Raw genomic sequence first — 114,452 nt, forward strand, 5'->3', positions numbered from 1 at the left:
CGAGAACAGCCGTCCGACTACCCGCCGGCGCGCACGCCAACCCCGCCGCGTCCGTACCGTGACCGAGCCGTGGGCGGGTCGTGCGCCGGGCGCGCGGGCCGCCGTCACACGGCCCCGCCCCCGTCCGCGTTCGCACACGTGGTCGATCTGCCGCGAACCCTAACCCGCGCCACTGACAATCCCCCGAACTCTTCGCCGCGCCGTGGCATTCCGGCAACGGGGGGCAACACTGGAGAGATACGACCGACCACAATGGGGACCCATGATCCGGTTCGAGCACGTCAGCAAACGCTACGAGGACGGCACCACGGCCGTCGACGACCTGTCCTTCGAGGTCACGGCCGGTGAACTCGTCACCCTCGTCGGCCCTTCCGGGTGCGGCAAGACCACGACGATGAAGATGGTCAACCGGCTCATCGAGCCGACGGCCGGGCACATATTCCTCGACGGCGAGGACATATCCGGCATCGATCCGGTCGAACTGCGTCGCCGCATCGGCTATGTCATTCAGCAAGTGGGCCTGTTCCCGCACAAATCGATCCTCGACAACACGGCGACCGTGCCGCACCTGCTCGGCTGGAAGAAGGCGAAGGCGCGCGCCCGCGCCGCCGAACTCCTCGATCTCGTGGGCCTCGATCCCTCCGTCTACGGCGATCGCTACCCCGAGCAGCTCTCCGGCGGGCAGCGCCAGCGCGTCGGCGTGGCCCGCGCGCTCGCCGCCGATCCGCCCGTACTCCTCATGGACGAGCCCTTCGGCGCGGTCGACCCCGTCGTGCGCGAGCGCCTCCAGTCCGAGTTCCTGCGCCTCCAGGCCGCCGTGCACAAGACGGTCCTCTTCGTGACGCACGACATCGAGGAAGCGGTCCGGCTCGGCGACCGCATGGCCGTCTACGGGGCGGGCCGCGTCGAGCAGTTCGACACACCGAGCACCGTCCTCGGCGCCCCGGCGACCGAGTACGTCGCGGACTTCGTCGGCGCCGACCGCGGCCTCAAGCGCCTCTCCGTCACCCCGATCGAGCCCGGCGACCTCGAACAGCCCCCCGTGGTCCGTCTCGGCGACCCGCTGGCCGCGGTCTCCGCGCGCCTGCGCGCCGAGGACGCCCGCTGGGCCGTCGTCCTGGACGAGGCGGGCGCGCTGCGGGGCTGGATCGGCGGTACGGGCGACGAGGCACCGGAGACCGGCACCGTCGCGGACCGGGTCCGCCGCATGGAGGCGTGGCTGCCGGTCGGCGCGACGCTCAAGCAGGCGTTCGCGACGATGCTCCAGCACGACGCGGGCTGGATCGCCGTGACCGACCCGGACGAGGGCGACCGCTTCCTCGGCGTCCTCACCCCGGCCCGCCTCCACGAGGCCCTGCGCCGCTCGACGGTGGCCGACGCGCGCGACGTGGCCCGCGCGGAGATCGCCCTGGAGACGGTCAGCTCGGTCTGAACGGGCGGGGGCGGCGGCAGGGGCTCGCGGGTACGGGGCGTCCCGTACCCGTACCGCGGCCCCGCGCCCCGCCGCCCCCGTCCCGCCCCTCCCCCGTACGCCCCCTGACCAGCGTCGGCGCGCCGGACCCGCGCGTCCGCGCGCCCGCTCCCGCGCGCGTGCAGCGCCTACCCTGGGCGCCATGAGTACGTTGCGTGGGCGCGGTCGCGTCGAGGGTCTGCCCGAGTGGGACCGGTGCGCGGTCATGGGGGTCGTCAACGTGACGCCTGATTCGTTCTCGGACGGGGGACGCTGGTTCGACACCGAGGCCGCGGTGAAGCACGGCCTCGAACTCGTCGCCCAAGGCGCCGACCTGATCGATGTCGGTGGCGAGTCGACGCGCCCCGGCGCCTCGCGCGTCGACGAGGCGGAGGAGCTGCGGCGGGTCGTGCCCGTCGTGCGGGCGCTCGCCGCCGAGGGCGTCACGCTGTCGGTCGACACGATGCGCGCGCGGGTCGCCGAGGCGGCGCTCGACGCGGGGGCGCACCTCGTCAACGACGTGAGCGGCGGTCTCGCCGACGCCGCGATGGTCCCGATGGCCGCCGCGACGGGCGCGCCGTTCGTCGTGATGCACTGGCGCGGTTTCAGCGAGGACATGAACGCGCGCGCCGTCTACGCGGACGTCGTCGGCGAGGTGGTGGGCGAGCTGGAGCGGCGCATGGCGGCGGTCGTCGGGGCGGGGGTCGCGCCCGAGCGGATCCTGCTCGATCCGGGGCTCGGCTTCGCGAAGGCGACCGAACACGACCTCGTGCTCCTCGCGCACCTCGACCGGCTCCGCGCGCTCGGCCGCCCGCTGCTCGTGGCCGCGTCCCGCAAGCGGTTCCTCGGCCGCGTGCTCGCGGGCGACACCGCGGCGACCCCGCCGCCCGCGCGCGAGCGCGACGCGGCGACCGCCGCGGTCTCGGCGCTCTCGGCGGCGGCGGGCGCCTGGGGCGTGCGCGTGCACGAGGTACGGGCGAGCGCGGACGCGGTACGCGTCGCGCGCGCCGTCGAGGCCGCCCGGTGAGCGCCCGCACGGCGGCCGAGGAGGTCGAGCAGGCGAACGCCGCCTACTACGCGGCGATGGAGGCCGGCGACTTCGACGCCCTCGCCGGGCTGTGGCTGGACACGACGGACGACGTCAACGACGGGGACGGCTCCGACATCGCGTGCGTGCACCCGGGGTGGCCGGTGCTCAGCGGGCGCGGCGAGGTGCTGCGCAGTTACGCGGTGATCATGGCGAACACCGAGTACATCCAGTTCTTCCTGACCGACGTCGCCGTCACGGTGCACGGCCAGACGGCACTGCTGACCTGCACCGAGAACATCCTCTCGGGCGCCCCGGCCCCCGAGGACGAGGAGGGCCCGGGACCGCTCCTGGGTCAGCTCGTCGTGGCGACGAACCTCTTCCGCCGCACGGCCGCGGGCTGGCGCCTGTGGTCGCACCACGCCTCGCCCGTCCTGACCAGGGACGACGACGAGGAGGAGGGGCCCGACGAGGAGTCCTTGGGCCCGGGGGACGCGACGCCGGCCTGAACCGTACCGGAGCTCGACGGCGGCCCGCTCCGGGCGAAAAATCCGCTCACTCCTTGGAGTGAGCGGATTTTTCACTTGGGCGGAGTTATCCACAGATTGCCGGAGTTGGTGCGGTGGGGGCCTGAACACCTGGAAGACTTGATGTCGGGGAGCCCCCCTGGGAGGGCGGGGGCTGCGCTGAGCTCCTCCAGACACGCCCGAAGCCCCCGTCACGCACACCCCACCCCCCACCAGGCACGCCCCCAGCACGCCCCCACCCCATCCCCGCCCCCCACCCCATCCATCCCCGCCGAATCCCCCCACCCCCCTTCCACGCCCCCCGCCAGCCCGCGCGGGTAGATTCGAATACGCCAGAAGCATTCGAACGCGGCCCCGCCGTGCCGGACGGCGCCGCCCGCGTCGTCCGGGCGGGCCCCCGGGGACCGACGACCGCTGGAGTGAGTACGTGGATCGTGTCGCGCTGCGCGGCCTGCGCGCCCGGGGGCACCACGGTGTCTTCCCCGAGGAACGCGAAGAGGGCCAGACCTTCGTGATCGACCTGAGCCTCGGCCTGGACACGCGTCCCGCCGCGGCCGGGGACGACCTGGAGCGGACGGTGCACTACGGAGTGGTCGCCGAGGAGGTCGTCGCCGTCGTCGAGGGCGAGCCGGTGGACCTCATCGAGACCCTCGCCGAGCGCATCGCGCACACCTGCCTGCGGCACGCGGCCGTGCGCGAGGTCGAGGTCGTCGTCCACAAACCCCAAGCGCCCATCACGGTCCCCTTCGACGACGTGACCGTCACCATCACCCGGAGCCGAGCATGACCGCACGCGACCAGGTCCACGGGGACCCCACCGTCCAGCCGGTGCCGGCGTCCGTCGTCGCCCAGGTGGACGCCGCCGACACCACGCTGTCCAACCCGCACCGCGCCGTCGTCGCCCTCGGCTCGAACCTCGGCAACCGACTGGAGAACCTCCAGGGCGCGATCGACGCCCTGGAGGACACCCCGGGCCTGCGCGTCAAGGCCGTCTCCCCCGTCTACGAAACCGAGCCCTGGGGCGTCGAGCCGGGCAGCCAGCCCTCCTACTTCAACGCCGTCGTCTCCATCCGCACGACGCTGCCCCCCTCCTCGCTCCTGGAGCGCGCGCACGCGGTCGAGGAGGCGTTCCACCGCGAGCGCGCCGAGCGCTGGGCGCCGCGCACGCTGGACGTGGACATCGTCACGTACGCGGACGTCGTCTCGGACGACCCGGTGCTCACGCTGCCGCACCCGCGCGCCCACGAACGTGCCTTCGTCCTCGCGCCCTGGGCCGACATCGAGCCCGGCGCGAGCCTGCCCGGCCGCGGCACGGTCGGTGAGCTGCTCGCCGCGGTCGGCGACGAGGGCGTCACCCCCCGCAGGGACCTGGAACTGATCGTCCCCGAATAGCCGTTAGGGTCGACGAGGGGCGCTCGCGGACGGGCCACGGGGCCCGTGCGCGTACGAAGGGACGACACAGGTGCAGAAGCTCCGCCTCCGGGTGCTCGCCGGGATCTTCCTCGTGGCCGGGGTGCTCGCCTGGGCCGGGGCAAGGCTCTGGGACGCGTACGGGCAGCTGCCCTCCGTGCCCGTCGCCGCGCCCGTCGTCTTCTTCGCGCTCGCCGCGCTGCTCCTCGCCACGGCCCTGTCGATACGTTCCCGGCTGCGCGCCCAGCGCGAGCGCAGGCAGGGCGCCGAGGGCGTGAATCCGCTCCAGGCGGCGCGCGCCGTCGTCCTCGGCCAGGCGAGCGCCCTCGTCGCCGCCGTCGTCGCCGGGCTCTACGGCGGCATGGGCGTCTTCCTGCTGACCCGCCTCGACGAACCGGCCCGTCGCGAACAGGCCGTCTACGCCGGTCTCACGGTGCTCGCGGGCGCGGCCGTCGTCGCCGTCGCCTTCTTCCTGGAGCACGTCTGCAAGCTCCCCGAGGACCACGACGACGACACCCCGCACCCGGCGACCTGACCGGGCCGCGCGCAGCGCGAACAGCTCACCGCCAACAGCTCAGCGTGACGAGCTCACCGCGCCATGATCAGGCTCATCGCCTCGGCGCGCGTCGCCGGGTCGCGCAGCTGTCCCCGTACCGCCGAGGTGAGCGTCTTGGCGCCCGGCTTGCGCACGCCCCGCATCGACATGCACAGGTGCTCGCACTCGATGACGACGATGACCCCGCGCGGCTCCAGTATCCGCATGAGCGCCTCGGCGACCTGCGTGGTGAGGCGTTCCTGCACCTGGGGGCGGCGCGCGTAGACGTCGACGAGGCGGGCGAGCTTGGAGAGCCCGGTGATCTTGCCGTCGGAGGCGGGGATGTAGCCGACGTGGGCGACGCCGACGAAGGGCACGAGGTGGTGTTCGCAGGTGCTCTGCACCTCGATGTCCTTCACGAGGACCATCTCGTCGTGCCCGAGGTCGAAGGTCGTGGTGAGCACCTCCTCCGGCTCCTGCCAGAGCCCGGCGAAGATCTCCTTGTAGGCGCGGGCGACCCGGCCGGGGGTCTCGCGCAGCCCTTCGCGGTCGGGGTCCTCGCCCACGGCGATGAGGAGTTCGCGGACGGCGTTCTCGGCCCGCTTCTCGTCGAAGGCACCGATCGTGCCCTCGCCGTCCAGGGTCACCGGGTCGGTCATGTCTGCCTCGTTCCGTTGCCGTGCCGCCGCCCGGGGCCGGTGCCCGGACCTGGGGATACGGGAAAACCCGCCCCCTCCAGGCTAAAACCTGGTGGGGACGGGCTTCATTCCGGGCTCGGCCCGGGGTGTGCTCCGCCTCGATCGCTCAGCTGTCGCCGCGCTCCTCCGGGGAGGACTCGGGCTCGGCCTGCGGCGTCTTGTCGACGGAGACCTGGCTCGGCTGGGTGCCGTTGGCGCCCACGGTGCCATGGGCACCGTGCGTGAGCTGGAGTTCCTTCGGCGAGAGCACCGGCGGCCTGGTCGAGGGCGTCCGGCGGGACGATCCGGTCCACGCCGGGCGGGCCGGGCGCTTCACGATCGGGGCGAAGATCTCGGCGATCTCCTCCTTGCCGAGGGTCTCCTTCTCCAGGAGTTCGAGGACCAGGTTGTCGAGGACGTCCCGGTTCTCGACGAGGATTTCCCACGCCTCGTTGTGCGCCGTCTCGATGAGCTTCTTGACCTCTTCGTCGACGAGCGCCGCGACCTCTTCCGAGTAGTCGCGCTGGTGGCCCATCTCGCGGCCCAGGAAGGGCTCCGAGTTGTCGCCGCCGAACTTGATCGCGCCGAGCCGTTCGGTCATCCCGTACTGGGTGACCATGGCGCGGGCGGTACCCGTGGCCTTCTCGATGTCGTTCGCCGCGCCGGTGGTCGGGTCGTGGAAGACGAGCTCCTCCGCGGCCCGGCCGCCCAGCATGTAGGCGAGCTGGTCGAGCATCTCGTTGCGCGTGGTCGAGTACTTGTCCTCGTCCGGGAGCACCATCGTGTAACCGAGGGCACGCCCGCGGGACAGGATGGTGATCTTGTGCACCGGGTCGGAGTTCGGGGAAGCCGCCGCGACCAGGGCGTGTCCGCCCTCGTGGTACGCGGTGATCTTCTTCTCCTTGTCCGACATGATGCGGGTGCGCTTCTGCGGCCCTGCGACGACGCGGTCGATGGCCTCGTCGAGCATGCCGTTGTCGATGAGCTTCTTGTCGCTGCGCGCGGTGAGGAGCGCGGCCTCGTTGAGCACGTTGGCGAGGTCGGCGCCGGTGAAGCCCGGGGTGCGCCGGGCGACGGCCGCGAGGTCGACGCCTTCGGTGACGGGCTTGCCCTGCACGTGCACCTTGAGGATTTCCAGCCGGCCCTGCATGTCGGGGCGGTCGACGGCGATCTGCCGGTCGAAGCGGCCCGGGCGCAGGAGCGCCGGGTCGAGGATGTCGGGCCGGTTCGTGGCGGCGATGAGGATGACCCCGCCCTTCACGTCGAAGCCGTCCATCTCGACGAGCAACTGGTTGAGCGTCTGCTCGCGCTCGTCGTGCCCGCCGCCGAGGCCCGCGCCGCGGTGCCGGCCCACGGCGTCGATCTCGTCGACGAAGACGATCGCCGGGGCGTTCGCCTTGGCCTGCTCGAAGAGGTCGCGCACGCGGGAGGCACCGACACCGACGAACATCTCGACGAAGTCGGAGCCGGAGATCGAGTAGAACGGCACCCCGGCCTCGCCGGCCACCGCGCGGGCGAGGAGGGTCTTGCCCGTGCCGGGAGGCCCGTAGAGGAGGACGCCCTTGGGGATCTTGGCGCCGACGGCCTGGAACTTCGCCGGTTCCTGGAGGAATTCCTTGATCTCCTGGAGTTCCTCGACGGCCTCGTCGGAGCCCGCGACGTCCGCGAAGGTCGTCTTCGGGGTGTCCTTCGTCAGAAGCTTCGCCTTGGACTTCCCGAACTGCATGACGCGGGAGCCGCCGCCCTGCATCTGGTTCATGAGGAACAGGAAGATGAGGACGATGACGATGATCGGCAGCAACGAGAAGAGGATGCTGAGGAACGGGCTCTGCTTCGACGGCTGGACGGTGTAGCCGTCGGGGATCTTGTTGTCCTGGTACTTGTCCTGGAGCGTGTCGGCGAGTGCGGTGCCCTGGTCACCGATGTAGCTCGCCTGGATCTTGCCGCTCCCCTCGACCTTCTGGTCCTTCTTCAGCTCGACCTTGATGATGTGGTCATCGCCGGTGCTGAGCTTGACCGCCTTCGCCTTGTCCTGGTCGATCGCCTTGACGACCTGACCGGTGTCCACCGTCTTGTAGCCGCCGGACGAACCGACGAACTGCATCAACACGACCACGGCGAGGACGGCCAGCACGATCCACATGACCGGCCCACGGAAGTATCGCTTCACGTCCATCCACACGGAGCGGGATGCGCCCCGTCCCTCCTGCCATAGTGAGTGAGATAAAGACTGTTCTTCGGACGGTACCCCAGCATTGTCACCCGAAGACGCAGGGGAGTGCTGGGGAACCTGGTTACGCCTCGTCCAACGGAGGAGGAGGCGTACGGGTTCCCGGGGCGGCCCGCGGAGTGTGACGCGCCCTCGGCCCGGCGCTGTGGCGCGGGCCCCGGTGACCCGGGCGAGCGGCGCCGCCGTGCGGGTGCGCGGGGGTCAGCCTCCGTAGACGTGGGGCGCGAGGGTGCCGACGAAGGGCAGGTTGCGGTACTTCTCCGCGTAGTCCAGTCCGTAGCCGACGACGAACTCGTTGGGGATGTCGAAGCCCGTCCACTTCACGTCGATCGCGACCTTCGCGGCGTCCGGCTTGCGCAGCAGCGTGCACACCTCCAGCGAGGCGGGCTCGCGCGAACCGAGGTTGGTGAGCAGCCAGGACAGGGTGAGCCCCGAGTCGATGATGTCCTCGACGATCAGGACGTGCCGGCCCTTGATGTCGGTGTCGAGGTCCTTGAGGATGCGCACCACGCCGGAGGACTGGGTGCCCGCCCCGTAGGACGAGACGGCCATCCAGTCCATCGTGACCGGGGTGGACAGGGTGCGGGCGAGGTCGGCCATGACCATCACCGCGCCCTTGAGGACTCCGACCAGGAGGAGGTCCTTGCCCGCGTACTCCGCGTCGATCTTGGCGGCCAGCTCGGCGAGCTTCGCGTCGATCTCTTCCTTCGTGAGGAGGACCGACTGGAGGTCGGAGCCCATGTCTTTCGCGTCCACGCGCATCACTTTCGTCTGTCGTACCGGGGGCGGCGGCGCGCCCGCCCGTGGGCGCGTGCCTCAGCCTTGCCGGATGACCAGTCTGCCACCTAGCCGCCTGGCCTCGACCTTCCCGGGGAGGTTGAGGGCCCGCTGCCCGCGCCAGGCGGTGATGAGCCGGTCCACCTCCTCGATGTGCGCGGCGAAGAGCGCTCCGCCGGGGGCGCCCGCGTCGAGGAGCGCGGAGCGCAGGACGCGGCGGCGGACGGCGGCGGGCAGCGCGTAGAGCCCGGCGCAGTCGAGTGCGCCGTGTTCGTCGCGGACGGTTCCGGCGGCGCGCGCGGCCCAGGCGTCGAGGGCGTCGGCGTCGTCGCGGGAGAGCTGGGCCGTACGGGCGAGGGCTTCGACGACGCCCTTGCCGAGGGATTTCTCCAGCGCGGGCAGGCCCTCGTGGCGCAGCCGGGAGCGGGTGTAGGCGGGGTCGGTGTTGTGCGGGTCGTCCCACACGGGCAGCGACTGGACCATGCACGCCTTGCGGGCGGTCTGCCGGTCGATGCGCAGGAAGGGGCGGCGGTAGCGGCCGCCGGGCCCGGAGGTCTCGGCCATGCCGGACAGGGAGCGGGTGCCGGAGCCGCGGGCGAGGCCGAGGAGGACGGTCTCGGCCTGGTCGTCGCGGGTGTGGCCGAGGAGGATCGCGGCGGCGCCGTGTTCTTCGGCGACGGCGTCGAGTGCCGCGTACCTGGCCTCGCGGGCGGCGGCCTCGGGTCCTCCGGCGCGGCCCACGTCGACGGCGACGGCCTCGACGGGGGTCAGGCGCAGGGCGGTGAGCCGGGCGGCGACCTCGGCGGCGCGGCGGCCGGAGCCTTCCTGGAGGCGGTGGTCCACGGTGACGCCGCCCGCGCGGATGCCGAGGCGGGGGGCCTCGAAGGCGAGCGCGGAGGCGAGGGCCATGGAGTCGGCGCCGCCGGAGCAGGCGACGAGGACGAGGGGCGCCGCGGGGTCCGGGGCGGGGAAGGGGCGGCGCGAGCGGAGGATGCGCGCGGCCCAGTCGGGAGCGGCCGGGTCGGCGGGTCCGGCGGGGGCTGGGGGGAGGGGGTCGGGCGGGGCGGCCGCGGCCATCGCGGGGGGCTCGGGGTCGCGGGGCGCGGGGCGGGTGCCGGGACCGAGGGGCCCTGCGGCGTGCTGACTGAGGACGTCGTGCAGGGCGCGGCGGACCGCCAGACGTATCGCCGCGACCGCGGGATGGGGACCCATGTCCGTGTTCCCTTCGTTGGAGCGCGTGTGCCCCCGGGGGCCGGGGCGGGGAGGGGGACGGTCGTGCGGCGCGTGGGCGCGCGGTGTTCGTCCACCACCCCGGTTGTCACGCAGGGTGCGTAGATGGTGACAGAAGGGGGCCCTTCTTCGAGCATCGCACGCCCGCCGGGGGCTCACGGTCCCTCGGATGGGTGATTACCGGGGCGTTTCACTGCCGCCGGGGCACGTGCGGGGCTCGTTCTCGGGTAACGGGCGGCGGGCGCCTGTGGTCACGTACCGCGAGCGGAATCGCCCGGGATTTCCGGTACGTTCCGGGGGACGCCCCGTCAGTTCTCCCCGTTCTCCGCCGTGTCCGTGCCGGTCTCGCCGCCGTGGACGCGGGCGATCCACTCGGTGGGGTGGTGGATCTCGCGCTTGGTGGGGAGCGTGTTCGGGGAGGTCCAGACGCGGTTGAAGCCGTCCATGCCGGTCTCGTCGACGACGGCGCGGACGAAGCGTTCGCCGTCGCGGTACTGACGGAGTTTCGCGTCGAGGCCGAGGAGGCGGCGCAGGGCGAGGTCGAGGCGGCCGGCGCCCTTGGCGCGGCGTTCCTGGAACTTCTCGCGGATCTCGCCGACGGAGGGCACGACGGCGGGTCCCACGCCGTCCATGACGTAGTCGGCGTGGCCTTCGAGGAGGGACATGACGGCGGTGAGGCGGCCGAGGATCTCGCGCTGGGCGGGGGTCTGGACGAGTTCGACGAGCGAGCCGCCGTCCTCGTCGTCCGCGCCGTCGGCCGCCTTCTTCTCGCGGCCCTCGCGGTCGAGGAGGGAACGGAGGGTCTCCCCGAGTCGGTCGGCGAAGTGGCCGGGGTCGAGTTCGGTCTCGTCGAGGAAACCGCGGATCTCGTTCTCCAGGTGGTCGCGCAGCCAGGGCACGCCGGTGAACTGGGTCCGGTGGGTCTCCTCGTGGAGGGTGACCCAGAGGCGGAAGTCGTGCGGGTCGACGCCGAGCTCACGCTCGACGTGCACGATGTTCGGCGCGACGAGGAGGAGCCGGCCGCCGCCGGTGCCGCCGGGGAGTTCGCGCGAGGGCGGGGCGAAGGTCTCGTACTGGCCGAGGACGCGCGAGGAGAGGAAGGAGAGGAGGATGCCGAGTTCGGCGCCGGTGACCTTGCCGCCGAGCGCCGTCACGATGCTGGAGGAGCCGCCCTCGTTCCTGCGGCCCTGCATCTTGTCGAGCAGCGGCGCGAGCAGCGAGCGGAACCCGGCGACGTTGGCGCGCACCCAGCCGCTCCTGTCGACGACGAGGACGGGCGTGTCCGCGGAGGGCGGCGGGCCCATCCGGGTGTAGGCGCGGACGTGTTCCTCGGCCGACTTGGCGTGCTCGCGCAGTTCGGCGACGACCGCGCGGGCTTCGTCGCGGCTCACCTCCGGGCCCGGGCGCAGGAGGCGGGTCGCGGTGGTGACCGCGAGATTCCAGTCGACCATCTGGGGACCACCGAGGCTCGTCATGTGTCAACGGTACGGGGTTTCCGGGGCGGGGAGGAGGGGGCGGTACGGGCGCGGGGGCGGCGTGTTCGCGGGTTCGCCCCGGGGCGGGGCGGGTCTCCTGGCGGGCGGGCCTCCTGGCGGGCGGGCCCCTCCGCCCGGCCTCGCCCTGCCTGTGGGGTCCCGCTGTGCCCACCCTTGCGCCCCGCGGAAGCCTGCCCACAGCGGGAGGGACCGGAAAACGGAGGGACCGGAAAACGAGGGCGACGCCGCCCCGCCTCCCCGCCACCCCGCCGCCCTCAGCTTTCCGCGAGTGCCGTCGCCATCTTGTCCAGTGCCGCCTGGGCCGCCATCGGGTCGGGGGCGTCGTGGCTCATGAAGGCGAAGCCGAGGAGGCGGCCGGAGCGGGTGACGACGGTGCCGGCGAGGGTGTTGACGCCGGTGAGGGTGCCGGTCTTGGCGCGGACGAGGCCGGTGCCGGCCTTGTTGTGGTCGGCGGTGTAGCGGGTCGCGAGGGTGCCGGTGAAGCCGGCGACGGGAAGGCCCGTGAGGACGGGGCGCAGCCCGGGCTGGTCCTTGCGGGCGGCTTCGGCGAGGAGCGCGGTGAGGAGGCCGGGGGTGAGCTTGTCGGCGCGGTCGAGGCCGCTGCCGTCGTGGAAGGACGTGCCGTCGACGGGCAGCCCGAGTTTTGCGAGGCGGTCGCGCACGGCCCCGGCGGCGCCCTTGAAGTCGGCTTTGGCGCCGGTCGCGAGGGCGGTCTGGCGGGCGAGGTGCTCGGCGATGTCGTTGTCCGAGTAGGTGAGCATCCGCTCGACGATCGTGGCGAGGGGCGCGGAGGAGACGGAGGCGATCTCCTCGGGGCCCTTCTTGCCGTCGTCGCCCGGTGTCGCGGACGTCGACGGGTCCTCGGCGGGGGACTTCTTGCCGTCGCCCGTCTCGACCTTGTCGCGGAGTTTCACGCCCGCGTCCGTGAGGAGGTCGTGGAAGCGGCGGGCGGTGTCGAGCGCGGGGTCGGTGCCGCGTTCAGCGGGGCCGTGGTCGCTGGAGTCGAGGCGGCCCTCGTCGGCGATGAGCGCCGTGACGGGGGCGAGGTTCTCGTTGGGGCCTATGGGGTGCCGGGTGGTGCCCGCGTAGCGCGAGGTGTCGTAGACGAGGGTGTACGTGCCCGGCTTCGCGCGGAGTGCCTCGGCGGTGCGGGTGGCGAGGGTGCGCAGGCTCGCGTACCCGCCGGGGTGGGCGCGGGCGGTGAGGGTGGGGTCGCCGCCGCCGACGAGGACGAGGCGGTGGCCGTCCTGCTCGACGCGGGTCTCGATGCGGTGGTCCGGGCCGAGGGCGTCGAGTGCGGCGACGGCGGTGGCGATCTTGGTGACGGAGGCCGGGGTGGCGGCGGTGGCGGCATGGTTCCCGTACACCTGCTCGCCGCTCGTGAGGTCGACGACGGAGGCGGCGGGCTTCTTGCCGAGTTCGCGCACGGCGAGGAGCGGGTCGAGGCGGCCCGCGAGGGCGGGGCCCCGGCCGCCGGCCTTGTCGCCGCCGCCGGTGCGCAGCCCGTCGAGCACGGGGCCCGCGCTCGGGGCCGGGGAGGGGAGCCCGGCGGAGGTGAGGGGGCGGTGTTGGCGTACGGCCTGCGGTCCGGCGGCGCCGGGGGCGGGGCTCGCGGCGGCGCGGCGGGCCTCGGCGACGCGCTGTCCGGAGGAGTCGTAGGGGCCGGCGAGGACCGCGGTGCCGCCGGCGATCAGGAGCCCGGCGACGGCGGCACCGGCCGTGAGCCGGAGGCTCGTGAGGGGGCCGCGGGGCCGGAGGCGGGCGAGCGGCTTCGGCTCGGGCACGGCGGACCAGCCCCTTTCACGATCACTGAGCGGAGTGAGGGACACTTAACCACTGCGCCTTACCGCGAGCACGGCGCCCCGGTCCGTACGGGTCCCTCCCCGGGACCGGAGCCGGACGGGGTCCCCCGGTCGGACGCAGTCACGAACAGCTCAGCAACGGGCGTGGCACGGCCACGTTCGGACACGTACCGACATGGAGGAGCCAGCGGTGGAGTTCGACGTCACGATCGAGATCCCGAAGGGTTCGCGCAACAAGTACGAGGTGGACCACGAGACCGGTCGGGTGCGCCTGGACCGCCGCCTGTACACGTCGATGGCGTACCCGACGGACTACGGCTTCGTGGAGGACACCCTCGGCGAGGACGGCGACCCGCTCGACGCGCTCGTCATCCTGGACGAGCCGCTCTTCCCGGGCGTCCTCGTCGAGGCGCGCACGATCGGCATGTTCAAGATGACCGACGAGGCGGGCGGCGACGACAAGCTGCTGTGCGTCCCCGCCGGGGACCCGCGCTTCGCGCACCTGCAGGACATCGAGGACGTCTCGCCGTTCCTGCGCGACGAGATCAAGCACTTCTTCGAGTCGTACAAGGACCTGGAGCCCGGCAAGGAGGTCCAGGGCGCGGACTGGGTCGGCCGCGCCGAGGCCGAGGCCGAGATCGAGGCGAGCCGCAAGCGCCTCAAGGAGCAGGGCGGCCACTGAGCCACTGGCGGGCCGGTTCCGAGGGGCCGTACGGGTTTCCGTACGGCCCCTCGCCGTGCCGTGCCCCGTGCGGGCTCGCCGGGCCGCCCGGCGCCACGGCGTTTACCGTGCTGTCCAGTGGGTGAGCCGAAGCCGGGGGACGGATCAGCGGAGCGAGGAGCGTGGCGACAGGTGAGCGAGGCGGAGGACCGGGGCCGTGCCGCGGCGGCGGACGGCCCGGAGCCGGACGAGGGCTCCGCGAAGCCGCAGTCCGACGAGGCCCGCAGCGCCTTCTCGCCGCCCTCCGGCCTCGCGTCCGCCCCGCCGAGGACCGAGCCGAAGGCCGAGGACGACCCACAGGTCACCTCGGAGTTCGCCCTCCCCGAGGGCTTCGTCCCGCCCGAGCCCGCCGACACCGACACGTCCGCGAGCACCACCTCCGCCTTCTCCCTCCCCCACACCTACGACGCCCACCACGCGCCGCCCGCCTTCACGCCCGCCGAGGGCGTCCCGATCCTGCGCCTGACGAAGGAGGCGCCGTGGCAGGACCGGATGCGCACGATGCTGCGCATGCCGGTCGCCGAGCGTCCGACCCCCGAGTCGGCGCAGAAGCACGACGCCGAGGAGGGGCCGGCCGTTCCGCGCGTCCTCGACCTGACGCTGCGTATCGGTGAGCTGCTGCTCGCGGGCGGCGAGGGCGCCGAGGACGTCGAGGCCGCGATGTTCGCCGTCTCGCGCTCGTACGGGCTCGACCGCGTGGAACCGAACGTCACCTTCACGCTCCTGAACATCAGCTATCAGCCGAGCCTCGTCGAGGACCCGGTGACCGCCGCGCGCACCGTGCGGCGGCGCGGCACCGACTACACGCGCCTGTCCGCCGTCTTCCAGCTCGTCGACGACCTCACCTCGCCGGGCACGGACGTCTCGCTCGAAGAGGCGTACCGGCGGCTCGCGGTGATACGGCGCAACAGGCACCCGTACCCGGGCTGGGCGCTCACGGGGGCGAACGGGCTGCTCGCCGGGAGCGCGTCCGTGCTCGTCGGCGGTGGGGTCGCGGTCTTCTTCTGCGCGGCGATCGGCGCGATGCTCGGCGACCGGCTCGCGTGGCTCGCCGCCGGGCGCGGGCTGCCGGAGTTCTACCAGTTCCTCGTCGCGGCGACGCCGCCCGCCGCGATCGGCGTCACCCTCAACCTCGCCCACTCGGACCTGCGGGCCTCGGCCGTCATCACCGGTGGCCTGTTCGCGCTGCTGCCGGGGCGGGCGCTCGTCGCCGGGGTGCAGGACGGGCTGACCGGCTACTACATCACCGCGGCCGCGCGCCTCCTGGAGGTCCTGTACTTCTTCGTCGGGATCGTCATCGGGGTGCTCGTCGTGCTGTACGCGGGCGTCCAGCTGCACGCCAGTCTCGACCCGGACGTGGCCGTGAACGCCGTGAACAGGCCGGTCGCGCAGCTCCTGGCCTCGGTCGCGCTGTCCCTCGCCTTCGCGGTGCTGCTCCAGCAGGAGCGCTCGACGGTGATCCCCGTCGCGCTCAACGGCGGCGTGGCGTGGCTCATCTACGGCTCGATGCACTTCACGGGCAAGATCTCGCCCGTCGCGGCGACGGCGGTCGCCGCCGGGCTCGTGGGCCTGTTCGGGCAGTTGCTCTCGCGCTACCAGTTCGCCTCCTCGCTGCCGTACGTGACGGCCGCGATCGGGCCGCTCCTGCCCGGTTCCGCGACGTACTACGGGCTGCTCGGCATCGCGCAGAACGAGCTGGACGACGGCCTGCTGTCGCTCTCCCGGGCGGTCGCGACGGCGCTCGCGATCGCGATCGGCGTCAACCTGGGCTCGGAGATCTCCCGGCTGTTCCTGCGGGTGCCCGGCACGATCACGCGCAAGGGAGCGAAACGGACCCGGGGCTTCTGACGCCCGCCCCGGGCCCGTGCGCACTCCGCGCGACCGCTCAGCGGCGCGGCTCCTCGTCCGGGTAGCCGTAGCCGCCGCGCGGCGGCCGCTGACCGTACGCCTGCTCCTGTTCGTAGGCGGGGAAGGGCTGGGTCGCGTCGGCCTCCTGGTAGCCGCCGTCCGGCTGCTGGGGCGCGGGCTGCCGCGGGTACGGCTGCTGCCCGTAGGCCTGGGGCTGCTGCTGCCCGTACGGCTGCGGCTGACCGCCGTAGGCCGGGGGCTGAGCGTGGTACGGGGCCTGCTGACCGTTGCCGTACGGGTTCTGCCCGCTGTTCTCGTCGTACGGGGCCGGGGCCGGTCGGCCGTAGCCGCCTGCCTGCTGGCCCTGCTGCCCGGCGTCGTACGGGGGCGGGTACTGCTGCTGCCCGTACGGCTGCGGGGACTGCGGCGCTTGCGGGGACTGGTAGGGGGCCTGCTGGCCGTAGGCGCCCTGCTGGCCGCCGTAGGTCTCGCCGCCGTAGGGCTGCGGGCCCGCCGGGGGCTGCTGGGGGGCGTAGTCGCCGGGGGTTTGCGGGGCGCCGTAGGGGGTGCCGCCGTAGGGGGCGGGGGGCTGCTGGCCAGGGGCGGGCCGGGACCCGTCGGTGTACGGGGCGCTGTTCCACGCGGACTGCGGGGAGGTGCCGGGGTCCCGCGGGCCGTCCTCCTCGCGGCGGGCGGGGTCCTCGGCGTGCGCCGAGGGGGTGGCGGAGCCTGAGGAGGAGTCCTTGCCGTTCTTGCCGCGCGCCCGCAGGTACTCGATCGCGATCGGCACGACCGAGACGAGGACGATCGCGACGAGGATGAACTCGATGTTCTCCTTGACGAAGTCGATCTTCCCGAGCCACGAGCCGAGCAGCGTCACGCCCGCGCCCCACAGGACGCCGCCGATGACGTTGAAGGTGAGGAAGGAGCGGTAGGCCATGCCGCTGACGCCCGCGATGATCGGCGTGAAGGTGCGGATGACGGGCACGAAGCGGGCGAGGACGAGCGACTTCGCGCCGTACTTCTCGAAGAACTCGTGCGCCTTCTGCACGTTCTCCTGCTTGAAGATCCTCGAGTCGGGCCGGTTGAAGAGCGAGGGCCCGACCTTCTTGCCGAAGAGGTATCCGGCCTGGTCACCGAGGATCGCCGCGACGCAGATGATCGCGATGGCCCCGGCGAGCGGGAAGTCCAGCTGGTTGCTCGTGATGAGCAGTCCGCACGTGAAGAGCAGCGAGTCGCCGGGCAGGAAGAAGCCGATGAGCAGCCCCGACTCGGCGAAGACGATGAGTGCGAGTCCCCAGATGCCGAAGTTGTCGAGCATGGTGTTGGGATCGAGCCAGCTCGGTCCGAGAGCAAGCGAGTTCACGACGTTCGGGCTCCTGGGGGTCCTGGCCGGCGGGGGACGACCGTTCGGCGGAGAGGTGGCGGGGATCGTTCCGCCGCTGGGGGAAAGTCATGCGGTAGCAAAGCTACCAACGAGGCCCGCCCCACCCGCGTTCCCGCCCCCGCCGCCCCGCCGCCCCCTTTCCGCCCGGCCCGGGCCTCTCCCGCCGGGTCCCGCCCACTCCTGTCCGCTCCCATCCCGCCTGGTCCCGTCCCGCCCGGTCCTCTCCCTCAGGCGTACCGCTCGCGCGGCTCCCGCTTGCGGATCTTGTGCGAGGGGCCCAGCGGCACGAGTGGCCCATTCCACACGGCGCGGGCACCCCTGCCCCGCGAGGCGCTCGCGGCACCGGGCGATGAGGGCGTCCGGCTCGGGCGGCTCCGTGTTCTCGGGCCTCGACGCCCCACAGCGCGTGCCCGGCCGTTCCGGGGCGGGTACCGAAGGCGGCCACGCGGATCGATGGCGCCCGCGGGCGGGGCTTCACTCCTCGGCGGGTGCGGGCACAGGAGCCGGCTCGTCGGGCGCCGCCCCGGCCGAGGGCTCGTCCTGGGCCTCCTCGGCACGCATGCGCAGGAAGGGCAGGCTGGTGAGCAGGGTGCCGATGCCGGTGTAGAGGAACGCGGTGGTGACGACGTGCTCGCCCAGGAAGCCGAAGACGAGGTACGAGGCCGGCATGACCGCGACGGCCACCATGTACACCAAGGAGAAGACCCGGCCCAGGAACTCCGGGGCCACCACCTCTTGGACATAGGTGAAGTACAGGGTGTTGAAGGCGCCCATGAGCGCGCCCTGTGCGCAGGACAGTGCGAGCAGGCCCGTCCACGACGGTACGAGCGGGATCAAGGCCAGCGAGAGGCCCGTTCCGGCGACGTACCAGGCGAGTTGGGTGGGCCGGGGGCGGATCTCGCGGCGGGCCAGGAAGAGCACGGTCACCGCGACGCCGCCGAGGGCCTCGGCGGTCAGTGCCGAGGAGTAGGCGCCGCTGCCCCTGTGCAGGACGTCGGTGACGTACAGGGGCAGCAGGATGGTGAAGGAGACGAGGAAGAAGTTGACCACGCCGCACATCAGGAGCAGGTCGCGTACGAGCCGTTGCCTCTTGATGTAGCGCAGTCCCGCGGTCAGCCCCTCCCGCACCCTCTCCTTGGGAGCGGTGCGGGGCGCGGGACGGAAGGTGATCGTGGCCTGCGCGAGGGCGGAGAGGCCGAACGAGAGTGCGTTGACGAGCAATGCCCCGGTCACTCCGACTCCGGGGACGGCCATGAGCGAGGCTCCGGCGACCGGGCCGACGACCTTGGTGGTCTCGGCGAAGTTGGTGGTGAGGGAGTTCGCCTTGGCCAGGCTCTCCTTGGCCACCACCGCCGGGACGACGGCCCGCACGGCGGGCTTGAACAGGGAGGCACAGATGCCGAGCAGAGCCGAACAGACCACCAGCGCTGGGATGTTGACGAAACCCTGATGTGCCATGACGGCCACGGCGAGTGCCGCCAGCGCACTGACCGCGTCGGTGGCCACCAGTACGCGCTTCTTGTTCCAGCGGTCCACGAAGACCCCGCTGAGCGGGCTCAGCACCGCGATCGGCAGCGTGGAGGCGGCGAGGACGAACCCGGAGGCGACGGTGGAGCCCGTGCTCCGCACCAGCCACCAGGCGAGCACGACGTCGAAGACGACCGTGCCCATGCGCGAGACCAGGTTGCTGACCGCCACGGTCAGGAAGTCGCGGCCGCGTATGCCCTTCAGCGCGGGCACCGGGGTGAGGGAGGTCAAAAGATCACCTCAAGCGCGGTGTCGTAGCCGGTGACGAACTCCTCGATCGGAGGGGCGCCTTCGGCCCTGCGGTAGGTGCCGAGCAGGGAGCAGAAGTAGTCCGCGTCGAGGCCCTCCGGGTAGAGCACCGCCCCCGGCTGCTTGTAGCACAGGCACAGGTCGATCTCGGGGCGGGCGGTGAGTTCCGCCAGTCCGCGGATCTCCTTGAGCACCCCGTTGCCCTGGTGCGGCATGTTGTACCAGAAGGGATAGGTGTCGGGCTGGAGGTCGTACGGTTTCCAGGTGCCCGCGCGCTCGGCCAGTTCGTCGGCGCTGTCGCAGACGGCGGCGAGGTAGTAGAGCCGGTGGAAGTCGATGCCCAGCGCGGTCTTGAAGAGGGTGTAGAACAGTCCGCCGGCGCCGGGGCGGTTCGTCGTTTCCAGGACGAAGGGCTCGTCGCCCCGGAAGCGGATCTCGGTGTGGGTGGCGCCGTGGCCGATGCCGAGGGCGCGTACGGCCCGGTGCGAGAGGTCCTCGATCTTGCGGGCCGTCTTTTCGGGCAGCCGTGGGTCGAGGTAGTACAGGCGGTCGGGGAAGTAGGGGCCTGTCGCCGTGCCCTTGGACAGGATCGCGTCGCACAGCGGCTCGCCGTCGTACCAGATGGTGTCGATGGAGAACTCGGGTCCCTCCACGTACTCCTCGACCAGGAAACCGGCACCCCGCAGCCGTTCCTTGGCGACGACGGTGGAGTTGACCAGGAAGATCTTCCGCAGGTGCTCGCTCAGCTCGGCGGCCGAATCCACCTTGCGCACCCCGCAGCTCGCGAAGCCCATGGAGGGCTTGGCGATGACGGGGTACGCGAACCGGTCGGCGGAGTCGAGATCGGCGGCCGTGCCGTAGAAGCGGCCCTGCGGGGTCCGGACACAGGCCGCGAGCCAGGCGTCCTTCATCCTGGCCTTGTCCCGCGACGCGGCGACGGATGCCAACGGGTCGCGCAGGACGCCGAAGGCGTCCGCGAGGGCGGCGGCCTGGGTCAGGAACATCTCCTGCGTGGTGAGGACGGCGTCGGGGCGCCCCACCCGATCGGTGATCTCGCGCAGAGCGCCCTCGTGGTCGGCGCGAGCGTCGATCCGGAGGACACGGTCGCGGCCGTCGTGCCGTCCCTGGTGGGACAGGACGTACACCTCGTCGCCCTCCTCGGCGGCGATGCGGTCGAGTTCGGCGAGGAAGAAGTCGGGGGACTCCAGGGCGATCAGTCGCTTGTTCATCGCGTCCCTCCCGGACCGCTCCGCGTCGCGAGGTGCTCGACGACCGCGTCCCGCAGGCTCTCCAGGACCGGTGCCTGCCTGCCCGCGGCCCCGCGGACCAGGGCCAGGGCGAGCCGGTCGATGCCGAACCCGACGCACAACGAGACGGCGGGCCTGCCGTCCTCGGTCTTCATGCCGAACGGTTCCGTGAAGTGGGTCTGGTGCTTGTTGAGCGAGGCGGTGGCCACGCTCTGACCGGTCGCTGGGTCCTGGACGGCCAGCTCGAACTTGTTGTCCGACAGCAGCTGCGAAAAGAGCAGCTGAGGCGCACCGTCGTTGAAGAAGATGTCCGTGGCGCTCTCCAGGCGGAAGTCGAGCCCGAGCAGCTCCGCCGTGGCGATCATGAAGTCGGCCAGCTCGCCGTGGACGCGGTCCACGGTCTCGGGCGTACCCACCACCACGGCCTCACGCATGGCGAACTCCCGCAGCCGCTCCGCGTGGTTGAGATTGCCCGACTCGTCGCGGAAGCAGCTCCCGGTCAAGGTGAGGACGGCAGGCGTTGCCGCGGTGACCACGGCCGATTCGAGCAGTGGGTAGCAGTGCAGGCACAGCGCGGGATTGAGGACGTCCCGCGGGATTCCCAGGTAGGCGTGGATGCCGGCGTCCCGAGCGCTGCCCTGGGAGGCGGTTTCACGCCAGTACGGCAGGAATTCCTCGAAGGGGCCCGGCGCGGGGTCGAGCGGGGAAACGAAGCTGAGGTGCTGACGCGCCGTCTCGATGTACCCCGCCCGGTCCACCACGGCCGTCGGGATCATCGAGGGGACCCGCAATTCCTGCGCTCCGTACGCCCTTTGGAAGTAGCGGCGCAGGAAGTGATCGAGCACGCGGTGCAGCGATGCCTCGTCATGCCCGTAGACGTTGAGGCCGCGTCCCGCCGGACGACTCCCCACGTCGGGTGTGCGACGGGCCGGCCGGTCGGCCGCGGCCTCCTCCAAGTCGGCGGCGAGCGACCGCGCGGCGGCGTCGAACGCCTCCGCGTCGTGGGAGGGCACCCATGCGCCGGCGGCCGGCCGGGCCGCCGAGTCGTAGCGCACCCGCACCGGCACGTTCGGCAGTGCCGCGAACGTACGGGTCACGCGCTGGACGAACGCGGACAGCTCGGCCTCGTCCAGCCCCTCCCCCACCACCTCGACGGTGTCGTCCGTGAACGTCACCTCGGTGATACGGGGGTAGTGGAAGCGCAGTTGGGTGCGGAGTGTGCCCTGGACCGCCGGGTTGCCGACCGCGCGGCCGAAGGAGAGTCTCATGCGGCCGACCCACCGTCGGCCAGGACGTCGGCAGCGACCAGGTAGTCCTCGATGCTGCCCATCGTGGCCAGGGTCCGGATGTCGAACGACGCGTAGTCGATCTGGAGCCCGAAGACGCTCTCCAGGTTCAGTACGAGTCCCATCACCGCCATCGAGTCGATGCCCAACTGAACCAGTGGGATCTCGCGTTGGGCGGTGAAGTCCTCGACGGCACGGCGGATCACGTCCTCCGTCAGGAAGCCGGTGAACAGCTCGGGAACCCAGTCGGCCGGGGTGCGCTGGCGCATGGTCAGACCTCCTGGGTGGCGGGGCGGGCGAGGGCGCGCAGCACGTCGAGGTTGACCTGCTGGTAGGCGGGCTGCACGGCGCGCAGCTGCTTGATCGCGTCCACGTACATGCCGTAGATCGCGGACTGCGGACGCTGCACCAGCAGGCTGGCGAACTTCAGGACGGTGTTGAGCGCCTGCTCCATCTCCGTCATCCGCTCCCGCACCCGGTCGGCGAGTTCCTCGGACACCAGCGCCGACAGCTCCGGCGTGGCCAGCACGTACCCGAGGTAGTACTGGATGGGAACGAACCGGTTGTGGATGTGCTTGTTCAGCCGGAACTGCTGCTGCTTGGGTACGGCGCCGTCCACGATCACCTCGGACTCGGCCTGTTCCAGGTGGGCGATCAGCTCGTCGAAGCCCGTGAGGTCGAGGGCGACCGGCTGCCCCGCCCTGACCAGTCGGCCGTCCGCGAACTCGTACCCGTACAGGTCGTGGAAGAGCCGGCGGAACGCGTCCAGCGGGGGCAGGGCGGCCAGCGAGCGGACGACCTCCGAGTCCTTGATGACCGTCAGGCCGATGGTGCCGTCGTCGTCCGGGGCGATCTTCTCGGTGAGTTCGGCGAAGGTCAGCGGCGAGCAGGTGCGGTTGAGGGTTTCGTTGACCTTCGTGAAGTAGACGGTCTTGTCGTCGTCCATGCCCTCCAGCAGCACGGAGGTGACGTAGGGCGTGCCGTCGGTGTGCGTCACCCACATGTTGACGGAGACCTTGTGTCCCTGGTCGAAGAGACCGTACAGGGAGTCCCACAGGTGCTCGGGAGCGGTGCTCGAACTGTCTCGCACCTGCGCGTCGAGGAGGTCCGCGAATCCGTTGGACACCGGAAGCAGTGGCTCGACACCCGCGTCGTGACGCCAACCGATGAATCGATCGAGATGCACGAGGGGAAAGGACTTGAAATCGTAGAACGTCGAGTAGATGTAGAAGAAGTTCCGCTCGTAGCAGACGTACTCGATCGCCTTGGTGTACTGATCCTCGGGAAGGCTTGATTCCGTGAAGGACCTTATGTTTGTGGACACGACGTGCTTCCTTGCTGGAGATCTGGGTGGCGGCGGGCAGGCTGTCGCGGTCAGCCGCCGGCGAACTGCACCAGGAGGGACAGCTCGTCGCCGTCATTGAATGCGGTGGCCGAGTACTCGGAGCGCGAGAGGAGTTCGTCGTTGAGTACGAGAATGACGTTCTTGCGGACAGATCCGTCCGTTTCGAACATCTTTGCCGAGGCGTTCGGGTGCCGCTCGGCGAAGTACGCGTGAACGTCTGCGAGTTTTTCCGCCGGAATGCGAACCGTTGACGACTTTCCACCCTGCTCGGCGGAGAGCAGGTCGCTGATGAAATTCGGCAGCGTGATCTTGAGCATGGTGCTCCTGAAGGGTGAAGGAGAGGGCGGCAGGCGGGAGGCGCGGGCCGCGGATCAGAGGTCGGCGGCGAGCCGGAAACCGACGTCGTAGGCCCAGTAGTCAGCGGGCTCGTGGTGCCGGAAGGCGCGACGGCACATGTCGGTGAAGGCGTGCATGCTGCCGCCCCGGGACACCCGCTCGGGGCCCGGCGCGTCATTGAGCGGCGAGATCCCGGGTGCGTGGGAGTAGAAGTCGGCCGCGTAGGTGTCCGCGCACCACTCCCAGACATTGCCGAACAGGTCGTGGATGCCGTAGGCGTTCGCCCGGCGGGTGGCCACTGGGTGAAGCGCGCCCTTGGAGTTCTCACTGAACCAGGCGTAGGCCGGGAGCTGTTCGGGGTCGACGTCACCGTACGGCGCGTCCTCGCCACCGCGACCGGCGAATTCCCACTCCGCTTCCGTGGGGAGGCGATACCCGGCCCACAGCGCGAACGCGGCCGCGTCGTACCAGGTGATCTCCACCGCCGGCAGGTCATCGGCGGCACCGTCGGCGTGGCCGGGCCGGAACTCGCGGAACCGAGCGTTCGTGACGGGGACGCGACCGATCGCGAAGGCGTCGATCCGCACCTGATGTGCGGGCTGTTCACCGCAGTACACGAGTGCCGAGCCGTCCGGCGTACCCATGCCGAAGGTCCCGCCGTCGAGGCGCACGAGGTCGTCCGCGAGGCGGTCGCCGAGTCGGCCGCGCCCCGACGCCCGCCAGGCCGCGGTCAATTCCTCACGCATGGCACCGCCCAGCGCACCCGCGGCGGACCAGGCGTGGTGCAGGCTTTCGCCATCGGTGACGGCCGGGCGTCCCGCGGCGTCCAGTGCGAACGCGCTCCGCACGCGGTCGATCACGAGGTCCCGGTCCGTCAGGCCGTCCCGCTGGAGAGTGCGCGCGAGCGTACGGAGCGAAGCGCGCGAGTCGAGGAGCGTCATCAGGCGATCACCTTCCGCGCCGCCGTACGAGGCAGTGACTCCACCACCTGGTGGTCGACCTCGCGGCCGGCGCCCTCCTTCGTCACCTCGAAGGTGCGCACCAGGGGGTAGTCGAGGTTGCGCAGGACGATGAGGAGGTGCCACAGGTCGGGCGACGGATGGAAATCGACATCGACCGACGTCAGGATCGCCGGGTGACGCTGGTGGCTGTGGAACACCCCCACCGTGACCAGGGAGCGCTGCCGGATCTCCCGCTCGATCCGCCAGGTCTCCTCCGGCGTGGCCAGGAATCCGGCGTCGTGATGGTCCACGTAGTAGTTGCCGTAGGCGTGGAAGTCCTCGATCCAGTCATCCCGGACGTTCTCGTCCATGATGATGTAGTCCTCGGGAGGACCGAACCGGGTACTGGAGAGGAAATACCCGAAAGTCTTTCGGGGAAATCTCGCCTTGACTTCGGCGATGAAACGATCGAGCAATTCACGCTCGAATACGACAGGTTGCACTGATTGGCCACCTTCGATCAGTCGCCGCGATCAACTCGCGGAGACGAAAGCACGCTGATCCGCGAAGACAATCGCCTTTGAACGTCTGAGCGGGACCAACCCCCATTTGCGCGCCAAGAGCCGGGTGACGGCTGACGAGTGCTCCGGCAAGACCTTGGTGTGTCTGCCGAGTTGGCTGAACCCTACATGTTTGCGAACGGGATGTGAACACATTATTAATGGGCGGAATCAATATGGGGAGGTTAGGGAAATAGTCGAGGCAATCAGGGCCTTCCGGCTGTTGGGTGCGGTAAGTAGTCGAACACGATCGGGGCGGGGCGGCCCGGTGGGCGCTTCCGGCGTGGTGAGGCGGCGGTCGGCGTGGTGAGGCGGCGGTCGGCTTGGCGAGGCGGCCGTTGGGCGCGGCGGAGCGCGGGAGTGTCGCGTCGCGGGGGTGGCGCTGGGGCTGAGCGCGCACCGGCTCTTCCCCGGGGCCGCTCGTGGCAGGGAGGGCGCCCATGCGGCTGCGCGGCGCCGAGCACGCGACGTGGCGAATTGCCCGGTTTTCGCCCGAGATCCGCCTACGCTGCCCGCGACACCGGGCCCCGTACCGCCCGCCCCGTACCCCCGAGGGAGCGCCATGCTGCACCACCCGCCCGAGGACCCGAAGGAGCGGGAGAAGCCGCTCGCCGTGAACCCCTTCTTCGGCGAGGCCGACCCGCTCGGCGGGATGCGCGAGGCCCCGCCCAGGCACCGGCTGCCGCGCGAGCCGATGGCCCCGCACCCGGCGTACCAGCTCGTGCACGACGAGCTGATGCTCGACGGGAACGCGCGGCTCAACCTCGCCACCTTCGTCACGACGTGGATGGAGCCGCAGGCGGGGGTGCTCATGAGCGAGTGCCTCGACAAGAACATGATCGACAAGGACGAGTACCCGCGGACGGCGGAGCTGGAGCGACGCTGCGTCGCGATGCTCGCCGACCTGTGGCACGCCCCGGACGCGCGGAACGTCATGGGGTGTTCGACGACGGGGTCGAGCGAGGCGTGCATGCTCGCGGGGATGGCGCTCAAGCGGCGGTGGACGCGGAAGAACAAGGACCGCTATCCGGGCAGTGCGCGGCCGAACCTCGTGATGGGGATCAACGTGCAGGTGTGCTGGGAGAAGTTCTGCGACTTCTGGGAGGTGGAGGCGCGGCAGGTGCCGATGGAGGGCGAGCGGTACCACCTCTCGCCCGAGGCGGCGGTGGAGCTGTGCGACGAGAACACGATCGGCGTCGTCGGCATCCTCGGCTCGACGTTCGACGGCTCGTACGAGCCCATCGCGGAGCTGTGCGCGGCGCTCGACGCGCTCCAGGAGCGGACCGGGCTCGACATCCCCGTGCACGTGGACGGCGCTTCCGGTGCGATGATCGCGCCGTTCCTCGACCCGGACCTCGTGTGGGACTTCCGGCTGCCGCGTGTCGCCTCGATCAACACCTCGGGCCACAAGTACGGGCTCGTGTACCCGGGCGTGGGCTGGGCGCTGTGGCGGGACAAGGAGGCGCTGCCCGAGGAGCTGGTCTTCCGCGTCAACTACCTGGGCGGCGAACTCCCCACCTTCGCGCTGAACTTCTCCCGGCCGGGGGCGCAAGTCGTCGCGCAGTACTACACGTTCCTGCGGCTGGGCTTCGAGGGCTACCGGGCGGTGCAGCAGTCGAGCAGGGACGTGGCGCGGGAGCTGGCCGAACGCATCGAGGCACTGGGCGACTTCAGGATGCTGACGCGGGGCGACGCGCTCCCGGTCCTGGCCTTCACGACGACGTCCGATGTCACCGCCTACGACGTCTTCGACGTCTCCCGGCGCCTGCGCGAACGCGGCTGGCTCGTCCCCGCGTACACCTTCCCGAAGAACCGCGAGGATCTCTCGGTCCTGCGCATCGTCTGCCGCAACGGCTTCTCGTCCGACCTGGCGGACCTGCTGCTCGGCGACTTGGAGGCCCTGCTCCCCCAACTCCGCGCCCAGCCGCACCCGGTGACACACAGCAGGGAGCGGGCGACGGCGTTCCACCACTGAGGGGGCGGGGCGGGCCCTCCTATTCCCGCGCGCCGAGCGCCCGCGCGATGTCCTCCGCCGGGGGCCGGTGGCCCGCTCCCGGGACGAGTACGGCCGTGGCGCGCGGAGCCGCCCCCGCGAAAACGCGGGCGCTCGCCGCGACGGGCACGAGCGGGTCGTCCGCGCCGTAGAGCGCGGTGTGGGGGCAGCGCAGGCGCGCGGCGTCGAGCAGCGGGTCGTGGTCCTGCTTCCGTACGAGGAAGGCCCAGGTCCGCGCGTCCACTCCCGCCCAGAACGGGTCGAGTTCCGCGGGGCGGCCCGCCCGCGCGAGCAGTTCGTCCGCCGCCGCGAAGCCCACGCCCGCGCGTCCGGCGGCGATCAGCCGGTCGTACAGGCCGAGGACCTCCGGGGCCGCGCCGCGCACGGCGAGGGCGTGGCGCTCCTGGGCCGCGGGGGTCACCGCGGGGCAGCCGCTTGTGACGAGCCTCTCGGGACCGCCCCGCGCGGCGGCCCGCAGTGCCACCCAGCCGCCCTCGCTGTGCCCGAAGAGCCGTACGGCCGCCGGGTCCACGCCCGGTTCCGCGCGGAGCCGGGCGAGCGCGGCCGCCGCGTCCTCGGCGAGTTCCGCCAGCCCTCCCGCGCGCCAGTCCCCGCCGGAGGCCCCGACCCCCCGCTTGTCGTACGAGAGGACGGCGAACCCGGCGGCGAGGAGGCGGGCGCGCAGCGGTGGGAAGTACGTGCCGTTGTCGCGATCGGTGGGGCCGGAACCCCCGACGAGCACGACGCCCGCCCGGCCCGCGCCGGACGGGGCGGGTCCGCCGGGCAGGGCGAGCAGCCCGGCCAGGTGCGTCGCACCGCTCGCGAACGTGATCTCGCGCGAGGTCGTCATCTCCCCCGCCTGCCCCGTCCCCGCCCGCCCAGGCACCCGGCCCCCGCGCGCCGCCCCGCCCGCGCGGGCCCGCGTCCTCGCGCCTCCCCTCCGCTCAGCCCTCCCGCGCGTCCGGCGTCCGCTCAGCCGTCCCGCGCGTCCGGCATCCGCTCAGCCCTCCCGCTCCACCAGCGCGAACGCCGTCTCGCCGTCCAGCTGCTCGCGCAGGATGTCGGCGTGGCCCGCGTGGCGGGCGGTCTCGCGGATGAGGTGGAGGAGGAGCCAGCGCAGCGAGACGGCCTCGGCGTCGGGGAACCAGGGGGCCTTGGGGAGCGGGAAGGTCTCGTCGAGGCTCCGACGCGACCTGATCCACTCCTCGGTCTCGCGCGCGACCTTCTCGGCGTAGGCGCGGGTGCCCTCCAGGGTCTCGCCGTCGAGCAGGACGTGGCTCTCGTGCCAGTTGTCCGGGGTGCGCTCGGTGTCGGGGGCGATGCCCCGGGCGCGGGCGAGCCAGCCCTGCTCGGTCTCGGCGGTGTGCTTGAGGAGCCCGCCGAGGCTCAGTCCGCTCGCGCAGGGCCGCTGCCGCGCCTGCTCCTCGGTGAGCCCGAGCGTGGCGCGGCGGAGGGCGCCCCGCTGCTCGTCGAGAAAGGCGAGCAGCGCGCCCCTCTCGTCGCCGGGTAGCTCGGGACCGACGTGCTTGACCATGGGTTTCTCCTTCTCCGGTGGCCCCGTTGGGCCGGTACGAGGAAGGTAGGGGCGATCGCGGACAGGGCCGGTCCGCCAGTCACCGGCGCACCACGGCCCCGAGCCCGCGCGCCCGCGCGGGGCCCCGCCCACTCACAACTCGTACGTCGCGGGCCCGTGTTGCACCGAGATCCACCGCTGCGTCGTAAACGCGTCCACCGAGGCCTGCCCGTTGAGCCGCCCGATCCCGGAGCGCTTGACGCCCCCGAACGCCGCCATCGGGTCGTCCTCCATCGTCGTGCCGTTGACGTGGATCATCCCGGCCTCGACGCGCCGGGCGAAGGCGACTCCGCGCTCGGCGTCCGCGGTGTGGACCGCGCTGCTGAGCCCGTACGGCGTGTCGTTGGTGAGGCGCAGGCCCTCCTCGTCGCCGTCGAAGGGGACGAGGAGCGCGACGGGCCCGAAGATCTCCTGGCGCAGCAGCGGCGAGTGCGGCGAGAGCCCGGTGAGGATCGTGGGCTCGACGAGGTTGCCCACGGTGCGGCCGTGCAGGAGCGGTGTCGCGCCCTCGGCGAGCGCCTCGTCGACGAGCGCCGTGAGTGCCTCGGCGTGGAAGGAGTCGATGACGGGGCCGAGTTGGGTCGCCGGGTCGGCCGGGTCGCCGGTGCGCAGCGCGGCCACGCGCTCGGTGAAGCGGGCGCTGAACTCGGGTTCGAGCGCGCGGTCCACGAGGATGCGGTTGGCGGCCATGCACACCTGGCCCTGGTACACGTACCGGCTGAAGACGGCCGCGTCGACGGCCTGGTCGAGCGCCGCGCCCGTGAGGTCGCCGAGCGCGACGAAGGCGCCGTTGCCCGAGAGTTGGAGGACGGTGCGCTTGAGGGCGCGCGCGGCGACGGCGGCGACGTGGCGGCCGATGCGGTCCGAGCCGGAGAAGGAGATGACCTTCGGGACGGGGTGCTCGATGAGGTCGTCGCCGATCTCGGCGATGTCCGTGACGAGCACGTTGAGCACCCCGGCGGGCAGTCCGGCCAGCTCGAAGATACGGGCGATGAGGCCGCCGCCGACGATCGGGGTGTTCTGGTTGGGCTTGACGAGGACGGCGTTGCCGAGCGCGAGCGCGGGCGCGACGGACTTGAGCGTCACGAGCAGCGGGTAGTTGAAGGGGCTGATGACGGTGACGACCCCGGCGGGCTCGCGGTAGACGCGGTTCTCCTTTCCCGGCGTGAGCGCGGGCAGGAGTTCCCCGTCGGGCATCACGGCGACCCCGGCGGCGTGCCGCAGGAACTCGGCGGCGAGGTCGATCTCGTAGTACGCCTTCGCGCGCGTCGCGCCGAGTTCGGCGATCATCGCCTCGGCGGTCTCCTCGCGTAGACCGACGAGCGCGCTGCGGGCCCGTTCCAGGACCTCGCGGCGCGCGTGCGGCCCCGCGGCGGCCCAGCCGGGCTGCGCCCGCGCCGCCGCCCGGTAGGCCTCGTCGACCTCGACGCCGGTCGCCGCGGTCACGGCGGCGAGCTTCTCGCCGTTGTACGGGTTGAAGTCGATGACGTCCCAGGAACCCCGGCCGACGCGCCATTCGCCGTCGATGTACTGGTGGGACAGGTCGGTGAAGAACGACATGGTCCATTCCTTGCCGGTTGCGCGTGCCGCGAGGGTCCAATGACCCTTTCGCGACTCCCCGTTGGCGTGCATGGTACGCGCGCGCGGCCCGAGGGGGGCAGGGGCTGGGCCGAGCGGGGGACGTTGTGCTACGGGAACGGGGCACCGCTCCCGTCCACAACCCGCCCGCGCCCGCGCGGAATTCGCGCGTCCGTACGGAAGCCGCCCCCGTCCGCACGGGTCTGTCCTCGCCCCCGCCGCCTCACATCAGCTGGAGCAGCCCCCGCAGCAGGTCGCGGCTCTCCTCGGGGCCCGGGCAGTCCGCGCTCAGCCGCTCGAACGTGCTTCCGTAGAGGGCGACTTCCTCGGGTTTGTCGAGGTAGAGCGCGCTCGTGAGCTGTTCGAGGTAGACGAGGTCGGAGAGGTCCGACTCGGGGAAGCCGAGCAGGGAGAAGGCGCCGCTCTCGCCCGAGTGCCCGCCGAAGCTGAACGGCATCACCTGGAGCGTCACGTTCTCGTGCTGGGACATCTCGATGAGGTGCTCCAGCTGTCCGCGCATGACGCCCCTGTCACCGTACGGGCGGCGCAGCGCTGCCTCGTCGAGCACCGCGTGGAAGCGCGGGGCGCGTTCGGCGACCAGGACCTTCTGGCGTTCCAGGCGCAGCGCGACGCGCCGTTCGATCTCGGAGGGGTCCCCGCCCGGCATCCCCTTGGTCACGACAGCCTGCGCGTAGGCCTCGGTCTGGAGCAGCCCGTGCACGAACTGCACCTCGTAGACCCGGATCACCGAGGCGGCGCCCTCCAGGCCCACGTACGTCGGGAACCAGCTCGGCAGGACGTCCGAGTAACTGTGCCACCAGCCCGCGATGTTCGCCTCCTTCGCGAGGCCGAGCAGCTGACCGCGCTCCGCCGCGTCGTGCACGCCGTAGAGCGTGAGCAGATCCTCCACGTCCCGCGCCTTGAAGCTCACCCGTCCCAACTCCATGCGGCTGATCTTCGATTCCGAGGCCCTGATCGCGTAGCCGGCGCCTTCGCGAGTGATCCCGCGCGACTCGCGCAGCCGCCGCAGCTGCGAGCCGAGCAGGATGCGCCGTACGACCGAGCCTCCGCCTGCCCCCTCGGCCTGGGGCTGCCCCCAGTCCCCTGCGGTCACGACACCCAGCCTCCCCTCCATAGGACGTCAAGGGCGTTGCCTCCAAGCCCCGCAGTCTGCCACTAAAAGGCTCCATGCCGTACTCGTTCGGTTACGGAAACGGAAAGCTTGTGTCATGTGCCGGGAAGAGTTGCCGCGAGTTGGCGGGAAGAAATAGGGGTGAAGTGGTAGGTGTGGCGGCAATTCCGGCGCGTGCACGTGCATCTGCCCTTGCATCCGCTGTGTGCGTTCCGCCACGATGGGGGCGCACCGCCGCGCAGCCATCGCGAATTCCGGGAGTGCCTCGCATGGGGACGAATGGATCGACCATGCTCGACCCGCAGAGGCAAGGGCTACCACCGCTCGACCCCGCGACGGTCAGCGACGCCGCCTCCTGCGCCTTGAGCACCCGCCTCGAAGGCGTGCGCGAGGCGCGGCAGTTCGCCCGTTCGACGCTGGACCGCTGGGAACTGGCCGAACTGGCCGACGACATCGCCCTCGTCGTCTCCGAACTCGTCACCAACGCCCTGCGCCACGCCCTCCCCCAGCCCGCGCCCGAGGACACCCCGGACGAGAGCCCCGTGCGCCTGCACCTCATGCGCTGGGCGGGCCGCCTGATGTGCGCGGTGCGCGACCCGAGCGACGCGAGCCCGGTGGCGCGCGCGGAGGACTTCGGCGCGGAGTGCGGGCGCGGCCTCTTCCTCGTGGACTCCTTCAGCGAGAGCTGGGGCTGGCACCCGCTCGCCGGGACGCCGCACGGGAAGATGGTGTGGGCGCTGTTCCGGGTGTGAGCGCGGGGGCCCGCTGAGGCCCCGGGAAGGCCGACGAGCGGTGCCGCTGTCCGCGGACACCGCTCTTTTTCGTACGGGGGACCGCGCGCGGCCCCGCCTTCCCGCGAAAGTCGCCCTCAGCCCGTGACGAGGTGGTCGAATTCCCCGTCCTTCACACCGAGGAGCATGGCCTCGATCTCGGCGCGCGTGTAGACGAGCGCCGGGCCCTCGGGGTGGCGGGAGTTGCGCACAGCGACGTCGCCGCCCGGGAGCCGGGCGAACTCCACGCAGGTGCCCTGGGAATTGCTGTGCCGGCTCTTCTGCCAGACGACCTGGTGGACCTTCTGGAGTTCGGTTGCCGCCATGCCGTTGTACGCCTGGTGCACTGGTTGCTCCCGGTGGTGCTGTGGCCAATGGTGCATCGGTCAACTGCGCGTGATCATAGCCGCGTTCATGTGCTGATGCATGAGCAGATGCACGTGCACGTGGGGTGTCCCCCTGACTACAGGCTTCCCGGGAGGCGGTGGTTCCCCTCCTGAACACGCGAAAGCCGGCCCCGCAAGGGGGCCGGCTCGTGGAGACGTGGCGCACATCACTCTGCGTAGGGCGCCTACGCAGGGTGCCGGGCGCGAGGGATCAGCGCTCCTCGCGGAAGTCGACGTGCCGCCCGGCGGCCGGGTCGAACTTGCGCAGCACCATGCGGTCGGGGTCGTTGCGGCGGTTCTTGCGGGTCACGTAGGTGTAGCCGGTGCCCGCCGTGGAGCGGAGCTTGACGAGGGGACGGAGTTCGTTGCGAGCCATGCCCCCAGTGTACGCATATGAAAATGATTTTCAACAAGTGCGGGAGGTGAGCCCCCTCACCCCGCCCTCGGCCGCCGCGCCTCCTCTTCCTCCACCGACGGCACCCGCACCGTCTTCTCCCGCTCCCGTCCCTCCCGCGGCGGCTTCGGCGGCGCGAGCGCGGCCGAGAAGCCCTCCAGCGCCTCGACGAGCATCCCCGCGCCCTTCCGCGCGACCCGGTCGGGCGCCTGTTCCCCACTCCCCTCCGCGTCCCAGTTCCCGAGCGCGGCGCGCACCGCGTCCCAGCGCGGTGCGGAGCGGTCGCGCAGGTCCCGCGCGGCGCGGGTGCTCGCGGCGTCGAGCGCGTGCGCGAGCCGGTCCGCAGGGGGCAGGGGCAGGGCGCCGCGGCCGGGCAGGTGCGCCTCCATGAGCATCGCGACCCGCGCGATCTGCGCGAGCGCCTCGTCCGCGTCGTCGGCGGCCGCGCGCGAGAGCCCCCGCTGCCGTACGGGCTCGTCGCGCGCCTTCTCGACGGCCTCCTGCCACTCGGAGCGGCTGTCGCGCGCGGCGAGGAGGTCCTTGCGCACCTGGGCGCTGCGGTCCTCGGAGGGGTTGGCGTAGGCGCGGAAGACGGCGGCGGCGTAGGCGGTGTGCGCGAGGAGCGCGGTCGCGAGCCTGCCGCGCAGGCGCGGCGCCTCCCAGGCCGGGTACAGGGCGTACGCGAGCATCGCGAGGAGCCCGCCGACGAGGGTGAGCCCGATCCGCTCCAGCGTGGTCTGTTCGAGGTCGGTGCCGGCCATGCCGAGCAGGAAGACGACGTACATCGAGACGCAGAACTGCGCGACGACGTACCCCGTGCGCATGAGCAGGTACATGAGCCCGCCGCACAGCACCGCGAGCCACGCGAGGACTTCCGTGCCGGGGTGCGCGAGGCGCACGACGAGGCTCGCGAGGGTCACGCCGAGGAGCGTCCCGGTGAAACGCCCGGCGGCGCGCGCGTAGGTCTGCGAGAAGTCGGGGCGCATGACCATGACGGAGGTGAGCGGCGCCCAGTACGGGTGCCCGAGCGGCAGCAGGGAGCCCAGGAGGTACCCGACGCCCGCGACGACGGAGATGCGCACGCCGTGCCGGAAGACCGGCGAGTTGCGGCGCAGCTGGAGGCGGAGCAGCAGCGCGATGCCCGCCGCCTGCTGCGAGAGCGGCGCGCGGGTGCGGGTACGGGTCACGGCGGGCATGCCGTGGGAGGCGGTCTCCCGCGCGTCGTCGGGGACGCGCGAGCGGGTCCCGCCGCTCGGGTCGGCGGTGTCGCGTACGTCGTCGAGCAGCGCGAGCAGGCGGCGCACGGCCCGCAGCGGGGGCCCGGAGAGCAGTTCCTCGGTGTCGGGCGTGCGCAGCACGGCCTTCGTCGCCGCCGGTACGCGGACCGGCTGCCCGCGCCGCACCGCGCGGGCGCACGCGTCGAGCACGGTGCCCGCCGCGTACAGCAGTTCGCGCACCCGCTCGCGCGCGGGCCCCTCCTCGGGGACCCCGAAGCCGGGGTCGGCGAGCGAGGCGAGCACGGGCCTGATGCGCTCGGCGACCCCGCGCGGGCCGCGCAGCTCGACAGGGCGGCGGCGGGCCTGACCGGGGGTGAGCACGGCGGCCTTGCGGGCCTCCATGAGCGGTTCGGGGTCGAAGTCGGCGACGGGGTCCTGGCGCAGTCTGCGCGCGTAGTCGGCGACGGCGGCCAGCGCGTCGGCGAGCGCGTCGCGGTGCGCGCCCCAGCGCCGGATCGGTACGAGCCAGACGAGCGCGGCCTGCACGAGTCCGCCGGTCGCGATGACCGCCGCGTGCCCGAGCGCCGAGACGACGGAGCCCGGCAGGGTCACGGTGACCATGACGATGGAGACGTTCGAGGCGGCGATGATCCCCGCGGTGGGCCCGGCCGCCCAGGCCATCCCGGCGGCGAAGGCCCACAGCATGAGCAGCGGCACGAAGAGCCACAGGTGGACGACGCACACGTAGCCGAGGAAGGTGGATACCGCGAGGCTGAACCCGGAGGCGAGCGCGAGCAGCGGCCGGGGCCGCCAGGAGCGCTGGAAGGTGGCGACGGCGGCCGAGAACGCGCCGAAGGCGGAGGAGGCGGCGACGCCGGGGCCGAAGAGGTTGAGGCTCAGCAGGACGACGAGCGCGAGCCCGGCGGCGCCGCGCAGCGCGACGAGCGGCACGAGGCGCTTGCGCTCGACCTTGAGGCCGGACCGGGAGGTCTCGGCGAGGGCGTTGAGCCAACTCACAGGGCCACAATACGGATAAAAGGCCTGCGGCTAATCAGCCCCTCCGGCGTTTGAGGAGCGGGGGTCGGGGGGCAGCGCTCCCGGCATCACGCCGAGCCGCGCGAACGAGGCCGCCTCCCGCCCCCGCCGCCACCCCGCCTCGTCACTGATACCCCGCACCCGCGCCGCCTTCGCCCTCGGGAACATCCGCTCCGTCGCCTCCGTGACGGCCACGTCCCGCGCCGCGAGGACCGGCAGCACCTCCGGCTCCGCCGATTCCGTCACCGTGGCCTCGGCCGTCTCCTCCAGCCTCGCCCCGACGTGCTCCGCGTAGGCGAGCAGGAACGACTGCCGGAACGTCTTCGTCCGCCGCCGCCCCGCGGCCCTCGTCTCCGCCTCCGCGCGCGTGAGCGCGGCCTGCGCCTGGACGAGGAGTGAGGTGTGCAGCAGTTCGACGGCCGCGAGGTCCCCCGCGTCCCCCACGACGGTCGAGAACCCGTGCTCCTCGTTCCACACCGCCCGGCAGCCGCTCGCGCGCGCGACCGCGTCGAGGAGGATCGCCTGCGCCTCGCCGTACGGCGGCTCCACGCCGATCCGGCACGCGGCGACGCCCTCGCCGGGCCCGGCGGGCACGCCCGCCAGGCGCGCGGTGTCGATGCGGTGCCGGGTCATGAGTTCCTGCGCCTTCGCGCTGAGCGCCTCGGCCTCGGCGGGGTACGCGGTCGCCTCGGCCTTGGCGAGCAGCGCGCGGACGCGGGTCAGCTCGCGGTCGTCGGTGGGCAGGGGCGCGGTCGGCACGGCGCCGGGCGGGGGGCCGACGGGCTCGATCGCGGGGACCGCGAAGAGCAGCCGGAGCAGTTCGACGGCTTCGGCGGCGGCGCTGAAACGGTCCGCGCGTATGCCGCCCCCGGTGTCCCCGCCGTCCCCGGTGTCGAGGTCGGCGAGCTGCGCCTCCCAGCGGGGGGCGAGTCGCGCGTACCGGCGGGCCTCTTCGCGTACGAGAGCGGCGTACCGCAGGCTGTGCGCGGGCCGCAGCTCGCGGCGGACGAGCCGCGCGAGGTCGGCCGGCTCCCAGCCGCGCCGCCAGGCCGCGCCGAGGAGCGCGGTGCCGCGCTCGGTGAGCAGGGCGTGCGCGGTGGTGGCGGGGAGTGCGGCGAGGAGGGAGGCGGCGGTGTCGAGAGAGCGGTCGCTCCCGTCGCCGAGCGCGGCCCCGAGCGCGTCCCGCGCGGCGCGCGCCGGATCGGGTCGGCGCGACTCGCCCGAAGGAGTGTCGCGGGCGTTCTCGCGGGCGTTCTCGTTGGTCCTACCGGTCTCGCGGGGCACTCCCCCATTGTCCACACCCTGTGGAAACCCCGCCCGACCCATCCGCAGGGCTTCACGCACAATTACTCACTCGTCGGAGTGAGGGCCGTGACGACTTTCGCGGAGTTATCCACAGATTCGCGGTTCTGGCGGGGAGGGGCGGGGCGGAGCCGGAAGAATTGACGGCAGCGGGTGGCCCACCTCCCCTTTGGGAGGGTGGGGTCTGTCGCGCGGGAGGGCGGGGGTTGGCGCGGGGGAGGGCGGGGTCCGTAGCGAGGGAGGGCGGGGTCCGTAGCAAGGAGGGCCAGGTCCGTCGCGAGGGAGGGCCGGGCCCGTCGCGAGAAGCCGCCCCGCCCCCGCCGCACCCACCCCCACCACCCCGCAAGCCCCCCACCCCTCCAGTCCCCCTTGCCAGTCCACCCTCGCCAGCCCCCTTGCCAGCCCCCGCCTCGCCAGCCCCCTCGCCATTCCCCCCTTTGTCAGTCCCCCCTGCCAGACTCGTACACGTGACCGATCCCGCCGCCCGCTGGCTGCTCACCTCCGCCGACGCGGAGGGCCCGGCCGTGCGCGTCGCCCCGCTCACCCCCGAGGGCGCGCTCGCGGCGCCCCCGGTCGCCGAGCCGGACGCGGCGACGGCGGTGCGGGCGAGGCCGGGCGTGGGCCGCTGGGTCTGGCGCGCGACACCCCAGGTGTACCCGGCGCTGCTCGCCGCCGGGGTCCGCGTCGAACGGTGCTACGACATCGAGGCCGCCGAGACGCTCCTGCTCGGTCACGAGGGCGGGTACGGGCAGCCGCGCTCCCTCGCCGCCGCGTGGGCCCGCCTGCACGACGCCCCCGTCCCCGAGGACCCGCCGGGCCCCTCGGCGGAGCCCGAGGCGCAGTCCTCCCTCTTCGACCCCCGCCCCGCCCCCCTCCCGCCCGAGGCGGTCGCGGAGGTCTACGCGGAACAACTGCGCCGCCACGCGAAGACCACCCACCCCGGCCGTTTCACCCTCCTCACCGGCACGGAGTCGGCGGCGACGCTCGTCGCGGCCGAGCTGAACGCGACGGGCCTGCCGTGGAGCGCGGACCGGCACAGGGAACTCCTGCGCGAGCTGCTCGGCGAGCGGTACGCGGGCGGCGGCGAGCCGCGCCGGCTCGCGGAGCTGGCGGAGGAAGTCTCGCGCGCGTTCGGCAAACGCGTGCGCCCCGACCTGCCCGCCGAGGTGCTGCGCGCCTTCGCCGAGTCGGGCGTGAAGCTCACCTCGACGCGGCGCTGGGAGCTGGCGAAGGTCGACCACCCGGCGGTCGCCCCGCTGCTGACGTACAAGAAGCTGTACCGCGTGTGGACGGCGCACGGCTGGGGCTGGCTCGCGGACTGGGTGCGCGAGGGCCGTTTCCGCCCCCGGTACGTGGTGGGCGGCGCGGTCTCGGGGCGGTGGACGACGGCCGGGGGCGGCGCGCTCCAGATCCCGAAGGTGGTGCGCGGCGCGGTCGTCGCGGACCCGGGCTGGCGCCTCGTGGTGGCGGACGCGGCCCAGATGGAGCCGCGCATCCTCGCGGCCGTCGCGGGCGATCCGGCGCTCCTGGACGTGGCCGAGAAGGCGGACGACCTCTACGCGGCGGTCTCGGACCGCGCCTTCGCGGGCGACCGCGACCGCGCCAAGATCGCGGTGCTCGGCGCGATCTACGGCCAGACCTCCGGCGACGGCCTGAAGAACCTCGCGGCCCTGCGTCGCCGCTTCCCCAAGGCGGTCGCCTACGTGGACGAGGCGGCCCGCGCCGGCGAGGAGGGCCGCCTCGTCCGCACCTGGCTGGGCCGGACCTGCCCGCCGCTGGGCGGCGAGGCCCCGGAGGAGGCCGGCATCCCGCAGGAGGACGAGCCCGCCCCCTCCCCCTCCGCGTCCCGCGCCCGGGGCCGCTTCACCCGCAACTTCGTCGTCCAGGGCGCGGCGGCGGACTGGACCCTGCTCCTCCTGGCGGCCCTGCGCAGAGAACTCCGCACCCGCGCGGCGGAACTCGTCTTCTTCCAGCACGACGAGGTCATCGTCCACGCCCCCGCGTCCGAGGCCCCGGACATCCCCGCCCTCATCGCGCAAGCGGCCCGCGAGGCCACCCGCGTCTGCTTCGGCACCATCCCCCTCCGCGTCCCCTTCACCACGGCGATCGTGCAGTGCTACGCGGACGCGAAGTGAGGAGCGGGCACTGGGCCGGCATCTCTCCCGAACCGGATGCCGGCCAGGCGATGCCGACGTCTGGCAACGCTCTCGGCCCGTTGAGCGAGACCCCGGGGCGAGCTCGGCCAGGCACGGTTCCAGATGCGCGTCCCGGCTGCACCGAGGTCCCCGGTCATCGCAGGAATAGGCCAGCCATGGACCACCTGCGCTGACATTCCCGTGCCGCCGTTTGCCGCTGTTTCAAGGCGGTCGGCAAGCGACTCCCCCATGGGTGCCGAGCCGCTTCGAGGCAACCGCGCCGCCTCTGGCATCGCCCGGAGACACAGAGAAAGAGAAGGTGACCCCATGACGCCCGGCCCCGTACCGGTGCAGATCCTGACCGTCCCGCCCAGCAGCGCCCGCCGCGCGGCGCCCCCGGTGGCCTCGGCCGCCGTGACGCTGGTCGCGGACCTCGACGACGTCGTCGAGAGCGCCGAGTGCTCCTGCGACGCCGGTGACGACAACCCCTTCTGAACCCCAGCCCGACCTACGCGCTCCGGCCCGTCCACCGACGGGCCGGAGCGTCCTCACGTACAGCGCTAAGGTGCCCGCATGGTCTTCCGCTGGGACTGGCTCCGCCCCGCGCTCACCGCAGCGGTCGTGCCCACCCTCGGCCCCGTCCACCCGCACGCCCTGACGGTCGACCTCTTCGAAGCCACCCTCCTCGTGGCCGCCGACCGGAGCTTCCTGCCGTACGACAAGGACCGCCGCTGGGGCGGCGAGAAGCAGGAGGTCGTCCTCGTCGACGACGTGGTCCACCACCCTGGCCACACGCTCGTCCCGACTCTGTTGACCCGCAACCGGCGATCAGTGAAGGTCTTCGCCTATGGTCACCGGAGCGACCTCCTCGACCAGGCCGCCGAGCTCGCGGCGAAGCTCGCGGCTGTTCACGGAGCAGCCGCTGCTCGTGTTGTCCGTCCACTGGCCCCGGAGACGCCGCATCCCCGTGGCGTCCGCATCCAGCTCCAGGACTTCACGGCACGGCCCTGTCCCCCCGCCACCGGCCCCGTCCGTCGCCTCGAAGACTGGCCCCTCCCCATCCGCGGCACCTTCACCGCCTTCGCCCGGACGATGGCAGCAGACGGCTTCACCTTCCTCAACCGGCAGATGAAGACCAAGGGACGCGGGCCCGTCCTCGTCGCCGTTCTGGAAGACCGTGTCGTCGGTGCCATCGGCCCCATGGAGGTCGGTCCCGACCCCACGGGAGTCGCCCAGCTCATGCCGCAGTACTTCGCCGTGCACCCCGAGGCACGCGGGCAGGGGCTCGGCCGGCAGTTGTGGCGTGCCGCCATGCACTGGGGCCACACGCACGGCGCTGCCTACCAGCTCCTCCAGACGGAAGTCGGCGGTGCCTCGGACCATCTGTGCCGCACCGAAGGTCTCGCCACTCTCGGCTTCGTGGACGCGAGCACGGTGTGCGTCCCGCGCGGCTCGGTCCGCGGTGCGTTGCGGTGAAGCCCCGGTGCTCGCATGCGAGAGGTCTCCTGCTCTGGCGCACCAGTCCCCCTCCCCGGCGTCGAGATCACCATCACGCCCTCACCTCACACCACCCCCGCCCCCCGCCACACCCCCACCACCGTCACCGCCGCGTTGAAGGAGGACGCGGCGGACACGACCACTCCGCCGCCCGCCATCAGTACCACCCACCCCACCGGCCCCCACAGCGCCCCCGTCCACCGCGCCACCGGTGCCGGGGCGAGCAGGGCCGCCACCCGCCGGGGCACCGGGCCGGGGGAGGCGAAGGCCGGGAGGAGTCCCGCGTTGCCGCCCCGCCCCCGCGAGGAGAGCGCCGCGCGTCCCACCGCCCGTGCCGTCACCCGGCGGTCCCCCACGATCCGCGCCGCCTCCTCGTCCGCCCATCGCTCCGCGCCGTACGTGAGCGCACCGACCAGCGGGCGCAGCAAGGGGTTCGCGCACGCGGCCAGCCGGGCCACCAGGAGCAGCCCGTGGTGGCGGCCCGCGAGGTGTGCCCGTTCGTGGGCGAGCAGGGCCCCGTACTCGCGCTCGGTCAGGCACTCCCGCATCCCGCGCGAGACGACGACGAGCGCGGGGCGGCCCGGCAGGGCGTACGCGTACGGGGCCGGGTCGGGCAGGACGGCCACGCCGTCCCCGTCCCGTAGCGCCGAGGCCGCGCGGCGCGCCGCGACCCGCGCCGTCCGGTGCCGCGTCCCCGTCCGTACGCACGCCACGAGTGCCGCGAGCAGCGCCGCCAGCGAGGCGAAGCCCGTGACCTCGTCCCAGGGCACCGCGGCCCGCACCTCCGGGTCGGCCCAGGCGTCCGGGAGGGGATTGTGCGGGATGCGGGCCGTGCCGACGACGCCGAAGAGGCCGAGGCACACCGTGCTGCACAGGGCGAGCACGACGGCGAGCGCGGTGAGCAGGAGGGTCGCGGTGCGCGGGTGGAGGTGGCGCACCGCGAGGCGGCCGACCGGCAGCGCGGTCAGTGGGACGACGAACGGCAGGAAGACGACGTACTCCACGTACCTCAGCCCTCTCCGGAGCCCCCGGCCCCGCCGCCCGCGAGCGGGCCCGCCGGGCCGCCGCCCGCGCCACCGCCCGGCCCGTCGCCCGCGCCACCGCCCAGCCCGTCGCCCGGCCCGTCGTCCGGCGCGCTTCCCGCGAGCAGCTCTCGCACGAGCCGTTCGTCCTGTGCCGAGAGGGAGGTGACGAAGCTCGTGAGGACCGCGTCGCGGTCGTGCTCGCCGTCGAGCAGCCGCCGCATCCGCAGCGCCGCGAGCCCCGCCTCGTCGGCGACGGCGCTCCACAGGAAGGAGCGGCCCCGGCGTTCCCTGGCGACGGCGTCCTTGGAGCGGAGCCGCGTCAGGATCGTCATGACGGTCGTGTACGCGAGTTCCCCGCCGACGTGTTCGCGCACCCACCCGGCGGGTACGGGTCCGGGGGCGGAGTGGAGCACGGCGAGCACCCTGGCCTCCAGTTCGCCCTGTCCACGCCGTCGGCCGCCGTTCCGCTCGGTCCCGCTCACGCCCGCACCTCCTCGTCCCCGCTCACACCGGGTCCCGATGGTACCGAGGCCGGAGGAACCGGGCCCCGTCACAAACTTCTACAGTCCTGTAGTTTTTCAGACAGCCACACCACCCGAGACCAAGGAGCGAACACCATGGGAGTCACGCTGGCCAAGGGCGGCAACGTCTCACTGTCGAAGGAGGCCCCCGGGCTCACGTCGATCACGGTCGGCCTGGGCTGGGACGTCCGGACCACGACGGGCAGCGACTACGACCTCGACGCGAGCGCGCTGCTGTGCTCGGCGGCCGGGAAGGTCGTCTCGGACGCGCACTTCGTCTTCTACAACAACCTGACCAGCCCGGACGGCTCCGTCCGCCACACCGGCGACAACCTGACGGGCGAGGGCGAGGGCGACGACGAGTCGATCGAGATCGACCTCGCCCAGGTCCCCGCCGAGGTCGACAAGATCGTCTTCCCGGTGTCGATCCACGAGGCGGAGTCGCGCGGCCAGAGCTTCGGCCAGGTCCGCAACGCCTTCATCCGCGTCGTCAACCGCGAGGGCGGCGCCGAACTGGCGCGATACGACCTCTCCGAGGACGCCTCGACCGAGACCGCGATGGTCTTCGGCGAGGTCTACCGGCACGGCACGGAGTGGAAGTTCCGCGCGGTCGGCCAGGGCTACGCCTCCGGACTCGCGGGCATCGCCTCGGACTTCGGCGTCAACGTCTGAGACGTCCGAGGAGACGGGCGTACGGATACGGGTACGCGAACGGGCCGGGGGCCGGGTTCGCCGTGATGGCGGCCCGGCCCCCGGCCCGTACCGGAGTACCGGGTTCTCAGAGGTCGAACTCGTGCGGGGGCAGGCCGAGCGCGAAGCACGCCTCGCGCACCACGCCCTGCTCGTCCTTGTCGAAGTCGCCGTCGGCGCCACCGATGACGATGCCGATCTGAATGACCGCGCGCGCCTCGGCGGGCTTCTTCTTGGCCTTGGCGATCTCCTGGAGGATGCCGACCTTGCCGAAGGCGAAGTCGCTCGTGAGCTTGTCGAGGTTGGCCTCGAAGCGGCGGCGCAGATCGTCGGCGGGGAAGTTCTGGAGCACCTCGTTGGAGGTGATGAGCTGCGCGACGCGCTGCCGCTCGGAGGGGTCGACGCTGCCGTCGGCCGCCGCCACGAGCGCGCACATCGCCATGCTCGCGTCGCGGAAGGCGCCGCTCTTGAGGTCGTTCTTCTTCGCGACGAGCTGTCCCTGCATCGTCTGCGCGGAATCCTTGATGCGATCCCAGAGCGCCATGAGAACTCCGTCTCTCGTCAATCCCGGCCCGCCGGGCACGGTGGGCCGACCACGGGCAGCCCCACTGGACCCCCGTACTTCTACAGTGCTGTAGAAGCTACCAGTCGCGCCCCGGCACCCTTTCCAACGGACGGCCCGGCGGAAAAGATCCCGCCAATCCCGCGCGTCACAGGGAGCGGGGGGGGACGCGGAGCGGGCGGGGCGGGGAACAGGCGAGGGCCCGCCCTCCCACGTGCGTGTGCGTGGGAGGGCGGGCCCTCGTCGATCCCGTCCGGGGCGGCGGTCAGCCGTTGGCGGCGCCGTTGCCCGAGAGGACCGGGATGTCCTCCAGGAGGTGCGACAGCGGCTCGTCGCCCTTGGCCTGGGTGGAGTTCTCGGTGCACTGCTGGTTCTGCGGCGAGGACAGGACGTTGACGTCCTGGACCGCGATCGGCACCAGGCCGACGAGGGAACCGGCGTTGACCTTGGCGGGCAGGCCGATGCAGGGCTTGTTGAGCGAGCCCTGGACGAGAGCGAGCTGGGGGCTCATGTTCCCGTAGGTGGCCTGGTTGCCGTACGCCTGCTGGGCGCCGTTGCCCGAGACGGAGGTCGTACCACCGTCGTCGCCGAGCGCCATGGCGGGAGCGGCACCCGCACCCGCGACCGTGACGGCGACCGCGGCGGCGGCCCACAGCTTCTTCATGACTGTCCCCTTTCGGAAAGCGGACCCCGAGACAGGATCACCAGCCACCCCAACCGCCCCACTCCCCCCGGAGTTGCGCCCACGGGCCCGCATGACACCCGATCGGCCCACCCGGCCCCGCGCGACGGGGAAGGCGCCGGCCGTCCGCACGCCGGGCGGTGGCGACGGGGCTCGTCGGGGTGTACGGGCCGCTGCCCGGGCCTCTTACGCAGGGGACCACCGGACCGGGAGGAGGTCACGTACCACGGATCGGTGCCGCCCTGGGGCGGCGCCCGCGCACTGCGCCCGTAAGGGGGAGCGCGCGAGGGGGCGCAACGCGCACGAATCCCTCATTCGCCCCCACACCGTGCGGTGAACGGGGGACCCTGGGGTGTGACGGCCTGAGCACGGGGCACGTCTGGCGACGATGAGGAAGCATGACGGAACCTGAACCCAGAGGCGGCGGCTGGAAGCGACAGGGCTTCATCCCCGTCAGCCGCCGGTCCTCCGAACAGCCCGCCACCCCCTACCCCCCGCCGCCCCCGCGCGGCACCGACCGCCCCCCGCGCGACACCGCTCCACCCCCCGTACCGCCCGCGCCCGCGGACCCGGCGGGCCCCGACGCCTCGTACGAACCGGTCTTCGCGCGGCTGTGGCAGCGCTGGACCACCGAGGGCCGTACGGTGCCCGGCGAGCCCGACCCGGAGTGGGCCGCGCTCACCCGCCGCAGCCCCTGGCCGCGCTGAGGAACGCTCTCGAGACACGGCGAGGGCCGCCGTCCCTGGCGGGGAAGGCGGCCCTCGGTGCGCCGCGGAGGCGGCGTGCGCTCGCTCAGCTGTTGCCGGCGCCGTTGCCCGAGAGGACCGGGATGTCGTCCAGGATGTGCGAGAGCGGCTCGTCGCCCTTGGCCTGGGTGGAGTTCTCGGTGCACTGCTGGTTCTGCGGCGAGGACAGGACGTTGATGTCCTGGACCGCGATCGGCACCAGGCCGACCAGGGAACCGGCGTTGACCTTGGCGGGCAGGCCGATGCAGGGCTTGTTGAGCGAGCCCTGGACGAGCGCCAGCTGCGGGCTCATGTTGCCGTAGGTGGCCTGGTTGCCGTACGCCTGCTGCGCGCCGTTGCCGGAGACCGAGGTCGTGCCGGCGTCGTCGCCGATCGCCATGGCGGGGGCGGCGACAGCGGCGGTCGCGCCGACGACCGAAGCGGCGACGGCCGCGACAGACATGACCTTCTTGATCATCAGTGATCCTTTCGAGTACGAGCCCCGTCCCGGAGCACGCTGGACAACTGGCGGGCCGGGCTCGGGATGCGGGCGTTCACTCCAATGGCCCAGGGATTCATCACACCGCTGCCACCGGGCGAAACACCCGTGCGGCCTTCGTACGGGGTCAGCCGCCGCGGTTGTTGCGGGTGGGGCGGTTGGGGCGGCGGTGGAGGTGCAGGAACGAGAGGCGGGTCAGGGTCTCGACGGAGCGCTCGCGGTCGCCTGCCGTGCCGACCGGCAGCGTCCGCGCACGGCCCCGCGCCCGGACGGCGGCGGCCTCCTGCTCCTGGAAGAGGTCGGCGTCCTCGGGCGCGACCCGCCACGTGAGCCGCCCCGCCGCCGTGTCCACGTGAACGGGGGACCAGCCGTCCGGGCCCGGGGCCCCGACGCTCCCGGCGTGCAGGCGCAGGACGTAGGCGATGAGCCCGGCGCGCTCGCGCTGGGCGGCGTCGAGCTCGGCGTGCACCTCGGCGAGCCGGTCGACGAGGCGCAGTTCGCGCGTGGTCCAGGAACGGGAGCGGGAGCGGCGCGGGGCGCGGGCGGGGGTCGAGGCCCCGGCGGCGGTGGCGAGGGACGGGGCGGGGGCGGCGGCCTGCGCGGGCTTGGCGGGCCTGGCGGACTTCTTCGCCTGCGCGGCGGGCCGGGCGGACCTGGCGGACCTGGCGGGCTTGGCCGACCCGGAGGGCTTGGCCGACCCGGAGGGCTTGGCCGACCCGGAGGGCTTGGCCGACCCGGAGGGCTTGGCCGACCCGATGGGCTTGGCCGACCCGATGGGCTTGGCCGACCCGGAGGGCTTCGGGGGCGCGGAGGGCTTCGCGCCCTTCGCCGCCTTCGCCGCCTTCGCGGGCTTGGCGGGGCGGGTGGCCTTGGGGGGCTTCGCCGCGGTACCGGCTCCGCCCCCGGCTCCCTTTCTCTCCACGGCGGTGCGCGTAGCCATCACGGATTCCTCCCTGGGCGGTGAACACAAAACGGGAACTGCCGTGAATTCGGCGGGCGAAAGACGCGGGCCGCATCAAGGCAGTTGAGATGATAAACAGCGCTTCGCGGCAAAATTCGTGCCCACCACGCCGTTTCTTCTCAGAAATTCATGCGAAGCCGTACGAATCCAGGGGTCCGAGCACTCTGAACGGGTGAAGGAGGGCGAGGGGGCGAAACCGATGGGCGGCACGGCAGTTTGCCAGGAAGCAGCCGGCTGCCGCGTTCCGCGCCGTCAGTCCCTGCGTACGCGCACGCTCCGTATCGCCCGCCGCCGCCCGCCCTGCCCGGGGCCGCCCCGAACGTCCCGGGGACAGCGTGCGGGGGCATCGAAAGGTTGGACATGATCAAGAAGTTCGCGGCCGCCGCCGCGCTCACCGCGGGTGTCGTCGCCCTCGGCGCCCCGCAGGCCCTCGCCCTCGCCGACGACGGCGGCACCACGTCGGCGTCCGGCAACGGCGCCAAGCAGGCCTTCGGCAACCAGGCCACCTTCGGCGACCAGAGCCCGCAGCTCAGCCTGGTCCAGGGCTCGCTCAACAAGCCCTGCGTCGGCCTCCCGGTCAAGGGCAACGTCGGCTCGCTCGTCGGCCTGGTGCCGGTCGCGGTCCAGGACGTCAACGTCCTGTCCTCGCCGCAGAACCAGCAGTGCACCGAGAACTCCACCCAGGCCAAGGGCGACGAGCCGCTCTCGCACATCCTGGACGACATCCCGGTCCTCTCGGGCAACGGCGCCGCCAACGGCTGACCGTCGCCCGTCGCTCCGGCGTCGAACGCCCCGCCCGCCCCCGTCCCGCCCAGGGACGCGGGCGGGCGGGGCGCACTCGTGTGCGGAGGAGGGCGGGCGGGGCGCGCTCGTGCGAATGAGGGCGGGCGGGAATTCGGCGAGGCGGATTTTCCGTACGGAATACACGCACGCCCCTGCGAAATAACAGAGCGTCACCTTCCCCGTCTTGGGCGGGGTTTTCGCTTTCCACTGTCGACTCTCCGTTCGGGTGAAGTTGCGTGGCCTTCCCGTCCGGCAGGGGTTTCCTCCGCTCCCCCCTTTCGTTCACAGGGCACGCCGGGCCCCATCCGGCGTGCCACTCCCTCTCTCGTCTCCCTTCCGAAAGGAACGACATGCTCCAGAAGACCGCCGCCGTCTTCGCCGGCGCCGTCCTCGCGCTCGGTGCCGCCGTCCCCGCCTTCGCCGACTCGGGTGCCGAGGGTGCCGCCATCGGTTCGCCGGGCGTCCTCTCCGGCAACCTCGTGCAGGTCCCGGTCCACGTGCCGCTGAACGTCTGCGGCAACTCGATCAACGTGATCGGGCTGCTCAACCCGGCCTTCGGCAACACCTGCGTCAACGCCTGATTCCGCTTCACCCCCGGCCCCCGCTGAACGGGCCCGGGTCCGCCGGCCCTGGGAGCGCGCCTCCCAGGGCCGGTTTCCGCTCCGCGTCAGGAAGAACCTCGCCATGCGCCACACCCTGGGCACGGGGATGCTCGTGACGGCCGCCGCGGCCTCCGGCATCCTCTCCCTGAACGGCGGTTCCGCCCTCGCCGCCGAACCCACGGCGGCGGGCTCGCCCGGCATCCTCTCCGGGAACAGCGTGCAAGCCCCGGTGGGCATCCCCGTGAACGTGTGCGGCAACAGCGTCGACGCGGCCGGGATCGGCAACCCCGTCTTCGGTAACGGCTGCGGGAACACGGACGGCGGCGCCTCGGCCGGACCCGCGCGGCCGCACGAGCACGAGCGCGAGCAGGCCGGACCCGAGCACGAGCAGGCAGGGCCCGAGCGCGCGAAGCCGGGGCGGCACGCGGCGCCCGGACCCGTACGGGAGGCTGCCGGGCACGAAGCGGCCGGGGGCCGGGCGGCCTCGCGTGGCCGGCACGCGGCGCCCGCCGCGGGGACCTCGTCGGTGGCGCGGGGCGGAGCGACCGGTTCGCCGGGGCTGCTCTCGGGGAACGCGGTGCAGGCGCCGCTCGACGTGCCGCTGCACGTGTGCGGGAACACGGTGGACGTCGTGGCGCTGCTCAACCCGGCCTTCGGCAACGGCTGCGGCAACGGGGTCCCGGCCCCGGAGCACCCGGCGCCGCGCCCGCCGCACCACGTACCGCCCGGGCACGTACCGCCCCAGCACGTACCGCCGAGGACGGACGACGGGGACGGCGGCGTGTGGTCGTTCGGCTGGACCGAGGACGGGGAGGCGCGTCCGGTGCGGGTGCGGCTCGCCGAGACCGGTGCGGACGCGGGGCTGTTCGGGGTCGCGGGGGCTTCGGCGGCGCTCCTCGTCGGGGGTGCGGTCCTCTACCGGCGCAAGGCGGTGCCCGCTCACCGGTAGGGTCGCCCGACGTGGCCCGGACGGGTGAATCCCGGCCGGGCCTGTCAGCGAATCGAACGAGGTGAGGGGCCCGGTGCCCACGAGCGAACGGACCGCGCGGCCGACGGCGGCGGCGCCGCGCACCCTCCTCCCCTTCTCCCTGCTGCTCTTCGCCGCCGTGCGCGTGCTGTGTCTCGTGACGCTCGCGGTGTGGGCGGGCGCCGAGGGGCGCAGTGCGCACAAGGTGCTCGCGGAGCGGTGGGACTCGCTGTGGTACGTGCGGGTCGTCGAGCACGGTTACGACTTCACATTGACCGCGCCGGACGGGCGTGTGCTCTCGGACCGGGCCTTCTTCCCCCTGCTGCCTTGGCTGGAAAAGGCCGGTCAGGGGCTCACGGGACTCGCTCCGCAGGACGTGGGGCTCGGGGTGAGCGCGGTCGCCTCGCTCGCGGCGGCGTGGGCGATCCACCGGATCGCGGCGCGGTTGTACGGGGAGCGGGCCGCGCTCTTCGCGGTGGCGCTGTGGGCGGTGCTGCCGGTCTCGGTCGTGCAGTCGATGGCGTACAGCGAGTCGCTCTTCACGGCGCTCGCGGCCTGGTCGCTGTGGTCGCTCCTGCGGGAGCGCTGGCTCGTGGCGGGCCTGCTGGCCTCGGCGGCGGGGCTGACGAGGCCGGTCGGTCTCGCGGTGGTGCTCGCGGTGTGGGGGGCGGCGTGGGCCGGCCGGCGCTTCACCTGGCGCGTGGTGGCCGGCTGTGTGCTCGCGCCGCTGGGCGCTGCGGGGTACGTGCTGTGGTCGGGGCTCAGTTCCGGCCATGGCGTCTTCGGTTACCTCGACGTGCAGGGCGACTGGGGCAACGGCTTCGACGGCGGCCTCGCCTTCGCCCGCTTCCTCGGCGACCTGCTGAGCGGCCCCGGTTTCGCGGGCGGCATCGGGCTGATCATCGGCGTGGCGGCGCTGATCTGGCTCTACGTCCGCGGCATCCGCCAGGGCCAGCCCCTCCCCCTCGTCCTCTACACGGGCGTGGTCCTGCTCCTCGCCCTGTGCACCTCCGGCTTCTTCGGCTCCAAACCCCGCCTCCTCCTCCCCGCCTTCCCCCTCCTCCTCCCCCTGGCCCTCGCCCTCTCCCACCTGCGCCGCCCCTGGACCGCCTGGCTCGTGGTGGGCACGGCGGCGGGAGTGGCGGCGGGCTACGGAGCGTTCTGGCTGCTGGGGTCGGGACCGCCGTAGGGGGGCGGGGGGTCAGGACGTCTGCGGGGCCGGGGTGGAGGGCAGGAGCCCGATGTCCTCAAGGTCCAGCACCGGCAGGAGGGGGGCGGGGGCGCGTACCGCGTGCGCGGGGGCCGCGGCGGCCACCGGCCGGCTCCCCGAGGATCGCTCCGGCATGTCCAGCGAGAAGTGACCCCACCGGTTTCCGTGGCCTGGTCAGAAGGCCAGGTGCGTGCGGGACCAGGTGGGGAAGGGGGTGGTGGGGATGTCGAGGGCGTGGGCCGTTTCGGGGTGGGCGGGCTGGGTGGCGGCGTTGTTCATGAGGTGGCCGGCGCCCCAGGCGGGCATGCCGGCGGCGAGGGCTTCCTCGACGGTCATCGCGGGGGCGGTGACCCGGGTGCCCCACTGGGTGGAGAGAGTTTCGGCGATCTGGCGCATGGTGAGGCGGTCGCCCGCGAGGTCGAGTTCGAGGGTGTGGAAGCGGTCGGGGTGCTGGACGGCGTGGGCGGCGGCGACGCCGATGTCGTCGGGGTCGATCAGCGCGAGGAGGGTGTCCGGCTGGAGGACGGTGGCGAAGCCGCCCTCGGGGCCCTTGGGCAGGAGCGCGGTCAGGTTGTCCATGAAGAAGGCCGGCTTGAGGATCGTCCAGCGGGGGAAGCCCGCCGCGCGGACCTTGGCGATGATCGCCGTCTTCGTCGCGTAGTACTCCGCCATGGGGGCCAGCGGGCCTTCGCCCCAGCCGGGGATCTCGGTGTGCGTGCCGACGCCGCTGGTCGAGGACTGGATGAACTGCGGTACGCGCGCGTCACGGGCGGCCTCGATCAGGTGCGTCGCCTGGGCCAGTTCACCGGCGAAGTCGGCCCCTGCCTCGCTCATCGGCGGCATCTGCACGGAGAAGACGGCCCGGACCCCGGCGACCGCCGGGTCGAGCGAGGCACGGTCCATGAGGTCGCCCGTGACGAGTGCGGCGCCGAGCGCGGCGATGTCGCGCGCACGGTTGGCGTGGGGGTCGCGTACGAGGGCCCGGACCGGAATCCCGGCGGCGAGCAGGGCACGGACGGTCGCCCCGCCCTGGCGGCCGGTGGCGCCGGTGACGAGGACGGGGGCGGAGGGGGAGGAGGAGGCGTCGGCGTCGGCGGCGTCGGGCTGGATCGGCATGGAGGCTCCTTCGGGAGGGGCGGCGGGCGGTGCGCGGGGGCGCGGGCAGGGGCACGCGGGCGCGGGTGGTGGTCGCGTGCTGGTGGCTCACGGCCCACGGCCCACGGCTCGCCGCAGGGAAACGGCGGGGGCCGCCGTTTCTTCTTCCGGTACGATACGGCGGGGCCCACCACTTAGCAAAAGCGAGACGTCATGACCGGTCAGCGTGCGGACGCACGGCGCAATTACGCCCGTATCCTCGCCGTCGCCGAGGCGGAGGTCGCCGAGCGCGGCGCGGATGCCTCGCTCGAACACATCGCCCGTACGGCGGGGGTCGGTTCGGCGACCGTGCGCCGCCATTTCCCGAACCGGCGGGCACTCCTGGAGGCGATCTTCCGGGAGCGGATCGAGGCGCTGCGGGTACGGGCACAAGCACTGGGGGAGGCCGAGGACAGCCGCGCGGCACTTCTCACCTGGCTGCACGAGCTGATCGCGTACGCGGTGAGCGCGCGCGGATTCGCGGACACGCTCACGTACGAGCCGCCGAGCGACACCCCGAGCACCTGCGCCACCGCCCTGGAGGACGCCGGTGCGCCGCTGCTGCGCCGCGCTCAGCGGGACGGGGTGGTCGCGGCCGGGGTCACCGCGCACGACCTGGTGACGCTGGGAGTCGGCATCGCGCTGGCGACGGAGCACCACGGGGACCCGGGGGCACAGGCGGAGCGGTTGTTCGGGGTGGTCGTGGAGGGGGTCAGCCCGGGGGGTGGCTGGGGGTGACTTGACCCGACCCGAGACAGCCCCCGCCCTCCCAGGGGGGCGCCCCGTATACAAGTCTTCCGCAAATCGGCAAGGCCCGGTGACCAACTCCCTACATCTGTGGATAAGTCCGGGAAACCCGCACAAGCACTCACTCTTTCCGGTGAGGCGATGTGCGGGCGAGCGGCACAGAACGGCATCTGACCGGCGCGTCTGTGGATAACTCGACGCTCCGCGAGGTGAGTGAGCACTCACCCACTTCGCGGAGCGCTGGTGCCGGGGCGGCTCACCCACCCCGCGGAGCACCGGTGCCGGGACCGCTCACCCACCCCGCAGAGCCCCGGCGCCACAGCCGCTCAGCGCCGCTGGTACTGGGGGTGTTCGCTCGCCGGGTGCGGGAGGGGCGCGGGCGGGGCCGTGGGGAGCGGCGTCCTGCGCAAGCGTGAGCGGACGCCCTTCACCAGGCGCCCCGCCGTGTAGTCGGCGCCCAGCACGAAGCGCATCGCGGGGCCGTACGAGGCGGCCGTGACGAGGCCCGCCAGGAAGAGGCCCGGGAGCGAGGACTCGAAGCCCGCGTCGACCTCCGGTGACCCGTCCAGCGCCGCCGTGCGCAGCGCCGCGCGCGTCCCGGGGTCGAGGACGGTGAGCCGGGTCGCCGCCGGGGTGAAACCCGTCGCGGCGATCACGTGGTCCGTGTGCAGGACCTCCCCCCGCGCGCCCGAGACCGCGAGCCGCAGGCCCGTGCCCGAGGGTGCCGCGTGGCGGACCTCGCGCCCGAGGAGGACCTCGACGCCGCGCGTCACGCGTTCGCGGACCCACCAGGCACCTGCGGGGCCGAGCGCGGCGCGGGCCACACGGGTGCGGTAGTCGGCGGGCAACTTGCGGTACACGCCAGGGAGTTCAGCGTAGAACCAGTTCCGCCAGCCGCTGCCGAGGCCGCTGTGCGGGGCGCGCGCGGACTGCCACCAGGGGCGCTTCCACGGCGGCGGGAGGGTGTTCCAGCACAGGCCGGAGGCGCGCACCAGGACGCGCGCGCGGGTGCCCTGTTCGGCGAGGAGCGCGGCCGTCTCCAGGGCCGCCTGGCCGCCGCCGACCACCGTCACGTCGCCGCCCGCGAAGCGGCTCAGGTCGTCGTGGTCGCTGCTGTGCGACACCAGCCCGGCGGCACGCAGCGGGGCGAGGACGGGCGGCAGCTCGGTGAAGGGCATGACGCCGACGGCGAGCGCGACGGTACGGCTGAGCAGGACCTCGCCGTCCTCCGCCGTGAGGCGGAATCCGCCGCCGGGCAGCGGCTGTACGCGGCTGATCAGGCGTTCGTCGACGCCGCACGGGACCGCGTGGCGCGCGAACCACAGGCCGTACGCGGCGAAGACCGGCACGGGGACGGGGGTGCCGTGCCGCGCGTCGACGCCCTCGCCCGCGCAGTACGTGTCGAGGCCGAAGCGCCCTGCGGGATCGGAGAGGTGCGAGGCCCAGGGCTCGGACTTGAGGAACATGCCGGGCGGCATGTGGTCGCGCCAGGAGGCCATCGGGCGGCCGAAGACGCGCAGTCGGAGTCCGGCGGCGGCGGCGTGCGCGGCGATCGACAGGCCGTAGGGGCCCGCTCCCACCACTACGAGGTCGTACATGCGGTGCTGCTCGCTTTCTGCTGGCCGTCGATCCCGTCCCCGAGGGGCGGCGGCGGTACGGATACAGGTCGCTCGTCGGGTACGGGTCGCTCCTCGGGTACGGGTCGCTCCTCGGGCGCGGGGCGCTCCTCGGGTACGGGGCGCTCCTCAAGCGCGGGGCGTTCCCCGGGTGCGGGGCGCGCGCGGGTCGTGAGGCGGCGGGCCGCGCGGGCGAGGACGTGCGCGCTCCACGCGGCGGTCATCGCGGCCGCCGGCAGGGGGTCGTCGGCGGCCCACCAGGCGCCCTCGCGACCGGCCCCGCCCGGCCCCGTACCGCCCCGGGAACCGGCCCGCTCCCCGCGCACCGCCGAGAGCAGCGCGTACGTGCCGACCGTGAAGCGGCGGCCGGGGGCGGGGGTGCGGGCGGGGAGGGGGCGACCCGTCAGGTCGAGGTGGAGGGCGCGGACGACGTCGAGGCCGCCGTGGTCGGTGAAGAGGCGGAACTGGGCGCCGGGGCGGGGGTTGAAGTCGAGGAGGTAGGGGGTCGTGCCGGTGGCGTCGTAGCGGAAGTCGAGGTCGAGCACGCCGCGGTAGCCGAGCGTCGCGACGAGGCGGCGGGCGCAGTCGTCGATGCGCGGGTCGTGCTCCCAGCGGCCGACGGCGGTGAGTCCGGCGCCGGGCGGCCAGGCGCGGAGTTTGCGGCCCGTGCCGCCCGCCGCGAGGCGGCCCGTGCGGTCGGCGTAGGCGTGGCAGAACCAGTCGCGGCCCGGGGCGTACGGGAGGAGGTGCTGGATGAGGAGGGGGCTGCCGGCCTCGGCGGTACGGGCGTGGAGCGCCGCTGCCTCGGCCGGGGTGCGCACGAGGGTCGTGGAGCGCAGGCCGCTGCCGGGAGGCAGGAGCCAGGGGCGGCTCCACTTGGCGATGGCGGGGGCGCCGAGCGAGCGGACCGCCGCGGCGGCCTCGGCCGGGCTCGCGGGGCGCGCGGTCTCGGGGTGGGCGATCCCGGCGGCGGCGCAGACCTCGGCGAGCCGGGCCTTGTCGGCGACGCGCGCGGCGAGCCCGGGCGGCTGGGCGGGGAGGAGGAAGCGGTCCGCGAGCGCGGGCGGCAGGTGGTCGACGGCGACGGCGCTGTGGTCGTCGAGCGGGACGAGCACGGCACGCCCCGTCAGGTCCCGTACGGCCTGGGTGAGTACAGCGGCGATGCCGTCGGGCCCGGTCTCCTGTGGGGGCTGGCGCCAGGTCCGTACGACGTACCGGGAGCGGGCGAGGGGGCCGCGCGGGCCCTCGCTGACGGCGTGTACGGGGACGCCGGCGCGGCCCAGGGAGCGGGCGGCGCCGAGGGTGCCGTGGTGGAAGGGGTTGCGGTCGACGCGAACGAGGACAGCGGGGACGGTCACGTCGAGGAGGGGGCCCGGGCCGCTCGCGCGGCGGGAAGCGCGGGCGGGGCGATGGCCGGGATTCCCGGGTGCGGTCACCTCCGGCGGGGGTGCGTCCGGACGGGGGATGGATTTCGCGAACGGGTTACACACCCGGTCGGCGTAAGAGAAATACATACGACTGACATCCCACCACTTCCGTGCCGCGGCTCGACCGGGCACCAGAATTCCAGGAGACGGATATGACCAGGGAGAGATTCCGCCGCGGCCGCAAGCGACTCGCGATCGGCGCCGCCGGAATTCTCGGCGTTCTCGCTTTCGCTCCGGCCCCGGTCGGCGCGGTCACGATCGCGACGGTACCGGTAGCGGCGCTTTCGGCCGGGGAACCCGGGGACACGAATGACGGGCAATCATCGGGGGTGCGGGGCGCGGAGGACGGCGCGCCGCCCGGCAGGGGGCCGGCGGCGGACCCGAGCCCCCTGCCGCCCCTCCCGCCGTTCCCCTCACCCGCGTTCCCGCGCCCGGCGACGAGCCCCCCGGCCGGGCGCCCCACCTCCCCCGCCCCGAGCCCGGCCTCCACGCCCTCCCCGGCGTCCACCCCGGCCCCCGGTTTCGGCGCGTACCTCCACTACAGCCCGCGCGGCATCGCGCGCATGGCGGACTTCTCGCGCTGGCTCGGCGGCCGGGAGCTGACGGTCGGCCATACGTATCTGGCGGGGGACGTGTGGCAGAACATCGAGGGCGCGCCCGCGTGGCTCGCGGACTGGGCGGCTTGGTACAAGGCGGAGCCGGGCCGCACGCTCGTCCTCAACGTGCCGATGCTGGAGCGTACGGAGGCGCGGGTGCCGGACGCGGCGGTGGCGCTCGAACTGCGGCGCGGCGCCGCGGGCGCGTACGACCGGCACTTCGAGCGGCTCGCGCGGCGGCTCGTGGGGCTCGGCGTGAAGGACGCCGTGCTCGTGGTCGGCTGGGAGATGAACGGGACGACGTACACGCACCGCTGCGGGCCCGATCCGCGCGCGTGGCGGACGTACTGGGCGCGCATCGCGCGGGTCATGAACGGCGTCGAGGGGGCGGGTTTCCGTTTCGATTTCGCGCCGACGCGCGGGCGGGACGCGACGCCGTGGCCGGAGTGCTATCCGGGGGACGACGTGGTGGACATCGTCGGGATGGATTCCTACGACCAGCCGCACGGCACGGATTTCGACCGGCAGATCTCGGAACCGTACGGGCTCCAGGCGCAGGTGGATTTCGCGGCGCAGCACGGAAAGGCGATCTCGTACCCCGAGTGGGGGCTTTTCAAGAATGGTGACAACGCGGAGTACATGCGGCGGATGATTCGCTGGATGGACGCGCACCCGCCGCTTTACCAGACGATTTCCGACTACTGCCCGCACGGCGTGTGGCAGTGCCGGATGAATCCGCGGGCGACGGATGTCTACCGGCAGGCGTTCAAGGTCGGTGGCGGCCTTCCGGCGGAGGACGCCGGCGGGAGGGAGCAGCGGCCGGTGGCGGACTGCCGGCCGGTCAGGCTCGGGGGATGGCTGGAGGAGCGGCTCGGCGGACGGCTGTGCGTGCGGTTCAACTGGTGACGAGGGTGGGGGCGGCCTTGGTTCGGGGTCGCCCCCACCGTCAGTCCCGCGTCGGTGGCTTCTCGCGGTGGGCGTGGAGCCAGGTCGCGGCTTGGGTGCGGGCGATCGCGTGGGCCGTGCGGAGCCACAGGAGGGGGGCGGTGCGGCGGGTGGAGAGGAGGAGTCGCTGGTTGACGACGGTGTCGGGCCGCCAGTGGCTCTTGTACGGCTCGGTGCCGCGCAGCAGGCTCAGGGTTTCGCGGCCGTCCTCGGCGGCGAGTTCCGAGGCGGTGCGCAGGAGCATCGTGGCGACGTCGGCCTTGCGTTCGCGCAGCGCGGGGTCGGCTCCGTAGAGGTAGCCGCCCGCGAGGCGCTGCGAGAGCAGGGTGAGGTCGACGGCGACGGTCTCGCCGTCGAGGCGGTAGGCGGTGAGCTGGGCGTCCCCGGTGCGGACCATCGTCGTGACGGAGCGCACGAGGTGGTCGCGGAAGCGGGGGCGCAGGTGCTCGGGGGTGACCTTGCGGCCTTGCCACTGGCGGCGGTGGAGGGTGAGGAGGGTGCGGATCGCGGCGGGGACCTCTTCGGCGGGTACGGGGCTCGCCTCGATGCCGAGGGCGTCGATCTTGCGGAGTTTGGCGCGGAAGCGCTGGGCGCGCGAGGCGGGGAGCCGGGTGAGGAGTTCGGCGAGGGGGCGCGCGGGGAGTTCCAGGCAGGGCGAGTCGGGGCGGCGCACGACGAGGCCGCGCCAGTGGGCGAGGAGGAGTTCGGTGGCGGCGCCCGGTCGCAGTTCGCGCAGGTCGACGAGGGTGGTGCGGGCGGCGCGGCGCAGGGCGAGGGCGAGGGCGCGCGCGGCGGGGCCCGCGTGGGCCGCGTCGACGAGGACGTCGCCGAAGTCGGAGATTCCGCCGCCCATGAGGACGAGGGCGGGCAGCGGCCCGGGGGCGCGCATGAGCGGCGCGGCGGCGACGAGGCGGTCTCCGCTGCGGACGACGAGGACGCGGAGGGCGCCGGGCGTTCCGTACGACTGCCACCACGAGGAGAGCCAGGCGTGGCTCTGGAAGGGGGTGGCGCTCGGGCAGGCGGCGGTGAGGCGGCGCCAGTCGGGGGCGAGGAGCGCGAAGGCGCCGGGCTGGGTGATCCATTCGGTGGTGCAGGGGGCCGGATCGGTCTCGGTGCGCAGGCCGTCACCGGTGCGGCCGCGGGGTGCGGGGCGGCAGGGGACGGGGACGCGGTTCGCGCGGGCGAGGGTGTCGTGCTCGGTGCTCATCGGTGCGGGCTTCCCCCGGTGCTCTTCGTGGTCTTCGTGCTCTTCGGAGTGGTTCATGGTGTGGGTGGAACGAGGTGGCGGGGCTTGAGGTGGCGGGCGCGGGCCTTCACGCGCCGGGCGGCCTCAGCTCGTGGTCTCGCTCGTACGGGACGGTTCGGCGGCGTTCTTGCGCTCCGCCGGGGCCGGGACGGCGCCCGCCGGGAGGGACGCGGGGGCGGCGAGGGGGCGGCGGGGGCGGGCGAGGAGGGCGAGCGCGCCGAGGAGGCCGCCCGCGCAGGCTCCGACGCCGGTGGTGAGGAGCGCGCCGGGGCTCGCGGGGGCGGTCGGGGGGAGGGCGCGGGAGAAGGAGACGAGCGAGACCCGCGTGTCGGTGGCGTTGTGCCCGGCGGCGGTGACGAGGGCGCGGGCGACGGCGTTGGCGTTGTCGGCGGCCTGTTCGGGGTCGCCGGAGCGGGCGCCGACGGCGATCATCGGGGCGTCCGGGGAGGTCTCGGCCGTGACGGAGGAGCCGAGCGTGGCGAGCGGGACGCGGGCCTCGACCTGGGCGTCGCCTAGGACGCCGAGCTGGGTGGCGACGCGCCCGTACGCCTGCGCGAAGCCGAGCGCGGAGGCGGGGTCGCCGCCCTTGCCGGGGACGGCGAGGACGTAGGCGGTCGCGGTGTACGCGACGGGGCTGGCGAGTCCGTACGCGGCGCCGCCGCCCGCGCCGAGGAGCACGCCCGCGCCGAGGAGCGCCGCGGCGGGCAGCGACCTGAAGCGCGCGAGGCGGGCGAGGCGGGCGAGGCCCGCGCGGCGGCGGGAGGGGACGGGGGCGGGGCTCGGGCTGTCCTGGGTGCTGGTGGGGCTGGTGCTCACGGCGTGTTCGCTTTCGTACGGGTCGGGTGGGGCGCGCGGGGGCGCGGGGGGCGGGCGGCGGTGGGGGGTGCCGCTTGGGCGAGGGCGTGGCGGTAGACGGTGTCGAGGAGGGCGGCGGAGCGCTCGACGGCGTAGTGGCGCACGGCCGCGGGGGCGGGGAACCGTTCGCCCGGCGGGAGCCCGCGCCCGTGGCCGGTGGCGCGGCCCCAGCGGACGGCTTCGGCGAGCGCGGCCGGTGAGCCGCCGACGCGCTCGGCGGGCGCGGACTCGGGCGGCAGGTCTTCGAGGGCGGGGCAGCGCACGTAGAGGACGGGGAGTCCGGCGGCGAGGGCCTCGATGACGGCGAGTCCGAAGGCTTCGTCGGCGGAGGGCGAGAGGAAGACGTCGGCGGCGCAGAGCAGGGCGCGCAGTCCGTGCGGGTCCTGTTCGCCGGTGAGGTGGACGCGGTCGGTCAGGCGCAGGCGCGCGACCTGGGCGCGGAGCGCCGGTTCCTCGGGTCCGGCCCCGGCGAGGACGAGGTGGTGTCCGGCGGGGAGGAGGGCGAGGGCTTCGACGAGGGCGGCGAAGCGTTTGCCGGGGACGAGGCGGCCCGCTCCGGCGAGGACGTGGGCGTCCTCGGGGATGCCGAGGGCGGTGCGTGCGGTGGTGCGCAGTTCGGGGTCGTACGCGAAGGCGGTGGCGTCGATGCCGTTGGGGACGACGTGGACGCGGGTGTCGGGGACGCCCCAGCGGGTGAGGCGTTCGGCGACGGTGTCGGAGACGGCAACGGTCGCGGTGCCGAGGCGTTCGCCCGCGAGGTAGAGGGCGCGGACGCCGGGGGTGAGGGGGCGGCCCTCGATCTCGGTGTCGCCGAGGGAGTGCTCGGTGGCGACGAGGGCGCGGACGCCCGCGAGGCGGGCGGCGAGGCGGCCGTAGAGGCAGGCGCGGTAGAGGTGCGTGTGCACGAGGTCGTAGCGGCCCGCGCGGATGTGGCGGGCGAGGCGGGGCAGGGCGCTCAGGTCGCGGTTGCCGCGCATGCCGAGGTGGTGGACGGGGACGCCGTCGGCGCGCAGCGCGGTGGCCAGCGGCCCGGGGTGGGTGAGGGTGAGGACCTCGTTGTCGGCGGTGAGGCGGGGGACGAGGAGGCGGAGCTGCTGTTCGGCGCCGCCGACGCCGAGCCCGGTGATGACGTGGAGGACGCGGGGGCGCGGGGCGTGGGCGTCGAAGGGGGTGTCCGGGCCGCTCATACGCGGGCCGCCTCCTCGGGCGCGAGGGGCGCGTACGGGAGGGTGGCGAGCGCGGTGGGGCGGCGGCGGGCGTGGAGGCGGCGCTTGAGGGCGAGGAGCGGCGCGGTGTCGCGGCTGCCGACGTGGACGCGCGGGAGGGCGTAGGGGCCGGTGTGCGTGCCGGGGTCGATGGCGCAGGCGTAGCGGTATCCGGCGGCGCGGACGGCGTCCATGGCGCGGGCGTCGAGGGTGCCGTACGGGTAGCAGAAGCCGTCCACGGGGGTGCCGGTGAGCGCGGTGAGGCGCGCGCGGGCACCGGCGGTCTCGGCGTGCAGCGTGGCGTCGTCGGCGCGGGTGAGGTCGACGTGGGTGAGGCCGTGCGCGGCGAGTTCCATGCCCTCGGCGCGGACGCGGCGCAGTCCGGCGGCGGTGAGGAGGGCTTTGCGGGGGCCGAGCGGGTCCCAGGCGTTGTCGCCGCCGAGGCGCCCTGGCAGGGCGAAGACGGTGGCGGTGCAGCCGTAGCGGTGCAGGAGGGGCACGGCGTGGGAGAGGAAGTCGGCGTAGCCGTCGTCGAAGGTGAGCCCGACGAGTCCTTCGCCGCGTCCGGCGGCGCGGGCGGTGAGGAGCGCGGCGACGGAGACGCCGCGCAGTCCGCGCCGCCGCAGCCAGCGCAGCTGCCGCTCCAGGCGGTGCGGGGTGACGGTGACGCGGTACGGGTCCTCGCGCACCTCGGAGACCGAGTGGTACATGAGCACCCACAGCGGGGCGGGCCGGGTGGTGCGCGCGGGAAGGCCGGGCGCGGGAACGGCGGGCGGTTCAGCGGGCATCGCGGCGCTTTCTCGTACGGGGGGCGGGGGTGGAGGCGGGGGCGGAGGGGGTCGTACGGGAGGTACGGCCCGGCCGGTGCGCGTACCGGTTCGCGTACCGGTTCGCCGCGGTCTGGCGGAGGATCTCGGCGGCCGGGAGGCGCAGGGCGAGCGCGGTGCCGAGGGAGACGGTGAGGAGGGCGAGCGTCCCGGCGGTGAGCCCGGCGGCGGGGGTGGTGAGGCGGGCGGCGGCGAGGTGGGCCGCGAGGCAGCCGAGGGCGGCGGCGAGGACGAGTCCGGCGAGGTCGCGGGTGACGGCGCCGGTGCGGAGCGGGAGGGAGCGGCGCAGGGGCCCGGCGAGCATGAGGGCGGCGGTGGTGCTGATGCCGAGGGCGTTGGCGGCGGCGAGGCCGAGTACGCCGTGGGCGGGGGTGAGGAGGGCCGCGCCGAGGGCGGTGACGGTGAGTCCGGCGAGCATGGCGGCGGCCGGGTACCAGGTCCTGCGCGCGGCGGAGAAGTAGGAGCGGATGAGGGCGCCGACGAGGGTGTGGCCGAGGAGGCCGAGGGCGTAGACGCGCATGACGGCGGCGGTCGCGGCCGTGTCGGTGGCGGTGAACGCCCCGCGCTGGAAGAGGAGTTCGATGATCTGCTCGGCGCAGGCGATGACGGCGGCGGCGCCGAGGAGGACGACGCACCCGGCGAGCGAGAGGTCGCGTTCGACGCGGCGGCGGGCGTCCTCGGCGCGGCCTTCGGCGAGGGCCTTGGCGACGACGGGGAAGGTGACGGTCGCGAGCATGAGCGACATGACCATCGGCACCTGCGCGACCTTCTGCGCGTAGTTGAGGTGGGAGATCGCGCCCGGGGCGAGTGCGGAGCCGAACCAGCGCTCGACGAGCACCTGCGACTGCCGGAAGAGCGCGAAGCACAGCACGGGTGCGAGGAGCGCGGGGTCGAAGAGGCGCGTACGGGCCCTGGGGGCGCCCCCGCTCGTGCCGCCGATGACGCGTCGCGCGCGCAACTCGCGTAGGAGGAAGGGCGCCTGTACGAGGACCATGAGCCCGCCGCCGAGCGCGACGCCGAGCGCGGCGGCGCGCACGCCCCAGCCCGCCCAGGCGCCGACGAGGGCCATCGCGGCGATGATGCCGGTGTTGTAGGCCACGTAGATGGAGGCCGGGGAGAGGTAGCGGCGGTGGACGCGCAGGGCGGCGCCGCAGTACCCGGCAAGACCGAAGCTGAGCGCGCAGGTCGCGGTGAGGCGGGTGCAGTCGACGGCGAGCCGGCGGCGCGGCAGGCCCGGGGCGAGGGACTCGACGATCCAGGGGGCGCCGGCGACGAGGAGGAGCGCGACGAGGGAGAGGATCGCGCAGAACTTGGGGAGCGTGGCGCGTACGAGGGCGCGGACGGGGTCGGGTTCCCCGGAGCCGCTCGTGGCGCGCAGGGCGAGGGCGAGGGAGAAGGCGGGGACGAGGACGAGCGCGGTGCCGTCCTCGATGAGGAGCGTGGAGGCGAACTCGGGGAGGGTCCAGGCGACGAGGAAGGCGTCGGTCTCCTGCCCGGCCCCGAAGAAGTGCGCGAGCGCCTGGTCGCGGACGAGCCCGAGGACGGACCCGGCGACGGTGAGCGCGGCGGTGATCCCGGCGGCCCGCGCGAGGAACCGGCCGGAGGGGTCGGGGCCTTCTGCGCGGGGGGCGGGGAGGGTCTTCGTGGGGGGCGGGGGGTTCGCGGCCTCGGTGGCAGTCGGGGGCGTCGCCGCGTGCGCGGGGGGCGCGGCGTGTCCCGGGGGCGTGGGCGCGCCGGGCGCGCCGGGTGCGGTGGGTGGTGGCCGGTGGGTCATGGGGTCCGCCTCTCGGAGGGCCGCGTACCGAGTCCCCACCAGGCGGCGAGGCCGAGGGCGAGGGCGGTCATGACGGTGGCGGGGCCGCCGATGTCCGCGTAGGTGAAGTCGACGAGCTGCCACAGGAGGAGGCCGCAGGCGACGAGTCCGCAGTCGAGGGGGCGGCGGCGCGGGGCGTGGCGCCGGTGCGTACCGGCGAGGCGGCGCACGCCCAGCAGGAGGAGCGCGGCCCAGCATCCGCCGAGGGCGGTGAGGCCGATGAGGCCCTGCTCGCTGAGGACGAGGAGGTACATGTTGTGCGGGGACAGCAGGGGCTGGACGCGGAAGTCCTGGCCCGCGCCGGCGGTGTCGCTGCCCGCGGAGAGGGCGAGGGAGGCGTGGCTGTCGCGGTGCGCGGGGAAGCCCTTCAGCCCGACGCCGGTGACGGGGTGTGCGCGCCACATGTCGCCCGCGGCGGCCCACAGGGTGTAGCGGTCGGTGACGGACTGGTCGGGCGCTTCGGTGACCTTGGTGATGCTGCTGAGGCGTTCCTGCAGCATCGCGGAGCCGATGCCGAGGCCGCCGACGAGGACGACGAGGACGGCGCTCACGCAGGCGAGGACTTTGAGGGCGCGGCGGGGTCCGGCGGCGAGGAGCTGGAGGCCGAGGACGGCGGCGGTGGCGATCCAGGCGCCGCGGCTGAAGGAGAGCGCGAGGGGGACGAGGAGCGCGGCGGCGCAGAGCGCGGCGAGGGGCCGTTGGCGGCGCGGGGCCTCCCCGGTACGGGCGAGGGCGAGGCCGCTCGCGGCGACGAGCCCGTATGCGACGACCGTGGCCATGCCCATGACGTCGCCGGGCCCGAAGGTGCCGACGGCGCGGATGTCCTCGCCCCGGTAGGAGGCGCCGGAGCCGGTGAGGTACTGGACGACGCCGAAGCCGCCCTCGGCGAGGGCGAGGGCGACGAGTCCCCAGGCGAGGACGCGGAAGTCGCGCGGGTCGCGGAGGGAGAGGAGGAGCGCGGCGGGGACGAGGACGAAGACCTGGAGGTAGCGCCCGAGCCCGGCGACCCCGGTCGCGGCGTCGGCGGCGCCGAGGGCGGCGAGGGCGAGGGCGAGGACGGGGGCGCCGAGGACGAGGGCGGCGCGAGGGGTGAGGCGGGGGAGGGAGAGGCGGGCGGCGCTGCTTTCGCGGGGGCCCGGGCTCTCGCGGAGGAGGCGCAGGACGACGGTGAGGACGAGCACGGCGGAGGCGGCGTCTGCGGGGGTCGCGCCCTCGGCGCCGGGGGAGGCGGGGTAGGCGAGGAGGGCGAGCACGGCGAGGGCGGGGAGCAGGCGGGCGGGGACGTGGCGGCGCAGGGCACGGGCCAGGACGGTGAGCGGAGCGGGCCGGCTCGCCTCGCGCGGGCCGAGGGGCGGCCCGGCGTGCGGGACGGCGGGGGCGGCGGGCTGCCCGGCGTGGCGGGTGGCGGCGGGGGTGCCGGTCTCGTGGCCTGACGCGTGAGTGGCTGACTGGGTCACGGGTCAGCTCCCCGAGGGGCGGACGAGCGAGAGGGCGGTGCGTACGAGAATCCGTACGTCGAGCCACCACGACCAGTGGTCGACGTAGTAGTTGTCGTGCCGGGAGCGGTCCTCGATGGAGGTGTCCCCGCGCAGGCCGCTGATCTGCGCCAGGCCGGTGAGGCCGACGGGCGCGCGGTGCCGGTGCCGGTAGCCCGCGTACGTACGGCCGAACTCGGCGACGAAGAAGGGGCGTTCGGGACGCGGGCCGACGAGGCTCATGTCGCCGCGCAGGATGTTCCACAGCTGGGGCAGTTCGTCGAGCGAGGAGCGGCGCAGGAAGCGGCCCACGGCGCTCACGCGGTCGTCGTGGGCGACGTTCCAGCGGGTGGCGGCCTCGCGGTCGTCGCTGGGGCGCAGGCTGCGGAACTTCAGGAGCGTGAAGGTCTTCCCGTACTGCCCGACGCGTTCCTGCCGGAAGAGCACGCCGGGGCCGTCGCTGAGGCGGACGGCGAGGGCGCAGCCGAGCAGGAGCGGCGAGAGGAGGACGAGAGCGGGGCCCGCGAGGGCGAGGTCCAGGGCGCGTTTGCCGGCGCCGGGGCGGCGGGGGCCGGGGGGCAGCGGGGTGAGCGGGTAGCCGGCGAGGGTGGTGGTGCCGGGCGCGGCGCCGTGTCCCGGGCCGCGCGCGTCGAGGCGCCACAGGGCGCAGCCGTGGGCGCGCAGGAGCCGCAGGTACGCGGCCGACGGCTCCCCGACGCACAGCGCGAGCCGCACGTCGTGCGCGCCGAGGGCGCGCCGCACCTCGTCGGCGGAGCCGAGCACGGGCACGTCCCCGGGTGTCCCGGCGCGCGGCCCGACGATCCCCACGGGCAGCACGACGGGCCGCTCGCACCGGCGCAGCACTTCGGCGACGGTGTGCGTACGGGCGTCCCCGATGAGCAGCGCGGCGGCGGGCCGCGCACGCCGCCGCGCCCGCCGCCGCCCGTGCACGAAGCCGCGCACGCCCGCGGCGACGAGACTCTGCGCGGCCCACGCGGTGAACAGCGCGGAGAGCGGCAGCGCCGCCGCGGGCCGCACGGCGGCGAGCAGCGCGGCGACGACGGCCCAGGCGAGGGCGGTACGGGCGCAGAGGGCCGGCACCTCGTCGAGCACCCCCGTCTCCGGCCCGGGCCGGTACAACCCCGCGGACCGCGCGGTCAGAACCAGCAGCACCCCACCGAGCACCCCCCACGCCCAGCCCCGCCCCACCCCGGCCACCAGCCCGCCCACCAGCACCCCGAGCAGGTCGGCGGTGACGAGGGCGAGGGAGGGGTGGGGGGCGCGGCGGGGGGTGGGGGTGTGCTGGGGGGTGGGGGTGCGGGCGGGGGTGCGCGTGGGGGCGGGGGTGCGGGTCGACGTGCGGGTCAGGGCGCGGGCCACGGCGCGGGACAGGGTGCGGGGCGGGACGCCGGTCGGGCTGCCGGTGGGGCGAGGTGGCGCCGTGGGAGCGCCGATCGGGCTGCCGGTGGGGCGAGGTGGCGCCGTGGGGGCACCGATCGGGCTGCCGGTGGGGCGAGGTGGCGCCGTGGGGGCACCGATCGGACCGCCGGTGGGGCGAGGTGACGTCGTGGGAGCGCAGGTCGGACTGGCGGTCGGGCGAGGTGGCGCCGTTGGGGTGCCGGTCGGAGCACCGGTCGGGCGAGGTGGCGCCGTGGGAGCGCCGATCGGGCTGCCGGCGGGGGCGTGGGTGGGGCGAGGTGGCGCGGTGAGAACGGAGCGAGGTGATGCCGTGAGGGCCGGAGCCACGGCTGCCGGAAAACGGGAACTCCCCCGCCCCGCCGCGCGTTGTGGCTCATCGGGGGCCCACTCATCCCCTAGGGGAAAACCCTGAGACGCCCCCCTGGACACCCCCAAGCCGCCACCGCCCCCACTCCCCGCGGCCCCCCTCTCCCCGCCCAGCACGAAGGTCTGCTCAGCGCCCATCGCACCTCGCGTCTCCGCCTCTCCCAGCCCCCTCGGCTCCGCACCAAGCGCTGCCCTCGCCTCCGCGCCCAGCGCGCCCCCCGCCTCCGCACCAAGCGCACCCCTCGCCTCCGCGCCCCGCGCCCCTCCCGTCTCCCCGCCCACCGGCTCGCCCGCGCCCCCCGCCGCACCCGACGGCGAAAGGGCCACGCGCACAAGGTCGTTCTCCACGCTCACGAGGTCATCGACTCCCTGGCAGGGCGGGTCCCGGCGGTCGTCCCGCGCGGGCCCGGAGGGGTGGTCCTGGGCGTCCGCGCGAGGAGGGCGCCGTAGAGCGCGGAGACGGCCCGCGCGGTGTGTCGTACGTCGTGGTGGGCACGGACGTGCGCGAGCCCCGCCGCGGCGAGGTCCGCGCGCAGCCCCGGCGCGCGCAGCAGGCGCGTGAGCGCGGCGGCGAGCGCCCCGGGCGCCTCGGGCGGTACGAGGCTGTGCGGCAGCGCCGCGCCCGGCAGGCTCTCGCGGGCTCCGCCCGTGTCCGTGAGGACGAGGGCGCGCCCGCAGGCCATCGCCTCCAGCGGCGCGAGCGCCATCCCCTCCCAGCGCGAGGGCAGCACCACGAGGTCCGCGGCCCGGTACCAGCGTGCGCACTCCCGCGCCGGCCCCGCGAACTGGACGCCTTCTCCCGCCTGTTGGCGCAACTCCGCCTCGTCGGGACCGTCGCCGACGAGGACGAGCCGCGCCCCGGGCACGGCCTCGCGCACGGCGGGCCAGGCCCGCAGCAGCACGTCCTGCCCCTTCTGCCGGCACAGCCGCCCCACGCACACGACGAGTGGAGCGCCGTCCCCGTACGCGTAGCGGCCGCCTTCGGGTCGGAAGGCGGCCAGGTCGACGCCGTTCGGCAGCACGGCGAACTCGCCTCGTACGCCCGCCTGTTCACCCGTACGCCGCTCGGCTTCGCTCACGCAGAGCAGCCGGTCGGCCCAGCGGGCCCCGTACCGCTCCCAGTGCCGCGCGAAGGCGCCGACAGGGCCGCCCGCCGCCTCGAACGACCAGGCATGCGGCTGGAAAACGGTGGGCAGCGCTCCGCGCACCACGAGGCGTGCGGCGAGACCGGCCTTCGCGCTGTGCGGGTGGACGAGTTGAGGCCGCACGACGTCAAGTACCCGTCGCACACCGGCCGTCTCGGCCCGCAGTGCTGGCCCGGGCGAGCGCCCCGCGTACCACTCGTGCACGAACGCGCCATATCGGGCCGCCTGTTCACCGAGTGTCCCGCCGGGCGGGCAGGCGAGATGCACCTCCAGACCCTCCGCGCGCTGCGCGCGCACGAGGTCCGTGACGACTCGCGCGACGCCCCCTTCGACGGGCTGTGCGATATGCAGGACACATGTACGTGGCGGGAGTTCGCACTGCTCTGCTGACACTGACACGCGCGCTTACCCAACTGTGCTGAGATGGACGGGATGACGGAGCGGGGAGACGTGTCAGTCGCGTCGCCCGCCGACCCCGGTACCGGCCTTGGTGCCGCCCGCCGCCGCGTCACCGCCCTCTCCGCCCGCCCGCGCCTCGTCCGTCTGGGCCCAGAACGCCCCCAGCCACACCGCGTCGCGCTGCGCCGACACGTCGACCCGCAGCCCCCTGCCACCGGGCCGCAGGGCCTCGCGCAGGTCGAGGACATCGGAGTCGTAACCGAAGGTGTGCGGCAAGCCTCCGCGCGAACTCTTCGCGTGAGCTGTTGAGTTGTCGCTGATGGTCGAGTTGAGGAGGTCGGCGGTCGGGTTGGCCGCGCCGCCACCGAGCGGGACGGGCCGCGCCTCTCCGGTACGCACCGTGACCGCGTCCCCGTCGATACCCCGGTCCCCGTCGTACGCGACGATCCCCGCGCGGCCGGAGGCCCCGGCCGGGACGTGGTGGCCCGGGAGTTCGAGGCGGAGCGTGCGGCGGTCGCTGTCGTCGACGCGCAGCGACTCGAAACCGTCCCACAGGGAGAGCCGCCGCAGCGACGCCCCCGGCTCCTCCCAGGCGGCGACGAGCGTCCACCCGCCCCAGCCGCCCGTCGCGGAGTGCCCCTTGGCGATGGGGAGTTGGGCGACGGTCCAGTCACCCGGGCCGCTCGCGCGCACGAGGTCGGTGACGTCGGCCGAAGCGTGCAGGGCCTCCGCGCCACCCGCGACACGGTGCCCGATCGTCGTATCGGCACTGACCTTCCGGTAGGCGCCGCCGGGCTCCGCGATGAGGACGGTGCCCGCGTCCGCGAGCGGCTTCTGCTCGCCGACGCGCAGGTTGCCGCCCCAGTACAGGCGCGCGTAGCGGATGCGCGCGCCCTCGGGGAGGTCGAGGCGGGCGCGGGTGGAGTTGTAGGTGTTCGGGTCGTCGTCGCTGTCCGCGTACGACAGCGCGTAGTCACCGTTGTTGGGCGCGGTACGCCCCTTGGCCGCCCCCTCGCCGCGCCGCGCGCCCGCGCACGCCGGCACCCCCTTCACGGCCGGCGCCTCGCAGACCACGGCCGAGGCGGCGGCCCGCGCGAAGCCCCCGTGCAGGGTGGCGCTCCAGCGCGGCGCGAAGGGCAACCGGGCGGCGGTACGGGGCGCGGACGCCGCGGCGGGCCGGCCCTTCGCGTGGGGGGCGTCGGCTCCCTCGGCCCGGACGGAGGCACCCGCTCGCTCGCCCCGCACGGAGGCGCCCGCCCCCTCGCCCCGCACGGCGGCCCCCGCGAGCGGTCCTTGGGCGAGGGCGGCGAGGGCGAGCAGCACGCAGGCCGCGCCACGGCGCACCACGGCGGACAGCGGGAGTCGGCTTCGCATGACGGCCCTCCGGGGGCGGCGTAGGGGGCGGGACAGTCCGGACTCACGATCCAGAAAGGGGACATTACGCCCGACATGCCACTGAATTGCACACTGCTGGCAAGTCATGACAATGAGGGCGGAACGTCGGGACTCTAACCCCGGCCCCCCGGAGAACGCGTCAGCATCGACGAAGCGGTTCGGGTGTACTTGTCAGATCGACTGCCGAACCCCTCGAACAGCCCATCCCGCACCCGCCCACCAGCGACGACTCCCCGAGCGCACGGTCACACAAGGTGATCACCGGCCGGGCGCGGCGTGTTCCGCGCTCCGGGCCGGGCGGCGTTTCACCTTTTCGGGGCACAACGCGCGGGGTCCCGACGGCGTTGTTGCAGACGCCGGGTCAGCCCCGGCACCCCGGCCCGCGACGCAGCCAGCGGCACCGGCCGGGCACCCCGCACGATCCCTCGACACCCGTAAGGAGCGCGTCGCCATGTCGCGTACCGCCAAGGCCCTCGCCCTCTCCTCCGTCGCCGCCGCCGCGCTCGTCGGCTCGGCCGGCCTCGCCTCCGCCGACGCCGGCGCGCAGGGCGGCGCCGCCTTCTCGCCGGGCGTCCTCTCCGGCAACGCGGTGCAGATCCCGGTCCACGTGCCGGTGAACCTCTGCGGCAACACGATCAACGTCATCGGCCTGCTCAACCCGGCCTTCGGCAACACCTGCGTGAACGCCTGACGACCGGAACGGTGGGGCGGCCCGCGCGCGTGGCCGCCCCACCGGCTCGGCCCACGGGGGCGCCGCCCCGATCCCCCGCTCCTCGGACTCCCCCAGCCCTCGGCCGGGAGGTGCCCCCACAGGGGCGGTCATCGCCACCGCCGAAAGGACTCCGCATGCCCGCGAAACACCGCAAGCCCCGCACCTCCCCCTCCGCCGCCAAGGCCGCCGCCGTCGTCGTCGGGGGTCTCGCCGCCGCCACCGCCGCCGCGCCCGCCTTCGCCGCCCCCGCCGTGGACACCGCCGCCCTCACCCCGAGCAGCCTCAACGGCGGTTACTACGCCGCCGCGACGGGGCTCCAGGGCGCCGTGGACACCGTCGCGAACGACGCCCTCGACCCCTCGAAGCCGGACTCCCTCGGCAAGACCGTCGACGCCGTCGCCCGCGAGGCGAAGCCGCTCCTGCCGCAGCAGAAGCTCGACCCGGCCTCGCTCGTACGGGAGGGCTCCACGACCGGCGCCGCCACCGGCCTCCTCGGCGGGCTCCCCCTCGGCGACCTCGCTGGCACGGGTGGCCTCGGTGACCTCGGTGGCGCGGGTGGCCTCGGCGGCCTCGGCGGCTGAGCAACCCTCACGCCTAGCGGCGACCCCACACCGTCCGGAACGGCCTTATGGAGGCCCCCACACCGACCGGAACGGCCGTGCGAACGCGCTCCCCTTTGGAGTGATGGCCGGTTCGGGCTCCCCCGGACAGGTGAAAGAGCGGGGGGCCGGTCGGGGCGGAGTCGCTAGGGTCCGGGGGTGACTTCGACCGACAGCGCGCAGCGCGTTTTCCGTCCCGCCGAACTCGGCACGCTCGTCGTCGTGGCGTGGAGCGGCAAGCACCCCGACGACGACCACGACATGCCGTTCCTGCTCGCCTACCCGCTCGGCGACGGAACGGCGGGCCACGAGGGGTCCACCGAGGCGGCCCTCGCCCTGCTCGCGGACACGAAACTCCCGGTCGGCGGCACGCTCCTCGACGGTACGCAGACCTCCACGCTCCCTCTCACCCTCCTCGTCGAGGCGGGCTCGGCCGCGCTCACCATGCCCCCGAACCTCAACGCCCAGTGCGAGGTCCCCCCGGAGTGGTTCGCCGCCGCCAAGCAGCGCGGCTACGCCTACTTCATCTTCGCCACCCGCCCCTGGCCGCAGGCCGTCCCCGGACGGGAGATCACCGAGGAGGCGCTCGCCACGTTCGTCGGCGACACCGAGATGCTCACCTCCTCCGCCCACGTCCTCCTCCCCGTCCGCAGCCTGCGCTGACCCGCGCCACCCCCAGGGGCCGGACCCGGCGCCAGGCCCGGCCCCGCGCCATTCCCCACACCACGGCCCCCCTCCCCCACCACGGCCCTCCTCACGTCACCGCGCCCCTCCCCCACCACCGGCCCCCGGCTCCCCGAAACGCGGCTCACGTGTCGCGCTTCGCGCGCAGGCCGCGACACCGCGCGCGCCGCTCGGCCGAAACCGAACCGAACCGGACCGGTCGGCCTCCCGCACCAGCCGCACCACGCCGCGCCCCGGCCCCGCCCCGGCACCCGCCGGCGTGCGCGCTCCTCCCGGCGCGCGCAGCCGCGCGCGCCCCGTCCCCGGGGAACCACCACCGTCATGACCACGCCTCCCCCGCCCCCCACCGGTCCCGTCCCGGGCAACCCCTACGCGAGCCCGGCCCCCCCGCCGCTCCCGCACGCCGGGCCCCCCGCGGCACCCCGCCCCGCCCCGTACGCGCTCCCCCACCCCGTCCCCGGCGGTCTCCCGGCCGCCTCCACCGCCCCCACCGGCTGCGTCGCCTGCGGCGCGGCGCCGGCCGTGGACGTGACGATCCGGGGCCACCAGGGCTTCCTCTTCTTCCCGCGCTTCCTCAGGGAGGACGGCCACCTGTGCCGCGACTGCGGTATCGGCCTCGTCCGGCACATGTCCGCCCGGACCCTCTGGCAGGGCTGGTGGGGGATCGTCTCGCTCGTCGCGGCGCCGGTCACGCTCGTCATGAACGCCGTCACCCGCAGGCGCCTCGGCGAACTCGCCGCGCCCACCGGCGCCACGCGCCCCGGCATGCCCCTCGGCAAACCCCTCCTGCGCCGTCCCACCGCGCTCCTCCTGCTCACCCCCGCCGCCCTGCTCTGCGCCGTCCTGTACTCCCAGTCCATCGACGACAGCCCCGGCAGCGCCCAGGCCGGCGACTGCGTCCACCTCGACAACGGCCCCCTCGCCGCCGACCCCGGGGCGCGCGTCGTCTCCTGCGACAGCGCCGAGGCGACGTACGAGGTCTCCGAACGCCACGGCGCGCCGGACGCGCGCTGCGCACCGGCGAAGGGCTCCTCCCCCCTCGCCTACTCCGAGACCGGGCTCGCCGGCTTCACCCTGTGCCTGCACACCCACGACACCGGCACCGCCCCCGCACCTGGCCTCCCCGGCTGAACTCCCCCGCGCCGTTCGCACCGTCCCCACCGCCCGCGCCGCCCCCACCGCCCCCTCCGGCCCTGTGTCTCCCCTCACCCCCACCCGTCCGAACTTGTTCGTCACGAACACGTTCGTTACGGTGGAGACACCACCCGCCCTCACCCCCCCCCGGAGGCAGCCATGACCAGCACACCCACCCCGGCGACCGGCCCCACGGCCACCACCCCGCACTACCCCATCGCGATCATCGGCGGCGGCCTGAGCGGCCTCCTCCTCGCCCGCGTCCTCATCGAAGGCGGCGCCGACGCGACCGTCTTCGACCTGGAGAGCGGCCCCGAGGCCCGTACCCAGGGCGGCATGCTCGACATCCACGAGGAGACGGGCCAGGCCGCCCTGCGCACCGCGGGGCTCCACGCGGAGTTCCGCGCGAGGGTGCACCCCGGCGGCGAGGCCGTCCGCGTCTGGGACAAGGCCGGGGCACTCGTCCACGAGGAGGCCGACGACGGCGAGGGCGACCGCCCCGAGATCGACCGCGGCGACCTGCGCGCCCTCCTCCTCGCCTCGCTCCCCGCGCCCGCCCTGCGCTGGAACTCCAAGGTCACCGGCGCGCGCCCGCTCGGCGCCGGGCGCCACGAGGTCACCCTCGCCGACGGCACCGTCTTCACCACCGGTCTCCTCGTCGGCGCGGACGGCGCCTGGTCCCGTATCCGCCCCCTCCTCACCCCGGCCAGGCCCACCTACACGGGCATCTCGTTCATCGAGTTCGACCTGATGGACGCCGACGCCCGCCACCCGGAGGCCGCCGGGGTCATCGGCGGCGGCATGTGCTTCGCGCTCGGCGGCGGCCAGGGCTTCCTCGCCCACCGCGAGACCGACGGCTCCCTGCACATCTACGCCGCGCTCCAGGCCCCCGAGGAGTGGCTCGACGCGCACGACTTCTCCGACGCCGAGCAGACCCGCGAGCTGCTCCTCGACGCCTTCGCCGACTGGGCCCCGCACCTGCGCGGGCTGCTCGACGAGGCCGAGGAGGGCTTCATCCCGCGCCGCATCCACGCCCTCCCGGCCGGCCTCACCTGGGAGCGCGTCCCCGGCGTCACCCTCCTCGGCGACGCCGCACACCTCATGTCCCCCTTCGCCGGAGAAGGCGCCAACCTCGCCCTCGCCGACGCCGCCGACCTCGGCACCGCCCTCCTCGCCCACCCCGGAGACACCGAGGCCGCCCTCGCCGCCTACGAGTCCGCCCTCTTCCCGCGCGCCGCCGAGACGGCCGCGATGTCCGCCGCCTCGCTCGACATGCTCTTCGGCGAGGACCCGGCCCGCCGCCTCGTCGACATGTTCACGGGCACGTACGACCCGCGGGACTGACCCCCGCCCCCTTACCCCCACACCCCCGTCGCCACCGCGACCCCCACACAACCAGCCCCGAGCCCCGCCGCCATCGACAGGAGCGCGTTGCCGAGCGCGAGACGTCCCGCGCCGGTCTCGGCGAGGCGCAGCGTCTCGTACGAGAGCGTCGAGTACGTGGAGAGCGCCCCGCACAGCCCCGTACCGAGCAGCGCGACGACGTGCGAGGACGCGGCGCCCGCGAGAGCCGCGCCCGTCACCAGGCCGAGGACGAGACACGCGAGGACGTTCACGCTCAGCGTCCCCCAGGGGAAGGCGCCCCGGCGCCGCGCCGTGACCCAGCGGTCGGCGGCGTACCGCGCGGGCGCGCCGACGAGCGCCCCCACCACCACGAGCAGCCAGTTCATCGCGCCCCCTGCGCTTCCGCGACCGTCTCGAACCGCTCCCTGAGCGCGTACCGCGCGAGCGAGGCGCTCCCCCACACCGCGAGCACCGCCGCCGCCATCGTCCCGAGGAGGCACGCCCCGGCCGCCACGTACCGCCCGGCGACGAGCAGCCCGCGTACGTCCATCGCGTACGTGGAGAACGTCGTGAACCCGCCGAGGACCCCTGTGCCGAGGAAAGGCCGCACCAGGCGGTGGGTGTGGGGGCGCAGTTCGGCGACGACGGCCATGAGAACGCCGATCAGCGCGCAGCCGACGACATTGACGAGGAGGGTCGTCCACGGAAAATGACCACGCGCGGTCGGCCACAGCACGGCGGCCCCGTACCGCGCCACCGCCCCGAGCGCCCCACCCGCGGCGACGACGGCGAACACGGGCCCCTGCCCGTCCCACAAGCCGCTCGCGGGCACATCCGCCCCGACATCGGGGTCAACGGGTTCGGGCGCCGGGTCACGCGGCTTCACAGCTGTCACGAAGGGTCTCCCACTCGCTCGGGCGCACGCGTCGGCGCACACCTCACCTCGCAAGCAGGGACCGTTGGCGGCTCGCCGCGGTTGGGAACGGTGGGCCCCACCACCGTGGCTCCCCCGCCGAACGCGGAGCCCCCGCCATGCTACTCCGAGCCCCACGAGGACGAGGAGCGCGCCCACCCTGGTCCACGCGGAACCACCAGGCGCCCCAGGCGCACAACCCACGGAGCCCGGCAGAAAATTCTCAGCACGGTCGAGACCACGAAACCGGTCCGGCGGGGCGACCCGCTGACGCACCAGCAGGCCGACGACGTTGAGGGGCTCGTCCCACGCCGAGAGGTCCCCACGCCCGGCGAGCCGGTCGAGCCCTTCGACAAGCGCCGCATCGGGCATCCGAAGGCAGACGGCGCGGGACATACCGACGCACCCTTGCCGTTACCCCGACCGGCCACCGGCAAGGCGGCCCACGGCACGGACACCAGCGAAACCTACGGCCACCCGCTCACACCCGAGTTGCCCATCGCCCCCTCTAATTGGTCGTTTCAGAATGAGGTGCGGAGCCGCCTAAGCAGATGATGGCGCAGGCGAGTTGGAGGAGTCCCTGGTGCAGGTCTGCGCGTATCTCGTAGCGGATGCGCAGACGCTTGAACGGGTGGAGCCACGCGAACGTGCGCTCTACCACCCAACGTGTCTTGCCCAGGCCGGAGCCGTGCAGGGCGCCGCGTCGGGCGATCGTGGGGACGATGCCCCGTGCCCACAGGAGTCGGCGGTGCTTGAGGAAGTCGTAGCCGCGGTCGGCGGACAGGCGCTTCGGCTTGTGACGGGGACGGCCACGACGTCTGCGGATGCGCGGAATCGCGTCCAGCAGCGGGATGAGTTGGGTGACGTCGTGCCGGTTGACGCCGGCCAGCGAGTGGTGTGCCGTGACGGTCGACTATCACATGGTGCTTGCTGCCGGGACGGCTTCGGTCGACCGGTGAAGGTCCGGTGTGATCCCCCCTTTGAGGGCCCTGACGTGCGAGCCGTCGATCGCGCAGTCGTCCATGTCCAGCAAGTCGGTATGTCGCAGCTCGACGAGCAGGGCCTCATGCAGGCGGGCCCACACTCCAGCCTCGGTCCAGTCCCTCAGCCGCCTCCAGCAGGTGACCCCAGAGCAGCCGATCCGTTCGGTAGGGACGTCCGTCTACGAGACGCCCTTCGCAGGACATACACGATCCCGGCCAGACAGGTGCGGTCGTCGACTGGCTTCCGTCCGGGGAACCGGTGCCGCCGCGGTGGCCGGGGCGGGATGAGCGGGGCTATCCGCTCCCACAGGTCATCGGGTACAAGATCACCGTTCACGCCGGAAGCGTGCCAGAACAAAGCAGTTGAGGAGGGAAGATCGGCCCGGCACACTCGCCCGATGAGCCACGGCACACCATCCGGCAGCTTGGATGAACCCTGGTACCGCGTCCACACCGAGCACTTCGAAGCAGCTTTCCTGCCGGACGCCGACGAGGACCTCGACGCGGTGAACGACATTGACGTCGAGGTGCGGCTGCGAGACGGATTTCGGTGGAGCGCAACCATGTGCACGGTTGGTCACGTTGAAACGCTGATGGAGCGGTGGGCGGCGAGCGGCGAAGCTCTGGGAGGACGCTACTTCTGGTGCTCGGAGGGGCTCATCGTCCGCGACGCCGGCATCAGCAACATGATTCAGGTCCTCACCGGCCTGGTCGAGAACGGCGAGTTCACGCAGATCCTGCACGCCTCGAAGGACTGACCCCGCTCAGCCCGCTCCTCTCATTCTGAAACGATCAGTAAGCCGAAGGCCGAGCCGGGCGGCGTCCGCACGGCGGGATAGCCCCCTCGTCGCGGGGTTGCTGCCGGTAGGCAAGGAGAGAGCCGGGCGCGACGAGCCAAACAGACAAAGACGGGAAGTGCGCCAACCTACCCACCTGGGGCGACGAACAGGCAGTCCGAACACGCGAGTCACGCCGCCGTGCCCACACCTCGGACGAAGGCACAGCCACTGCGCACTCTCAGACCGGCCAGCCGCAGCCAACCCAGGTCACAATCTACGCAACCTGGGACTCAACGGAGCCACCTTCGGGATTCGAACCCGAGACCTAGGCATTACGAGAGCCTGCAAGATCATGACGGGTGGTGCCGGATGACGCCCCAGCATCCCGTTTTCCCAGGCCAGAGGCGCCCGACCCTGATCATCGTGCGGCTGGACCCGCCTCAGTGCCACCCAGTCCGCTCACGCACAGCTCACTCATCAGGAGCTCCTCACAACCCTGAAACAGTTGGCGAGAGTCCTCAGGGCCCTCGCCAAGTACGATCCACACTTCGGCAACGAGTCACTCCTACTCGGAACCACATGCGATCAGCTGCGTAATTGGATAGTGACTACGCGATTCCAGTCATTGGCAGGAGCTGAGGCGTTCCAGCAGACACCGGGGCAGCAGCGGCCGTGAATCCACTCTCGGGGACTGCTGCAATTGCCTCCTCAGCCGTGGCCAGGTAGCTGGGTGACACATCGATACCGACGAAGCGCCGCCCGAGCGCGCGGGCCGCAACGCCAGAGCTGCCACTCCCGACGAACGGGTCGAGCACCAGGTCGTTAACATCCGTGCTTAGGGCGATGCAGCGACCGGGCAAGGCAGTAGGAAACTGAGCACCATGCCCGCCCCGACCGCTGGACGTAGGCAGGACCCAAACGTCTGACAACTTATCAGATTCCCAGCCAATGTTACGCCCCCCCAAGGCAGGCCCCGTGGCGCGGTAAGCAAGTTTGTTGAACTTAGGGGTACGGGTCGTCGACAAATGAAGGATGTACTCCATCCCCCTGCTAACACGCGAGTTCTGCGGCTCGGGGGTGCTGCTCGTCTTGACCCAACTGATGACGCTCTTGACGTAGTAGCCAACCCGGCTGGCCCGCTCCGCTACTTGCGATGGAATCATGCACTGTTCCCCATCCTTGAGGTACGAGTGCCCAGCGCTGTATCGACGGCAGTCATAGTCACCCCAGGACCGGCCATCCTTGCCTTGCATCGCCTGAAGCGTCTCAGCCGCGTTGCTGCGGATCTGAGTGCGGGTGTTGTAAGTGTCACCCAGGTTCCACCAGACCGAGCCGTTAGCGCTTACCCGAGAGTGCAAGTGATGCAGGATCTGCACCGTGTGACGGACGAAGGCTTCAGGAGTCTGCTCATGGCCGTACACGCACTTCTCTCCATCGGCCCAGACAACCGTGGTGGCCTCTTTGTAGACTCGCACTCCCCAATACGGAGACGACGTCACAACGCACTGCACGGAACCGGCCGGCAGGCGATCTAGGTGGTCCAGAACACTGCCTTCAATGAGAGCGTAGGTATGCGGCTCGACGACGCTAGGCGTCGGATCCGACTTGGCAGCGGCAGACACAAGGTACGGAAGGATCATGCTCCGTGGGACGAAGGTCTCACTAAACGCGTCTTGATCCAATAGCAACAGGACATCGTCGACCGAGAGATCACCACCGTGCCCCACGGCCCGCCGAATGAACACCGGAGACATGCCCACGACAGGAGCAACCTCCTTGACGGTGAACCGCTCGGTGCGCTGAGCCCAGGCGGAGCGGTCCAGCGCAGCTACAGGCGTCTTCGGCTTGATGTCGGGCAGCCGAGGGCTTGAGGCGGTAGCCACGGTATTCCCCTCCGTCACATTTGTGGTATCGGTCGGCGAACCCTATCGCAATGCATGAGCCGACCAGGATAAGGTCGCCGTATCTTCGCTACCCCCGCGTCATCGTGACGCCGCAGCCCTCCTGTGATCAGGGGTAGCTGTGTGCAAGTGAGACGAGATCGACTGCCGTATGACCGCGGCCGGACACGGGGAGAGATGTTGCGCTGCTCACAGAAGGCATTGGAGCGGGCCCTGCTCCAGCTCGCCGAGCACGCCGGGGACAACCAACATCGGTCGAACTGGATGTCCACGTTCCTGGCCGCCTGCTGGGTCGATGCCGCGGGCTACCCAAGCACGATCAATGGCGTCAACCAGGCCGTGGACGACCTCTTCGTCCTGCTGCCCGACAACCGGGACCATGGCCGCATCAACCCGTTCGTGCGCTCCAGCGCCTCAGGCCGCTGGCTGAAGATCACCGACTCTGGGCGTTCCACGGTCTGGAACACCGGAACCCGTCAGGGGACACAGAGAGTCCTGTTCAACCAGGAGCACTTCAAGCACGGGCTACGACCAGACGCCATCGACGTCTTGCTCGAAGGGATCGGTGATGACGCACCGCTGCCCCGCCGGGACGCGCTGGCCGTCTTCCTCACCCGCGAACACCTCTGGGATGCCGAGCCTACCCGCGCGCAGCTACACGAAGAGGCCCGCCAGAAACTCGGCCTGAGCGCCTACGATTTCACACGAATCACTGCAGATGAGGAGCTTGGCTGCCCGATACTGGGGGACCCTGAATGGAGCCCCGAGCTGATCGAGCACTCCACGCTCCGCCCTCCAGCTCCCAGCCGCCTTGAAGAGGAGCCGTCGCAGGAACAGACACCTTTGTGGCCAGTTGAGCGCGAAGACGCGCTCAAGCAGCAGAACCACGAAGCACTCACCTGGACACAGGGTGTGTGCCATTACTCCTTGCGCGATGTGGACGTCGATGCCCTGACGCACCAAGTTCTAGAGAGTCTCGCAAATGCCCATATGGCGCTGCCAGATACCGAACGCCTGGTGCGGCGCTGCGTCAACGCCCTCCTCGTAGGAAACCTGATACTCCAAGGCCCGCCAGGTACTGGCAAGACCACGCTGGCGCGTCTACTTGCGGATGCCTTCGAGGTCCAGCTGGTAGAGGCTACTGCCACCAGCGAATGGTCCCCTTATCACGTCGTCGGTGGTTTTCGCCCGGCCGCCGATGGTGGGCTGAGCGCAACCCACGGCGCTGTTACCCGTGCCGCCCTGCAGTGCGCCCAAGTCGTCCGACAGGACGAAGGGGAGAAGGTTGAGGCGGAAGCGAACGACGATTCCCTGTCCGGCTACCAGGCTGCCTGGCTATTCATCGATGAATTCAACCGAGCCGACATCGATAAAGCGATCGGTTCCTTGTTCACCGTGCTGTCTTCTTGCGATGCCCAGCATCTCCAGAAGACACCAGTGGACCTGTGGTTCGAATCCACGCCAGACCGCCGGAAGCTTTGGATTCCGGCTCGGTTCCGGATCATCGCGACAATGAACGACCTGGACACTTCCTTCGTCAACCAAATGTCGCAGGGCCTGACCAGAAGATTTCAATTCGTAACTGTAGGAGTGCCCACGGAGCGGGCAAGCGCAGATCAGCCAATGACCGAAGAGTTGCGCCAGGCGCTCGCATCAGCGCACCGCTGGCTCCAGGATACGTACAGCCAGGACCTGCCCGCCGGCTCTCTTGAGGAGGCAAGCCAGGAGTGTGAAGAGGAGCTGAAGCGTTTGCAGGACGTGGTCGATGGCTTGCGGCAGCCCGACACGGGACCGGGATGGCCGGTGGGCACCGCACAGATCGTTGACGTCCTCCGACTGATGCTGTTGCAGCGGGCGAGCAACTCAGGCGTCGACTTGGCGGCCGTGGTCGATGACGCCGTGGCCGACCGCGTTGTGCCCCAGATGGCAGGTGTGGGCAACGAATGGCAGGCGTTCGCCGGGCTCTTCGAGGCCCAGGGCTTCGCTGCCGCAGCCCACGCGCTTCGCCATTTGGCCGACCCCCACCACATGCCGTGAACACCCTCATGCCTGCTGGCGATGACAATGGGGGGATCGCGCGAAGTGGTGGAAAGGACGGCTTTGCAGAGCGAATCAGCCGCGGCGGCGCTCTGAGCCCAGCGGCACGGCAAGCGGCCATCGCCACAGCGATTTCGATTGTCGGCCGTTACTTCGTCACGGGAAATCAGCCACTCACTCCGCAAGCTGCGCTCGGCCATAAGGACACCAACGCCCCAGGTGCGGGCATCGAGCAGTCCCCAGATACCTTGCTAGATGCACTACGGCTGCGGGTCGCTCTCGCCGCTGCACGGCGAATCGGGCTAATCCTCAACCGAATCGCCGGCCGGTCGACCTTCCGCTACGAGCTACGGCCAGAAGAGAGCACTGGGCAGGTAGCCGGACAGCTCGACGCTAGCCGCTACCTAATGCGGCTTGGCACGGTCGCAGATGTGCCGACATACCCGGTGCTAACTGTCCGGCGAACCGAGCACACTCCAGAAAACGTCCTCGCTGCCTATGCCACCCGATGGCTGCTCCGCGAACTGCAGGCAAGCATGGCGGCAGTCCGCGTACCCCCCGCCGGCCCCGAGCATCGTCGTTACCTGGAGGAGCGGCAGTCCCTGGAGCGTGCCCTACGTCTGCCATGGCTGATGGCGTGCATCCCTGCGTCGGCCCATGTACAACACCACCGAGCTGAACGCGACCTAATTACGTCGGTTAAGCGGCGGCTCAACCGCCGCGAGATCGCCAACGCTGCGCCCTACGTCGAGCTGGTCCAATGGGTTGAGCGTGTCTTGGCTGGCGAGCCCGTAGTCGACTCCGGCGACCTGGAGTGGGACTTCTACGGTGACCAATTTGACACCCGTTTGTTTGAATTGTGGTGCCTCAGGGTTCTGGCAGTCGAAATCTCACGGCAACTCGTGGCGACCGTGCCAGATCTAAATCCTAGCTGGCGGGACGGAGAGTCGGCGTATACATGGCACCAATACGCGGGCACGATCGAGTTGTATTATCAGCGTTCTCTGCCCCGTGTGGCTCCCGAACGTCGAGCGCGTTGGCGCCGAGATGACGGCGTGCCACTCGGGGGTATACCCGACATGATCATCCGGGCGGTTCGGCGCGGCGATCCCGCCTCCGAACGATTCGCGGTAATTGACCCGAAGCTGCGCCAACGTGGCGGCCCTCCCACTGAAGAGCTGTACAAGATCCTCGGTTACCTAGAGAATTTCGGCTTGTCCAGCCACCCGCTCGGTGCGATCCTGTTTCAGACCACCGACACCGACGGCCTAACCGGCTACTTGTATCGGGCGGGTGGTCTTAATGTTGACGAATCTGACGCTCTCAGTGACGGCGCGCTGTACGCGGTCCGGCTGAACCCTGCCGCGCTCACTGCGAGCACGAGTGCTCTAACGCCGTTTGTGACAGACATCCTCAGCATGCTCAGCATCCCTCGCCTGGACCTCTATGCAGACGAGGAGCCCAATAGCGACGCCCCTGAGCGTTTCTACCGTGCAAAGCAGGCCGAGCTTCGTGCATACGCCGGCACGATCCCGCCCAGTCTTCTCAACCAGTCACGTCATCGAGTCCGCATGGCGTTGGGCGACACGCGCTGGCAGGCCCTTGGCGATCAAGCGCAAGCCATGCTTGCCACCGCGGAGTATATCGGCTTCGCTCTACTTGCCGACTCCGAATCCTCCCCAGAGACGGTCGACGACTACTCCGGCCCTGTGATCGGGGTGTGCGCCAGCATCGAAAGCGTCTTGCATGACTGGGTGATTACCCCTGCTACAGCGCATGACCCAGCACTCCAAGAAAGCTGCGGGAAAGCAACTTTTGGAGCAGTCATCAGCCTTATCGAAGATAGCCTTAAGGCGATCAATAATCCGCTGCCTAAGCATCTCGCGGTCCGGGCATATCTCGAAGGCTCTGGCTGCAATATGGGAATCTTCAGCGACCTCATCCTTCCACTCAGGCGAATCAGCCAGAATTTCCGCAATCCGGCCGCGCACCGTCACGTCCTGGAACAACAGGCTTGGACGAGGCTATGGCAGCTTGTGGTGAGCGAAGACAGAATTCTGGCGCAGGTCATCGACGCCGTGTGCCCACCTGTCGATACCGCTGACGACGACGCGAGTGCCGGCGCAGGAGACCTCCCGTAGGTGCCAGGCATCACCCCGAACTTCTCCCTACCTGTTGTCGAGGGGCGACGGCCCACACTGCCGACCGAAAAGCCGAGGCCTTCCGCAAACCGCCTGCTCAGAGTTCGCTCCTTCGTCGAGGAAGAGGGCGTCACGTCACACCCCGTTCCTATGGCCAGAAGTTGCCGACGCAATCGACCCGCCCGGAGCCAACCCCGAAACCACCGAGGAGAACGATCTTTCAAGGGCTTTACATACCGCCGCTGCTCCTGCCGCGACCCGACCGGATAGGAACTTGGCACCTCCTGCCCCAAGCGCAACAGCAGGAATCACTGCACCTACTCCGTGCGCCAGGAGCTGTCGCCTCGCGAGGACGGCAGCCGGCGCTCCTTCGCCCGGGGCGGGTACGCGAGCCTCAAGGCCGCCCAGGCCGATCTCGACCACGTGCGCGCCCTGCTCGGGCTGGCCGACTCGGACGACCCCGAGGGCACCGAATCCGTCTCCGAGATGCTGTCCGAGGTCAGCCGCGAGCGCTCACCCCTGCCCGAGGTCGAGGAGACGAGGCGCCGCCTCAGCTCCGGCCAGGACCTCATCGGCAGCCTGACCGTCGGCGAGTGGCTCGACCGACGGCTGGCCGCCAAGCGCATACGCAAGTCCGGCCTCAACCGCTACGAGACCGACATCCGCGTCCACCTGAAACCGCGCATCGGCAAGCGGTCTGGACCGATTGCGCGTCAGTCACCTCAGCGAGATGTTCGCGGACATCCGCGACGCCAACACCGAGATCCTGGAGCACAACGCCCAGCGACGGGCAGCGCTCGACGCGCTGACGGTGGTGCCGTGGAAGGGCACTGAGAACCGGGACCGCCGCAAGGCCATGAAGGCCGCGATCGACGCGATGCCGCCGTTCCGGCGGGTCACCGGACCCGCTACGCGCCTGCACGTGAAGGCCACGCTCCGGTCCGCCCTGAACGACGCGATCGGCCAGCAGATCATCACGTTCAACCCTGCCGCCCACGTCGAGATCGACCCCGTACGCAAGCCCAAGGCGCTCGTGTGGACCGACGAGCGGGTCGCCAAGTGGGAGCAGACCGGCGAGAAGCCCTCGCCCGTGATGGTGTGGACGCCGGAACAGACAGGCGCCTTCCTCGACTTCGTCGCAGAGAACCGGCTGTACGCCATGTGGCACCTGATCGCGTTCCGGGGCTTGCGCCGTGGCGAGGCGTGCGGGCAGCCGTGGTCGGAGACGAACCTCGACGCCCACTCCCTCACCGTCTCCTCGCAACTCGTGCAGGACGGCTGGGATGTCGAGGCATCCGATCCGAAGACGTACAGCGGCTACCGAGTGATCGCGCTCGACGACGACACCGTGGGGGTCCTGAAGCGACACCGCGAGCGCCAGGACGCGGACCGCGCGGAGTGGGGCACGGCCTGGGTCGAGACCGGCCACGTCTTCACCCAGGAGGACGGCTCCTGGCTCCACCCGGGCAAGGTGACCGACCTCTTCGAGCGCTTGGTCGCTGCCTCCGGGCTCCCGCCGATCCGCCTGCACGACCTGCGGCACGGCGCGGCCACCCTCATGCTCGCCGCCGATATCGACATCACGATCGTGTCGGACACCCTCGGGCACAGCGACACACGGATCACGCGCGACATCTATCAGAGCGTGCTCCCCCACGTCGGCAAGAGCGCCGCCGAGGCGACCGCGAAGCTCGTCCCTCTCCAGCGCAAGGCCGAGCAAGAAGCGCAGCTCTGGCAGGCCGCCGAGGAAGCGAGGAAGGCCGCGAAGGCGAAGGCCAAGCGGAAGAAGAAGGCCAAGGCCAAGAAGACCGCGAAGAAGGGTTGACCGCCGCTCCGCTCACGCATCGCTCACGCAAGCAACGTCACGGCAACCCGGCCGTGTGAGCCGCCATGCCCCGAGCACCAGAAAACCCCAGTTCACGGCGTATGTGACCTGGGGCTTCGCTGAGCCGCCTTCGGGATTCGAACCCGAGACCTACGCATTACGAGTGCGTTGCTCTGGCCAACTGAGCTAAGGCGGCTGGTGTGCTGTTCCATGGTGGTGCAGCAGCCTCGGCAAGTCTACACAGGTTGCGGGGGTGGTTCCGACCAGGGCGGTGGGGCGGGGTCAGTGGCAGGTGGTGTGGGGGGTGGGTGGGGTGCCGGTGAGGAGGTAGGTGGTGAGGATGGTGTCGATGCAGGTGCTGCCCCTGTTGTACGCCGTGTGGCCGTCGCCCTCGTAGGTGAGGAGGTGGCCGGAGGTGAGTTGGGCGGCCAGGGAGCGGGCCCAGCGGTAGGGGGTCGCGGGGTCTCGGGTGGTGCCGACGACGACGATCGGGGGTGCGCCGGGGGCGGTGATGCGGTGGGGGGTGCCGGTGGGCCGGTGGGGCCAGTCGGCGCAGGTCAGGGCTGTCCAGGCCAGCGCGCGGCCGAAGGCGGGGGACGCCTTCTCGAAGTCGGGCAGTGCGGCACGTACCGCCGCGGGTCCGGTGAAGGCCGCGGGGGCGTCGAGGCAGTTCACGGCGGCGTTCGCGGCCATCAGGGGCGAGTAGTGGCCGTCCGCGCCGCGCTCGTAGTAGGCGTCGGACATGCTCAGCAGCATCGTGCCGTCCTTGTCCCCGCTCCTCGCCTCGGCGAGGGCGCGGCGCAGCGCGGGCCAGGCGGCCTCGGTGTAGAGGGCGGCGAGGATGCCGGTGGTGGCCTGCGCCTCGGTGAGCTTGCGGGTGCTGTCGCCCGTACGGAGCGGGGCGCGGTCGAGCGCGTGGAGGAAGGCGGCGAGCGCGCGGTCTGCGGCGGGCTCGGCCGTGGGGAGGGGGCAGTCCTCGCGCCGCGCGCAGTCGCGCAGGAAGGCGCGGAAGGCGGTCTCGAAGCCGGCCGTCTGGTCCAGGTTCAGGCGGCGGGAGCTGATGGAGGGGTCCATGGCGCCGTCGAGGACCATGCGGCCGACGCGGCGCGGGAAGAGTTCCGCGTACGTGGCGCCGAGGAACGTGCCGTACGAGGCGCCGACGTAGTCGAGCCTCCGCTCGCCGAGTACCGCGCGCACGAGGTCCAGGTCACGTGCCGCCTCGGCCGTCGAGACATGGCCCAACAACTCGCCCGTACGACTGCGGCAGGCGTCGGCGAAGCCGTGGAAGGAGCGGCGCAGCGCCGCCGTCTCGGCCGCGTCGTCGGGGGTGAGGTCGGTGGCGGCCCAGCGGTCCATGGCCGGTCCGTCGAGGCAGTGCACCGGGGCGCTGTGGCCGACGCCGCGCGGGTCCACGCCCACGAGGTCGTACCGCGCCCGTACCGCCTCGGGGTAGTGCTCGCCCGCGTAGCCCGTCAGGAAGTCCACCGCCGAGCCGCCGGGGCCCCCCGGGTTGAGCAGGAGGGAGCCGAGGCGCTCGCCGGGGCCGTTCGCGGGCTTGCGCGCGACGGAGAGCCGCACCTCGGCGCCGCCGGGGTCCGCGTAGTCGAGCGGGACGCGGACCTTAGCGCAGGAGAAGCCGCGCTCGCGAGCGGCGACGCGCCCGGCGGCAGGACGCGGCGCGGGCTTGCCGCACGGGTGCCAGTCGAGGTGCTGGCCGTAGTACGGGGCGAGGCGGGCTTCGTACGGGGGCTCCGCCGCACGCGCCTTGCCGCCCGTGGCCGGCGCGGCGGTGGCGAGGGCGAGCGCGAAGGCCGTGGCGAGCCCGGCACTCCACCGTGCGCGGAGAGGAAGGCGGAGGCGGCGGGGCGGGAGGCTCATTCGGCGAGCTTAACGCTGTGCGAGGAGACGACTACTATCCGCGCGTGTCGTGCTCCCGGTCCCCCGACGTCCCCGCGACGACCGGCTCCCCCGCGCGGACCCACGCCGCCGGCGCTCACTCGCCGCGGCCTCACCGCACCGCCCGCGATCCCTCACCCCCGCTCGCTCGCCCCGGCCTCACCCCGCCCTGAGCGCCATCGCCATCGACTCCACCGCGAGCAGGGGTGCGACGTTCCGGGCGAGGGCATCGCGGCAGGCGCCGATGGCCTCCATGCGGCGCAGGGTCGATTCGGGGCGGCTCTCCCGCGCGATGCGCTCGACCGAGTCCCGTACGTCCTCGTTGGCGATCTCCGCGCCCGCGCCGAACTGGAGGGCGAGCACGTCGCGGTAGAAGCCGGTGAGGTCGAGCAGCGCGAGGTCGAGACTGTCTCGCTGAGTACGGGTCGAGCGGCGCTTCTGCCGGTCCTGGAGTTCCTTCATCGCCCCGGCGGTGCCGCGTGGGAGCCGGCCGCCGGCCTGGGCGCCGAGCGCGGCCCGCAGGTCCTCCGTCTCCTTCTCGTCCGTCGCCTCCGCGACCTCCTTGGCGTCGTCCCCGGCCGCGTCGATCAGCTCCTGCGCCGCGCGCAGCCCGGCACCCACGTCCCCGAGCCGCACCGGGAGCTTCAGCACCGCCGCCCGGCGGGCGCGGGCGCGCTCGTCGGTCGCGAGGCGGCGCGCGCGGTCGATGTGCCCCTGGGTGGCGCGCGCGACGGACGCGGCGAGCGCCGGATCGACGCCGTCCCTGCGGACGAGGAGGTCGGCGACGGCGTCGACGGGGGGCGTCCGCAGGCTCAGGTGGCGGCAACGGGAGCGGATGGTGGGCAGCACGTCCTCCAGCGAGGGGGCGCACAACAGCCAGACCGTACGGGGCGCGGGCTCCTCCACCGCCTTGAGCAGCACGTTCCCGGCGCCTTCGGTGAGGCGGTCGGCGTCCTCCAGGACGATGACCTGCCAGCGCCCGGTGGCGGGCGAGAGCTGCGCGCGCCGCACCAGGTCGCGCGTCTCCTTCACACCGATCGACAGGAGGTCCGTACGTACGAACTCGACGTCGGCGTGGGTCCCGATGAGCGCCGTGTGACAGCCCTCGCAGAAGCCGCACCCGGGCTCCCCGCCCAGGGCCCGGTCGGGGCTGACGCACTGGAGCGCGGCGGCGAAGGCCCGCGCCGCCTCGGCCCGTCCGGAACCGGGCGGCCCGGTGAACAGCCAGGCGTGGGTCATCCGCGAGCCCGCCTCCGCCTGCCCGCCCCCGGCGACGGTCGTGACCAGCGCGTCGGCGTCCCTCGCCGCCGCGGCGAGTTGAGCGCTCACCCGCTCCTGGCCCACCAGGTCGTCCCAGACCGCCATCGGTCACCGCACCTTTCGTCGTACCTCGCCCTCCATTGTGGGCGACGGCTCTGACAAGCGGGGAGCGGACCGTGGGGGACCGAGCGGGAGCGGGCCACCGGGACCGGCGGTGTCAGTCCTTCCGCCCTCGCCCGCCCCAGCCACGGCGCTTGCGTTCCTTCTCTCCCGAGCCCGAGCCGGACCGCGAGCCGGCACCCGACTCGGAGCCGGAGCCAGTGCCGGTGCCGGGGCCCGACCCGGCCTCCGGCCGCTCCCGGGGTTCGTACCGCGCCCCGAGGAGTTCGTCCGCGAGGGTCGGCAGGTCGTCGAGCGGTGTCTCCTCGGCCCATGCGGGGCGGGGGCGGCGGCGCGGGGCGCCGGTCTCGTCCACCTGGGGCAGTTCGCGCGTACGGTCGTCGGGGCCGAGCCCGCCCGGCGGTGGGCCGGGGCGCTCGTCGCGGAAGAACCCGGGCGGCACCCTGTCGGCGGGGTTGTCCGCCGGTGCCTGTGGGGCACTGCCGGAGGCAGCGGTACCGGGCTCCCGATACTGCGGCAGCACCGCGGTCTCGTCCTCCGTGCCGTCCCGCCCGGCGTCCGCGGAATCGCGGTACCGCGGCAGCACGGTCGTCTCGTCCTCGGCGCCCTCGCGCCCCGCGTCCGCCGGCTCGCGGTACTGCGGCAGCACCGTCGTCTCATCCTCGGCGCCGGGCCGTACGACCGGCGTGGAGACCGTGGTGTCCTGGTCGTCGGCCGCCGCGAAGCCGGTGCCGGAACGGGGTCCCTCGTCCCGAACCGCCCCGGGCTCCTCGTCCCCTACGGAGTCGGGCTCGTCGTCCCGTACGGCGTCGGGCTCGTCGTCCCGTACGGCGTCGGGCTGGTTCCGTACCGCTTCGGACTTGTGGAAGCTGACGACCGGCGTCGGCACGGTCGTCTCGTTGTCGGGCACGGAACCGGCGGTACCGGCGGAACGGGCGGCAGCAGGACCGGCCTCCCGCTCAGCCCGCTCGGCGGCTTCCCGCTCGGCGGCCTCCCGCTCCTCGGTCTCGCGGGCCCTTCGCTCGGCCGCCTCCCGTTCCTCCGCCTCGCGGGCCTCCCGGGCCGCGGCTTCCTGCTCCTCCGCGAGCTTCCGCGCCCGCTCGGCTCGTAGCAGGGCCTCCTCGGCCTTGCGCTGCTTCTCGATCCGGCGCTGCTCGGCCTCCTCGCGCAGCCGCTTCTCCTCAGCCGCCTGCTTACGGAGGCGTTCCTGCTCGGCCTCGCGGGCCGCCTCCTCCGCCTCGCGCTTGCGCTGCTCCTCCTCGGCGCGGCGGCGTTCCTCCTCCTCGCGCTGGCGGGCCTCCTCCTCGCGGCGCAGTTCCTCCTGCCGCCGGGCCTCCTCCAGTTCGCGGCGCTTGCGTTCCTCCTGCTCGGCGCGGAGCTTCGCAAGCTGTTCCTGCCGCTCCCGTTCCTGGCGCTCCGCCTCCGCCTTGCGCGCGGCCTCCGCCTCGGCCTTGCGCCTGGCCTCCTCCTCGGCCGCCTTGCGCGCCTCCTCCTGGGCCTTGATCTCGGCCTCGGAGAGGGGAAGGAGCTGGTCGAGGCGGTGTCGCACGGTCCGGGTGACGGACTCGGGCTCCTGCGCCCCGTCGATCACGAGGTACCGCTCCGGCGCGGCGGCCGCGAGGGTGAGGAATCCGGCCCGCACCCGCGCGTGGAACTCGGCGGGCTCGGACTCCAGTCGGTCCGGGGCCTCGGTGAAGCGTTCGCGCGCGGCCTCGGGGGCCACGTCGAGGAGCACCGTCAGGTTCGGTACGAGACCGCCGGTCGCCCAGCGGGAGATCCGCGCGATCTCGACGGGCGAGAGGTCGCGGCCCGCGCCCTGGTAGGCGACGGAGGAGTCGATGTACCGGTCGGTGATGACGATCGCGCCGCGTTCGAGCGCCGGGCGTACGACGGTGTCGACGTGCTCGGCGCGGTCGGCCGCGTAGAGCAGCGCCTCGGCCCGGTGCGAGAGCCCGGCACTGGAGACGTCGAGGAGGATCGAGCGCAGTCGCTTGCCGACCGGCGTGGCGCCCGGCTCGCGGGTGAGGACGACCTCGTGGCCCTTGGCCCTGATCCACTCGGCGAGCGCCTCGGCCTGCGTCGACTTGCCCGCGCCGTCGCCGCCTTCCAGAGCGAGGAAGAAACCGGTCGTCGATGCCGCCTGCTCGGGCTCCCCGCCGCGCAGGGCCTCCCGCAGATCGCGGCGCAGCGGCACTCCGCCGCGGTCGTCGGTCTTGGCGAGGACGAGCGCGGCGACCGGGAGGAGCAGCGCGCCGACGAGCATCAGGGTGTACGAGGCACCGGCGTGGTCGAAGGTGAACTTGCCGTTCTCCACGCGGTGCGGGCCGATGAAGGCGGCGACAACCGGCGCGGCGACGGCGGCGAGCGCGGCGGTCACGCGCGCCACGGTCTGGAGATGCTCGGTCGTACGGGCCCTGCGTGGCTCCTCGGTCTCCTGGTCGAGCAGCGCGTGCGCCGTGTTGGCGGAGACACCCGCCGCGAGACCGGCGAGCAGCAGGAGCAGCAGGACGGTGGTGATGTCGGGGACGAGCCCGGCGATCAGCAGCGAGAGCCCGGTGAGCGCGAGGGCGAGCGCGAGCAGGCGGCGCCGCGAGAGCGCGGGCAGCACGGAGCGCGCGCCGCGGATGCCGAGCGCGGTGCCGCCGGCGAGCGCGAGCACGAAGAGGCCGTACGCGACGGGTCCGCCCCCGAGGTCGCCCGCGTGCAGCACGGCGACGCCGACGGCGGCGGCGATGGCCCCGGCGACCGCCGCGCCCGCGCCGACGAGGGCGGGGATGGCGCCCGTGCGTCCCTTGTCGCGCGCTCCGCCGTTCTCCGCCCCGGCGGCACGCGGTCGGCGCAGGCCCTCCAGTGGGGAGCGCGGGCGCGGCGTGCGGCCGCCGGGCAGTTCGAGCGCGGAGATCACGGAGAGCGAGGCGGCGAAGAGACCCGCGGCGACGTACGAGGCGAGCGCGGCTTGGTGCAGCGCGAACCAGTCGAGGCCCGCGCCGAGCAGGTTCCCCACGAGGGTGACGACGACGAGAGTGAGCGCCGCCATGGGGATCGCGAGGAAGCTCGTGCGTACCGACAGCGTGCGCAGGGCGCGCAGGTGGTCGGGGAGCGGACGCACCGCGTCGCCCTCGACCGGTGGCGCGGGCAGCAGCGCGGGCGCCGCGCTCTCACGGCATACCGTCCACAGCCGCTCGGCGAGACCGGCGACGAACACGGTGACGAGGAGGAGCGCGAGCGCGTTGTCCGGGGTCCAGTCGATCCACAGCGGGGCCACGATGAGCAGCGCGACCCGTACTCCGTCGGCGCCGGTCATGGTCCAGCGCCGGTCGAGTGGGCCCTCGGGGGCGGTGAGCGCGGTGAGCGGGCCGAGCAGCACGGCACCGAAGAGCAGCGTGGCGACGAGGCGCGCGCCGATGACGGCCGCGACCGCGAGGGCCGCGCCGCGGTAGCCGCCGCCGAAGGAGTCCTGGAGCACGGCCGACTGGAGCACGAGCACGACGAGCACGAGCAGCCCGAGGGCGTCGCCGACGCCCCCCACGAACTGGGCGCTCCACAGCCGCTTGAGGGGCTGCGAGCGCAGCAACGCGCGGACGGCGCGCTCGCGGGAGTCCGCGACCAGGGCGCTGTCCGAGGTCGTGCCCTGCGAGGTCGCGCTGCCTGACGTCGTGTTGTCTGAGGTCCGGGCGGCGTCCGCCTCCTGCTCGGCTCGCATCATTCGGCCAGCCTATCGGCCAGGTCGGACATTCCGTGGCCGCGCCCGAACATACGTCCCCTCACCTGCACGCCTTCTTCTCCTTACGCGCTCAGCCGACTCCGGCCGAGTTCCCGTGCCCGGCCCGCCTTCGGCCGACAGCGGGACCGTGATCAGTCCCGCGCCGTGCCCGTACCCACTCCGCCACGGGCAAACAACCGTCTTCGGGACCTCGGCGGACTGGGCACGGGTGGCGCTGGGGCTGGGGCTGGCACGGGCGCTGGCGCTGGCACGGGCACGGGCGGAGGTGCCCGTGCCGCGGGCGCGGGACCATCGGCGCGCCCGGAGCACGCGCACGGCCGTTCACCCGGACCGCGCGTACGAGTGTTCACCCGCAGTGGGCGCACAACCGTTCACCCGAACTTCGCGCACGAGTGTTCACCAAAAGTGGGCGCACGACTGTGCGCTCGAAATACGTGCACAGTCGTTCACCGAACCCGCGCACAACCGTTCACCGAACTCAGCGCACACCCGTACACCGAAGCGCCCGCGCACTCATACCGGCGTCCGCGCACACTCGTACACCCATGCACCCGCACACCCACGCACCCACGCACCCACGCGCCCGCACACCGACTGCCCGCCTCCCCCGCCTCCCCGTCGCCGCACACGCCAAGGGCCGGGCAAGCGCTCTCGCTGCCCGGCCCTCACCGCGTCTCAGCCTCGCGTCACCCGGCGCGACTCACTCGCCGTCGTCTCCGGTCGCCCCGGCCGAGGTCGACCGCGCCCCCGCCGCCGCCTTCTTGGCAGTCGCCGTCTTCGTCGCGGCCGTCTTCTTGGCGGTCGTCGTCTTCTTCGCCGCCGTCTTCTTGGCGGTCCCCGTCGCCGCCGTCTTCTTCGCGGCGGTCTTCTTCGCGGGCGCCTTCTTGGCGGCCTTCTTGGCGGTCTTCTTCGCCGGGCCCTTCGCGCGCTTCTCCGCGAGCAACTCGTACCCGCGCTCCGGCGTGAGGTCCTCGACGCTGTCGGAGGCGCGCAGCGTCGCGTTGGTCTCGCCGTCGGTCACGTACGCGCCGAAGCGGCCGTCCTTGACGACGACGGGCTTGCCGCTGACCGGGTCCTCGCCCAGTTCCTTGAGCGGCGGCTTCGCGGCGGCGCGCCCGCGCTGCTTGGGCTGCGCGTAGATCGCGAGCGCCTCGTCGAGGGTGATGTCGAAGATCTGGTCCTCGGTCTGGAGCGACCGCGAGTCCGTGCCGCGCTTGAGGTACGGGCCGTAGCGGCCGTTCTGCGCGGTGATCTCGACGCCCTCGGGGTCGGCGCCGACGACGCGCGGCAGCGACATGAGCTTGAGCGCGTCCTGAAGCGTCACCGTGTCGAGGGTCATCGACTTGAAGAGCGAGGCGGTGCGCGGCTTGACCGCGTTCTTGCCGGTCTTCGGGGTGCCCTCGGGGAGGATCTCGGTGACGTAGGGGCCGTAGCGGCCGTTCTTCGCGACGATCTCGCGGCCCGTCTCCGGGTCCGTGCCCAGCTCGAAGTCGCCGCTCGGCTTCGCGAGCTGCTCCTCCGCGAACTCCACGGTCAGCTCGTCGGGCGCGAGGTCGCTCGGGATGTCGGCGTGCTGGTACTCCTCGGTGCCCTTCTCGCCGCGCTCGACGTAGGGCCCGTACCGCCCGACGCGCAGCACGATGCCGTCGCCGACCGGGAAGGAGGAGATCTCGCGCGCGTCGATCGCGCCGAGGTCGGTCACGAGTTCCTTGAGCCCGCCGAGGTGGTCGCCGTCCCCGTTGCCCGCGGCGGCCGCGGCACCGCTGCCCGCATCGCCGTCGCCCTCGCCGAAGTAGAAGCGCCGCAGCCACGGCACGGCCTGCGCCTCGCCGCGGGCGATGCGGTCGAGGTCGTCCTCCATCTTCGCGGTGAAGTCGTAGTCGACGAGGCGGCCGAAGTGCCGCTCCAAGAGGTTGACGACGGCGAAGGAGAGGAAGGACGGGACAAGCGCGGTGCCCTTCTTGAAGACGTAGCCGCGGTCGAGGATCGTGCCGAGGATCGAGGCGTACGTGGAGGGGCGGCCGATCTCGCGCTCCTCCAGCTCCTTGACCAGGCTGGCCTCGGTGTAGCGGGCGGGCGGCTTCGTCGCGTGCCCGTCCGCCGTGACCTGCTCGGCGCTCAGCGGATCGCCCTCGGCGACCTGCGGCAGGCGCCGCTCGCGGTCGTCCAGCTCCGCGTTCGGGTCGTCGGCGCCTTCGACGTACGCCTTGAGGAAGCCGTGGAAGGTGATCGTCTTGCCGGAGGCGGAGAACTCGGCGTCCCGGCCGTCGCTCGCCGTGCCGCCGAGGCGGACGGTGACGCTGTTGCCGGTCGCGTCCTTCATCTGGGAGGCGACCGTGCGCTTCCAGATCAGCTCGTAGAGCCGGAACTGGTCGCCGGTCAGGCCGGTCTCGGCGGGCGTGCGGAAACGATCCCCCGAGGGGCGGATCGCCTCGTGCGCCTCCTGCGCGTTCTTGACCTTGCCGGCGTACGTACGCGGCTTCTCCGGGAGGTAGTCGGCGCCGTACAACTGCGTGACCTGGGCGCGCGCGGCGGAGATCGCCGTGTCGGAGAGCGTCGTGGAGTCCGTACGCATGTAGGTGATGAAGCCGTTCTCGTACAGCTTCTGAGCGACCTGCATGGTCGACTTCGCGCCGAAGCCGAGCTTGCGGCTCGCCTCCTGCTGGAGGGTCGTGGTGCGGAAGGGCGCGTACGGGGAGCGGCGGTACGGCTTCGACTCGACCGAGCGTACGGCGAAGCTCGCCTCGGCGAGGGCGCTCGCGAGGGTGCGCGCGGCCTGCTCGTCGAGGTGGAGCACGTCCGACTTGAGCCGGCCGCTCGCGTCGAAGTCCCGGCCCTGCGCGACGCGCTTGCCGTCCACGGTGTTCAGGCGCGCGACGACGGTGGAGGGGTCGCTCGCGTCGCCGGTGCGGCCGGTGCCGAAGGTGCCGGTCAGGTCCCAGTACTCGGCCGATCGGAAGGCGATGCGCTCGCGCTCCCGCTCGACGACGAGCCGCGTGGCGACGGACTGGACACGCCCGGCCGACAGACCCGACATGACCTTCTTCCACAGCACGGGGGAGACCTCGTAGCCGTAGAGCCGGTCGAGGATGCGGCGGGTCTCCTGGGCGTCGACGAGCTTCTGGTTGAGCTCGCGCGGGTTGGCGACGGCGGCGCGGATCGCGTCCTTGGTGATCTCGTGGAAGACCATCCGGTGGACGGGGATCTTCGGCTTGAGGACCTCCTGGAGGTGCCAGGCGATCGCCTCGCCCTCCCGGTCCTCATCGGTGGCGAGGAAGAGTTCGTCGGACTCGCGCAGCAAATCCTTGAGCTTCTTGACCTGCGACTTCTTGTCCGCGTTGACGACGTAGACGGGCTGGAAGTCGTGCTCCACGTCCACCCCGAGGCGGCGCGTCTCGCCGGTGTACTTCTCCGGGACCTCGGCGGCACCGCTGGGAAGGTCGCGGATGTGCCCGACGCTCGCTTCGACGACGTAGCCGGGGCCCAGGTAGCCACTGATCGTCTTCGCCTTGGCGGGCGACTCGACGATGACGAGTCGGCGACCGCCGTTCGCGGTCTCGCTGGTCGGGGACAACGTGGCTCTTCTCTCCGGTCGAGGCTCAAGGTCCGCGGGACGTGAGGACGTGCCCGGGGCCGGGTCACAGGGGGCCCGGCGCCTCCCACACTCCTGCGGGTGGGTGACTGCTGACGCTGCGGAGTGTGACGGTACCTCCCGCCCCCGTGTCAAACGGGAAAAGCCCGCAACGGCCACTCGAACGGTAACCCGACTACCGCCATTCCTGCCGCCCGGACCGGCTCCCGGCCGTTTCGCACGGAGTGCGGTGATACGGCCCCTGCTTGCTCCGCCGCAGGTGGGAGGGGGTGCGGACGCCTCTGGCGGTACGTGTACGGGGCGCCCTTACGCGTCGGCCACCACCTCGGCCGCCCACCCCGTCGCCCCCGCGCCAACCCGACCGCGCCCGCCTCGGCTCCCTCTACGACAACGGCGGTACGCCCGTCCCCCGCCCGAGCCGCTTCAGATCCGCCCGAAGCACCAGAACCCGAGCCCGAGACTGCCCACCGAGAACAGCAGGGCGAGCGCGGCGGCGGTCCCCGTCCTGGCCCCCTCGGCCACCGGCGCCCCGAGAGCGAGTCGCACACACGTCCACACGAGCAGGCATCCCCCGAAGAGCAGGAACACCACCCCGGCGAAGACCGCCGGCAGGCTCTCCGCGACCGCATCGACCCTGTCCATCCGGGCGTCCGCCTCCCCCGGCGCCGTACCCGGCACCACCGCGGGGCCGGTCCGACCCCTGGCCCTCTGTTGCGGGAAGGCTGGCAGCGGGTCGCTTCGTCCACACGAACCCCAAGTGAACTCACGGACACCACGAGACGACGAGGACCGGGGAGGGGGCGAGGAGGGGGGGCGGGCGCGGCTGGGGTGGGCGGCGTACGGGGGGCGGGGCGTACGGGGCGAGGCGGCGTACGGGCTCCGCCCGGCCCCGTACGCGAGCCACCCCGCCCCGCCGGTTCAGCGCACGCCCGATTCCTCCTCACTCGCCCCCTGCGCCCCGGTGGGCCCCACCGGATACAGGAAGCCCTGCTCGATCAGGAGGCGGATCTGCGCCGGTGTCCGGTCGCGGAGCAGCACCGGGTCCTCCTCCACGAGCTGGGCGATCGCGTCGAGGATCGCGCCCGCGCTGAGCGTCCCGTCGCACACGCCCGCGAAGCCCGCGCCGATCGTGTCGACCCTGGTCGCCCGGCGCATCCCGCGGTGCTGGCGCAGCACCACGTACTCCGGGTTCTCCGCGCCCGGCTGTCCGATCTGCTCCTGCACCACCTCGGGCGCGAGCCGGAAGTGGTCGGCGAGGAGCGCCGCGTCGTCGTGCGTACGGAGGTAGTCGACGCGGGCGAAGTGCGCGCGCACGGCGGGACCGAGTGGCTGCTCGACCGGGTGCGGCCACTCCTCGATCGTCACGGAGGGCTCGGCGGCCGTCGTGCGGCGCAGCGTGATCCAGCCGAAGCCGATCGCGGTGGTGCCGCGCGCGGCGAAGGAGTCGAGCCATTCCTCGTACCGCCGCGCGTACTCCGCACTCCCCTCCTTGTGGTCCCCCGCGTCCCGCAGCCACAGCTCCGCGTACTGCGTGACGTCCTGGACCTCTCGCTGCACGATCCACGCGTCGCAGCCCGCCGGCACCCAGTCGCGCACCCGCTCGGTCCACGTCTCGCCCTCGACGTGTTCCCAGTTGGCCAGAAACTGCGCGTACCCGCCCTCGTTGAGCCGCTCCCCCGCCGAGGAGACGAGCTCACGGCAGAGACCGTCCCCGTCCCGGCCGCCGTCGCGGTAGGTGAGTCGGGCGCCTGGTGAGATGACGAAAGGGGGATTGGAGACGAGGAGGTCGAAGGTCTCCGTACCGACCGGCTCGAAGAGCGAGCCCGCCAGCAGGCGGGCCGGCTCGGCTCCGGAGAGGGCGAGGGTGAGCGCGGCGAAGACGAGCGCACGCGGGTTGAGGTCGGTGGCGGTGAGGCGGGCGGCGTGCGCCGAGGCGTGCAGCGCCTGGATGCCGGAGCCCGTACCGAGATCGAGGACGCTGTCGACCGGGGTGCGCACGGTGAGCCCGGCGAGGGTGGTCGAGGCGCCGCCGACGCCCAGGACGACGCCCTCTGCGCGCTTGCCGATCCCACCGGCGCCGCCCACGGCGCAGCCCAGGTCGGAGACGACGTACCAGTCCTCGTCCTCCGGACCGCCGTACGGGCGGACGTCGACGGTGGCGCGCAGCTCGCCCTCGCCGTCCTCGCGCAGCCAGCCGCACTCCCCGGCCGCCGCCACCAGCTCCTCGCCGAGCACCGCCACGAGCGCCGCACGGCTCACCGCGCGCTGGAGGAGGAAGAGCCGCACGAGTGTCGCGACGGAACCGGCGGAGCGGGTGGCGCGCAGGGCGGGCACGGTCTCGCCGCGCGCGAGGGCCGCGTACGCCGGGGCGCCGAGCAGGTCGAGCAGTCCGTCCGCGGTGAACTCCGCCTTGCGCAGGGCTTCCCGCAGCAGTCCCGCGACCTCGGCGCCTCTGCCCTCGTGGGCGGGCAGGCTCTCTGCTCCGGGCAGCGGCTCGGCGGCTCCGGGCTGCGGCTCGGCGGGGTCGTGGGGGCTCGCGTTCGTGGAAGTGGTGCTCACCCGTCCATTGTGACGGGCCCCACTGACAACGGGTGGCACCGGCTCACGCGCCCGGCCTCAGGCGGAGGGTGAGGCGTTCGGCACAGACGGCGAGGGCGAGGCCTTCTGGCAGTTCTTCTGGTTCTTCATCGCCTTCGCGACATCGCCGGACTGGAGCTTGTTGAGCGCGGCGTTACTGCCTCGCGAGATCTTGGCGAGCTGCGCGGCCACGTCCTTGAGCCCGTCGGCGAACTTCCCCTGGTTGCTCGTGTCGAGCCCGTCGACGGTCTTCTTGAGCTCCGCGTACGAGGCGGAGCTGGCGTTCAGCTCCTTGACCACGTCCTTCTTGATGTCCTCGCCGTTGTCCACCGGCGGCGCCCCGGCCTTGTCGAGCGACTGAGCGAGCCCCTTGTACGCGGTCGAGAGGTCCTGGAACGCCTTCGAGTCGGTCTTCTGCACCTCGGCCGGCTTGCTCGTGTCGGCCGTCTGCTTGTCGATCGCGGCGGTGGCCGAGTTGATCTTGTCGACGTCGGGCTTGATGTCGCCACAGAAGGTCTTGGCCCAGTCGTTGACCTTGGCGTCGTTGTCATCGCCGCACCCCGACAGGGCCAGCAGCAGCACCGCACCGCCGGACAGTGCGCACACGAATTTCTTGCTCAACGGATCGGTCCCTCCATGGCTGTCGGCCCCGGAACTTACACGGGGGCGAGGAGGGGCCCGCGCGATCTTCGCGAAGTTCGCGGGTTTTTGGGCCATTTGCCCCACGGGAGAGATGACTCACGGCATACTGCGCAGAATCGGGGGCTCAAAAGCACGAGCGGGCGCGCCACCACTTCTCCGCACACGCGGTACGAGCCGAGGCGCGTGCGCCGGACGGGGGCGTGCGCGCCTGCCGTACGGGGGCGTGCGCGCCTGCCGTACGGGGGCGTGCGCGCCGTATGGCCGGGGCGCATACGCGTACGGGCGCAGACACATGCCGTGCGGGCCCAGACGCGCTCCGAGCGCGGGCTCACTCCGTGCACGGCCTCACTCCGTGCGCGGCGCACCCGGAAGCCGAGGCGGGCAGCACGGGGACGCGGGTACACGAAAACCCGGGCGTGCCCCGAAGAGCCCGCCCGGCCAGGGCCGAGACTGGGACGCACCGTTCGGACACGGCGCGCGTCGTGCCAGAGCGGCGCGGAACCTCAGGCGCGGCGCGATTTCAGGCACTCAGCGATTCTTCAGGCGCGCGGCCCGCTGTCCACGAGGACGTCAGGTTTGGCCGGCCACGTCATCCGCAGACGGCCGCCGTTCTCGCCCGTGGTGACTTCCACGTCGTCGACGAGTCCGCTGATCACCGCGAGGCCCATCTCGTCCTCGCCCTCGGTGTCCACCTCGTCGTCGCGGATCATCGCGCCGGGGGTGGCATCCGTCACCGAGGCATGCGGGGCCTGATCGACGACCTCGATGGAGAACTGGTTCTCCGCCTCGATCAGCCGCACGCTCACCGGCTCGGTCACCCCGTGGTTCCGGTGCAGACCCACCGCGCGCGTGCACGCCTCGCCCACGGCGAGCCGTACCTCGTCGAGCACGGCCTCGTCGACACCGGAGCGACGTGCCACCGACGCCGCCACCAGCCGGGCCGTCCTGACATGCGCGGGCAGCGCACTGAAGCGGAGTTCGACGGTGGCCATGCGGTCCCCCTCAGACGTACGTACGTGCCTGCGGGCGCGCCGAAGGGAAGACCCGGCGGCGGCCCGCCCCCAGCCCCGGGCCCAGCGGCCCGGGGCGGAGCGGAACTCAGTCGGTGGCCGCGACGGCTTCCTCGACCGAGGTGTGAATGGGGAAGACCTTCGTCAGGCCCGTGATGCGGAAGATCTTGAGAATCCGCTCCTGATTGCACACGAGGCGGAGCGAGCCCTCATGAGCCCGGACCCGCTTGAGGCCACCCACCAGGACGCCGAGACCGGTGGAGTCGAGGAAGTCGACCCCTTCCATGTCGACCACCAGGTGGAAATTGCCGTCGTTCACCAGCTCCACGAGCTGCTCACGCAGCTTGGGAGCGGTGTAAACGTCGATTTCGCCGCCAACCTCGACGACCGTACGGTCGCCACCGGGGCCGGACACATTGCGAGTCGACAGGGACAGGTCCACTGATCCTCCAGCACCTTGCTATCGAGCGGTCGTCCCTCGGGACACCTCGGCCTGAGCCCCCGGGACGGTTCGCCAGCCGCCATGGCATTCAATCACTTACCGGTACGCGCGCACGACGCCTTCAGAGCATTGTCCGCCGCGCCAGTGACACACTCGGTGTCGATGGCCACGTACTCCACGACCGGCCGGCCCCCTCGGGGCCCGGCCGCACAGCACTCTCCCCGAGCGGTTCTGGACCGTCTCGCCGGGGGGTCGAGCCGCGCTGAGCGCATCACTCATACGGAGCACCTGCCCCCACGTCCGGCGAGCTATGCCGTCTGGCCGCATCAGGTTCGGCCGGAAGTGATCGCCGCCGTGCGGGAGGCCGGCATCGAGCACCCGTGGTCCCACCAGGCCCGTGCGGCCGAGCACGCCCTGAACGGCGAGTCCGTCGTCGTCTCGACCGGCACCGCCTCCGGCAAGTCGCTCGGCTATCTCGTCCCCGTCCTCTCCACGCTCCTCGACGGCTCCGAGGCCCCCAACGGGCGCGGCGCCACCGCTCTGTACCTGGCCCCGACGAAGGCACTCGCCGCCGACCAGCGGCGCGCCGTGCGCGCGCTCGCCGCCCCCCTCGGCCGCGCCGTGCGCCCCGCCGTCTACGACGGCGACACCCCCGTCGAGGAACGCGAGTGGGTCCGTCAGTACGCGAACTACGTCCTGACCAACCCCGACATGCTCCACCGGGGCGTCCTGCCCTCGCACCCGCGCTGGTCCTCCTTCCTGCGTGCGCTCAAGTACGTCGTCATCGACGAGTGCCACGTCTACCGCGGCGTCTTCGGCTCCCACGTGGCCCAGGTCCTGCGCCGGCTGCGCAGGCTCTGCGCCCGGTACGGTTCCGAGCCCGTCTTCCTCCTCACCTCGGCCACCGCTGCCGAACCGGCCCTCGCCGGACAGCGGCTCACGGGGCTGCCGATCGCCGAGGTCGCCGAGGACGGCTCCCCGCGCGGCGAGGTCGTCTTCGCGCTCTGGGAACCCCCGCTCACCGAACTCCAGGGCGAGAAGGGCGCACCCGTACGCCGCACCGCGACCGCCGAGACCGCCGACCTCCTCACCGACCTCACCCTCCAGGGTGTGAGATCCGTCGCTTTCGTCCGCTCCCGGCGCGGTGCCGAGCTGATCTCCGTCATCGCCAAGGAGCGCCTCGCCGAGCGGGACCGGAGCCTGGCACCCCGCATCGCCGCCTACCGCGGCGGCTACCTCGCAGAGGAACGCCGCGCCCTGGAACGCGCCCTGCACTCCGGCGAGCTCCTCGGCCTCGCCGCCACCACGGCCCTCGAACTGGGCGTCGACGTGGCCGGCCTCGACGCCGTCCTCATCGCGGGCTACCCCGGCACCCGCGCCTCGCTGTGGCAGCAAGCGGGCCGCGCCGGCCGTACGGGGCAGGGCGCCCTCGCCGTCCTCGTCGCCCGCGACGACCCGCTGGACACCTTCCTCGTCCACCACCCCGAAGCGATCTTCGACCAGCCCGTCGAATCCACCGTGCTCGACCCGGACAACCCCTACGTCCTCGCCCCGCACCTGTGCGCCGCGGCCGCCGAACTGCCCCTGACCGAGCAGGACAAGGAACTGTTCGGCCCGGCCACCCCCGAGCTGCTCCCGCAGCTGGAGGCCGCCAAGCTGCTGCGCCGCCGCGGCCTGTCCTGGTACTGGACCCGCAAGGAGCGCGCCGCCGACCTCACCGACATCCGCGGCGAGGGAGGCCCCCCGGTGCAGATCGTGGAGGAGGGCACAGGCCGCCTGCTCGGCACCGTCGACGCCTCCGCCTCGCACACGACCGTCCACGAGGGCGCCGTCCACCTCCACCAGGGCCGCACCTACCAGGTACGCGCCTTCGACCTCGACGCGAACGTCGCCCTCGTCGAGGAGGCGTCACCCCCGTACACGACCGTCGCCCGTGACACCACCTCCGTCTCCGTCCTGGAGACCGATCGCTCGATCCCCTGGGGCGAGGGCCGCCTCTGCTTCGGCTCGGTCGAGGTGACCCATCAAGTCGTCTCCTACCTGCGCCGACGGCTCCTGACCGGTGAGGTCCTCGGCGAGACGAAGCTCGACCTGCCGCCGCGCCACCTGCGGACCCGCGCCGTGTGGTGGACCGTCACCGAGGACCAGCTCGACGCCGCCCTCGTCCACCCCCAGCAACTCGGCGGCGCCCTCCACGCCGCCGAGCATGCCTCGATCGGTCTCCTTCCGCTCTTCGCCACGTGCGACCGCTGGGACATCGGCGGAGTCTCCGTACCGCTCCACCCCGACACCCTGCTGCCCACCGTCTTCGTCTACGACGGCCACCCCGGCGGCGCCGGCTTCGCCGAACGCGCCTTCGCCACCGCTCGCGAATGGCTCACCGCGACCCGCGAGGCCATCGCCGTCTGCGAGTGCGATTCCGGCTGCCCCTCCTGCGTCCAGTCGCCCAAGTGCGGCAACGGCAACGAGCCCCTCCACAAACGCGCCGCCGTCCGCCTCCTCACCGAACTCCTCAAGGGCGCCCCCGACGCGACTCGGCCCCCGGCGGCCAGCCCGGCCCCGGTGCCCCGACCGGCGGCCCCGCCCGCGCCCTGACCCGTACCGTCCATGGCCCGACGGTGCCCATCGAAGTGACATCGGCGTACCGCCCGCGCAGTCCGCACGCGGCGAGCCGCCCGCCCTGCGCCCCGGCCACCCGCCTGGCCGCGCCACAGGCCCCGTCCGTCCCGCGCGCCCACGTGTCCGCGGCGGCGAGCGCTCCCAGGTCGGCGACCTGGGCGGCCCGGTGCCTGGCGAGCACCACCTGCCCGCAGGCGAGGACACCGCCGAAGAGGACCCCGAGCACCGCGAGTACCGCGACGGCCCACACCGTCGCCGCCCCTCGGTCTCTCCCGTCCCCGCCGTCCATCGCCCACGCCCTGCCCGCCGGATTCACGAGGCCAGCCCCCCAGCGCCGACTGCCTCTTCCGCGAGCGCGACGGCGGAGGAGCGGAGCCGCACCCCGAGCCCGCCGGGCCCTGGCGCCTCGGCCGTGACCGTCACCCGTACGAGGTCCCCTTCGCGTGCGATCCGCACCCGCGCACCCTCCGGCGCCACCTCCCGGGCCGTGGCCACCGCGCGCGCCTCGGGGTCCTGCCGGGCGGCGGCCCGGGCGCCGGCACCGGCGGCGTCCACGCACCGCAGCTGCGCCGCCGCCGCGAACAGCGCCCACACCAGGGCGAGCGTCACCAGCACGAGAAGTGGCAGCACCACCGCGGACTCCGCCGTCACCGTCCCCTTGTCACGCTCAGCGGAGAAGCCGAGAGAGCGGGGCCACCGGGCGGCGGCCCGCACCACACGCCGCCCGGCACCACGCCTCTCACCCATGGAGCGCCTTCATCACCGCGGCCTGCAAAGCCGCTCGCACCGCACCGCCCGTGACCACCTTGTAGAGCACCGTGGCGAGCCCCACGGCAGCGAGCAGCGCGACGGCGTACTCGGCGGTCGCCATCCCTAGATCGCCCCGTTCCCTCATCTCTTTCGTCGCCTGCCGCAGGGTCCAGCGGATGCGCCGCCGCATCAGCTCCCGCCGCGCCGCGTCCCTGCGGTGGTACCGGGCGAAATCCACGTCCCCGCGCCCGGCGGACCGCTGACGGCCAAGCACTTCAGCCCGACGCCGCACCCGCGTCAGCTCCGCTCCGGCCCGCGCCAGCCCCGCGCCACGTACCTCCCCCACCGGCGGAGGGCCGGCCTTCGCCTCCTGGGCCACGACAGCCACCGCAGCACCGCCCCCACCGGCCGACCTCGCACCCGCGGGCCTCGGCGGGCGGGTACGGACGGCACAGGCGCCGCTCGCCGCGCCACGCCCCGCACGCCGCCTGCGCCGACCGCGCTTCGACTTCGGGTTACCGGCACTCGCCACCTCGCGGGCAGCCCCGGGCGAATCACTGGGCCTCACGGAACCGCCCGGTTCCGCAGAGCCACCCGTCTCCGAGGGGCCGTCCGCGTCCGTACGCTGACTAGCTCCTGCGGGAAGGGCAGTTTTCGCAAGGCCGTCGCCAGACTCCGCGCGACCACTCACCTCCACCGGGCCGCCGGGTTCGACCGAGTCGCCAGGCTTCACGGCACCGCCAAGCTCCACCGAGCCACCAAGCTCCACGGCACCAGCAGGCTCCACCAAGCCGCCAGCCTCCGTGGAAAAGCTCGGCTCCTCGGAAGCGCCGGGTTCCGTAGAAGGGCCCGGCTCCGCAGAAAGGCCGGGCTCCGCGTGACCGCTCGCTTTCTCCGTGTTCACGGCGCGGCCCCCCTTCGGACGTCCGGTCCCCACGGCATCCGCGACCCGTCGCGGGCTCAGTGCCGTGCATCCCGGCGCCCGCTCGCCACCGGCCCGAGCGACCGCGTCTACCGACCGGCGAACGCCCACCCGCTGATTACCCACCCGCTGATCCCCCGACCGGTGGTCTCCCAGAGCGCCCCGCTCGCGCGCACCCGCAGCGAGAGCGCGGCAACCACGAGCGATGACCAGACGCTCCTCCCCGAGGCCCCGGCGAGCCCTGCCCCCGACAGCCGGACCGCCTCGCCTCCTGCCGGGCGTGTTGCCTCGCGTGGCCGTTCCGCGCGCGCCCGCGCCCTTGCCACGCGTATCCCGCACAGCCTTCACGTTGTTGTTTTTCATCGCGTACTCCTTGCTTTCTTTCCGCCTCGACGGGCTGTCCGCCCGCCGAGCTGTCCTTCGTCGCCGCTCAGCTCAGCGACGCGTCAATTCCCCCGCCAGCCCCAGCAGCACGGGCGCCACCCCGAGAATCAGGAAGGCGGGCAGGAAGCAGAGACCGAGCGGTGCCGTCACGAGCACCGCCGCCCGGCGGGCCGCCGCGCCGGCGGTGCGCGCCCAGCGGGCGCGGCAGTCCGCAGCGAGTGCGAGGGCCGGTGCCGCGACCGGAGCGCCGGAGGTCGTGGCGCGCTGGAGCAAGCCCGCGAGCCCGCCCGCTCCGGGCAGCGAGCCGAAGAGGGCCCAGGCTCTCTCCGGTTCCCCGCCCAGCCGGATCTCCGCCGCGACGTGCCTCAATCGCTCCCCGACCAGCCCGTCGAGCGAGCCGCCCACCGCCTCCGCCGCTTCCACCGGCCCTGCCCCCGCCGCCACACAGGCGGCGAGCAGGTCCGCCGCCAGCGGCAGATCGGCCGGAGTCCCGCACTCCAGCCGCCGAGGTCGCCGAAAGCCTCTCGGCCGCCCGTCGTCCACGGGACCGCTTCCCAGTCGGCGCACGTCTTCGGCGCGCATCCACCGGTGCACGAGGAAGGCCGCCCCGAGCCCCCAGGCCGCTCCTGTCATCCCGCCGACCAACGACCACACGGCGCCGCCCGCCCCCACGACGCTCACCCAGCGCCGTGCCGTGGCAGGCCCCGCCCGGATGCCCGTACCGAACGGGAAACGGACCCCCGCCGCGCCGAACAACCGCCGACCGCGGCGTCGCGTAACCACCCTCCGACGGCGGGAGAGCAGAACCCCCGGGAGCAGGACCAGCGTCAGCGCCCACAGCGCGATCCCCACCCTGTGGACAACCTCCGCGCTCACCGCGCCACCCCCGCTCCACGCTGCGCCTGCCGTACGAGCCAAAGGCACCACCACACGCCGGCCGCCTCCAGCACGCTCCCGATCACCAGACACACCACCCCCGGCGCCGAACCGAAGAGCACGCGCAACGGTGCGGCTCCGACCGCCGAGCCGAGGAGCAGTCCGAGGAGCGGCAGCGCCGCCAGGAGCCCCGCCGTCGCGCGCGCTCCGCTCAACTGCGCGAGGAGATCGGCGCGCTGGTCACGGTCGGCGAGGAGCGCCCGCTCCAGCCGTTCCAGACCGACCGCGAGCCCGGCTCCCCGGTCGAGCGCCACCCGCCAGCACGCGGCCAGGCCGACCAGCCCTTCCGCGCCCGGCGTGCGCGCCGCCTCACGCAGTGCCGCCGGGACGTCCCCGCCGAAGCGAGCCGCAGCAAGGATGTCCGCACATTTCGGGCCGAGTTCGCCGCAGGCGCTCACCGCGTGGGCCAGCGCCTCGGCCGGTCCGCTCCCGGCCCGCACCTCTCCGGCCAGGAGCCCGCACAGCACCACCACCGCGTCCGCCCGGGCGGCCCGCGCCCTCGCCTCCGCCCGGGCGCGAAGGACCCGCCGCACAAGCAGCCAGGCGGGCGGCGCCAGCACCAGCGGGACGAAGGAACCCGCCAGCACAGCCACCGCCACCGCCCCCGGCGGACACCACCACTCCGGGCGCCAAGCGGACCGAAGCCGCGTGAGCGAGCTCCGCCACGCCTCCGGCGGCTCGTGCCCCGCGCCGCCGGTCAGCAGTGCCCTGGCCCTCGCGGAACCCGGCCGCCCGTCCCTGCGCACGACCACCAGGCCGGCCACCGCCAGCACGAGTGCCCAGGCCGGTGAGCCGAGCACCCCGAGGTGCCCCGGCGCCGCCTCCGCGAGCACCACCCACAGCTGCTCCGTCATGGCGCGAGCTCCTGACCCCGTTCGCGCAGCGACTCCCTGAGCCGGGGCCAGCCTTCCTCGCGGACGAAGGCTTCCTCGCCCCATCGCAGCGCGGGAACCGTCACGACGAGCCCGGCCGGGTCCCGTGCGAGCACCCGGATCTCGGCGATCCTGCGCCGACCCGCGCTGTCCCTGGCCAGGTGGAGGACCACGGAGAGCGCGGCGGCCACCTGGCTGTGCAGCGCGGCCCGGTCGAGCCCCGCCGCGGTGCCGAGCGCCTCCAGACGGGCGGGGACGTCCGAGGCCGTATTGGCGTGCACAGTGCAACAACCGCCTTCATGACCTGTATTGAGAGCGGCGAGCAGGTGCACGACCTCGGCGCCTCGCACTTCGCCGACCACGAGCCGGTCGGGCCGCATCCGCAAGGCCTGCCGGACGAGGTCCTGGAGCGTGACGCGACCCGCGCCCTCCTGATTGGCGGGCCGCGTCTCCAGCCGTACGACGTGGGGGTGCGCGGGTCTCAGCTCGGCGGAGTCCTCAGCCAGGACGAGGCGTTCCGCCGGGCCGGCAAGGCCGAGCAGCGCGCTGAGCAGTGTCGTCTTGCCCGTCCCCGTACCGCCGCTGACCAGGAAGGAAAGGCGGCCGGCGATGAGCGCGCGCAGGACGGTGTCCCCGCCGGGCGGGATCGTGCCGGCCGCCGTCAGTTCGGCCAGGGTGAAGGCGCGGGGGCGCACGACCCGCAGGGACAGGCAGGCGGAACCGACTGCGACCGGGGGCAGCACGGCGTGCAGGCGTGTCCCGTCGGGCAGGCGCGCGTCCACCCAGGGGTGGGCGTCGTCGAGGCGCCGCCCTGCGACGGCGGAAAGGCGTTGTGCCAGTCGGCGTACCGCCGCGGCGTCGGCGAAACACACGCCGCTCAGCTCAAGGCCCCCGCCGCGCTCCACCCAGACCCGGTCCGGCGCGGAAACCAGGACGTCGGTCACGTCCGGGTCGGCGAGCAGCGGTTCGAGCGGTCCGGCGCCGGTGAGTTCGCAGCGCAGCAGGTGCGTGAAGCGCAGCACCTCGCTGTCACCCAGTACTCCGCCCTGCTCCCGCACGGCGAGCGCCACCTTGGCCGGTGTCGGTTCGGCGCCGCGCTCGGCGAGCCAGCGGCGTACTCCGTCGAGGAGTCCTTCAGCGGTGGCGATCACCGGCGTGCTCCCGCCTCGCGCACGGCGGCCCGGTAGGCGACAGCCGCCTGCTCGTCGGCGTACTCCCGCACGCCTCGCGGGTCCGCCGGCGTACGTACGCGCTCGGCGGGACGGGGCGGGCGGCTGCCTTCGGGCCAGGCGCCGACGGGGCGACGGCCGAGGACCCGCGTACCGCTCCCGAATCCCCACGCCCCGGCCGTGCGGTGCGCGGCGCCGCTGTCACGCGCTCCCGCCGGGGCGGAGGGTGCGATCTTCGGGCCCGCCGGTGGCGTGGGGCGTTCTCTGCGGGAGGTCCGGGCGTGGGTGCCCCGTACGCCCTTCCTTCCTCGCACGCGCCTGGACGTTCCCTGCTGCGGGGGTGCTGCCTCGTCCCAGAAGTCCTGGCAGAACCTGGCGAGCGGGCCGCGCGAGCCGGGCGGCTGTCCCGTGGCCTGCGCGCGCACCAGGCCGCCTTCCCACGGCACTTCGCCGACGAACGGCAGTCCGAGCAACCGCACCATCTCGGCCGTGTCCAGTTCGGTGGCCACGGGGACGGGCGGCGCGGAGACGAGGAGCCGGACATCGGGCGTCAGGGCGCCGAGGCTCGCGGCGACCTTGCGCGCCGAGGCCAGGGCACGCAGTTCCTTGGGGACGAGGAGCAGTACGAGGTCGAGCTGGCGCAGTACCTCCGCCACCTCGGCGTCGCAGCGGCGCGGCAGGTCGACGACGACGGCCCCGCCCCGGCGTCGCCCGGCCGCGAGGACCGCGCGCACCGCCTCGGGCGGGATGCCGTGGGTTTCCCCGCGGTCCCAGCTCAGGACGCGCAGACCGTGTGAGGCGGGCAGTGACTCCTCCAGCGCGCTGCCGCTCACCCGGCCCCGGGAGCGGGCGAAGTCGGGCCAGCGAAGGCCGTTTTGGCGCTCGGCGCCGAGTACCACATCGATTCCACCGCCCCAGGGGTCGGCGTCCACGAGGAGCGTCTTCCTGTTGTCGGCCGCCGAGGAAAGCGCCAGGGCGCAGGCGAGCGTCGAGGCACCCGCGCCGCCCCGGCCGCCGATGACGCCGACGGTGAGGGCGGGACCCGCGATTCCGCCCTCGGCCACTTCGGCGACCTCGGCGAGCCGGTCGGTGAGCCACTCCTCGGCGTCGGGCAGCACGAGCACGTGTTCGGCGCCGGTCTCCACCGCGTGCCGCCAGACACCGGGCCCGGTGACGGGGACGCGGCTGAGCGCCAGTAGCCCGGGCCTGCGGCTCACTCCCGAAAGGCGAGGCAGTACGTCGGTGCCGAGCAGGACGAGAGGGGGCGCCTCCCAGTCCCCGCGCCGCTCGGGCGCCGTATGGCGCACTTCGGGGAGGACGCCGGCCGCCGCGCACAATCGCAGTACGTCGTCGAGGAGTTCGGGGTCCTCGGTGATGACGAGTGGCCCGGGCGGGCGGCCCTCCCTCACCTCTGTACCGGACACACTGGCGGTCGGCTTTCCGCGCGACGCGGGGGCGGTGCTCTCCCGCCTGTATTTCCCGAAGCCTGCGGGCCTTGCCGCGTCCCGCCCGGCGCCCGCCCCGGCTCCTTCGTGTCTTCCCCCGTGCACACCCATCACTTCCACTTCCCTCCGGTCGTCTTCGCCGGCCGCCGTGCGAGGTCCGCGCCGCTGAACCGGCCTGCCGCGCATACACGCGCGCCGCGAAATGAAGTGCTTCGCCGACGGGGTAGGCCCCCGTAACGGCCTGCGTGTTCTTCGCGAACGCATTCAGGCTTGCAGAGGGCGGGGAGGCATTGAGCACTCGACAGCAAATCTGTGGATAACTCAGTGGAAGTGGATATTCGCGTCACTCATTCCGGTGACGAGAGTGAGAGAAGCACCGAAGTTATCCACAGATTTCAGCTCGATGCACCCAACCGACCACGGACCGTGACAGGCTGTGCATCACGAGCACTCGACCGCACCGGCGGCCGAGGCAGGAGCGCGTCACGCGCAAGGAGGGGGAAGGTCGATGGCGAGCCGGACAAACCGCACCAAACGGCCGCAGACATGCGACGACCCCCGCCGGGGGGGGAGAGCGGGGGTCGTCTTCACGGCCGACTCGGGGGGGAGGAGCCGGGCCGTGCTAGACACGGTCGCGAACGATCCGTGACCTCCATGGTGTACCCGAGGGTTCTCTCAGGCAAACGCGTACGCGCCGCCTTACGCCGAATGGTGGGCGCCTATGCTCGGCCCCGTGGAAAACCACTCCTTGCCGCGCACAGCCGCCTTCTTCGACCTCGACAAGACCGTCATTGCGAAGTCGAGCACACTCACGTTCAGCAAGTCCTTCTATCAAGGCGGACTGATCAACCGCAGGGCCGCGCTGCGAACGGCGTACACGCAGTTCGTCTTCCTCGTGGGCGGCGCCGATCACGACCAGATGGAGCGGATGCGCTCCTATCTCTCCTCTCTGTGTCGCGGCTGGAACGTGCGGCAGGTCAAGGAGATCGTGGCCGAGACCCTGCACGACCTCATCGACCCGATCATCTACGACGAGGCGGCGTCCCTCATCGAGGAGCACCACGCGGCCGGCCGCGACGTAGTGATCGTCTCCACGTCGGGCGCCGAAGTGGTGGAGCCGATCGGCGAGTTGTTGGGAGCCGACCGCGTGGTCGCGACGCGCATGGTCGTGGGGGAGAACGGCTGCTACACGGGTGAGGTGGAGTACTACGCCTACGGCCCCACAAAGGCCGAGGCGGTGAAGGAGCTGGCAGAGACCGAGGGCTACGACCTGGCCCGCTGCTACGCCTACAGCGACTCGGCGACCGACCTGCCGATGCTGGAGGCGGTGGGGCACCCGGCGGCGGTCAACCCCGACCGCACCCTGCGAAAGGAAGCGCTGGCCCGCGAGTGGCCGGTACTGGATTTCCACCGTCCGGTACGGCTCAAGCAGCGCCTGCCGAGGTTCCGGCCGCCCACGCCGGTCCTCCTCGCCGCGGCGGCGTTCGGCGCCGTCGCCGCCGCGGGGCTGGTCTGGTACTCCAGCCGCCGCCGCTCCCTCGCGAGCTGAGCAGTTCCCGCTCGTGATTCCTCCGAGCCCTCGCACCGACAGCGGTGCCAGGAGGCCGTCGCCGACGGCTCACCCACTCGGGGAGGGCGCTTCAAGCAGCCCCGCGCTGAAGCGCCTCGCACACGGCGGTGGACTCGCGCGCGCCGAGTTCCACCGCACGCGCACAGTGCCGGACCCAGCCGGCGACACCCGCCGGGGTGCCGGTGACGTACCCGGCCAGGGCCCGGGAGTACTCCTCGGCTCCCAGCTCCGCGTGCCCCACCTCGGCGGGGCACACCGCCTTCGGGTCGAGGCCCGAGCCGACCAGCACGATGCGCTCGGCGGCGCGCGCGACCAGTCCGTTGCGTGTCGTGAATGGTCGCAGGGCGAGGAGTTCGCCGTGCACGATCGCGGCGACGACCAGGGCGGGCGCCTTGGAGCCCGAGGCGAGCAGAGCGGTCAGCCCCTCCAGCCTGGCCGCGGTCTCGGCGGCGTCGGGGAGGGGGAGACCGAGGTCGCCGTCCTCGACGCCCTCGCCCGCCACCCGGGGCCGTCCCACCTCGGGGGCCTCCCTGGCCTCGGCCACCACGTGCAGGCGGGCCAGTACGCGCAAGGGCGACTGGCCCCATACGGAGAGGAGTTGCCCCGCCTCGGCGCTCAGCCGCAGTGCCCCGCCCACCGTGCGCGCCTCGGGCTCGGAGCCGAAGTCGGTGCGGCGACGCACTTCCTCCAGCTCCCAGTCGGCCCCGTCGAGCGCGGCGGAGGCGCGGGCACCCCGCAGGGCGGCCTCGGAGCTGATCTCGTTGCTGCGGCGCCGCATGACGCGGTGGGCGTAGACCCTGTCCACGGCGGTGCGGACGGATTCGACCGCCTCGGGTACCCCCGGCAGGTTCGCGAGGGCGGCGAACGGGTCGGCGCCCGCTGCTGTCGTACTCATGAGTAAGACCCTACGCATTCGGGGTGCGGACCCCTCGAAGGAGTGGTGTTCTTCACGCGGATTGGACACGAGGCGCCACAGACTCTCTACGCTAGGTGAATATGAAGATCGCTTTCGTAGGGAAGGGCGGCAGCGGCAAGACGACCCTGGCCGCACTCTTCGTCCGCCACCTCGCGCGGACGGGTGCCCCCGTCCTGGCGGTGGACGCCGACATCAACCAGCACCTCGGCGTGGCCCTCGGCCTGACCGAGGAGGAGGCCGCCCACTTGCCCGCGATGGGAGTGCGTCTCCCGCTCATCAAGGAGTACCTGCGGGGCAGCAATCCCCGCATCGCCTCGGTGGACAGCATGATCAAGACGACTCCGCCCGGGGCAGGCTCGCGGCTGCTGCGGGTGGCGGAGGCGAACCCGGTGCACGACGCCTGTGCGCGCCGGGTGGAGCTGGACGGTTCGGACGCCCGGCTCATGGTCACCGGGGCATTCACCGAGGCCGACCTCGGAGTGGCCTGCTACCACTCGAAGGTCGGGGCGGTGGAGCTGTATCTGAACCACTTGGTCGACGGTCGGGACGAGTACGTGGTGGTGGACATGACCGCCGGCGCGGACTCCTTCGCCTCCGGTCTGTTCACCCGGTTCGACATGACCTTCCTGGTGGCGGAGCCGACCCGGCGGGGAGTGTCGGTCTACCGCCAGTACAAGGAGTACGCGCGGGACTTCGGGGTGGCGCTCCGGGTCGTGGGCAACAAGGTGGACGAGCCGGACGACCTCGCGTTCCTGCGGGACGAGGTCGGCGAGGACCTCTTGGCGACGGTGGGCAGGTCGCGGTGGGTGCGGGCGATGGAGAAGGGGCGCTCGGCGCCGTTCGGGGAGCTGGAGGAGGAGAACAGGACGGCTCTGGGCAGTCTTCAGAAGTGTGTGGACGCCACGTACTCACGGCGGGACTGGGAGCGGTACACGCGACAGATGGTGCACTTCCACCTGAAGAACGCGCTGAGCTGGGGCAACGACCGGACCGGGGCGAACCTCGCCTCACAGGTCGACCCCGACTTCGTCCTGGACGAGACCGGACGAAAGCGGAACCCGGGCGGCCTGCGAGCCCTGCTCGACCAGGACGAGATGACAGACGCGGTCTGACGAAGAGCGGTCGGTAAGGAGCGGGGCGGCGCGCGAGGCGCGGGCACCGGTGCGCCGAATCGTCTCCTGTCCCGGGGCCTCCGAGGCCGTCGTTGTGACACGGGCGGGCGAACCGTGGGCGGTTCGTTGACCGCTGGGGGCTCCACGATGGAGGGGTCCGGGAGGGGCGCGAGGTTGACGCCGCCGAGGCGAAGCGACGAAGCGCGGACGGGAGTTGGCGGTTGCTGGTTCGCCGAGCCGGGGAGGTCGCCCAGGTGCCTGGAGCCCTTGCGTGGCGGGGAATCGCGAGGAAGCCGCGTCGCGTGCCGTGCGCGTGTCCGGCGGGGGCGTACGGGAAGGAGGAAGCGGACCGGGGGGGCGGTTCCGGGGCGTCGCGCCAGGTGCGAGGAGCGCCGCGGGCACGGGCGGTCCGTGTAGCGTCCGGGCCACGGTCTGCGTCGTTCTCCCGAACCGGCCCCTCCCCCGGCCCGGGACCCGTACGATCAGCCCAGAGCCCGTGCCCGGGCCGGCACCCCGAATGCCGGTCCGGGCGCGGAGCCGGTGGGGTCCGTCGCGACGGGCCCCACCACCTCACCGGTTTCGGCCGTTCCGCTGCGCGCCAGCGGGACCGGCCGGGGTGCTCCCGTCAGCCGTCGGGAGCGCTGAACGGTTCCGGGGACGCACTGCGCGAGGACGGCCCCGGAGGGGCGGGACCCTGTGGGACGCCGGCCCCGCAGGGACCTGCTTCGTTCGCCCCGGCCCGGATCAGTGCTTCTTCTCCTCCTTTTTCTGCGGCTGGGCGCCCGCGGCGGCGTCGGCGGCGGCCGGGGTGGTGGAGGTGAGCGCGCCCCAGCCGTTCTTGGGCGCTTGGCCAACGCCGAGCTTCTGGAGCTTGGCGAGGGTCGCGGGGTCCTGGGCGTCGAGCCAGTCGGCGAGCTCCCGGAAGGAGACGCAGCGGACGCCCTTCTTGTGGCATACCGTCTTGACGACGTCTTCGACGGCGCGCATGTAGGTGCCGCCGTTCCAGGACTCGAAGTGGTTGCCGATGATCACCGGGGCGCGGTTGCCGCGGTAGGAGCGGTCGAAGGACTCCAGGAGGCCCTGGCGCATCTGGTTGCCCCAGAAGTCGCGCTTGGCGGGGTCGCCCTGGGTCGTCCCGGACTGGTTGACCAGGAAGTTGTAGTCCATCGAGATGGTCTCGTAGGTGTGGCCGGGCATGGGGACCATGTGCATCGAGAGGTCCCACATGCCTTGCTTCTTGGTGGGCCAGACCTGCTCGCGGACACCGCTGCTGTCGTAGCGGAAGCCCATCGGCCCCGCGGCGGCCATGAAGTTCTTCTGTCCTTCGAGGCAGGGGGTGCGCCCCCCGATGAGCTCCTTGTCGTAGTCGAAGGGGAGCGGGTCGGTCTTGCCGGTGGAGGTGTTGGTCTTCCAGGTCTTCACGAACTGCTTGGCCTGGCTGATCTCACTGCGCCAGTCCGCGACGGACCACTCGCCGACGCCGCCACCCTTGCCGCAGAAGTGGCCGTTGAAGTGGGTGCCGATCTCGTGGCCGTCCAGCCAGGCCCCGCGGACCTGGTCGACGGTGTCACGGATGCCCTTGAGGTCGTTGAAGCCGATGTCGGAGCGGCCCGGGGAGTGCATGGGCGGGTGGTAGAGGTCCTTCTTCGCGCCGGGGAGCATGTAGACCCCGCTGAGGAAGAAGGTCATGGTCGCGTTGTTCTCCTTGGCGACCTTGCGGAAGTGCGAGAAGAGCTTCTGGCCGTCCTCGCCCGCGCCGTCCCAGGAGAAGACGACGAACTGGGGAGGCTGCTGGCCGGCCTTGAGCTTCTCGGGGCGGAGCTGGTGCGGCTGGACGCCGGTGAAGGCCGTCGAGCCGTCACCGATGAGGTGGACGGCGTTCTTCGGGGCGGGGGCGGGTTCGGCCTTCTCCTTCTTGCCCTGAGCCCTGGGGTGTCCGGTGTCGTGGGAGGCGCCGCTCCCGCAGCCTGTCAGGGCGACGGCGCAGGCGGCGGCCACTGTGGCCACCGCCGTCATTCTTCTGGTGGCAGCCATGACGGCCCACCTTCTTCCTTGCATCGCTCACGTGGGCCGCACCGCGTCCCGCAGGCGGGAAGGGTCCGGCCGAGGTCCGCGCCAACGTCACACGTGAGGCGATTCCGTCATGGACTGACAAGCCGTACAAAATGATTAATCACTCCTGCGAGTGAAGTAATGGCCTGTTTGCCCGGATAGACGGCAAGAATCCTTTACTCTCAATTACGATCCATTTACCAAGTGTTGAACCACTGTGCTCGGTGGTCCCCTCCGAAACCAGCGCGCCGCCTTCCCCACCCCCACCTCGCGCGTACGTACCCGACCCCTGAACCCCCGCCGGCCGCCACCGACCGCACACCAGCGCACCCCGCACACCACGCATCCCGCCGCTGTACGCCGTGACCCACGGCCGCGTTCCGACGCGACCGCGCAGCCCCGGAGGAGACGGGAACATGACTTCTCGCGTAAACACACACACCTCGCACGGACCGCCGGAGCCCGACAAGCCCGAACCCGGCCTCGCCAAGCCGGAACCCGGCCTCGGCGAGGCCAAGACCAAGGCCACCGGTCCCATCCCGGCCCGTACGACCGAACCCCCCACGTCCCCCACGTCCCCCACCCACGACCATCCCCACACCCCACCCGCCCCCCACGACCCTCCTCGCCCCGAATCCCCCCAGGGCCACGACCCCCGCCCGCGCTCGCAGCCCCGTCTCCGCCTCCCCGAGGCCGTCGACCTCTCCGCCTCGATCTCCGTGTTCCTCATCGCCCTGCCGCTTTCGCTCGGCATCGCGCTGGCGACCGGGGCGCCACTTCAGGCGGGGCTCGTCGCCGCCGCCGTGGGCGGGCTGATCGCGGGGCGGCTCGGGGGCTCGGTGCTCCAGGTGAGCGGGCCGGCGGCCGGGCTCACGGTCGTGACGGCCGACATCATCCAGCAGTACGGCTGGCGGGCGACCTGTGCGATCACCGTGTTCGCCGGGGTCTGCCAACTCGGGCTCGGGATGCTCCGCGTGGCGCGTTCCGCGCTCGCGGTGAGCCCGGCGATCGTGCACGGGATGCTCGCGGGCATCGGCATCACGATCGCGGTCGCACAGGTGCACATCGTGCTCGGCGGTACGCCGCAGAGCAGTGTGCTCGACAACCTGCGCGGGCTGCCGGCGCAGCTCGCGGACACGCAATGGGCAGCGTTCGCGATGAGCGTGGTGACGCTCGCCGTGCTCTACCTGTGGCCGAAGCTGCCAGGGCGCGCCGCGCGGCTCGCGAAGCTGCTGCCCGCCACGCTCGTCGCGGTCACCGCCGCGACACTCGTCGCGGCGCTCCTGGGGCTCTCACTGCCCCGCGTGGACCTGCCCTCGTGGAGCAACCACGCGCTGGCCGCCCTGCCGGAAGGCTCCCTCGGTGGCGTCGTCGCCGCGGTCGTGACGATCACGCTCGTCACGAGTGTGCAGTCGCTGCTCGGCGCGGTCGCCGTTGACAAGCTCGTCGCCGGACGGCCGGAGCAGGCGGCCCGGGTGCCGCGGTCGAACCTCGATCGCGAACTGCTCGGCCAGGGCGCGGCGAACATCGCGTCGGGCGCCCTCGGCGGCCTGCCCGTCGCTGGGGTCGCCGTCCGCAGCACCGCCAACATCAACGCGGGCGCGGTGAGCCGCGCCTCGACGATGCTGCATGGGGTGTGGGTGCTGGTCGCGGCCCTGCTCGCGGTGCCGCTGCTCCAGTACATCCCGCTCGCGGTGCTCGCCGCGCTCGTGATGTCCGTGGGCATCCAGATGGTCAATCTGCACCACATCAGGACGGTGACGCGGCACCGGGAGTTCCTCGTCTACGGGGTGACGACGTGCGGTGTTGTCTTCCTCGGGGTGCTCGAAGGGGTCGGCCTCGGCATCGCCGTCGCGGTCGGTCTCGCTCTGCACCGGCTCAGCCACACCCGGATCGTCCACCACGAGCGGGCGGGTCACCACCTCGTACACGT

General features: G+C 72.8%; 94 protein-coding genes, 1 tRNA gene and 3 pseudogenes (1 of these 98 running past the window's edge). 34 read left to right on the plus strand and 64 right to left on the minus strand.

Annotated features, from left to right (window positions below; genetic code table 11):
* Positions 1–262: 262 nt before the first annotated feature.
* The 6 genes from ACIP4O_RS25480 (at position 263) to ACIP4O_RS25505 (ending at position 4,949) form a co-directional block, all read left to right on the plus strand.
* A complete protein-coding gene (locus ACIP4O_RS25480) occupies positions 263–1,432 on the plus strand; it encodes an ABC transporter ATP-binding protein (protein WP_401577859.1) in 1,170 nt (389 codons plus the stop codon).
* 181 nt (positions 1,433–1,613) lie between these two features.
* Positions 1,614–2,477, plus strand: coding sequence for a dihydropteroate synthase (gene folP, locus ACIP4O_RS25485; RefSeq protein ID WP_401577861.1), 864 nt, complete (start codon positions 1,614–1,616; stop codon positions 2,475–2,477).
* Positions 2,474–2,986 (plus strand): nuclear transport factor 2 family protein, encoded by a 513-nt coding sequence (locus ACIP4O_RS25490; RefSeq protein WP_361323241.1) that lies wholly within the window; start codon positions 2,474–2,476, stop codon positions 2,984–2,986. Before folP ends, ACIP4O_RS25490 begins: the two co-directional genes overlap by 4 nt.
* A 445-nt stretch (positions 2,987–3,431) precedes the next feature.
* A complete protein-coding gene (gene folB, locus ACIP4O_RS25495) occupies positions 3,432–3,791 on the plus strand; it encodes a dihydroneopterin aldolase (protein ID WP_361323256.1) in 360 nt (119 codons plus the stop codon).
* The gene (folK, locus tag ACIP4O_RS25500; RefSeq protein ID WP_361323259.1) at positions 3,788–4,396 is read left to right on the plus strand and encodes a 2-amino-4-hydroxy-6-hydroxymethyldihydropteridine diphosphokinase; all 609 of its coding nucleotides are present in this window, start codon (positions 3,788–3,790) and stop codon (positions 4,394–4,396) included. Before folB ends, folK begins: the two co-directional genes overlap by 4 nt.
* A gap of 70 nt (positions 4,397–4,466) precedes the next feature.
* Positions 4,467–4,949: a DUF3180 domain-containing protein gene (locus ACIP4O_RS25505; RefSeq protein WP_361323262.1), complete on the plus strand. Its 483-nt coding sequence runs from the start codon at positions 4,467–4,469 to the stop codon at positions 4,947–4,949.
* 53 nt (positions 4,950–5,002) lie between these two features.
* On the opposite strand, the gene folE is transcribed toward ACIP4O_RS25505, so the two are convergent.
* The 6 genes from folE to dacB all read right to left on the minus strand — a co-directional run bounded on the left by folE (position 5,003) and on the right by dacB (position 13,143).
* Positions 5,003–5,608 (minus strand): GTP cyclohydrolase I FolE, encoded by a 606-nt coding sequence (gene folE / locus ACIP4O_RS25510; RefSeq protein WP_401577865.1) that lies wholly within the window; start codon positions 5,606–5,608, stop codon positions 5,003–5,005.
* A 145-nt stretch (positions 5,609–5,753) separates the two neighbouring features.
* A complete protein-coding gene (gene ftsH / locus ACIP4O_RS25515; RefSeq protein WP_401577867.1) occupies positions 5,754–7,802 on the minus strand; it encodes an ATP-dependent zinc metalloprotease FtsH in 2,049 nt (682 codons plus the stop codon).
* Positions 7,803–8,057: 255 nt separating this feature from the next.
* Positions 8,058–8,618, minus strand: coding sequence for a hypoxanthine phosphoribosyltransferase (hpt, locus tag ACIP4O_RS25520; protein WP_361323270.1), 561 nt, complete (start codon positions 8,616–8,618; stop codon positions 8,058–8,060).
* Between the two features lie 54 nt (positions 8,619–8,672).
* Positions 8,673–9,845, minus strand: coding sequence for a tRNA lysidine(34) synthetase TilS (gene tilS / locus ACIP4O_RS25525; protein ID WP_361323273.1), 1,173 nt, complete (start codon positions 9,843–9,845; stop codon positions 8,673–8,675).
* 326 nt (positions 9,846–10,171) lie between these two features.
* Positions 10,172–11,338: a zinc-dependent metalloprotease gene (locus ACIP4O_RS25530; protein ID WP_401577869.1), complete on the minus strand. Its 1,167-nt coding sequence runs from the start codon at positions 11,336–11,338 to the stop codon at positions 10,172–10,174.
* 275 nt (positions 11,339–11,613) lie between these two features.
* Positions 11,614–13,143, minus strand: coding sequence for a D-alanyl-D-alanine carboxypeptidase/D-alanyl-D-alanine-endopeptidase (dacB, locus tag ACIP4O_RS25535; protein ID WP_401577871.1), 1,530 nt, complete (start codon positions 13,141–13,143; stop codon positions 11,614–11,616).
* A 208-nt stretch (positions 13,144–13,351) separates the two neighbouring features.
* Between dacB and ACIP4O_RS25540 the strand changes: the two genes are divergently transcribed.
* Both ACIP4O_RS25540 and ACIP4O_RS25545 read left to right on the plus strand, forming a co-directional pair.
* Positions 13,352–13,843, plus strand: a complete 492-nt coding sequence (locus tag ACIP4O_RS25540) for an inorganic diphosphatase (RefSeq protein ID WP_031000939.1) — start codon at positions 13,352–13,354, stop codon at positions 13,841–13,843.
* A gap of 171 nt (positions 13,844–14,014) precedes the next feature.
* On the plus strand, positions 14,015–15,730 hold the full coding sequence (locus ACIP4O_RS25545) for a threonine/serine exporter family protein (protein ID WP_401577873.1): 1,716 nt from the start codon (positions 14,015–14,017) through the stop codon (positions 15,728–15,730).
* Positions 15,731–15,767: 37 nt separating this feature from the next.
* Here the strand turns inward: ACIP4O_RS25545 and ACIP4O_RS25550 are convergent, their stop codons facing one another.
* The 9 genes from ACIP4O_RS25550 to ACIP4O_RS25590 form a co-directional block, all read right to left on the minus strand.
* On the minus strand, positions 15,768–17,096 hold the full coding sequence (locus ACIP4O_RS25550) for a VTT domain-containing protein (protein ID WP_401577875.1): 1,329 nt from the start codon (positions 17,094–17,096) through the stop codon (positions 15,768–15,770).
* A gap of 495 nt (positions 17,097–17,591) precedes the next feature.
* A complete protein-coding gene (locus ACIP4O_RS25555) occupies positions 17,592–18,875 on the minus strand; it encodes an MFS transporter (protein WP_401577877.1) in 1,284 nt (427 codons plus the stop codon).
* The gene (locus ACIP4O_RS25560) at positions 18,872–20,122 is read right to left on the minus strand and encodes an acetyl-CoA carboxylase biotin carboxylase subunit family protein (protein WP_401577878.1); all 1,251 of its coding nucleotides are present in this window, start codon (positions 20,120–20,122) and stop codon (positions 18,872–18,874) included. The genes ACIP4O_RS25555 and ACIP4O_RS25560 overlap by 4 nt, the downstream gene beginning before the upstream one ends.
* Positions 20,119–21,408 carry an aminoacyl--tRNA ligase-related protein gene (locus ACIP4O_RS25565; protein ID WP_401577880.1) on the minus strand — a complete coding sequence of 430 codons (1,290 nt, stop codon included), beginning with the start codon at positions 21,406–21,408 and terminating at the stop codon, positions 20,119–20,121. The genes ACIP4O_RS25560 and ACIP4O_RS25565 overlap by 4 nt, the downstream gene beginning before the upstream one ends.
* Positions 21,405–21,695, minus strand: a complete 291-nt coding sequence (locus ACIP4O_RS25570; RefSeq protein ID WP_401577882.1) for a phosphopantetheine-binding protein — start codon at positions 21,693–21,695, stop codon at positions 21,405–21,407. Before ACIP4O_RS25570 ends, ACIP4O_RS25565 begins: the two co-directional genes overlap by 4 nt.
* Before the next feature lie 2 nt (positions 21,696–21,697).
* Positions 21,698–22,750 (minus strand): hypothetical protein, encoded by a 1,053-nt coding sequence (locus ACIP4O_RS25575; protein WP_401577884.1) that lies wholly within the window; start codon positions 22,748–22,750, stop codon positions 21,698–21,700.
* Positions 22,751–22,800: 50 nt separating this feature from the next.
* Complete coding sequence (locus ACIP4O_RS25580; RefSeq protein ID WP_401577885.1) at positions 22,801–23,088, minus strand: MoaD/ThiS family protein; 288 nt, start codon at positions 23,086–23,088, stop codon at positions 22,801–22,803.
* 54 nt (positions 23,089–23,142) lie between these two features.
* Complete coding sequence (locus tag ACIP4O_RS25585; protein ID WP_401577887.1) at positions 23,143–24,048, minus strand: formylglycine-generating enzyme family protein; 906 nt, start codon at positions 24,046–24,048, stop codon at positions 23,143–23,145.
* Positions 24,048–24,419 (minus strand): hypothetical protein, encoded by a 372-nt coding sequence (locus ACIP4O_RS25590; RefSeq protein ID WP_401577888.1) that lies wholly within the window; start codon positions 24,417–24,419, stop codon positions 24,048–24,050. Before ACIP4O_RS25590 ends, ACIP4O_RS25585 begins: the two co-directional genes overlap by 1 nt.
* 751 nt (positions 24,420–25,170) lie before the next feature.
* Between ACIP4O_RS25590 and ACIP4O_RS25595 the strand changes: the two genes are divergently transcribed.
* Positions 25,171–26,583: a glutamate decarboxylase gene (locus tag ACIP4O_RS25595; protein WP_401577890.1), complete on the plus strand. Its 1,413-nt coding sequence runs from the start codon at positions 25,171–25,173 to the stop codon at positions 26,581–26,583.
* A 19-nt stretch (positions 26,584–26,602) separates the two neighbouring features.
* On the opposite strand, the gene ACIP4O_RS25600 is transcribed toward ACIP4O_RS25595, so the two are convergent.
* From ACIP4O_RS25600 to ACIP4O_RS25615, 4 genes are all read right to left on the minus strand, one after another.
* Positions 26,603–27,451 (minus strand): alpha/beta hydrolase family protein, encoded by an 849-nt coding sequence (locus ACIP4O_RS25600; protein ID WP_401577892.1) that lies wholly within the window; start codon positions 27,449–27,451, stop codon positions 26,603–26,605.
* A 150-nt stretch (positions 27,452–27,601) separates the two neighbouring features.
* Positions 27,602–28,135, minus strand: coding sequence for a DinB family protein (locus ACIP4O_RS25605; protein WP_401577894.1), 534 nt, complete (start codon positions 28,133–28,135; stop codon positions 27,602–27,604).
* 132 nt (positions 28,136–28,267) lie between these two features.
* Positions 28,268–29,734 (minus strand): aldehyde dehydrogenase family protein, encoded by a 1,467-nt coding sequence (locus ACIP4O_RS25610; RefSeq protein ID WP_361323322.1) that lies wholly within the window; start codon positions 29,732–29,734, stop codon positions 28,268–28,270.
* Between the two features lie 241 nt (positions 29,735–29,975).
* Complete coding sequence (locus tag ACIP4O_RS25615; RefSeq protein ID WP_009067818.1) at positions 29,976–30,866, minus strand: helix-turn-helix transcriptional regulator; 891 nt, start codon at positions 30,864–30,866, stop codon at positions 29,976–29,978.
* 308 nt (positions 30,867–31,174) lie between these two features.
* On the opposite strand from ACIP4O_RS25615, the gene ACIP4O_RS25620 reads away from it, so the two are divergent.
* Positions 31,175–31,636, plus strand: a complete 462-nt coding sequence (locus ACIP4O_RS25620; RefSeq protein WP_401577895.1) for an ATP-binding protein — start codon at positions 31,175–31,177, stop codon at positions 31,634–31,636.
* A 116-nt stretch (positions 31,637–31,752) separates the two neighbouring features.
* Here the strand turns inward: ACIP4O_RS25620 and ACIP4O_RS25625 are convergent, their stop codons facing one another.
* The 4 genes from ACIP4O_RS25625 to ACIP4O_RS25640 all read right to left on the minus strand — a co-directional run bounded on the left by ACIP4O_RS25625 (position 31,753) and on the right by ACIP4O_RS25640 (position 35,970).
* Entirely contained in the window at positions 31,753–32,001 is a 249-nt protein-coding gene (locus ACIP4O_RS25625) for a DUF397 domain-containing protein (RefSeq protein WP_361324043.1), read from the minus strand.
* A 250-nt stretch (positions 32,002–32,251) separates the two neighbouring features.
* On the minus strand, positions 32,252–32,416 hold the full coding sequence (rpmG, locus tag ACIP4O_RS25630) for a 50S ribosomal protein L33 (protein WP_361323329.1): 165 nt from the start codon (positions 32,414–32,416) through the stop codon (positions 32,252–32,254).
* A 56-nt stretch (positions 32,417–32,472) separates the two neighbouring features.
* Positions 32,473–34,668 carry an FUSC family protein gene (locus ACIP4O_RS25635; RefSeq protein WP_401577897.1) on the minus strand — a complete coding sequence of 732 codons (2,196 nt, stop codon included), beginning with the start codon at positions 34,666–34,668 and terminating at the stop codon, positions 32,473–32,475.
* Between the two features lie 30 nt (positions 34,669–34,698).
* On the minus strand, positions 34,699–35,970 hold the full coding sequence (locus ACIP4O_RS25640) for a DUF2786 domain-containing protein (RefSeq protein ID WP_401577899.1): 1,272 nt from the start codon (positions 35,968–35,970) through the stop codon (positions 34,699–34,701).
* Between the two features lie 485 nt (positions 35,971–36,455).
* Here ACIP4O_RS25640 and ACIP4O_RS25645 point away from each other — a divergent pair, with 485 nt between their 5' ends.
* The 3 genes from ACIP4O_RS25645 to ACIP4O_RS25655 all read left to right on the plus strand — a co-directional run bounded on the left by ACIP4O_RS25645 (position 36,456) and on the right by ACIP4O_RS25655 (position 39,599).
* On the plus strand, positions 36,456–38,123 hold the full coding sequence (locus tag ACIP4O_RS25645; RefSeq protein ID WP_401577901.1) for a bifunctional 3'-5' exonuclease/DNA polymerase: 1,668 nt from the start codon (positions 36,456–36,458) through the stop codon (positions 38,121–38,123).
* A gap of 327 nt (positions 38,124–38,450) precedes the next feature.
* A complete protein-coding gene (locus ACIP4O_RS25650; protein WP_401577903.1) occupies positions 38,451–38,618 on the plus strand; it encodes a hypothetical protein in 168 nt (55 codons plus the stop codon).
* A gap of 78 nt (positions 38,619–38,696) precedes the next feature.
* A complete protein-coding gene (locus ACIP4O_RS25655) occupies positions 38,697–39,599 on the plus strand; it encodes a GNAT family N-acetyltransferase (RefSeq protein WP_401577905.1) in 903 nt (300 codons plus the stop codon).
* Positions 39,600–39,685: 86 nt separating this feature from the next.
* Here the strand turns inward: ACIP4O_RS25655 and ACIP4O_RS25660 are convergent, their stop codons facing one another.
* On the minus strand, positions 39,686–40,624 hold the full coding sequence (locus ACIP4O_RS25660; protein ID WP_401577907.1) for a M56 family metallopeptidase: 939 nt from the start codon (positions 40,622–40,624) through the stop codon (positions 39,686–39,688).
* A gap of 5 nt (positions 40,625–40,629) precedes the next feature.
* A complete protein-coding gene (locus ACIP4O_RS25665; protein WP_401577909.1) occupies positions 40,630–41,127 on the minus strand; it encodes a BlaI/MecI/CopY family transcriptional regulator in 498 nt (165 codons plus the stop codon).
* A gap of 135 nt (positions 41,128–41,262) precedes the next feature.
* Here ACIP4O_RS25665 and ACIP4O_RS25670 point away from each other — a divergent pair, with 135 nt between their 5' ends.
* Positions 41,263–41,838 carry a TerD family protein gene (locus ACIP4O_RS25670; RefSeq protein WP_401577911.1) on the plus strand — a complete coding sequence of 192 codons (576 nt, stop codon included), beginning with the start codon at positions 41,263–41,265 and terminating at the stop codon, positions 41,836–41,838.
* 106 nt (positions 41,839–41,944) lie between these two features.
* Here ACIP4O_RS25670 and ACIP4O_RS25675 read toward each other — a convergent pair whose 3' ends face one another.
* Both ACIP4O_RS25675 and ACIP4O_RS25680 read right to left on the minus strand, forming a co-directional pair.
* Positions 41,945–42,400, minus strand: a complete 456-nt coding sequence (locus ACIP4O_RS25675; protein ID WP_164289401.1) for a tellurite resistance TerB family protein — start codon at positions 42,398–42,400, stop codon at positions 41,945–41,947.
* 283 nt (positions 42,401–42,683) lie between these two features.
* Entirely contained in the window at positions 42,684–43,082 is a 399-nt protein-coding gene (locus tag ACIP4O_RS25680) for a rodlin (protein WP_007823807.1), read from the minus strand.
* A 416-nt stretch (positions 43,083–43,498) separates the two neighbouring features.
* Between ACIP4O_RS25680 and ACIP4O_RS25685 the strand changes: the two genes are divergently transcribed.
* Positions 43,499–43,807 carry a hypothetical protein gene (locus ACIP4O_RS25685; protein WP_401577913.1) on the plus strand — a complete coding sequence of 103 codons (309 nt, stop codon included), beginning with the start codon at positions 43,499–43,501 and terminating at the stop codon, positions 43,805–43,807.
* 85 nt (positions 43,808–43,892) lie between these two features.
* On the opposite strand, the gene ACIP4O_RS25690 is transcribed toward ACIP4O_RS25685, so the two are convergent.
* Both ACIP4O_RS25690 and ACIP4O_RS25695 read right to left on the minus strand, forming a co-directional pair.
* Positions 43,893–44,303, minus strand: a complete 411-nt coding sequence (locus ACIP4O_RS25690; protein WP_361323358.1) for a rodlin — start codon at positions 44,301–44,303, stop codon at positions 43,893–43,895.
* 148 nt (positions 44,304–44,451) lie between these two features.
* Positions 44,452–45,264: a hypothetical protein gene (locus tag ACIP4O_RS25695; RefSeq protein WP_401577915.1), complete on the minus strand. Its 813-nt coding sequence runs from the start codon at positions 45,262–45,264 to the stop codon at positions 44,452–44,454.
* A gap of 381 nt (positions 45,265–45,645) precedes the next feature.
* Here ACIP4O_RS25695 and ACIP4O_RS25700 point away from each other — a divergent pair, with 381 nt between their 5' ends.
* From ACIP4O_RS25700 to ACIP4O_RS25715, 4 genes are all read left to right on the plus strand, one after another.
* Positions 45,646–46,047: a rodlin gene (locus ACIP4O_RS25700; RefSeq protein WP_401577916.1), complete on the plus strand. Its 402-nt coding sequence runs from the start codon at positions 45,646–45,648 to the stop codon at positions 46,045–46,047.
* A gap of 371 nt (positions 46,048–46,418) precedes the next feature.
* Positions 46,419–46,649 carry a chaplin gene (locus ACIP4O_RS25705; protein WP_401577918.1) on the plus strand — a complete coding sequence of 77 codons (231 nt, stop codon included), beginning with the start codon at positions 46,419–46,421 and terminating at the stop codon, positions 46,647–46,649.
* Between the two features lie 103 nt (positions 46,650–46,752).
* Positions 46,753–47,619 (plus strand): chaplin, encoded by an 867-nt coding sequence (locus ACIP4O_RS25710; RefSeq protein ID WP_401577920.1) that lies wholly within the window; start codon positions 46,753–46,755, stop codon positions 47,617–47,619.
* A 73-nt stretch (positions 47,620–47,692) separates the two neighbouring features.
* Entirely contained in the window at positions 47,693–48,826 is a 1,134-nt protein-coding gene (locus ACIP4O_RS25715) for a glycosyltransferase family 39 protein (protein ID WP_401577921.1), read from the plus strand.
* Positions 48,827–49,021: 195 nt separating this feature from the next.
* Here ACIP4O_RS25715 and ACIP4O_RS25720 read toward each other — a convergent pair whose 3' ends face one another.
* Positions 49,022–49,963, minus strand: coding sequence for an NmrA family NAD(P)-binding protein (locus ACIP4O_RS25720; RefSeq protein ID WP_401577923.1), 942 nt, complete (start codon positions 49,961–49,963; stop codon positions 49,022–49,024).
* A gap of 192 nt (positions 49,964–50,155) precedes the next feature.
* Here ACIP4O_RS25720 and ACIP4O_RS25725 point away from each other — a divergent pair, with 192 nt between their 5' ends.
* Positions 50,156–50,719 carry a TetR/AcrR family transcriptional regulator gene (locus ACIP4O_RS25725; RefSeq protein ID WP_401577925.1) on the plus strand — a complete coding sequence of 188 codons (564 nt, stop codon included), beginning with the start codon at positions 50,156–50,158 and terminating at the stop codon, positions 50,717–50,719.
* Positions 50,720–51,054: 335 nt separating this feature from the next.
* On the opposite strand, the gene ACIP4O_RS25730 is transcribed toward ACIP4O_RS25725, so the two are convergent.
* Together ACIP4O_RS25730 and ACIP4O_RS25735 are read right to left on the minus strand one after the other, a co-directional pair.
* Positions 51,055–52,326, minus strand: coding sequence for an FAD-dependent oxidoreductase (locus tag ACIP4O_RS25730; RefSeq protein WP_401577927.1), 1,272 nt, complete (start codon positions 52,324–52,326; stop codon positions 51,055–51,057).
* The gene (locus ACIP4O_RS25735; protein WP_401577929.1) at positions 52,311–53,702 is read right to left on the minus strand and encodes an ATP-grasp domain-containing protein; all 1,392 of its coding nucleotides are present in this window, start codon (positions 53,700–53,702) and stop codon (positions 52,311–52,313) included. The genes ACIP4O_RS25730 and ACIP4O_RS25735 overlap by 16 nt, the downstream gene beginning before the upstream one ends.
* Before the next feature lie 221 nt (positions 53,703–53,923).
* Between ACIP4O_RS25735 and ACIP4O_RS25740 the strand changes: the two genes are divergently transcribed.
* The gene (locus ACIP4O_RS25740) at positions 53,924–55,273 is read left to right on the plus strand and encodes a glycoside hydrolase family 26 protein (RefSeq protein ID WP_401577930.1); all 1,350 of its coding nucleotides are present in this window, start codon (positions 53,924–53,926) and stop codon (positions 55,271–55,273) included.
* A 40-nt stretch (positions 55,274–55,313) separates the two neighbouring features.
* Here ACIP4O_RS25740 and ACIP4O_RS25745 read toward each other — a convergent pair whose 3' ends face one another.
* From ACIP4O_RS25745 to ACIP4O_RS25785, 9 genes are all read right to left on the minus strand, one after another.
* Positions 55,314–56,519, minus strand: coding sequence for a GNAT family N-acetyltransferase (locus ACIP4O_RS25745; RefSeq protein WP_401577932.1), 1,206 nt, complete (start codon positions 56,517–56,519; stop codon positions 55,314–55,316).
* A 123-nt stretch (positions 56,520–56,642) separates the two neighbouring features.
* The gene (locus ACIP4O_RS25750; RefSeq protein WP_401577934.1) at positions 56,643–57,374 is read right to left on the minus strand and encodes a lipopolysaccharide biosynthesis protein; all 732 of its coding nucleotides are present in this window, start codon (positions 57,372–57,374) and stop codon (positions 56,643–56,645) included.
* On the minus strand, positions 57,371–58,600 hold the full coding sequence (locus ACIP4O_RS25755) for a glycosyltransferase (protein ID WP_401577936.1): 1,230 nt from the start codon (positions 58,598–58,600) through the stop codon (positions 57,371–57,373). The genes ACIP4O_RS25750 and ACIP4O_RS25755 overlap by 4 nt, the downstream gene beginning before the upstream one ends.
* Positions 58,597–59,406 carry a polysaccharide deacetylase family protein gene (locus ACIP4O_RS25760; protein ID WP_401577938.1) on the minus strand — a complete coding sequence of 270 codons (810 nt, stop codon included), beginning with the start codon at positions 59,404–59,406 and terminating at the stop codon, positions 58,597–58,599. Before ACIP4O_RS25760 ends, ACIP4O_RS25755 begins: the two co-directional genes overlap by 4 nt.
* The gene (locus ACIP4O_RS25765) at positions 59,396–61,219 is read right to left on the minus strand and encodes a lipid II flippase MurJ (RefSeq protein WP_401577939.1); all 1,824 of its coding nucleotides are present in this window, start codon (positions 61,217–61,219) and stop codon (positions 59,396–59,398) included. The genes ACIP4O_RS25760 and ACIP4O_RS25765 overlap by 11 nt, the downstream gene beginning before the upstream one ends.
* Positions 61,216–62,565 carry an O-antigen ligase family protein gene (locus ACIP4O_RS25770; RefSeq protein WP_401578164.1) on the minus strand — a complete coding sequence of 450 codons (1,350 nt, stop codon included), beginning with the start codon at positions 62,563–62,565 and terminating at the stop codon, positions 61,216–61,218. Before ACIP4O_RS25770 ends, ACIP4O_RS25765 begins: the two co-directional genes overlap by 4 nt.
* A 153-nt stretch (positions 62,566–62,718) precedes the next feature.
* A complete protein-coding gene (locus ACIP4O_RS25775) occupies positions 62,719–64,113 on the minus strand; it encodes an exopolysaccharide biosynthesis polyprenyl glycosylphosphotransferase (RefSeq protein ID WP_401577940.1) in 1,395 nt (464 codons plus the stop codon).
* Positions 64,114–64,868: 755 nt separating this feature from the next.
* Positions 64,869–66,056 carry a glycosyltransferase family 4 protein gene (locus tag ACIP4O_RS25780; RefSeq protein WP_401578166.1) on the minus strand — a complete coding sequence of 396 codons (1,188 nt, stop codon included), beginning with the start codon at positions 66,054–66,056 and terminating at the stop codon, positions 64,869–64,871.
* 60 nt (positions 66,057–66,116) lie between these two features.
* On the minus strand, positions 66,117–67,436 hold the full coding sequence (locus tag ACIP4O_RS25785) for a DUF3344 domain-containing protein (protein WP_401577942.1): 1,320 nt from the start codon (positions 67,434–67,436) through the stop codon (positions 66,117–66,119).
* A 472-nt stretch (positions 67,437–67,908) separates the two neighbouring features.
* Between ACIP4O_RS25785 and ACIP4O_RS25790 the strand changes: the two genes are divergently transcribed.
* The 5 genes from ACIP4O_RS25790 to ACIP4O_RS25810 all read left to right on the plus strand — a co-directional run bounded on the left by ACIP4O_RS25790 (position 67,909) and on the right by ACIP4O_RS25810 (position 71,930).
* The gene (locus tag ACIP4O_RS25790) at positions 67,909–68,148 is read left to right on the plus strand and encodes a chaplin (RefSeq protein ID WP_361323411.1); all 240 of its coding nucleotides are present in this window, start codon (positions 67,909–67,911) and stop codon (positions 68,146–68,148) included.
* Between the two features lie 155 nt (positions 68,149–68,303).
* On the plus strand, positions 68,304–68,750 hold the full coding sequence (locus ACIP4O_RS25795; protein ID WP_401577944.1) for a hypothetical protein: 447 nt from the start codon (positions 68,304–68,306) through the stop codon (positions 68,748–68,750).
* Between the two features lie 177 nt (positions 68,751–68,927).
* Complete coding sequence (locus ACIP4O_RS25800; protein ID WP_401577946.1) at positions 68,928–69,431, plus strand: DUF5949 family protein; 504 nt, start codon at positions 68,928–68,930, stop codon at positions 69,429–69,431.
* A gap of 342 nt (positions 69,432–69,773) precedes the next feature.
* A complete protein-coding gene (locus ACIP4O_RS25805) occupies positions 69,774–70,583 on the plus strand; it encodes a hypothetical protein (protein ID WP_401577948.1) in 810 nt (269 codons plus the stop codon).
* A gap of 162 nt (positions 70,584–70,745) precedes the next feature.
* Positions 70,746–71,930: an FAD-dependent oxidoreductase gene (locus ACIP4O_RS25810; protein WP_401577950.1), complete on the plus strand. Its 1,185-nt coding sequence runs from the start codon at positions 70,746–70,748 to the stop codon at positions 71,928–71,930.
* Positions 71,931–71,941: 11 nt separating this feature from the next.
* Here ACIP4O_RS25810 and ACIP4O_RS25815 read toward each other — a convergent pair whose 3' ends face one another.
* The 3 genes and pseudogenes from ACIP4O_RS25815 to ACIP4O_RS25825 form a co-directional block, all read right to left on the minus strand.
* On the minus strand, positions 71,942–72,316 hold the full coding sequence (locus tag ACIP4O_RS25815; RefSeq protein WP_401577952.1) for a fluoride efflux transporter FluC: 375 nt from the start codon (positions 72,314–72,316) through the stop codon (positions 71,942–71,944).
* The gene (locus ACIP4O_RS25820) at positions 72,313–72,816 is read right to left on the minus strand and encodes a fluoride efflux transporter FluC (RefSeq protein WP_401578168.1); all 504 of its coding nucleotides are present in this window, start codon (positions 72,814–72,816) and stop codon (positions 72,313–72,315) included. The genes ACIP4O_RS25815 and ACIP4O_RS25820 overlap by 4 nt, the downstream gene beginning before the upstream one ends.
* Before the next feature lie 535 nt (positions 72,817–73,351).
* A pseudogene (locus ACIP4O_RS25825) lies at positions 73,352–74,163 on the minus strand (IS5 family transposase).
* Between the two features lie 61 nt (positions 74,164–74,224).
* Between ACIP4O_RS25825 and ACIP4O_RS25830 the strand changes: the two are divergent.
* Complete coding sequence (locus tag ACIP4O_RS25830) at positions 74,225–74,584, plus strand: hypothetical protein (protein WP_401577953.1); 360 nt, start codon at positions 74,225–74,227, stop codon at positions 74,582–74,584.
* A 629-nt stretch (positions 74,585–75,213) separates the two neighbouring features.
* On the opposite strand, the gene ACIP4O_RS25835 is transcribed toward ACIP4O_RS25830, so the two are convergent.
* Entirely contained in the window at positions 75,214–76,488 is a 1,275-nt protein-coding gene (locus tag ACIP4O_RS25835) for a DNA-methyltransferase (protein ID WP_401577955.1), read from the minus strand.
* Between the two features lie 282 nt (positions 76,489–76,770).
* On the opposite strand from ACIP4O_RS25835, the gene ACIP4O_RS25840 reads away from it, so the two are divergent.
* The 3 genes and pseudogenes from ACIP4O_RS25840 to ACIP4O_RS25850 all read left to right on the plus strand — a co-directional run.
* A complete protein-coding gene (locus tag ACIP4O_RS25840; protein WP_401577957.1) occupies positions 76,771–78,543 on the plus strand; it encodes an AAA family ATPase in 1,773 nt (590 codons plus the stop codon).
* The gene (locus tag ACIP4O_RS25845; RefSeq protein WP_401577959.1) at positions 78,540–80,684 is read left to right on the plus strand and encodes a hypothetical protein; all 2,145 of its coding nucleotides are present in this window, start codon (positions 78,540–78,542) and stop codon (positions 80,682–80,684) included. Before ACIP4O_RS25840 ends, ACIP4O_RS25845 begins: the two co-directional genes overlap by 4 nt.
* Positions 80,685–80,906: 222 nt before the next feature.
* Positions 80,907–82,509 (plus strand): annotated as a pseudogene (locus ACIP4O_RS25850) (tyrosine-type recombinase/integrase); the annotation flags it as partial.
* Between the two features lie 122 nt (positions 82,510–82,631).
* Here ACIP4O_RS25850 and ACIP4O_RS25855 read toward each other — a convergent pair.
* The 10 genes from ACIP4O_RS25855 to bldG form a co-directional block, all read right to left on the minus strand.
* Positions 82,632–82,705, minus strand: a tRNA-Thr gene (locus tag ACIP4O_RS25855).
* Positions 82,706–82,791: 86 nt separating this feature from the next.
* Positions 82,792–84,387, minus strand: a complete 1,596-nt coding sequence (locus tag ACIP4O_RS25860) for an alpha/beta hydrolase (RefSeq protein WP_401577960.1) — start codon at positions 84,385–84,387, stop codon at positions 82,792–82,794.
* A 177-nt stretch (positions 84,388–84,564) separates the two neighbouring features.
* A complete protein-coding gene (locus ACIP4O_RS25865; RefSeq protein WP_401577962.1) occupies positions 84,565–85,770 on the minus strand; it encodes a DNA polymerase III subunit delta' in 1,206 nt (401 codons plus the stop codon).
* Positions 85,771–85,882: 112 nt separating this feature from the next.
* Entirely contained in the window at positions 85,883–89,488 is a 3,606-nt protein-coding gene (tmk, locus tag ACIP4O_RS25870) for a dTMP kinase (RefSeq protein ID WP_401578169.1), read from the minus strand.
* 721 nt (positions 89,489–90,209) lie between these two features.
* Entirely contained in the window at positions 90,210–93,083 is a 2,874-nt protein-coding gene (gene topA, locus ACIP4O_RS25875) for a type I DNA topoisomerase (RefSeq protein WP_401577964.1), read from the minus strand.
* 441 nt (positions 93,084–93,524) lie between these two features.
* On the minus strand, positions 93,525–93,743 hold the full coding sequence (locus tag ACIP4O_RS25880; RefSeq protein WP_401577966.1) for a hypothetical protein: 219 nt from the start codon (positions 93,741–93,743) through the stop codon (positions 93,525–93,527).
* Positions 93,744–94,019: 276 nt separating this feature from the next.
* A complete protein-coding gene (locus tag ACIP4O_RS25885) occupies positions 94,020–95,660 on the minus strand; it encodes a methyltransferase (RefSeq protein ID WP_401577968.1) in 1,641 nt (546 codons plus the stop codon).
* A gap of 57 nt (positions 95,661–95,717) precedes the next feature.
* Positions 95,718–96,299 (minus strand): small secreted protein, encoded by a 582-nt coding sequence (locus ACIP4O_RS25890; protein WP_401577970.1) that lies wholly within the window; start codon positions 96,297–96,299, stop codon positions 95,718–95,720.
* Positions 96,300–96,859: 560 nt separating this feature from the next.
* Entirely contained in the window at positions 96,860–97,312 is a 453-nt protein-coding gene (locus ACIP4O_RS25895; RefSeq protein WP_361323748.1) for an ATP-binding protein, read from the minus strand.
* Between the two features lie 106 nt (positions 97,313–97,418).
* Positions 97,419–97,772, minus strand: a complete 354-nt coding sequence (gene bldG, locus ACIP4O_RS25900) for an anti-sigma factor antagonist BldG (protein WP_007823876.1) — start codon at positions 97,770–97,772, stop codon at positions 97,419–97,421.
* Between the two features lie 81 nt (positions 97,773–97,853).
* On the opposite strand from bldG, the gene ACIP4O_RS25905 reads away from it, so the two are divergent.
* The gene (locus ACIP4O_RS25905) at positions 97,854–100,367 is read left to right on the plus strand and encodes a DEAD/DEAH box helicase (protein WP_401577972.1); all 2,514 of its coding nucleotides are present in this window, start codon (positions 97,854–97,856) and stop codon (positions 100,365–100,367) included.
* Here ACIP4O_RS25905 and ACIP4O_RS25910 read toward each other — a convergent pair.
* From ACIP4O_RS25910 to ssd, 7 genes and pseudogenes are all read right to left on the minus strand, one after another.
* Positions 100,285–100,680: an Rv3654c family TadE-like protein gene (locus tag ACIP4O_RS25910; RefSeq protein ID WP_401577974.1), complete on the minus strand. Its 396-nt coding sequence runs from the start codon at positions 100,678–100,680 to the stop codon at positions 100,285–100,287. The two genes, ACIP4O_RS25905 and ACIP4O_RS25910, sit on opposite strands and share 83 nt — an antisense overlap.
* A gap of 23 nt (positions 100,681–100,703) precedes the next feature.
* A complete protein-coding gene (locus ACIP4O_RS25915) occupies positions 100,704–101,138 on the minus strand; it encodes a TadE family type IV pilus minor pilin (RefSeq protein WP_401577976.1) in 435 nt (144 codons plus the stop codon).
* A complete protein-coding gene (locus ACIP4O_RS25920) occupies positions 101,131–101,379 on the minus strand; it encodes a DUF4244 domain-containing protein (RefSeq protein WP_401577977.1) in 249 nt (82 codons plus the stop codon). The genes ACIP4O_RS25915 and ACIP4O_RS25920 overlap by 8 nt, the downstream gene beginning before the upstream one ends.
* A gap of 1,119 nt (positions 101,380–102,498) precedes the next feature.
* Complete coding sequence (locus ACIP4O_RS25925; protein ID WP_401577978.1) at positions 102,499–103,323, minus strand: type II secretion system F family protein; 825 nt, start codon at positions 103,321–103,323, stop codon at positions 102,499–102,501.
* Positions 103,320–104,237, minus strand: a complete 918-nt coding sequence (locus ACIP4O_RS25930; protein ID WP_401577979.1) for a type II secretion system F family protein — start codon at positions 104,235–104,237, stop codon at positions 103,320–103,322. The genes ACIP4O_RS25925 and ACIP4O_RS25930 overlap by 4 nt, the downstream gene beginning before the upstream one ends.
* Positions 104,234–105,406 carry a TadA family conjugal transfer-associated ATPase gene (locus ACIP4O_RS25935; RefSeq protein WP_401577980.1) on the minus strand — a complete coding sequence of 391 codons (1,173 nt, stop codon included), beginning with the start codon at positions 105,404–105,406 and terminating at the stop codon, positions 104,234–104,236. The genes ACIP4O_RS25930 and ACIP4O_RS25935 overlap by 4 nt, the downstream gene beginning before the upstream one ends.
* Positions 105,407–105,768: 362 nt before the next feature.
* A pseudogene (gene ssd, locus ACIP4O_RS25940) lies at positions 105,769–106,980 on the minus strand (septum site-determining protein Ssd); the annotation flags it as partial.
* Between the two features lie 610 nt (positions 106,981–107,590).
* Here ssd and ACIP4O_RS25945 point away from each other — a divergent pair.
* Entirely contained in the window at positions 107,591–108,418 is an 828-nt protein-coding gene (locus ACIP4O_RS25945) for an HAD family hydrolase (protein WP_401577981.1), read from the plus strand.
* A gap of 91 nt (positions 108,419–108,509) precedes the next feature.
* On the opposite strand, the gene ACIP4O_RS25950 is transcribed toward ACIP4O_RS25945, so the two are convergent.
* Positions 108,510–109,334 carry an oxidoreductase gene (locus ACIP4O_RS25950; RefSeq protein ID WP_401577982.1) on the minus strand — a complete coding sequence of 275 codons (825 nt, stop codon included), beginning with the start codon at positions 109,332–109,334 and terminating at the stop codon, positions 108,510–108,512.
* A 101-nt stretch (positions 109,335–109,435) separates the two neighbouring features.
* Here ACIP4O_RS25950 and ACIP4O_RS25955 point away from each other — a divergent pair, with 101 nt between their 5' ends.
* Positions 109,436–110,467 (plus strand): ATP-binding protein, encoded by a 1,032-nt coding sequence (locus tag ACIP4O_RS25955; protein WP_401577983.1) that lies wholly within the window; start codon positions 109,436–109,438, stop codon positions 110,465–110,467.
* A gap of 744 nt (positions 110,468–111,211) precedes the next feature.
* On the opposite strand, the gene ACIP4O_RS25960 is transcribed toward ACIP4O_RS25955, so the two are convergent.
* Positions 111,212–112,501, minus strand: coding sequence for a hypothetical protein (locus tag ACIP4O_RS25960; RefSeq protein WP_401577985.1), 1,290 nt, complete (start codon positions 112,499–112,501; stop codon positions 111,212–111,214).
* Positions 112,502–112,935: 434 nt separating this feature from the next.
* Between ACIP4O_RS25960 and ACIP4O_RS25965 the strand changes: the two genes are divergently transcribed.
* Positions 112,936–114,452, plus strand: the 5' portion of a protein-coding gene (locus tag ACIP4O_RS25965) for a SulP family inorganic anion transporter (RefSeq protein WP_401577987.1). It continues 1,105 nt past the right edge of the window; the window shows 1,517 of its 2,622 coding nt (coding positions 1–1,517); it begins with the start codon at positions 112,936–112,938; its stop codon lies off the right edge, out of view.

It is taken from the genome of Streptomyces sp. NPDC088923 (assembly GCF_044749745.1).
Taxonomy (GTDB): Bacteria; Actinomycetota; Actinomycetes; order Streptomycetales; family Streptomycetaceae; genus Streptomyces.

Bases quoted from the DNA above. Each gene is read 5' to 3' on its own strand.
- hpt (WP_361323270.1), bottom strand. From the start codon at position 8,618: ATGCGCGTGGACGCGAAAGACATGGGCTCCGACCTCCAGTCGGTCCTC.
- ACIP4O_RS25725 (WP_401577925.1), top strand. From the start codon at position 50,156: ATGACCGGTCAGCGTGCGGACGCACGGCGCAATTACGCCCGTATCCTC.
- ACIP4O_RS25860 (WP_401577960.1), bottom strand. From the start codon at position 84,387: ATGAGCCTCCCGCCCCGCCGCCTCCGCCTTCCTCTCCGCGCACGGTGG.
- ACIP4O_RS25745 (WP_401577932.1), bottom strand. From the start codon at position 56,519: ATGAGCACCGAGCACGACACCCTCGCCCGCGCGAACCGCGTCCCCGTC.
- ACIP4O_RS25675 (WP_164289401.1), bottom strand. From the start codon at position 42,400: ATGGCGCTCTGGGATCGCATCAAGGATTCCGCGCAGACGATGCAGGGA.
- ACIP4O_RS25570 (WP_401577882.1), bottom strand. From the start codon at position 21,695: ATGCGCCAGCGCACCCCGGCCGACTGGGTTCCCGAGCTGTTCACCGGC.
- ACIP4O_RS25865 (WP_401577962.1), bottom strand. From the start codon at position 85,770: ATGGCGGTCTGGGACGACCTGGTGGGCCAGGAGCGGGTGAGCGCTCAA.
- ACIP4O_RS25605 (WP_401577894.1), bottom strand. From the start codon at position 28,135: ATGGTCAAGCACGTCGGTCCCGAGCTACCCGGCGACGAGAGGGGCGCG.
- ACIP4O_RS25580 (WP_401577885.1), bottom strand. From the start codon at position 23,088: ATGCTCAAGATCACGCTGCCGAATTTCATCAGCGACCTGCTCTCCGCC.
- ACIP4O_RS25960 (WP_401577985.1), bottom strand. From the start codon at position 112,501: ATGGCTGCCACCAGAAGAATGACGGCGGTGGCCACAGTGGCCGCCGCC.
- ACIP4O_RS25945 (WP_401577981.1), top strand. From the start codon at position 107,591: ATGCTCGGCCCCGTGGAAAACCACTCCTTGCCGCGCACAGCCGCCTTC.
- folP (WP_401577861.1), top strand. From the start codon at position 1,614: ATGAGTACGTTGCGTGGGCGCGGTCGCGTCGAGGGTCTGCCCGAGTGG.
- ACIP4O_RS25840 (WP_401577957.1), top strand. From the start codon at position 76,771: ATGTCCACGTTCCTGGCCGCCTGCTGGGTCGATGCCGCGGGCTACCCA.
- ACIP4O_RS25915 (WP_401577976.1), bottom strand. From the start codon at position 101,138: ATGGGTGAGAGGCGTGGTGCCGGGCGGCGTGTGGTGCGGGCCGCCGCC.
- folE (WP_401577865.1), bottom strand. From the start codon at position 5,608: ATGACCGACCCGGTGACCCTGGACGGCGAGGGCACGATCGGTGCCTTC.
- rpmG (WP_361323329.1), bottom strand. From the start codon at position 32,416: ATGGCTCGCAACGAACTCCGTCCCCTCGTCAAGCTCCGCTCCACGGCG.
- ACIP4O_RS25690 (WP_361323358.1), bottom strand. From the start codon at position 44,303: ATGATCAAGAAGGTCATGTCTGTCGCGGCCGTCGCCGCTTCGGTCGTC.
- ACIP4O_RS25950 (WP_401577982.1), bottom strand. From the start codon at position 109,334: ATGAGTACGACAGCAGCGGGCGCCGACCCGTTCGCCGCCCTCGCGAAC.
- ACIP4O_RS25910 (WP_401577974.1), bottom strand. From the start codon at position 100,680: ATGGACGGCGGGGACGGGAGAGACCGAGGGGCGGCGACGGTGTGGGCC.
- ACIP4O_RS25530 (WP_401577869.1), bottom strand. From the start codon at position 11,338: ATGACGAGCCTCGGTGGTCCCCAGATGGTCGACTGGAATCTCGCGGTC.
- ACIP4O_RS25790 (WP_361323411.1), top strand. From the start codon at position 67,909: ATGTCGCGTACCGCCAAGGCCCTCGCCCTCTCCTCCGTCGCCGCCGCC.
- ACIP4O_RS25760 (WP_401577938.1), bottom strand. From the start codon at position 59,406: ATGCCCGCTGAACCGCCCGCCGTTCCCGCGCCCGGCCTTCCCGCGCGC.
- ACIP4O_RS25740 (WP_401577930.1), top strand. From the start codon at position 53,924: ATGACCAGGGAGAGATTCCGCCGCGGCCGCAAGCGACTCGCGATCGGC.
- ACIP4O_RS25730 (WP_401577927.1), bottom strand. From the start codon at position 52,326: ATGTACGACCTCGTAGTGGTGGGAGCGGGCCCCTACGGCCTGTCGATC.
- ACIP4O_RS25805 (WP_401577948.1), top strand. From the start codon at position 69,774: ATGACCACGCCTCCCCCGCCCCCCACCGGTCCCGTCCCGGGCAACCCC.
- ACIP4O_RS25590 (WP_401577888.1), bottom strand. From the start codon at position 24,419: ATGGACGAGAACGTCCGGGATGACTGGATCGAGGACTTCCACGCCTAC.
- ACIP4O_RS25815 (WP_401577952.1), bottom strand. From the start codon at position 72,316: ATGAACTGGCTGCTCGTGGTGGTGGGGGCGCTCGTCGGCGCGCCCGCG.
- ACIP4O_RS25880 (WP_401577966.1), bottom strand. From the start codon at position 93,743: ATGGACAGGGTCGATGCGGTCGCGGAGAGCCTGCCGGCGGTCTTCGCC.
- ACIP4O_RS25810 (WP_401577950.1), top strand. From the start codon at position 70,746: ATGACCAGCACACCCACCCCGGCGACCGGCCCCACGGCCACCACCCCG.
- ACIP4O_RS25895 (WP_361323748.1), bottom strand. From the start codon at position 97,312: ATGGCCACCGTCGAACTCCGCTTCAGTGCGCTGCCCGCGCATGTCAGG.
- ACIP4O_RS25620 (WP_401577895.1), top strand. From the start codon at position 31,175: ATGCTCGACCCGCAGAGGCAAGGGCTACCACCGCTCGACCCCGCGACG.
- ACIP4O_RS25670 (WP_401577911.1), top strand. From the start codon at position 41,263: ATGGGAGTCACGCTGGCCAAGGGCGGCAACGTCTCACTGTCGAAGGAG.
- ACIP4O_RS25695 (WP_401577915.1), bottom strand. From the start codon at position 45,264: ATGGCTACGCGCACCGCCGTGGAGAGAAAGGGAGCCGGGGGCGGAGCC.
- ftsH (WP_401577867.1), bottom strand. From the start codon at position 7,802: ATGGACGTGAAGCGATACTTCCGTGGGCCGGTCATGTGGATCGTGCTG.
- ACIP4O_RS25700 (WP_401577916.1), top strand. From the start codon at position 45,646: ATGATCAAGAAGTTCGCGGCCGCCGCCGCGCTCACCGCGGGTGTCGTC.
- ACIP4O_RS25565 (WP_401577880.1), bottom strand. From the start codon at position 21,408: ATGAGACTCTCCTTCGGCCGCGCGGTCGGCAACCCGGCGGTCCAGGGC.
- ACIP4O_RS25720 (WP_401577923.1), bottom strand. From the start codon at position 49,963: ATGCCGATCCAGCCCGACGCCGCCGACGCCGACGCCTCCTCCTCCCCC.
- ACIP4O_RS25930 (WP_401577979.1), bottom strand. From the start codon at position 104,237: ATGACGGAGCAGCTGTGGGTGGTGCTCGCGGAGGCGGCGCCGGGGCAC.
- ACIP4O_RS25955 (WP_401577983.1), top strand. From the start codon at position 109,436: ATGAAGATCGCTTTCGTAGGGAAGGGCGGCAGCGGCAAGACGACCCTG.
- tmk (WP_401578169.1), bottom strand. From the start codon at position 89,488: ATGCGAGCCGAGCAGGAGGCGGACGCCGCCCGGACCTCAGACAACACG.
- ACIP4O_RS25585 (WP_401577887.1), bottom strand. From the start codon at position 24,048: ATGACGCTCCTCGACTCGCGCGCTTCGCTCCGTACGCTCGCGCGCACT.
- ACIP4O_RS25795 (WP_401577944.1), top strand. From the start codon at position 68,304: ATGCCCGCGAAACACCGCAAGCCCCGCACCTCCCCCTCCGCCGCCAAG.
- ACIP4O_RS25710 (WP_401577920.1), top strand. From the start codon at position 46,753: ATGCGCCACACCCTGGGCACGGGGATGCTCGTGACGGCCGCCGCGGCC.
- ACIP4O_RS25560 (WP_401577878.1), bottom strand. From the start codon at position 20,122: ATGAACAAGCGACTGATCGCCCTGGAGTCCCCCGACTTCTTCCTCGCC.
- ACIP4O_RS25650 (WP_401577903.1), top strand. From the start codon at position 38,451: ATGACGCCCGGCCCCGTACCGGTGCAGATCCTGACCGTCCCGCCCAGC.
- ACIP4O_RS25480 (WP_401577859.1), top strand. From the start codon at position 263: ATGATCCGGTTCGAGCACGTCAGCAAACGCTACGAGGACGGCACCACG.
- ACIP4O_RS25610 (WP_361323322.1), bottom strand. From the start codon at position 29,734: ATGTCGTTCTTCACCGACCTGTCCCACCAGTACATCGACGGCGAATGG.
- ACIP4O_RS25595 (WP_401577890.1), top strand. From the start codon at position 25,171: ATGCTGCACCACCCGCCCGAGGACCCGAAGGAGCGGGAGAAGCCGCTC.
- ACIP4O_RS25905 (WP_401577972.1), top strand. From the start codon at position 97,854: ATGGCATTCAATCACTTACCGGTACGCGCGCACGACGCCTTCAGAGCA.
- ACIP4O_RS25685 (WP_401577913.1), top strand. From the start codon at position 43,499: ATGACGGAACCTGAACCCAGAGGCGGCGGCTGGAAGCGACAGGGCTTC.
- ACIP4O_RS25600 (WP_401577892.1), bottom strand. From the start codon at position 27,451: ATGACGACCTCGCGCGAGATCACGTTCGCGAGCGGTGCGACGCACCTG.
- folK (WP_361323259.1), top strand. From the start codon at position 3,788: ATGACCGCACGCGACCAGGTCCACGGGGACCCCACCGTCCAGCCGGTG.
- ACIP4O_RS25755 (WP_401577936.1), bottom strand. From the start codon at position 58,600: ATGAGCGGCCCGGACACCCCCTTCGACGCCCACGCCCCGCGCCCCCGC.
- ACIP4O_RS25785 (WP_401577942.1), bottom strand. From the start codon at position 67,436: ATGCGAAGCCGACTCCCGCTGTCCGCCGTGGTGCGCCGTGGCGCGGCC.
- ACIP4O_RS25680 (WP_007823807.1), bottom strand. From the start codon at position 43,082: ATGAAGAAGCTGTGGGCCGCCGCCGCGGTCGCCGTCACGGTCGCGGGT.
- ACIP4O_RS25705 (WP_401577918.1), top strand. From the start codon at position 46,419: ATGCTCCAGAAGACCGCCGCCGTCTTCGCCGGCGCCGTCCTCGCGCTC.
- ACIP4O_RS25765 (WP_401577939.1), bottom strand. From the start codon at position 61,219: ATGACCCACCGGCCACCACCCACCGCACCCGGCGCGCCCGGCGCGCCC.
- ACIP4O_RS25655 (WP_401577905.1), top strand. From the start codon at position 38,697: ATGGTCTTCCGCTGGGACTGGCTCCGCCCCGCGCTCACCGCAGCGGTC.
- tilS (WP_361323273.1), bottom strand. From the start codon at position 9,845: ATGGGTCCCCATCCCGCGGTCGCGGCGATACGTCTGGCGGTCCGCCGC.
- ACIP4O_RS25830 (WP_401577953.1), top strand. From the start codon at position 74,225: ATGAGCCACGGCACACCATCCGGCAGCTTGGATGAACCCTGGTACCGC.